Genomic DNA, 106,127 nt, shown 5'->3' on the forward strand with positions numbered 1-106,127 from the left:
GACGTGCGCGAGACCGAGGCCGTAGCCGATGGACAGGTCGAACGCGCCGGTCACGATGGGGACCATGGCGGCGAGCGCGAGGACGGCCGGGATCGACTGGGTGGAGAGGATCGAGTCGAGGGTGTCCAGGGTGGGGAAGGTGCGCGGCAGGGCGAGGGAGAAGACCAGGACGAGCAGGGCGGTCAGGACGAGGAGGCCGTAGGCGCCGATGAAGTGGCCGCCGGAGCCGGGGCGGAGGACGGACCTGTTCCGGTGGCGGCGTCGGGGCGGGGCGGGCGGGGCCGTCATGGGGTCGTCGCGGTGCCGGCGGGGGGCAGGGCCGAGGCCGCCCGGGTCAGTCCCGCGACCGTGAGAGCCGGGCCGCTCAGCTCGGACGCCACGGTTCCCCGGACGAAGACCAGGGCGCGTCCGCACACCCCCGCGACCTCCTCGAAGTCGGTGGAGACGAGGAGGACCGCGAGGCCTCGGGCCATCGCCTCGTCGAGCAGCCGGTGGACGGCCGCCTTGGCGCCGATGTCCACGCTCGCCGTCGGTTCCTCCAGGATCAGCAGCCGCAGGCCGGTCCGCAGCCAGCGGCCGATCACGACCTTCTGCTGGTTGCCGCCGGACAGGGTGGCGAGGGTGGCCTCGCTGTCGGGGGGCCGGACCGAGAACCGTTCGATCAGGGCGGTCGCCTGGGCGCGTTCCCGGCGGGTGCCGATCCAGCGTGGTGGGGGGCCGTCACCGGCACGGGGGTTGGCCAGCAGGTTCTCCCGGACGGTCAGTTCGGCCAGGCAGCTCTCCCGCTGCCGGTCGCCGGGGACGAGGGCGACACCGTGGGCGACGGCGTCGGCGACGGTACGGGGGCGGTACGGGCCGCCGTCGAGGAGGACCCGTCCGCCGAGCAGGGGCCGGGCACCGGCGAGGGCCCGGCCCAGCTCCGTGTGTCCGGCACCCGAGAGCCCGACCAGGCCGAGGGCCTCCCCGGCCCGCAGCTCCAGGTCTACGGGTCCCGCGCCGGAGGTCCGTACGCCGTCGAGGGCCAGGACCGCCGGGCCGCCGGACCGTACGACGGCGGGGCAGCGGCCCGGCTGCCCGGCGGTGGCGGGACCGGGGCCGGGGCCGGGGCCGGGGCCGGCCGGATCCTCGCCGGTGATGTCGCGCACCAGGCGGAGGGGGTGGTGGCCGGCTGTCGAGCCGTGGCTGACGAGACGGCCGTCGCGCAGGACGGCGAAGGTGTCGGCGACCTCGTACACCTCGTCGAGGCGGTGACTGACGTAGAGGATGCCGTGGCCGCGGTCGCGCAGGGTGTGCAGGACGCGGAAGAGGCGGGCGCAGTCGGCGGCGGGGAGGCGGGCGGTCGGTTCGTCGAGGACGATGAGCCGCGCCCGGGTGGCCAGGGCGCGGGCGATCGCGACGAGGGACCGTTCGGCGGGGGCGAGCCGGGCGATCGGGGCGTCGGGATCGAGTCGGCCGCCGACGAGCGCCAGGGCCTCGGTGCAGCGGTCCCGGGTGCGCCCCCAGGAGATCAGTCCGGCCCGGCGCGCGTACCCGGTGCCCAGGGCGATGTTCTCGGCGACCGTCATCCACTCCACGAGCCCGAGGTCCTGGTGGATGAAGGACATGAGCTGCGCGGCCGGACGGCTTCCGAGCGGGTGCCCGCCGACGGTGATCAGGCCCGCGTCGGCGTGGTGGACACCGGCGAGGATCTTGATGAGGGTGGACTTTCCGGCTCCGTTGGGGCCGAGGAGCGCGAGCACGCTGCCCGCCCGGACGTCGAGGTCGACACCGGCCAGGGCGAGGGTGCCGCCGAAGCGTTTGGTGAGGCCGCGGACACGGACCAGCGGTTCCGGCCCGCTGGGCGGGACCGGCCGCGCCGAGGTGTCGTGAGCGTCGTGCACGGACGGCTCCGGGGGTCGGCCTGGCGAGTACTTCCGGACTTCGACTTGCGCCAGCGATGCTAATCGCTCATATCACTTCATTTACGGCATTTAGCCACCGGTTGTGACCCCAACGGGTCAGTGTCCGGACCGGGGGCGTCGGATCCGTCAGCCGCCGTCGAGCCCGCACTCGGCCCAGATGACCTTGCCCTCCGGGGTGTAGCGGGTGCCCCAGCTCTGGGAGAGCTGGGCGACGAGGAACAGCCCGCGGCCGCCCTCGTCGGTGGTGGCCGCCCGCCGCAGATGCGGGGCGGTGCTGCTGGTGTCGGCGACCTCGCAGATCAGGGAGCGGTCGCGGAGCAGCCGTACCCGGATGGGTCCGGTGCCGTGCCGGACGGCGTTGGTGACCAGTTCGCTGAGCATCAGTTCGGCGGCGAACGCGGCCTCGTCGAGGCCCCAGTCGGCCAGTTGCCGCATGGCGGCGGCGCGGACCTCGCTGACGCGGGCCGGGTCGGCGGGCAGTTCCCAGGTGGCGACGCGTCCCGGGTCGAGGGCGTGGGTGCGGGCGACGAGCAGGGCGATGTCGTCGCAGGGGTGGGCGGACGCCACGGTGTCCAGGACGACCCGGCAGGTCTCTTCGGGGGTGTGCTCGGGGTGGGCGAGGGCCGAGCGCAGCTGGTCGAGGACGACGTCGACGTCCCGGTCGCGGTCCTCGATGAGTCCGTCGGTGTAGAGGACCAGCCGGCTGCCCTCGGGCAGATGGATGTCGACGGACTCGAAGGGCAGGCCGCCGAGTCCGAGCGGGGGTCCGGCGGGCAGTTCGGGGAACGACACCGTGCCGTCGGGGTGGACCAGGGCGGGCGGCGGATGGCCGGCGCGGGCCAGGGTGCACTGCTGCGAGGTCGGGTCGTAGACGGCGTACAGGCAGGTCGCGCCGATGATGCCGCCGCCGTCGGAGACGGGGTCCTCCCGGTCCAGCCGTCCCACGAGGTTGTCGAGATGGGTGAGGACCTCGTCGGGCGGGAAGTCGAGTTCGGCGAAGCTGCGGGCGGCCGTGCGGACCCGGCCCATGGTGGCGGCGGAGAGCATGCCGTGGCCGACGACGTCGCCGACGAAGAGGCCGACGCGGGTGCCGGAGAGCGGGATGACGTCGTACCAGTCGCCGCCGACGTCGGACTCGGCGGGCAGATAGCGGTGGGCGACCTCGACGGAGTCCTGGTCGGGGAGTCCTTGCGGGAGCAGGCTGCGCTGGAGGGCGAGGACCATGGTGCGTTCGCGGGTGTAGCGGCGGGCGTTGTCGATGGACAGGGCGGCCCGGCTGGCGAGTTCCCGGGCCAGCGAGCGGTCGTCGTCGCCGAAGGGGGCGGGGTCCTGGGCGCGGTAGAAGGCGGCGACGCCGAGGACGACACCGCGGGCGACCAGGGGGACCGCGATGAGGGAGTGGACGTGGCTGAGCAACCGGTCGGTGTGCTCGGGGTCCTGGGCGAGCCAGCCCGCCGCCGTCCTGAGGTCGGGTTCGAGCACCGCTTCCCCGCTCGTCAGAGAGCGCAGCTGGGGGACGTTCGGGCCGTAGTCGACCTGCTTGCCGACCGGGCTGAAGGGGAGGTCGTCACGGATGCCGTGGACGACCGTGCGGCGCAGATCGCTGCGCGGGTCGGCGGCCTCCTCGCCGCGCAGCACGGGCTCGGCGAGGTCGATGGTGACGTAGTCGGCGAGGCGCGGAACGGCCGTCTCGGCGAGTTCCTGCGCGGTGCGGCGCACGTCGAGGGTGGTGCCGATCCGGGCGCTGGCCTCGGACAGCAGCTCCAGCCGGCGGCGTGCGGCCAGGGCGTAGGTGCCGACATGGGGCTCCCCCACCATCAGGAGGCCTCTCTCCGGGGGCACGGAGCCCGGAGGGCCGGTCGGCGGGCCGCCGTGGGGGGCGGGCAGCGGGCCTTCGGCGGGCAACGGGCCTTCGACGGGCAGCGGGCCTTTGGCGTGCGGCGGGACGCCGTCGGTGGTGACGGCGCTGTCAGCGGTGAGGGCACCGGTCGCGGCGCCGTCGACGCCCGCGGTGATCCTGGCGGGGGACGCGGCGCCGTGCGGGTGATGCGGGGCCGGGACGGCGGGGAGCGGACCGGCGGCCACGGCGAGGGGGCTGCCGCGGAAGTGCCGGGCGACCCGGGTGTCGGTGGCTCCGGTGAGCAGCGCCGGCTCGGCCGGGAGGCCCAGCGGCTGCCCGGCGGGCTGGGGGGCGGCGAGGGGTTCGTGCCGCGTCAGGCCGGGCAGCACGGCCTCGACTGCGATGCCCTCCACCCCGGAGGCGCTGGTCATCGGGCGGCTCACCAGGGTGACCCGGCGGCCGTCGGTCAGGGGGACGTCGACGGCGGAGCGCTGTGCGCGGGAGATCAGCTCGGCGGCCTTCTCCAGGAGGGTGGCCCGGTCGACGGGGCGCAGTCCGAGGGCCAGTTCGTCGACGCCGACGCTGTGGTGCGGGGCCGCACCGGCCTCGACCCCGGCGTCCAGGTACGCCCGCAGCAGGGAACGTTCCCGTACGGAGCTCTGGCCCAGCAGCCGCCGCTCGATGGCCGCGCCCGCCTTGCGGATCACCGCGTCGAGGGCCGGGTGTTCGAAGCCGCGCGGATAGCCGAAGCACAGGACCCCTTCGATACGGCCGCTGAGCGGATCGCGCACGGGGAGCGCCCGGCAGGCGCTGGCCTGGGAGCGTTCGGCGAAGTGCTCGGCGCCGTAGACCCGGATCGGCCGGCGTTCCGCGAGGGCGAGACCGATGCCGTTGGTGCCGGCGAACCGCTCGGCGAACACGAACCCGGGGACGGTCTGGATGTCGGGGAGCCCTCTGGCCAGCGACGCCTCACCGAAGCGGCGCAGCAGTACGGTGCCGCCCGCGTCGGCGACGGAGATGTTCATGGCGCTGCCGGCGAACCTGGACTCCAGGCGGTCGAGGACCGGCGCGGCCGCGCGGGCGATCCGGTCCTCCCGGTCGAAGTCCTCGCGGAAAGGGAGGTCGGACCGATCCGGCGACAGCCCCAGGGTCCGGCAGCGCCGCCAGGAGCTGAGGATCGACGTGCGCACGCCCGTCTCCAACGGCTCACCCTGCAGAAACCGCTCACGGAAAAGTGTGGGGCCCGTGCCGTCTGTCGCACGTCCCATGAGTATCGGCTCGTCGTCGGACCGCACCACGCTGGCCTCACTCGCGCCCTCGACAATCCGCTTATCGGAAATATCTGGCATTGACGAGGATACGGGCATAAGCAACATGAGTCACGGTTCAAGTGTTTCGTCACGCGCGGTAACTGGGCGGGCAGAAGGATCCTGGGGGCGCCCCCGATTTTTTGAGGGGCGCGGGGAACTGCGCGAGCAACCCCCACCCACCCGCAGGCGAAGAACTACCCGGCCCTCACAGAACCGCGACCGGGTTAACGGGCGACCCCGTGCCGCCCGGAACGTTCAGCGGGGCCACGACGAGCAGGAAGGCATACCGGCCCGCCTTGGCGGTCGCGGCGGCGAGCGCCTCCAGGTCGAGGTTGTCGAGTAGCGGCACCCCCATCGCGGTCACCGCCAGCGCGTGCACCGGGGAGTGCACGCCCTCCACGGGCGAGGGCCGCACATCGCTGTCGCCGTCGCCGCCGAGCAGCGCGATACCCCGTTCGGCCAGGAGAGGCACGGCGTCCACATGGAAGCCGGCGCTCGCCGCGTCGGGGTCCCAGGCGCCGAGTTCCCGGCGGCGGCGGACGTGCCCGGAGCGCAGCAGCACCGCGTCGCCCTCGCCGATCGTCACGCCGAGCGCCTCCTCGGCGGCGAGGACGTCCCCGGCCCGCACCGCGCGCCCCGGCTCCAGCCAGGGGACGCCGAGGACGGCGGGCAGGTCGAGGAGCACGCCCCTGGTGACGAGGGGGCCGAGGGCGGAGACCGCGCCGAACCGGGCCCCGGCGGCGCCCACGACGTCACGGGCCGGGCGGCCGTCGTAGAGCAGCCCCCGGTAGGCGATGTGACTGAGGGCGTCGAGGTGGGTGACGCCCTTGCCGTGGTAGTCAGCGGCGATGAAGTCCTTGTGGGTCGTGGGCTCCGGGCTCTCCACGTCCCCGAGGTCGGTCATGTGGTGCAGGGCGGGCTTGCGGTTGTCCGGGCCCGGCCGGGTGTTCCACGGCAGCGCCATCGGTACGACCGTCCCCGACCGCACGCTCCCCACGGCCCGCCGCACATGCTCGGCGGTGACCCGGTTCCAGGCCCCGCGATCGGCCACCGCCGGGTCCCAGCGCCCCCACGTACGGACCGCCTCGAACAGCGCGTCGAACTCCGGCCGGGAGACGGGGGGCCCGTTGTCGGCATCGGGGGGTGGGACATCTGCGGGATGCGCGTTCATCCGTGCTCACCACTCACGTTCTCACCACTCACGTTCGCGCTCGGTGCGACATCGGGGCGGGGAGAAGTGCCCGAAAAAAACCTTACGGCGCCGGTTGCTCCGGCGCCCCCGACGAGATGGCCATCAAGACCAGTGCGCCGCCGTGCGCCTCGGGCGGAGGCGCACGGGGCGAAATCAACCGGTGGCCTCAGGCGCCCCGGTCCACCCAGGTGTCGACCCAGCCGAGCGGGTATGTGTGCGTGTCGTCCGGGGCCGGGGCCACGGGCTCGCCGCCCGCCGTGTTGAACGCCGTCAACGCGTCGATGAGCGCCGCGCGTTGGTGCGGAGCGAGGCGTTCGACGACCGTGGCGAGTTCGGTGCGCCGCCGGGCCGTGACCTCCTCGACCGCGCGCCAGCCCTCGTCGGTGAGCCGCAGCAGGGTCTCGCGGCGGTTGTCGGGGTTGGTCTGCCGGTCGGCGAGCCCGGCCGCGATCAGCCGGTCGACCATGCGCATCGCGGTGGACGGGGCGACCTGGAGCTCGTCGGCGAGCACGACGAGCTTCGTGGCGCCCCGCATGGACAGCACCACCAGCATCCGGAACTGCGGCAGCGTCACCCGCTCCTCGACGGCGGCGAGTGACCGTGCGGAGATCGCGACCAACAGCCGCGACGCGGTGAGCACCGCGCGCGTCACCTCATCGACGTCGTCCACGTCACTTGCCAGACCATCGCGTTCAGTCATGGTCCCTTTCTATCCCGCCGCGTCCTCCCGGCAGTCGGCGGATCCGTACAGATTTTCCCTCCTCATGACCGAACGGCACCGGGGGCCCGTCGAGGTCGGGAGGAAACGTATTCCAGGGCGCCCAGGAAACCGCCCGTGTTCTCGACCCGGGACCCGGTCGGACTCCCGCTCGGGCGTCGGGCAGCCCTGCCGCTCCTCACGCAAACGTTTACCTCATCCCGCCGCCCCGCGACAGACCCGAGGCCGACCCTATTGAATGCTTGATTCAGCAGTTCTAGCCTCATCCGATGGCTTCAATCACCCCCTTTTCCCGGGGCCGCAGACGCAGCCCACTGCGCTGGGCCCTGTTGCTGACCCTGACCCTGAGCCTCCCTTCTCTCCCGTCTCTCCCGTCGGCCGCCGCCGCGCCGGCCGCCCCCGCCGTCCCGGAGGTGTGGCCCACGCCCCGGCAGATCGAGAGCGAAGGGCGTCAACTCGCCGTTCCCGACCGGGTGGTGGAGGTGGTCGGGCCGAAGACCGACCCCGCCGCACGCCGGGTCGTCGAGGCCGCGCTGCGGGCGGCCGGGGCCGAGCGGATCGTGACCGTGCCGGCCGGGAAGCGTCCACCCGCCGCCGGACTCACCGTGTACGTCGGCGGGCCCGGTGAGAACCCGGCCACCGAGGGCGCGTTGCGGAAGCTGGGCGTCAAGTCACCGGCCGGGCTGCCCGCTGAGGGGTACGTCCTGGCCTCCGGACGGCAGGCGGGACACTCCGGGCGCGCCCTGCTCGCCCTCTCCGGCGTCGACACCACCGGTACCTTCTACGCCGCCCAGACCCTCCGCCAGCTCCTCACCGGCAAGCGCCTGCCCCAGGTGACCGTCCGCGACTGGCCCACGGCGAAGCTGCGCGGCGTCATCGAGGGCTTCTACGGCACCCCGTGGACGCACGCCGAGCGGCTGAGCCAGCTCGACTTCTACGGCCGCACCAAGCAGAACGTGTACGTCTACTCGCCCAAGGACGACCCCTATCTGCGGGAGCGGTGGCGCGAGGAGTACCCGGCCGCCGAACTGGGGCAGTTGCGCGAACTGGTCGACCGGGCCGCCGCCAACCACGTCCGCTTCACCTACGCCCTCTCCCCCGGCCTGTCGGTCTGCTACTCCTCCGACAGCGACATCAGCGCGCTGGTGCGCAAGGTCGCCTCGCTGTACGACATCGGGGTGCGTTCCTTCGCGATCCCGCTGGACGACATCAGCTACACGAAGTGGAACTGCGCGGCGGACGAGGAGAAGTTCGGCACCGGGGGCGGGGCGGCCGGGGCCGCTCAGGCACATCTGCTGAACCGGGTGTGGGAGGAGTTCTCCGCCGGCCGCACCGGGCTCGACCCGCTGGAGATGGTCCCCACCGAGTACTCCGACCTCGCGGACACCCCGTACAAGAAGGCGCTGCGGGAGGAGTTGGACCCGGACGTCGTCGTCGAGTGGACCGGTGTCGGGGTGATCGCGCCGACGATCACCGCCGCGCAGCTGCGGCAGGCGCGTGAGGTGTACGGGCATCCGATCCTGGTGTGGGACAACTACCCGGTCAACGACTACGTCACCAGCCGGCTGCTGCTCGGCCCCTACACGGGCCGGGAGGCCGGGGTGGCGCGTGAGTCGGTCGGGGTCACCGCCAACCCGATGGTCCAGGCCGAGGCGAGCAAACTCGCGCTGTTCACCTCGGCGGCCTATCTGTGGAACGCGGACGCCTACGACCCCCGGGCCGCCTTCCTCGCCTCCGTCCGGGATCTGGCGGCGGGGCGGGGCGCCGCGAAATGGCTGCGGATCTTCGCCGAGAACAGCTACTCCTCGCAGCTCGACGCCACCGAGTCCCCGACGCTCACCCAGCTCATCGCCGCGTTCCGCACGGCGTACGAGGAGGACAGCGGGCTCGACCGGGCGGCCGCCGCGCTGCGGTCGTACTTCACCGACATGGCCGCCACCCCGGCCGAACTGCGGGCCCGTCTCGCCAACCCCGGGTTCCTGAAGGAGACTTCGCCCTGGCTGGACAAGGTCGGCGCGTACGGCACCGCCGGGCTGACCGCGGTGGATCTGCTGCTGGCGGGCAAGCGGGGTGACGCCGAGGCCGTGTCGACGTACTGGAACCGGCTGCGGGGCGAACGGAAGGCGCTGGACGCGATTCCGCAGCAGGTGTCGCCCGGGGTGATGGACCAGTTCCTGTACACGGCGATGCTCCAGCACGCCCCCGATCCCGGGGTCGACGCCGCCTTCGCACCCGGCTCGCTCTCCTTGAAGCCCGGGGCCTCCGGGGCGGTGACCCTGCGGTTCTCCTCGGCCACCGAGGCACGGACGGTCACCTGGAAACTCGATGTGCCGGACGGGGTCACCGCCTCGCCGAGCGAGGGAACGGTGACCGTCCCGGCCGGGGGCGGCGCCTCGGCCGACGTGACCCTCACCGGGGTCACCGAGGGCGTCCACTCCGTCGTGGTGTCCGGCTCGGGCGTCCTCGACCGGGCGATCCCGGTCCAGGTCACCGAGGGGAAGGGGGCGTCGAGGGCACTGACGGCCAACTTCAGCGGGGCGTCGGTCAGTTCGATCGATCTCTCGTCCGGGAAGAGCACGGACATCGCCGTGGGCGCCAACCCCGGGGAAGTGGTCGTGAGCGCCGACGGGCGTACCGCCTACGCCGCGAACCAGGGCTCCAACTCGGTCAGCGTCCTCGACGTGGCGAGCGGGGAGGTCACCGCCACGGTCGGCGTGGGTCGGGTGCCCGCCGGGCTCGCGCTGACGCCGGACGGGGGCACGCTGTGGGTCGCCAACTACACGGACGGCACGGTGCAGCCGGTGGACACCGGCACGCTGAAGGCGGGCGCGGCCGTCACGGTCGGGGCGGGGCCGGAGAACATGGCGGTCACCCCGGACGGCCGGACGCTGTACGTGGCGAACATCCACGACAACACCGTCTCGCCGGTCGATCTCGGCTCCGGGAAGGCCGGGGCGGCGATCCCCGTCGGCCCCCGCCCGTTCAACGTCGTCGCCGCGCCGGACGGGAAGACGGTGTACGTGTCCAACTCCGGTGGCTCGACCGTGACTCCGATCGACACGGCGACCAACGACACCGAGCCGACGTTCCTGGTCTCCGGCCAGGCGTACGGGCTCGGACTGTCACCGGACGGGCGGACCCTGTGGGTGAGCCCCAGCACCGGGGACTACGTCACACCGGTCGACACCGTGACGGGCGCGCCCGGTGAGCAGATCACCGTCGGGAGGTCCGCCTTCGATGTCGGCCTGGACTGGGACGGCGGCACGGCCTATGTCACCACGGCGGACGGGAACCGGCTGGTGCCGGTCGACACCGCGTCCGGCACCGCCGGGGCGCCGTTGACGACCGGTGCCTATCCGCTGGCGGTCGCGCTGACGCCCGTACCGGTGCCGTAGCGCTCCGCTGGGGGCGGGGGGGTCGCGCGGGCGCCTGGTGATTCGGCGTGGGGCACCGTGGTGCGCCGGCGGGAGGGCGGGGGTTCGTCCGCGGGTCCGGTGGGGGCTGGTCGCGCAGTTCCCCGCGCCCCTGACGGGGCGCGGGGGTGATCAGCTGGCGGTGCGTCGGATGCGTCCGGCGTACCGCTTCTCCAGGTCCAGGTTGCCCTCGAAGCCGCCGGGGACGTTGGCGGAGACGTAGACCGGGGGGCGGTCGCCGGAGGCGAGGAGCTGGGCGCCGGCCTCTGCGACGGTCATCTGCACGAGCATGACGCCGGTCAGGGTGGACAGGGCGCAGACCGCGCCGCCGCCGGGCAGCTCCAGCAGGGCGTCGCCGCGCGGGGCCGCGTTGTCGAGGACGACGTCGGCTAGGTCGGCGAGCTTCTTGCCGCTGGGGTGGGTGGCGGGCACGGAGTGGGTGTGGGCGAGGGAGGTGATCGCGAGGAGGCGGTGGCCGCGCTCCTTGACGTGCAGGGCCATCTCGACGATGACGTTGTTGACGCCGGAGTTGGAGATGACGACGAAGAGGTCCTGGGGGCGGGGGTCGGCCAGCTCGTAGAGGCGGACCGCGATGCCGGGCTCGCGCTCCAGGAGCGGGTCGTCGAGGCCGCTGGGGTGGTCGCCGCCGAAGAGGACGAGATCGGCCATCTGGATCCGGTTGGTGGGCACGAAGCCGCCGGCGCGGCCCGCGAGTTCCAGGACCATGGCCTGGGAGTGGCCGGTGCCGAAGGCCTGGACGACGCCGTCCTCGCGGACACAGTCGGCGAGGAGCGCGGCGGCGGCGCTCACGTCGGCGCGCGCGGACTCGGTGAGGCGGTGCAGGACGGCCAGGCCCTCGCGCGCGAAACGGTCGGCGCTCACGGGCTCGGTCACGGACTCGGCCACGGACTCGTCGGCGGACTCGACAGACACCTGAGACTCCCCACTGGTGGATTGAACCACCCCATACACACCTATCAGTGAATCACTGAATCACAGGCTGCGCATCGAGGGCAATGGCGCAGTTCACCCCCGGGACGCCCCCGGGTACGGCAGCAAATGCCGGTCCTGGTATTCAGCCATGGCGCCAACGGGTGGCTGATACCTTCTCTGCATGCCCTCGACCGATGTCACCACCCTGATCCGCACCGAGCTGCCCCGGCTGGCCGGCTCCCTGCGGAAGGTCGGCGAGCTGATCCTGGAGGATCCGGCCGCCGTCACCCACTGCTCGGCCGCGGAGCTGGGCCGCCGCACCGGCACCTCCCAGGCCACGGTCACCCGGTTCTGCCGGGCCATCGGCCTCGACTCGTACCAGCATCTGCTGATCGAGCTGGCCCAGGAGCGCGGCCGGGGCGAGTCCTCCGAGTGGGGCAACACCGAGATCGGGCCGGACATCTCCCCCGACGACAGCCTGGAGCGGGTCGTGCAGGTCGTCGGCACCGCCGACCTGCGGGCCATCCAGCAGACCATCGACCGGATCGACCTGGACTCCGTCGAGCGCGCGGCGCAGGCCGTGGCCCGCGCGCGGCGCGTGGACGTGTACGGCGTCGGCGGCAGCGGCGCGGTCGCGCAGGAGACGGAGACCCGGCTGTTCCGCATCGGCTGCGCGGTGCGCGGCTGGACCGAGGTGCACGCCGCGACCACCTCGGCCGCCCTGCTCACCCCGGCGGACGTGGCGATCGGCATCTCCCACTCGGGCGCCACCCGGGAGGTGATCGAGCCGTTCGAGCTGGCCAAGGAGCGCGGCGCCACGACCGTCGCGCTGACCGCCGACCCGCGCTCGCCGCTGGCCCGCGCCGCCGACATCCGGCTGATCTCGTCCTCCTCGGAGACCAGCTTCCGCACCGGCAGCATCGGCGCCCGCCACTCCGTGCTGATGCTCATCGACTGTCTGTACGTCCGGGTCGGCCAGCTCTCCTACCAGCGGGCGAGCGCCTCCCTGGCGCTGACCGACCACATCGCGGGGGCACACGCGGTGAAGTCGCGGCGCCCTCGCTGACGAGGGACCGGGCGGGCACCGCCCGCCGGAACCGGACCAGGCGACTGTGCATGGATGAATCAACCAATATTCCGATGCATGGTTGATTGAACCACCCCACGCTGCCAGGATGGGGCTCCGCCGAGCACTCGTAGGAGCCTCATGCGCGTCATCTCTGTCGAGTCGACCGACCTTTTCGTCGGGACGGAGGACCAGCCGCACCAGGTGGTCGCCGTGACCCTCGCGCACGACTCGGGCCGGCCGGTCCGGCTGACCCTGACGGGCCCCGACGTCAGCGCAGTCGGGGAGACCGTGGTCACCGCCGGCGAGGACGGCACCGTACGCGCCGAGATACCCGTGGCCGTGGACGGTCTCTCCCCCGGGGACCGCCGCGAGATCACCGTGACCGCCGCCGACGGGGACGAAGTGGCCCGGCACACGGCCGAGTTCACGGTCGCCGAGCCCGGCTGGACCATGTTCATGGTCAGCCACTTCCACTACGACCCCGTCTGGTGGAACACCCAGGCCGCCTACACCGAGACCTGGGACGTCGCCGACGACCCCGGCCGCAGCGGACTGCCCGCCCGGACCTTCGACTCGCGCGGCCAGAGCGGCATGAGCCTGGTCCGCGCTCACTGCGACCTGGCCCGGCGGGACCCGGCGTACACGTTCGTGCTCGCCGAGGTCGACTACCTCAAGCCGTACTGGGACGCCTTCCCCGAAGAGCGGTCCTTCCTGCGGCAGCTGATCCGGACCGGCCGGGTCGAGATCATGGGTGGCACCTACAACGAGCCGAACACCAACCTCACCGGCGCCGAGGCGACCATCCGGAACGCGCTGTACGGCGACGGCTTCCAGCGCGGGATCATCGGGGCGTCGCCGGAGACGGCCTGGCAGCTGGACGCGTTCGGGCACGACCCGCAGTTCCCCGGGCTGATGGCGGACGCCGGGGTCACCTCCAGCTCGTGGGCGCGCGGGCCCTTCCACCAGTGGGGGCCGACCCTGTCGGTGTTCGGCGAGGAACCGCGCGACCCCCGACGGATGCAGTTCCCGGCGGAGTTCAGCTGGATCGCCCCCAGCGGACGCGGACTGCTGACCGCGTACATGGTCAACCACTACGGCGCGGGCTGGGCCATCGACAACGCGCCCACCCTCCCCGAGGCCGAGGCCGCCGCACTCAAGCTCTTCCGGGGGCTGAAGAAGATGGCGCTCACCCGCAACGTGCTGCTGCCGGTCGGCGGCGACTACGCCCCGCCGTGCCGCTGGGTGATGGGCATCCACCGGGACTGGAACGAGCGGTATGTGTGGCCCCGGTTCATCAGCGGCGTTCCTCGGGACTTCTTCGCGGCCGTACGGGCCGAGCTGGAGCGGGAGGGGCGGGTCGCGTCCCCGCAGACGCGGGACATGAACCCGGTCTACACCGGCAAGGACGTCTCCTACATCGACACCAAGCAGGCCCAGCGGTACGGGGAGGCGCTGCTCGCCGACGCCGAGGCGTGGGCGACCCTCGCCTCCCTCACCACCGGGCAGCCCTATCCGGACGCGGCCCTCGACAAGGCCTGGCGGCAGCTGATCTACGGCGCCCACCACGACGCCATCACCGGCTCCGAGTCCGACCAGGTGTACATCGACCTGCTCACCGGCTGGCGGGAGCTGTACGACCTGGCCGAGGAGGTGCACGCGGACGCCACCCAGGCGCTCGCCGACCGGGTCGTGCCGCTGCCGGGCGACGGCACCGACCTGGTCGTCTTCAACTCCGCGACCTGGCAGCGGGGGGACGTGCTGACCGTCGCCGACCCGGGCATGGTCCCGCTGGACCACACCGGGCTGCCGCTGCCGGCCGTGTCCGAGGACGGCGAACTGACGGTCGTCGTGCCCGAGGTGCCCGGCATGGGTCTCAAGGCGCTCTCCCTGGCCGAGGGTTCGGTGTCCGGCTGGACGGCCGGCGAGGGGACGACGATCCGCAACGAGTTCTACGAGGTGACCGTCGACCCCGCGCGGGGCGGCGGTGTCAGCAGCCTGCGGGCGCTCGCCGAGGGCGGCCGGGAGCTGCTGCGGTCCGGGGACATCGGCAACGAGCTGGTGGTGCAGGAGGAGTATCCGAGGCACCCGCGCTTCGGCGAAGGGCCCTGGCATCTGACCCCGACCGGCACCACCGCCGCCCGCGGCCGGGACGTCACGGCTGACATCGATGTCGAACACTCGTCCGCCGGTTCCCGTATCACCGTCCGCGCCGACCTGGGCCTTTTCCGCTACACCCAGCGGCTCACGCTCTGGGCGGGCGTCGACCGGCTGGACGTGACGACGACCGTCGACGGCTATGACGGCGCCGACCGGCTGATCCGGGTGCGCTGGCCCTCGGACGTGCGCGGCGGGCTGCCGGTGCACGAGGTCGCGGACGCGGTCATCGGGCGCGGTTTCGGGTTCGTGGAGGTGGACAGCGAGGAGTTCCCGTGGACGCTGGACAACCCGGCCAACACCTGGTTCGGGCTCGGCTCCACCGCCCGGGTCGCCGTCCACGACGACATGGGCACGCTGCTGGGACACCGCTCGATCGGCGTCGCCGAGCTGATCTTCAGCGACTGGGACACCGCCGGTGAGCTGGGCACCCCGCTCGCGGCGGCCCTGGTGCGCACGGGTGTCACGGCCACCTCGACCATCGCGGGCGGTCCCCGCTACGGCGATCTGGAGGTCGACTCCAATCTGCCGGACATCCGGATCGCGGTCGGTGGCCCGGAGCGCAACTCCCTGGTCGCCGAGGCCCTCGGCTGGGACCCGGCGGCGGCCCGCGAACTGCGCCGCCGGCTCGCCGAGGACGGTCTCGCGGCGGTGTGGGTGGCGCCGCGTGCCTCGCTGCGCGAGGAGTGGGTGCCCGGCGCCGACCTGCGCGACCTGGAGCGGCTGCCGCTGCTCGTGGTGGCGGGCGCCCGCCCCGAGGACGACGCGAAGGCCGTGGACGCGCTGATCGCCGACCTGGACGACGCGACCGTACGGGCCACCGCGGCCGGGGGCGGCGAGGCGCTGCCGCCGGGCGACGCCTGGGACGGGCGGGGCTTCGCGATCCTCAACCGGGGCACGCCGGGCTGTGTGGTCACCTCGTCCGGCGACCTCTACATGTCGTTGATGCGGTCCTGTACCGGCTGGCCCTCCGGCATCTGGGTCGACCCGCCCCGGCGCACCGCCCCCGACGGCTCCGGCTTCCAGCTCCAGCGCTGGTCCCACACCTTCGCGTACGCGGTCGTCGCGGGCGAAGGCGACTGGCGCCACCTGGGCTGGCCGCGCGCGGGGCACGCGTTCAACCGTCCGCTGACGGGGCGGCTCCGGGAGCCCGACCATCCGCTCACGGCACGGCTGCGGGAGCCCGCCGGGACACCGGCCGGGCTGCCGAGGACCGTGGCCCTGCTGGCGCTGGAGCCGGAGGGCCGGGTGCTGCTGGACGCGCTGAAGCCGGCCGGGTCGCCGCTGGCCAGGGGTGGTACGGCGCCGGCGGATCCGGCGCGCGGGGTCGTCGTCCGGGCGCACGAGGTGGACGGGCGGCCGGTGCGGGCGCGGGTGACGGGGCCCTCGGCGTGGGCCGAGGGCGGCCGGGTGGACGTGCTGGAGCGGCCCGGTGAGGCGCTGGCGCCCGGCGCGGACGGGGCGTTGGAGCTGGACCTGACGGGGTTCGAGGTGGCCACCGTGCTGGCCTCCCCGGTCACCGCCGCGGCACGGGCCGTGCGTTCCGGTGGGCCCGCCGCCGACGCCCCGTCGCCGAACGGCTGCCCCGTGGACGCCGTGGACCGGGCGGACTCCGCGGATCCCGGTGCCGCCGTGGATCCGGGTGTGGCCGCGTACGAACCCGCGCAGCCGGTGCAGACCCGGTACTGGCTGCACAACTCCGGTCCCGCGCCCCGGGGGAACATGCCCCTGGCCGTGTATCTGTCACCGACCGCGCTGACCGCCGACGGCCCCGTCACCGCGACGGTCCGGGTCTCCTCCGAGCTGACCGACGCGCCCGTGTCGGGCACGGTCGCCCTGGAGGTGCCGCCCGGCTGGCGCGCCGAGCCCGCCGAACTGCCGTACGCGCTCGGCCCCGGCGGCTTCTCGCTCAGCGAGGTCACCGTGACGCCCCCGCCGGACCCGGTGCCCGGCCGGTACGCGCTGACCGCGCGGCTGACGTACGGCGGGCAGACGTTCGAGGACGTCGTCTCCCTCGACGTGCCCGGCGAGTCGGCGGAGGGCGAGCCCGACGGGCGGACCGGGCCGAGTCTCGTGATGGAGCTGGGCGCCGACCGGGTCGAGGTGCGCCGGGGCGAACGGGTACAAGTGCCGGTCCGTCTGCGGAACCCGACCCGGGGGCCGGTGACCGGGCAGTTGTGGGCACTGTCGTCCTGGGGCACCTGGGCGGGCGTCGGCCCCGGCCTCCAGGGGTTCGCCCTGGCCGCCGGGGAGAGCACGGAGTGCGTGGTCGAGGTGGACGGCTCGGCGGTGCCCCCGGGTTCGTACTGGCTGATGGCGAAGGCCGGGTGGCACGGCTGCGTGGCGTACACGGAGGCGGTCGTCCTGGAGGTGACGCCATGAGCGGTCCCCTGCCGCACGGCAACCGCGCCGCGCCGGTCGAGCCCGCCCCGCCGCTCGGGCCCTCGTCGCACACCGGCCGGGCCGGGCCGGTCGGCCACTCCGCGCCGACCGGACGCCCGGCCACGCAGGGGCATGCGGCTCCTACCGCTCGCACGGGCGCACCGGCTCCGACCGACCACATGGGCACACAGGGGCATCCCGCTCCGGACGAACCCTCGGGACGCGGCGGGCAGACGACACCGGACGGGAGCGGGGCGCCGGGCGGGCACACGACGCGGCAACGGCCCTCCCCGCCGCACAGTCACCCGGCCCCCACCGAGCCCGCCGCGCTCGTCCGGGGGGAGCCCGTCCCCCCGGGGCGGGTGGACGCCGTGCTGGACGCCGTGCCCGCGCGGGACCCGGAGGCGCGGCCCGAGGGGCAGGTGCGGGCGGAGCGGCAGCGGCGGCGGTGGGCGACGCAGGTCGTGGTCGCCGATGAGCTGGCGCGGCGGGCCTGTGCCGCGCGGGGGCTGGCGCCGCCGGCCGAGGCGGGGCCGGCGCGTGCGCTCGCGGTGAGCGGGGCCGAGGTGGCCGACCTGGGCAGCATCATCGCGGTGGCGCTCGCCCACTCCCCCGCCGCGCGCGCCCTGCTGGCGGCGCTGGAGGCCGAGCAGCGGGTGCCGGAGAAGGCTGTACGCGGCTACTACGAGCGCAATCCGGACCGTTTCCTCACCTCGGAGGCGCTGCGGCGCGGAGTCGACCCGTACGGCGGGGCGGCACCGGGGGACTTCGTGCCGTACGACGAGGTGCACGACGACGTCGTACGGGAGTTGCGGCGGGCGATGGGCCGGCAGGCCTTCTTCGACTGGCTGGACCGGGCGCGGGCCGACGTGGAGTACACGCCGGGGCACGAGCACCCGGGCGACCCCTCGCACCCCGACCACGAACACCGGCACTGAACGCCCGGCAAACCTCTCGGAACCGAAAAGCAACACGGCCAGGCATTGACCTCCGATGAATTCTGGTCCACCTTTTCATCAATCGGAGTCCAAGTTGGTGATTTGAACCAGCGACCCGACCCAGCGGCTGACTGATCGCAGGAGGCGACATGCACGCGAGACGACTGACCGGATGTGTGGTGGGCGTCATCGCCCTCACCCTGACCGCCGCGGGCTGCGGCCTGTCGGGCGGGGGCTCCGACAGCGGGGACGCCACCGCCGGCGGCTGCGAGGTCGACAAGGGCAACGTCGGCTCCGGGAAGCTCGCCGGGGACGTCAAGGGCACGATCACCTTCCAGACGACGAACCTGAAGAAGGACTTCGGCGACTACTTCAACGGTGTCATCAAGACCTTCGAGAAGGCTCACCCGGACACCACCGTGAAGTGGGTCGACGACCCGGGCGACGCCACGTTCACCCAGCGCCTGGTCGCGGACGCGCAGGGCTGCACCCTGCCGGACGTGGTGAACATCAACGTCAACACGGCGATCGCGCTCACCAAGAACGGCTACCTCCTCGATCTGGACAAGAAGGCCCCGGACGCGGGCGAACCGTTCGTGCCCAACCTCTGGAAGTCGAGCATGTACGCGGACGCTTCCGGCGCCAAGGTGCACAGCGTCCTGCCCTGGTACTCCGGCGGCATCGTGCAGACCTTCAACACCGAGCTGATGGAGAAGGCGGGCCTCGATCCGGCCAAACCTCCGACGACCGTGCTCGGTCTGTTCGAGGACGCGCAGAAGATCGCCGAGGTCTCGGACGGCAAGTACTACGCCTTCCTCGCCAACCCGCAGCTGCGCATCCCCGCCGACTGGCAGCAGATGGACATCAAGGTGCTGTCCTCCGACGGCAAGAAGTTCACCTTCGCCGACGACCCGAAGACCGCCCAGTGGGTCGACGCGATGACGAAGCTCTACAAGGCCGGCGGCATGCCGAGGGACTCGCTCTCCTCCACCCAGGACCCGGCCAACGTCTACGGCCAGGGCAAGCTGGTCTACGGCCCGACCAACCCCAACTTCCTGCGCTTCATCCAGCAGAACAACCCGAGCGTCTACAAGAAGACCGGTGTCGCCCGCTTCATGCTGGACGACCTCGGCCACACCGTCGGCGCCCCGCAGTACATCGGGGTCGCGTCCACCAGCAAGAACGCGGCGACCGCGCTGTCCTTCGCGCAGTTCCTGACCAACGCGCAGAACCAGCTGGAGTGGGCGAAGGACCCGAACGTCGTCATCTTCCCCTCCACCACGGCCTCCCTGGACGACCCGTTCTTCCAGTCGGTCAAGGGCGACGACCCGTTCGCCGAGGCCCGCAAGATCGTCGCGAGCGACCGCAAGACCTCGACCGCCGACGAAATAGCCCTCACACCCGGTGAGTTGAACGCCATCACGGCCCAGATCCAGCTGGCCATGCAGGGCAAGAAGAGTGCCCAGGACGCGCTGGACGAGGCCCAGAAGAAGGCCAACGAGCTGATCGAGCAGGGCAGCTGAGTATGACCACCCTCTCTCCCCCCACCAAGGGATCGGGGGTCGCGGTCTCCTCCCGCGTCCCCCGCCCCGGGGAACCGAGCGGCCGGCGCCGCCTGTTGCGGGCCCTCAAGCCGGGCCCGTCCGCCGATGCAGGCGGCGCCGCGCTGTACCGCCGCTGGTGGCTGCCGTGGCTGTGGATGTCCCCGGCGATCATCGGGATCACCGTCTTCGGTCTGTACCCGTTCCTGAACACGCTCCTGCTGTCGTTCACCGACGCCAAACCGCTCGGCGGCGCCGCCTCGTTCGTGGGCCTGGACAACTACACCCGTATGCTCGGCGACTCCGACTTCTGGCTCGCCACCCGCAACAGTGTGCTGTACGCGCTGATCGTGGTCCCGCTGATGGTGCTGCTGCCGCTGATGCTGGCCGTCCTGGTGGAGAAGAACCTGCCGGGCATCGGCTTCTTCCGCTCCGCCTTCTACACCCCGGTCCTCGCCTCCAGCGTGGTCGTGGGCCTCAGCTGGCAGTGGCTGCTCAGTGACCAGGGCCTGGTCAACACCTGGCTGCAGAAGGCCCACATCATCCGGTCGGCGATCCCGTTCCTGTCCGACTCCTGGCTGATCCTGCTCTGCGCGATGGGGCTCACCCTGTGGAAGGGCCTCGGCTGGTACATGATCTTCTACCTGGCCGCGCTGGGGAACGTGCCGAAGGAGCTGCACGAGGCCGCCGCCGTGGACGGCGCGGGCGCGATCCGCCGCTTCTGGCACGTCACCATGCCGGGTGTGCGCACCTCGATGATGCTGGTCGGCACCCTCACCGGTATCGGCTCGCTGCGGGTGTTCACCGAGATCTACATGCTCGGCGGCGCGACCGGCGGCCCCGGCGGCGCCGACCGCACGCTCCCCTTCTACATCCGCGACGTCGCCCTCGACCCGCTCACCGGCAACGCCGGCTACGGCTCGGCCGTCAGCGTCGCCCTCTTCGTACTCACCCTGGGCCTCACGCTGCTCGCACAGCGGCTGACGAAGGAGGACGAGTCATGACCACCGCCGTGAAGGAGCGGACGACGGCGGCGGCGGCCGTGGCTCCGGTGGAGAAGCGGCGGCGGCTGATGCCGCGCTGGCGGGACTACGGCCGGCCGCGTGAACTGATCGTCCGCTACCTGCTGTTGCTGTTTGTCCTCGGTATCACCGTCGGCCCGCTGCTGTGGCAGCTGCTGTCGTCGCTGAAGGGCGTCGGCGAGGACGTGTTCGGCTCGAACGCCTCCCTCTTCCCGCGCGATCCGACCCTGCGCGCCTACCGCGAGGTGTTCGCCCAGGTCCCGGTGTGGTCGTACATCCGCAACAGCATGGTGGTCGTCGCGCTGTCGGTCACCAGCCAGCTGGTCTTCTCCACGCTCGCCGGCTACATGCTCTCCAAGCCCAGCTGGAAGGGCCGCAAGCTGGTGTGGGTGCTGCTGATGGCGTCCATGATGTTCCCCTTCGAGTCGATCATGGTCTCGCTGTTCCTGAGCGTCCGTGACCTCGGTCTGGTCGACAACCTGGTGGGGGTCTGGCTGCCCGGCTTCGTCGCCGCCATCAATGTCCTCATCATGCGGGCCGCGTTCCTCGCCGTGCCGCGCGAGATCGAGGACGCGGCGATGCTCGACGGGGCGGGCGAGTGGAAGCGGTTCCGGTATCTGTATCTGCCGTCCGCGTGGGGTGCCATCCTCGTCGTCACCATCAACACCTTCATCAGCGCCTGGGACGACTTCCTCTGGCCCCTGATCGTGCTGCGCTCCGAGGACCACTTCACCCTGACGCTCGGCCTCGCCCGCCTCCAGTCGTCCTCCTTCGGCTACGACCAGCGGATGGTGATGGCGGGCTCGGTGATCTCCGTGGTCCCGGTACTGGTGCTGTTCGTGATCACGCAGCGGTGGTTCTACAAGGGGGTGTCCTCCGGGGCCGTCAAGCTCTGAAGTCCAGGACTACGGGTTCGGCGTCAAGCGCCGCCCGCGCCGACCCGGCGACACGGATCTCGACGGCGCCGACGCCGTCGGGCACCTCGAAGGACAGGGAGACCGTACGGCGTTCACCGGGCGCCAGGCCGACACCCTCGAACGCGCACAGTTCGAGGGTGCGCGGCCATACGGGCGCGATCAGCCGCCGCAGATAGACCTGGACGACCGTACGCCCGTGCCGTTCCCCCGTGTTGGTGACGTCGACCTCGACGCCGGTGCCCGCGAGGCGCGGTGTGCCGTACGCGAAGCTCGTGTACGACAGGCCGTGCCCGAAGGAGTGGAGGGGCTCCGCGCTCTCGTCCACGTAGGCGCCGTACTCGGTGTCCTTGTGGTTGTAGTAGACCGGGAGTTGGGCCGCCGAGCGCGGGATCGAGACGGGCAGGCGGCCGGTGGGTTCCGTGAGTCCGAGCAGCACCTCGGCGATCGCGGTGCCGCCCCAGGGGCCCGGATACCACGCGGTGAGCAGGGCGTCCGCCGTGTCGGGGACCGTGTGCGGGCGGCCCTGGATCAGGACGACCGCGGTGGGCGTGCCCGTGGCGACGACGGCGTCCAGCAGGGCCTCCTGCGCTGTGCCGAGTCGCAGGCCCGCGAGGTCGACGCCCTCGCCGCAGGTCATCTCCGACACGACGGTCCGCGCGGCGCCGTTGGCGTCGAACTCCGTGTCGGGGGTACGGGCGCTGCTGCCGCCCAGCACGAGCACGGCCAGGTCGGCCGCCGCCGCCTCGGCGATCGCGGCCGGGATGCCGGAGCGGTCGGCGCCGGTGAGGGCCGCGCCCCGGGTGTGGCGGATGTCCATGCCGGGCGGGGCCAGCTCGCGCAGGGCGTCGAGGACGCTCACTCCGGTGCCGGGGCGCTGTGGGGCGGTGTAGTCGCCGAGTTGGTGGGCGGTGGTGGCCGCGTGCGGGCCGAGCACGGCGATCCGGCGCACCGAGGGGGCGACGGGCAGGGTGTCGGCCCGGTTGTGGAGGAGGGTGACGCAGGCGCGAGCCAGGTCGGTGCTCAGGGCGCGTCCCGTGGGGACCGGCGCGCGACGCGTGTACGGATCCTCGAAGAGTCCCAGCCGGAACTTCAGGCGCAGGACGCGGGCGACGGCGGTGTCCAGCGCTGCCTCGCTCACCAGACCCCGCTCGACGGCCTCGTCCAGATGCGTGAAGCCCTCGTCCCAGAGGCTGAGGTCGACACCGGCGTCGAGCGCGAGCGCGCCCGCGGAGACCTTGTCGCCGGTGATGCGGGCGAGGCGGTCCACGGCGAGGCCGTCGGCCATGACCAGGCCCTGGAAGCCCCAGCGGTCGCGGAGCAGTTCGGTGAGGAGGGCGCGGTTGCCGGAGCAGGGGACGCCGTCGACCTCGTTGTAGGCGGCCATCACGGCGGCGGCGCCCGCGCGGACGCCGGCACAGGCGGCGGGCAGGTGGATCTCGTGCAACTCGCGTGGGCCGAGTTCCGATTCGGCGGAGTTGCGGCCGCCGACCGTCGCGCCCTGACCGGCGAAGTGCTTGAGGACGACGGGGGCCTTGTCGGCGGCGAAGACGTCCCCCGTGCCCTGCATACCGCGTACCAGTGCCTCCGTCAGGCGGGCCGCGAGGTACGGGTCCTCGCCGAAGCACTCCTCGGTACGGCCCCAGCGCGGGTCCCGGACGATGTCCAGCGCGGAGACGAGGGCCAGGTGGCCGCCCCGGGCGCGGAGTTCGGCGGCGGCGTGCGCGGCGGCCCGCTCGTACAGGGCCGGGTCCCAGGTGGCGCCGACGGCCAGGTTGACGGGCAGGACGGTGCCGTCGAGGGCCATGTGGCCGTGCGGGACCTCCTCGACGAACAGGGCGGGGATGCGCAGGCGGCTGCGTTCCAGGACGTGGCGCTGGACCAGGTCGGCGAGGTCGGCGCTGTCGGCGGCGCCGGGGCCGTCGCCGTGGTCGACGCCGGACCAGGCGTCGGCGCGCATCAGGCCGTAGAGGGCGCCGAGGCCCGCGAAGCGCTCGGTCTCGGCGTGCAGGGCCTCGGTGAGTTCGAACTCCCCGGCCGGGGTGCGGCGGTAGGCGTCCCAGCCGTACATCCGCTGGTTGAGCTGGCCCACCTTCTCCCGGAGGGTCATGCGGGAGAGGAGGTCGGCGACGCGGGTGCCGAGGGGGGCGGCCGGGTCGAGGTACGGGGGCCGCGCGGGGGTGGTGGCCGACGTGGGGGACGTGGTGGCCGGGGTGAGCGGCTGGTTCTGCGGGGGCATGGTCGTCCTTGTCGGCGAGGGAGGAGCTGAGGCCGGGGGGAGTTGCCGGGTCAGGCGCCGGAGGCGTGGGCGTGGGCGAGGCGGGCCAGGGCGACGGCGCCCGGGGAGCCGTCCGAGACCGGGGTGACGGCGAGGTGGTGCGGGGCCAGGCGTTCGGACAGCGAGGGCAGCAGGGGGCCGTGCGGGGCGAGCAGGCCGCCGGTGGCGACGAGGGGTTCGCCGGTGCGGGGTGCGAGGGCGGCGACGGTCTCGGCAAGGCGGCGGGCAGCCTCCTGGAGGATCTGTACGGCCACGGCGTCCTTGTCCTCGGCGGTCCGCACCACCCCGGGCGCGTGGTCGGCCAGCCGGACGGGCGACCGGTCCATGACGGCGGGCAGCAGCCGGGCGCGGTAGGCGGTCCGCTGCTCGGCGCTCCACGCGACGGGACCGGAGCCCGGGCTTGCGCCGGAGCCCGTGCTCGCGCCGGTGCCGGTGCCGGTTCTCGTACCGATGTCGGTGCCGGTGAGGCCGTATCCCTCCGGGGGCAGGACCTCCTCCGGCAGGCCGAGGTCGCGGGCGACGGAGCGGACGAGCGCGGTGGGGACGCCGCGGCCGTCCGCCGCGCGCAGGGCCGCCCGTACGGCGGCCCGGCCGATCCAGAAGCCGCCGCCGTCGTCCCCGAGGAGCCAGCCGTCGCCGCCGGAGGTCGCGGTCGGCACCCGTCCGGCGATCCGGGCCGCGACCGCGCCGGTCCCGGCCACGAGGACCAGCCCGTCGGTGGGATGGCCGGGGGCCGCGGCGAACGTCGTCTCGATGTCGCTGTGCACGCTGATCTGCACACCGGGTTGGACGCCGGCATGTCCGTCGGCCTCGGACGCCTCGATGCCGAGCCGGGCGAGCGCGGCGGTCAGGGCGGCCCGGGCCCGCAGCCGGCCGGGCTCGTCGGCGCCCTGGGCCTGGTGACCGGCCCCCGCGAAGCCGCCCGCCACCGCGACCACCCGCCCGCGCAGCCCCTCGGGCACGGCCCGCGCGACGGCCTCGGCGAGATGGTCGGCGAGGGCCGGGCCGGGAACGGTGAGCGAGTTGCCGGGCCCGGCCGTGCCCTCGCCCCGGGTGCGGCCGTCGGCCAGGTCGGCGAGGACGGCACGGGTACGGGTGCCGCCGGCGTCGATACCGACGACATAGGCGGGCCCCGTCGCGGAAGCCCGGGACGAAGCTTGGTTCAAATCACTATTCATTGCCGTCCATGGTGGTTGATACATTCGCCGGAGACAAGGTCCGTCTCTTGAGGAGGACGCCATCAGCACGCCGCCCTCGCCCGCACCCGCACTCCGCTTCGGCGTCAACTACACCCCACGCCGGGGCTGGTTCCACGCCTGGCACGACTTCGATCCCGGGCTCGCGCGGGAGGACCTGGCCCAGATCGCCGGGCTGGGCCTGGACCACGTCCGGGTCTTCCATCTCTGGCCGCTGCTCCAGCCCAACCGCACGCTGGTCCGGGCGTCGGCCGTGGACCAGTTGGTCCGCCTGGTGGACCTGGCCGCCGAGTGCGGTCTCGACGTGCTGGTGGACGGCGTCCAGGGCCATCTGTCGAGCTTCGACTTCTACCCGGAGTGGACCCGCAGCTGGCACCACCGCAATGTCTTCACCGACCCGGAGGCCATCGAGGCCCAGGCCCTGCTGCTGCGCACCCTCGGCCGCGCCCTCTCCGGCCACCCCCACCTCATCGGCCTCCAGCTCGGCAACGAGCTCAACAACCTGGTCGAACACAACCCGGTCTCCGTGGCCGAGGTCGACCACTACCTCGACACCCTGCTGGCCGCCGCCCGGGACGGGCTCGGCGAGGGGCGCGGCCTGGTCACCCACTCGGCGTACGACGCCGCCTGGTACGGCGACGACCACCCCTTCACCCCCGAGGCCTCGGCCCGCAAGGGCGACCTGACCACCGTCCACCCCTGGGTCTTCTCCGCGAACTGCGCCGGCCGCTACGGCCCACGCTCACCGCAGGTGCACCACCTCGCCGAGTACGGCACGGAGCTGGCCGCCGCCTACGCCACCGACCCGGCCCGCCCGGTCTGGGTCCAGGAGACCGGCGCCCCCGAGCCGCACATCCCGGCGGCCGACGCCCCCGACTTCGCCCGCGCGACCCTGCTGAACGCGGCCGGCTGCGACCGTCTATGGGGCGTGACCTGGTGGTGCTCCCACGACGTCGACCGCTCCCTGGCCGACTTCCCCGAACTGGAGTACACGCTGGGCCTGTTCGACTCCGCGGGCCGGCCGAAGCCGATCGCGGAGGCCCTGTCGACAACGGCCGCCGAGCTCCGCACCGCCGCCGTCCCGCCCACGCCCCGTACGACGGCCCTGGTCCTCGACTGCACCCCGGCCACCCGTTCCGTCTCGGGCCCCGGAGGCGCCTTCTTCGACACCTGGATGCGCCTGCGCCAGGAGGGCGTCCGCCCGGCAGTGGTCCTGGCGGAGCACACGGAAGACACGACCTATCTCGCGGCGCGAGGGATCACGGAGCTGATCGAGGGGAAGTGAGGGGCGGGCCTGAAAGGCAGCGGGCGCAGCCCCTGCCTTGCGGGCTGAAAGAGAGCGGGCGCGACCCCTGCCTTGCGGGCTGAAAGGCAGCGGGCTCAGCCCCGCCTTGCGGGCTGAAAGGCAGCGGGCGCAGCCCCTGCCTTTCAGGGGCGCGGGGAACTGCGCGAGAAGCCCCACGGACCGGAGGCCGGTCCACGGCGGAAACCACCCCCCGCCGGGGACCGGCCTCCCTCAGAACCTCCGCCCCACCAAGACCTCGGCAAGGGCCCGCAGATTCACCCGCCCCCGCCCGTGCGCGGCAACCGCATCGCCCACCTCCGGCAGGCCGGTCGAGACCACCAGCACATCCGGTCGGACCGCCAGCACGGCATCCCGGAGGCGACCCTGCCACGGGTACAGCTCCGCGTCGCACAAGGCGAGGACCAGCGGGCGCCCCTCGGAGGCCCGCACCGCCTCCCCCACGACGGCCCCGAGATCGTCCGGCTCCCCGGCGACAGTCGCCCCCGTGGCCGTGGGATCGAGCGCGCGAATCTCGGTCAGAAGGCCCTCCCCGCCCCAGTTGAGCGCGGGGTGCGGCGGCGGGAAACAGTCGACGACATGGGCGCCGGGCACCGGTTCCGGCAACGGCCCCCCGCTCCGTAGCGCCCGCCGCGCCGCCGTCAGCCCGGCCTCCGCGTCCCACGCGGCCACGGCACCCGGCCGGTACGGCACCGCGTACCGCAGCGCGAGCCGTCGTACCCGTTCGGCGGCCTCGGTCACCCGCTCCTCGGCGAGGTCGCCCGTCCGTAGCGCGTCGAGCACGGCGTCCCGGCAGGCGAGGGTGACCTCCAGATCCGGTACGGCGACGATGACCTGGTCCGCCCCGGCGGCGAGCGCGAGCCGGGCACCGGCCGCCTCGCCGTAACGGTCGGCGATGGCCTTCATCTCCAGCGCGTCGCTGACGAGGACGCCGTCGAAGCCGAGTTCGCCGCGCAGCAGGTCGGAGAGGATGCGCGGGCTGAGGGTGGCGGGCAGATCGGGGTCGAGGGCCGGGAAGACGACATGGGCGCTCATCAGCATGGGCACGCCCGCGTCGACGGCGGCCCGGAACGGCGCGAGGTCGAGGGCCTCGTACGGCCGCGGGTCGACCGCCAGGTCGTGGTGGCTGTCGGTGACGGTGCCGCCGTGGCCGGGGAAGTGCTTGGCGCAGGAGGCGACGCCCCGTGCCTCGGTGGCCTCGATCCAGGCCCGCAGATGCCGGGAGACCAGCTCGGGGTCGCCGCCGAAGGCGCGGGTGCGCACGATCGGGTTCTCGGGGCGGCTCTGGACGTCGGCGACGGGGGCGTAGGAGGCGGTGATGCCGAGCGTGAGCAGATGTCCGGCGAGGGCGTCGGCGCACGCGGCGGTGAGGCCCGGGTCGTCGGCGGCGCCGAGCGCCCAGGAGCCGGGCACCTCGGGGGCGCCCGCGGCGACCAGATGGCCGATGCCGCCGCCCTCGTTGTCGATGGCGACCAGCAGGTCGGGGCGCAGCGTCCGCAGGGTGCCGGTGAGTTCGCGGACCTGGTCGGCGTCGCGGATGTTGCGGGTGAACAGGATGACCCCGCCCAGACCGCGGTCGATCAGCCGTTTCAGGGTGTCGGGGACGGTCGTCGTACCGTCGAAGCCCGCGACGAGGCAGCGGTGGGCTGCCTCGTCGAGGGCCGCGGGGAGGACCGGGCCGGGTGGCCCGGCGGCGGAGTGTGTCACCTCCGAAATCCTCTGGCTGGTCAAGCCGAAAGTCAACAGCTCGGTGGATGATTGATTCACCAAGGATCGGCGGCGCCCCGGAGATGCGACCGGCGTCGTGCGCGCACCCAGCCGAGCAGCACGACCGAGCAGACGGCGGCGAAGGCGCACCAGGTCGAGATGAACTCCAGTCGCCACAGGGCCCAGCAGATCGCGGCGCCCACGGCGGCCAGGACGCCGAGCACCAGGAGCCGCCGGTCGCCGGAGAGGAGCAGGGAGCCGACGGTGGCGAGGAGATAGCCCGCGATGAGGAGGGCCGGGTGGGAGAGGTCGACCGTGTAGCCGACGGTGCGGCCGCGGATCTCGGCCGTCACCGGGCCGGTGGCCAAGCCGTGGGCGAGCGCGGCGGCGGTCGCGACGCCGATGGCGAGGAGCACGGTGAGCCGGGTCCGGGCGGCTCGCGGGGCCGCGCACCACACGCCCGCCGGGACCCACACGGCCAGCAGCGGCAGGGCGATGACGGCCCAGGCGACGGTGGCGGGCCCGCTGCCGCCGTGCGAGGACCAGACCGCCGCCTCCACGATCTGATGCGCCCCGAGCAGCAACGGCAGCGCGGCGAGCGGCAGATCACGCCGGTCGCGCACCAGCGCCACACTGGCCGCCCCGACAGCCGCGACACCGGCACCCGCCACGAGATCGGCCGTCGCACTCCAGCACATCGCGCCACCCGGGGTCGGCCGTCATCTGCCCGGGCCACGCTATGCCGCATCCGGCGACCGTTCGCGGGCGACACGGGAGACACGGGCGACAGGACACCTGGGTGCACCTGGGGCCTGTGGGCCGGTGTCGCCTGAGCCTCCGTGAGGTGTTTTTGATGGGTTTCCGCGCATTGAATGAGGGGTTTCCGGTGCGCAGACTGGCAGGAACACGAGGCCTGCGAAAGGAGCCGCGATGTCCTTCATCGCTGCGGTGTCACGGACCTGGCTGACCGAGGCGGACTGCGATCTCGACACCTTCCGCGCGCTCGTCGAGCAGCGCACCGACCCCGCCGAGCATCCCTCGGCCGAGCGGGTCGAGCAGAACGTGCCCCTCTACGACAGCGAGCGGCTCCGGGCTCTGACAGCCACCCCGGAGGGCCGTCGGAACGTGCAGACCGAGTTGGTCCGGACTCTGCTGGACGGCCCCGGCATCGTCGTGCTCAAGGGCGCGTTCACGGACCCGGCGGTCGTGGACCGGGCGTCCGCCGCGTTCCGGGAGCTGATCGAGGAGGAGCGTGCCGCCGGAACGGCCCGGGGCGACCACTTCGCGAAGCCCGGCGCCAACGACCGCGTCTGGAACGCCCTGGACAAGATGGCCGTACGGGCGCCGGACGTGTTCGCCGACTACTACGCCAACGACATGCTGGCGCTGATCGCCGAGGCCTGGCTCGGCCCCGCCTACCAGGTGACCTCCCAGGTCAACGTGGTCAACCCCGGTGGCGCGGCCCAGAGTCCGCACCGCGACTACCACCTCGGTTTCCTCTCCCAGCGGCAGGCCGCCGCCTACCCCGCGCACGTCCACCGGCTCTCCCCCGTGCTCACCCTCCAGGGCGCGGTCGCCCACTGCGACATGCCCGTCGAGTCCGGCCCGACCCTCTATCTGCCGCACTCGCAGAAGTACGAGCCCGGCTACCTCGCCTGGCGACTGCCCGAATTCGTCGGGTACTTCGACGCCCATAACGTCCAACTCCCGCTGGACAAGGGCGACGCGGCCTTCTTCAACCCCGCGCACCTGTCGCGCCGCAGGTCCGAGGGCGCCACGGAGGACTGGCTGCGCCGTGTCGTCGCGGCCACGGCCGAGGGCTACCCCTTCCCCACGAACCTCGACCTCGACCCGCCGGTCGACGGCCTCGCCCCGCCCTCCCAGGCCGACCTGCTCTGGCGGGCCGTCGGCGAGGAGTGGACCCCGGAGCGGCTGCGCGGCGAACTGCGGGCGGGAGCCGAGCGCCGAGGGCGCTGAACCGGCCCGGGGCGGCCACCGTCATCGGCCGACCGGCGCGTTGTCAGTGGCTCCCCCTACTGTGGTGATCGTCGCTGGGCCTGGCGTTTTCCGCCGGTCGGCGGCTGGATCCGCGTGGGGTGGGGCCGGGGAGCCGGCACGGTCGGAAGGGGTGGGGGCGTGCGCCGCTGGGAGTATGCCGAAGGGAACTCGTCGAAGTTCTGGGAAGCCGAGGCGGACGGGGGCACGGTCACCGTCCGGTACGGGCGTTGCGGTACGGACGGGCGTACCCAGGTCAAGGAGTGCGCTTCCCCGGAGGAGGCCGCCGAGTATCTGCGGAAGAGCGTCGCGGCCAAGGAACGCAAGGGGTATCGGGAGGTCGGCGGGGCGGTCGCGGGCGGCATCGGTGAGGGGGGCGGCGGCGCCGTTACGGACAGCACCGCTCCGGGCAGCGCTGTTTCCGGCTCCTCCGTTCCGGACACCCCGGCGGCCGGCGAGGACAACTCCGTGGCGCCTGACGGGGATGCCTCCGTACCGCCCGACGAGGACACCTTCGTCCTGCCCGCCGCCTGGCACCGTCATCTCCACCCGAGGCGGGGTGGTGTCCGTCGCAGGCCGACGCCCCCGCGCAAGGGGGCGGCGGAACAGGCCGAGCGGCGGTTGCGGGGTGCGGAGACCTGGGTGCGGCAGTATCTGGACAGTCCGCGGAGCGACGCGGACCTGGTGCGGGCCGCCGAGGCCCGACTCGCGGGTACGGCCGATCCGTTGGGCGCGGCGGTGCTGGCCCTCACCTCCGACCTCGCCTGGTCGGGCGCGGCCTGTGCCGACGCCTGGGTCGAGGCCCACGGGACGGTCTTCGCCGCCCTCGCGGCCATCGAACTCTGCGGCATCCAGGTGTACTTCAGACAGAGCGGGACCCACCGCTCGGACGCGCACGTCGAGCGCCCGGCGGACAACGCCTACGCGGGCCACGTGGCACGGGTGCGCGGTGTGCTGGACCGGTTGCGGGCGCTGCTCGCCGACACCGACGAGGACACGTACCGGGCCGTGGTCGCGGCGCTCGCGGGGGTGCGGGGCGGGGCACGCGAGCGCGTCGTCGTCTCGTATCTCGTCCCCGGTGAGACGGCATGGGTCGACGAGTGCGTGGACGCCCCCGAGGCCGACCGTCCCCGCGACCAGGTGCTGCGCTCGATGCTGCTGTGTTCGCTGAACGACCCCGAGCAGGTCCGGCGGTTGGGCGGCACCGCCTCGCTGGGCTACAACGGTTGGCCGATGTCGACGGTCGCCACCGTCGCCGAGGGCGTCGGCACGGCGGTGGCGCCTCTGGTGGCGGAAGCGCTCAAGGGTTACCACGTCACGGCGGACACCTTCAAGAAGGTCAACGCGATCCTGGTCGAGCTGCCGTCGGACGAGGCGTTCGCGCTGCTGCTGGGACAGCTCGACGACAAGCGGGCGCAGCCCTTCGTGGCGAAGGCGGCTCGCCGCTACCCCCGGCGTGGCCTGCGCATGCTCGCCGAGGCGGTGGCTGCGGGCGGACCGAACACGGACGCCCTGCGGTACGCGCTGCTGGTCCATGTCTCGGGCCACCCGGACCTGGCCGAGGAGGTCCTCGCCTCCCTCCCGCCGGAGGCGGCGGGTGCCGTCGCACCGCTGCTGAGTCCGAAGGACCGGGTGCCGGACGCCCCGGCCGCCTCCCTGCCCGAGGTGCTGACCGGTCCGCCGTGGCTCCGGCCGCGCAAGGCCGTCAAGGTCCGCACGGTCGCCGGACTGGTCGCCGAGGATGTGCCCGGGATCGTCTGGCTGCCGGGTGAGCGGCAGGAGTGGGCGGACGCGCAGTCGTGGGAGCGGGACTGGGCCGCACGGACCGAGTGGCCGGACGATCCGGACGCGCTGCTGAGCGCGGTCCGCGCGGACAAGGTCGGTCTGCTGGGGATCTTCCTCGGCAAACCCGAGGAGCTGGTCCGGCCGCTGCTGGACGAGTGGAATCCGAGGAGCCTGGACGACGCCGCCGCGCTCAAGCCGGTCGTCGCCCGGTTCGGCACGGACGCCCTCGGCGTGGTGCTGCGGACCGTCCCGCAGTGGCCGGCGTCGCTCGCGCCGCTGATACTGCCGTATGCGAGCGTGGGGACGGCCCGGCTGGCCGCCGAGTGGGCGGTGCGGCTGAAGTCGGCGCGGGGGACGGCCCGTTCCTGGTTCCGGCGGCACGGCGAGGCCGCCGCGCCGCTGCTGGTGCCGGACGCCCTGGGCCGGGCGGGCACCGCGCGCCGGTACGCCGAGCAGGCGCTGCACACCATCGTGGCCCTGCACGGCCAGCAGGTCGTGCGGTCGGCCGCCGAGCGGTACGGCGCCGAGGCCGTGGCGGCGATCGAGGAGCTGCTGTCCGCCGATCCGCTGGCGACGGCCCTGCCGGAGAAGCTGCCCGAGCCCGTCGAGTGGGCGGAGCCGTTGCTGCTGCCGCAGATCCTGGTGCGCTCCGGTGGCGCGCTGCCCGCCGACGCCACCCGGCATGTGGTGACCATGCTCGCGCTGTCCAGGCCGGGCGAGCCGTATCCGGGGCTGGCCGCGGTCCGGGAGGTCTGCGCGCCGGAGTCGCTCGCCGAGGTCGTCTGGGCGCTGTTCGAGCAGTGGCGGCTCGCCGGGATGCCGAGCGAGGCGGGCTGGGCGCTGACCGCGCTGGGGCTGCTGGGCGACGACGGGACGGTACGCCGACTCACCCCGCTGGTCCGGACCTGGCCCGGCGAGGGCGGCCACCAGCGGGCGGTGGACGGGCTCGGTGTGCTGGCGGCGATCGGCACGGACGTGGCGCTGATGCATCTGCACAGCGTGGCGCAGCGGGTGAAGTTCAAGGGGCTCAAGGCCCGCGCGCAGGAGAAGATCGCCGAGCTGGCGCAGGATCTGGGGCTGACCGGTAAGCAACTCGCCGACCGGCTGGTGCCCGACTTCGGCCTGGACGCGCGGGGCACCACGGTCATCGACTACGGCGGCCGTACGTTCACGGTCGGCTTCGACGAACAGCTGCGCCCCTTCGTCCAGGACCCCGACGGCAACCGCCGCAAGGACCTGCCGCAGCCGGGCGCGCGGGACGACGCCGAGCTGGCGCCCGCCGAGCGCAAGCGGTTCATGGCGCTGAAGAAGGACGTACGGACCATCGCCGCCGACCAGGTGCGGCGGCTGGAGTCGGCCATGGTGGAGGGCCGTTCGTGGTCGGCGGCCGAGTTCCGCGAACTGTTCGTCGGGCATCCGCTGCTGTGGCATCTGGTCCGGCGGCTGGTGTGGCTGAGCGACACGGACGGCACGACGACCGCCTTCCGGGTGGCCGAGGACCGTACGTTCGCGGATGTCGAGGACAGTGTGTTCACGCTGCCGGACACGACGACCGTACGGATCGCGCACCCGCTGCTGCTGCGGGGTGAACTGGACACCTGGGCGGAGCTGTTCGCGGCCCACGAGATCACCCAGCCGTTCCCACAGCTGGGGCGGCAGGTGTTCGAGCTGACGGCGGAGGACGCCGCCGGGTGGCGCCTGGAGCGCTTCGAGGGACTGACGGTGACGACGGGCCGGCTCGTCGGTCTGGAGCGGCGCGGGTGGCGGCGCGGGCAGCCGCTGGACGCCGGTGTCGAACGCTGGATCTCCAAGCGGCTCGCCCCGAACCGCTACGCGGTGCTCATACCGGACCACGGCATCTCCGTCGGCTTCTTCGATCCGGCCGAGCAGCAGAAGGTGGAGTACCTCTGGCTCGCCACCCGGCCCAGCGACTACTGGCCGAAGGACCCCCACAGCGTCCGCTTCGAGGAGATCGACCCGGTGGCGGTGTCGGAACTGCTGGCCGATCTGACGGAGTTGACGGCGCCCTGACGACGCCGGGATGCCACGGGCTGCGGAGTGACGGGGGCTACGAGGAGCACGGGGCGATGTAGACGGCAGGGACGGCAGGGACGGCTGAGACGGCTGGGACGGCTGGCATGACCGGCATGGCTGGCATGGCTGGCATGACTGAGACCGTCAGCATGGCGGCGATGGCGGCCCTGACCGTTCGCCGGCGCCGCGCATCACGGCCCGGCGCACAAGGACCTCCCAGCGAGGGGTTGACGGCGGCACGGGTGACAGCCACCTTCGAAAGCGCACGCCACTATGGGAGCGCTCCCATCCTCCACGCGCCGAAGGGACGGTCACATGCACACGCCCAGCCGGTTACCCCGACGAACGATGATCACCGCCGCTGCCGCAGGGCTCGTCACCACCGTCGTATCCCCCTCCCGGGCCGCCGAAGCCGAAGGACGGTCGTCCACCCGGTTCCACACCGTGGGCCGGGTCAAGAAGGCCGCCGACGGAACCGTGCGGTACAGCTGGCCGGGTGTCTCTTTCGAGGGGAGGTTCCGCGGGACCGGGGTCGGGGTGGTCCTCGACGACGCCGACAACGACTACGACGTCCAGATCGACGGAACGACCGTGGCCACGCTCGTCACCCCGGGCCGGACCGTCTCCTGGATCGACGGCCTCGGCGACGGCGCGCACCGTGTGCGGGTGGTGAAGCGGACGGAGAGTCCGTGGGCGGCCGGCCGGTTCGGCGGGTTCGTCGCGGCACCCGGTGGCGCGATCCTCGCGAGACCCCGGGCGCGGAGCAGGCAGATCGAGTTCATCGGCGACTCGTTCACCGCCGGGTACGGCAATGTCTCCGACAGCCGGGACTGTTCCGCCAACGGCGGGGTCAACCGGAACAGCAACGCCGATCTCGCCTTCGGCGCGCTCACCGCCCGGAAGCTGGACGCCGACTGCCAGATCAACGCCTTCTCCGGCCGTGGAATGGTCCGCAACTACAACGGCGGCGACCCCGGCACGGACTTTCGTACGTACTACGACCGGGCCCTGCTGAACGTCGAGGGCGATGTCTGGCGGAAGCCGGACAGCTGGCGTCCGCGGGTCGTCGTGATCGGGCTCGGCATCAACGACTTCTCGACACCCCTGAACCCCGGGGAACGCTGGAGCACGGCGGCCGAGCTGGTCGCCGCCTACGAGAGCGCCTATCACGGCTTCCTCGACAAACTGCGCGCCCGGTACGGGGCGAGGACGTTCCTGGTGGTGGCCGCCGCCCGTCTCGGGAACACCACCGCGTTCGAGGAGGCCACCCGGCGGATCGTGGCGGAGCGGGGGCGGCGGGGCGACGGCCGGGTCAGCCACTGGTACTACGACGACCCCGGGCTCGATTATCTGGGCTGCGACTGGCACCCCTCGCTGCACGACCACCGGATCATCTCCGGACTGCTCGACGCGCACCTCGCGACGCTGCCGCTGCGCTGGTAGCCGGGGATCGGCCGTGGGCCACGCGGGCTCAGGTCAACGGGGCGGACAGGGGTTGCCCCGGCTTCAGCGCGTCGAGCAAGCCGGCGTGGTGCAGGGACGCGACGGGCGCGAGGAGATCGGGGTGGCGCAGCAGGACGGCGGCCCGTCGGTCCAGGTCGTCCGGGGTGAGGAGGCGGCGGAAGGCGGCGGGTGACCCGGCCGTGTGCGGGGAGTCGTCGAGGGCGGCCACGGCGGTGCGGGCCAGCTCCGGGTCGGCGAGCAGACAGGCCGCCCAGCTGGCCACGACCTCGTCCACCCAGGTCCGCCAGGCGTACTCGTCGGGTGTCAGGTCCTCGTCGAAACCGGTGATCCAGTCGAGCCGGGTGGTGCCGCCCGGTCCCGCCATGCCGACGAGCGCGGCGTCCGTCGGCGTCGGGTAGCGGAGCCGGGCGGCCACGGTGACGGCCTGCCGGGCCTGCGCCTCGCAGAGCGCACCGTCCAGCGCGCCACCGCTCGCCGGGTAGGCGCGCGTCAGCCACTGGGTGGTCGCCGCTATGAGGGGGGAGAGGTCTGCGAGCACACTGAGCCGTCCATGGGTACGGGGGGACGCGGCACAACGTAGCCGAGGACCGCCGCCCCGAAAATGGCGCAGACCACGGACCGCACGTGTCCTGGGCCACATGCCCCGACGTCCGCCCGCGCCCGGGGCAGCGATCCCGACGGTCAGCGCGCCGTGTGCGCCAGGTCGGCCAAAGCCTGGACCGTACGGTCGAGTTCGGCCTCGGTGTTGTAGTAGTGCGGGGAGAGCCGGACCAGGGGGTGGACGCCTCGGTGTTCGGTGTCGAACTGGGTGTGTTCGGGGACGGTGGTGGTGACGTTGATCCGCTGCCGGGCGAGGGCGGCGGCGACCTCGGCGGCGGGCAGGCCGGCGACCTTGGCGGTCACGATGGCGCAGCGGTGCTCGCCGAGATCGTGGGTGGTGACACCGGGGAGGGCGTCGAGCCGGTCGCGCAGATGGGCGCCCAGGGCGACGGCCCGTGCGCCGACGCGGTCCAGGCCCAGGTCCAGGGCCTGCCGTACGGCCGCGTCGAGGCCCAGGACATTGGCGTAGGAGACCTCCCAGGTCTCGAAGCGGCGGGCGCCGGGCCGCCAGGTGAAGCCGCGTCCGCCGTCCCAGGTGGCCGCGCGGATCTCGGTGACGTGGGGGTCGAGGTACGCCAGCGCCTCGGAGCGCACCCAGAGGAAACCGGTGCCGCGCGGGCCGCGCAGGAACTTGCGGCCGGTGGCGGTGAGCATGTCGCAGCCGATGGTCTCGACGTCCACGGGGAACTGGCCGACGGACTGGGTGGCGTCGAGGAGGAAGGGGACACCGGCGGCCCGGGTGATCCGGCCGATCTCGGCCGCCGGGTTGACGAGGCCGCCGCTGGTGGGGATGTGGGAGACGCCGACCAGCCGGGTGCGTTCGTCGATCAGGCCGGCGAGGGCGGTGGTGTCGAGCTGTCCGGAGGCGTCGTCGGGGACGACCACGATCTCCGCGCCGGTGCGGCGGGCGACCTGGAGGTAGGCGAGGACGTTGCTGCCGTACTCGGCGCGGCCGGTGAGAATACGGTCGCCGGGCTTGAAGGGGAGTGCGTAGAACGCGGCGTTCCAGGCGTGGGTGGAGTTGTCGAACAGGGCGATCTCGTCGGGCCGTCCGCCGACCAGCCGGGCGAGGTTCGTGTAGGTGGCGTCGATACGGTCGCGTTCCTGGCCGGCCGCCTCGTAGCCGCCGATGGTGGCTTCGAGTTCCAGGTGGGAGGTGATGGCGTCCAGGGTCCGGCGGGAGAGCAGGGCCGCTCCGGCGTTGTTGAGGTGCACACGATGGTCGGTGCCGGGGGTGTCCCGGCGCAGGGCGTCGATGTCCAGGTCGGTGTCCAGATCGGTGTCCATGCCCTCACCCTTCCCACGGGTCAGTGTTTGGTGAACTGGGCGCGGCCCGGTTGGTCGGTGTTCGGGGTGAGGGTGATGCCGGTGTCGGTGAGGGTCTGGCCGTGGATGTCGGTGACACGGACGTCGGAGCCGCAGCCGGTGCCGTCCGCCGAGACGAAGTAGTTGTATTCCTGGCGGGGCAGTTGGCGCCAGGTCGAGCCGGTGCGGACCTCCAGGCGGGCGACGGGGTTGCGGTGGTTGCGGACCTGGATGCCGCACCACCACTGGGTGGACCCCTCCTTGTAGCGGTAGGAGACCGGGCCGGCGAGGTCGGGGCTGACCAGGGTCCAGGTGATCGGCACCCGCCCGGCCACGGGGTCGGCGATCCGGGCGAAGGCCTGTTGGCCGAGATCGATGTCGCCGGGGGCGCACTCCGGGCAGCGGTCGACGATCCGTACCGTCAGCTCGCCGCGGGGGCCCTTGACCCGGAGGAAGGCGCCGCACATGCGGGAGCCCTCGTAGTCGGTGTGGTTGAGGGCCGCGACGGCGATGTCGGTGGTGGGGTCGTAGAGACAGTTCCCGGCGCCGGTCGCGCCGTAGAAGGTGCCCTCGCCGGAGTAGGTGACGCCGGGCTGGACGGCGGCGGACGCCGGTGACGGGGCCATGGTCAGGAGGGCCGTGACGGTGACGAGGAGGGCGGGTCGGCGGCGCATGTCGATGCCTTTCGAGGACGGTGGGGCGTGCTCGGGCGCCGAGATCCTGGCATGATTGAAACCTCAAGTGAAGCATGATGACAGCCATCCGTCCGGAACCGTTCCGGTACCACGCGGGCCCTTGTCACCCACGGACTAACCGCGGCCTCTGGGGACTCATCTCCCGCACAGAGAACGGGAATCGACCCGGTCCGGCCCTCCTGCGCTGCCATATTCGAAAGCCACTTCGGAGGTGGCTGTGACGCTAGAGGTGACGACATCCCGGGCGAGGCAGGTGGCGGAGCGTACGGCGAGCCGTGTCCCCGAGCCGGTTCCTGAACGACCCGCCGACCGGACGACCGGCCGACCCGATGACGGGACCGCCGACCGTATCGCCGAGTTGGAGGGCCGCCGGACGCGGGCGGTCGCGTCGGGCGGGCCCAGACGCCGTGGGGAGTACGGCGCCCGGGAGCGGATCGATCTGCTGCTGGACGCGGGCTCGTTCATGGAGACGGGCCTGTTCGTGCGGGCCCGGCCCACCGGGGACACCGCCCGGCGGCCGTACGGCGACGGCGTGGCCACCGGGCACGGCACGATCGACGGCCGTCAGGTCTGTGTCTTCGCCCAGGACTCCACGGTCTTCGGCGGCAGCATGGGCGAGGCGTTCGGCGAGAAGACGATCGCGTTGATGGACCTCGCCCTGAAGACGGGCTGTCCGGTCATCGGGCTCAACGACGGCGGCGGCGCCCGTATCCAGGAGGGCGTCACCTCGCTCGCCCTCTACGCCGAGCTGGTGCGCCGCAATGTGCGGGCGTCCGGGGTGATCCCGCAGATCTCGGTCGTGCTCGGCCCGTGCGCCGGCGGGGCCGCGTACTCGCCGGCCATCACCGACTTCACCGTGATGGTGGACGGCGCCTCGCACATGTTCGTCACCGGCCCCGACGTCATCGAGACGGTCACCGGGGAGCGCACCAGCGCCGAGGAGCTGGGCGGCGCCCGCACCAGCAACACCGTCAACGGCAACGCCCACTTCCTCGCCGCCGACGAGGTGGACGCCCTCGACACCGTACGGGACCTGCTGTCGTACCTGCCCGCCAACAATCTGGAGCGGCCCCCGCGATACGCGCCGGGGGCCGCGCCCTCGGGGCTGTGTCTGGACACCGTGGTGCCGGACCGGCTCGGGCAGGTCTACGACATGCGGGACGTGCTGCGCGCGGTGGTCGACAACGGTGAACTGCTGGAGGTGCAGGAGCTGTTCGCGCCGAACATCATCTGCGCGTTCGCGCTCGTCGAGGGTGCCTCCGTCGGCGTCGTCGCCAACCAGCCGCTGCACTCCGCCGGGGTCCTCGACATCGACGCCTCGGAGAAGGCCGCGCGGTTCGTGCGGTTCTGCGACGCGTTCGGCATTCCACTGCTGACCTTCGCCGACGTCCCCGGCTATCTCTCCGGCGTCCGCCAGGAGCAGGCCGGCATCATCCGGCGCGGCGCGAAACTCCTGTACGCGTACGCCGAGGCGACCGTCCCCAAGGTCACGGTGGTGGTGCGCAAGGCGTACGGCGGCGGCTACGCGGTGATGGGCTCCAAGCATCTCGGCGCCGACATCAACCTGGCCTGGCCCACCGCCCGTATCGCCGTCATGGGCGCCGAGGGCGCGGTGGGGCTCCTGCACCGCCGTGAACTCGCCGCCGCGGCCGACCCCGAGGCGCTGCGGGCCGACCTCGTCACCGCGTACGAGGGGACGTACGGCACCCCGTATCTCGCCGCCGAACGCGGCTATGTCGACGCCGTCATCGCCCCGCGCGACACCCGCGCCCACATCTGCCGTGCCCTGCGCGCCCTGCACGGCAAGCGCGCCCCGATGCCGGAACGCCGCCACGGCAACATCCCCCTCTGACCGGCCCCGCGCCCTGCCGTCGCACCGGCCGCGTCCGGTCCGGCTGCCGTGCCCCGCGCGGCCGTTGCCACCCGCCCCGCCCCCGCCCCCTCTCCGCCCCCTCTCCGCCCGCAAGCCGTCCCCGCGACGTGAGGAGCCATGCCCGATGGACAACCGCCGCCCCCCGCTCGCGCCCGAGTTCCGCAGTCTGCCGGAGTATGTGCGGCACTGGGCCGAGACCGTTCCCGACCGCCGGGCGTTCACCTACGTCGATCATCCCGCGCCGCACTCGCGGGGCGTCCACCGCACGTTGACCTGGCGCAGGCTGGACCTGCGGATGCGGGCCGTGGCCGCCCGGCTGGCGGCGGAGGCCGAGCCGGGGGCGCGGGTCGCGGTGCTGTGCCCGCAGGGGACGGAGTACGTCACCGCGTTCCTCGGGGCGCTGGCCGCGGGACTGGTGGCCGTGCCGCTGTATCCGCCGGGTCTGCCGGGGCAGGACGACCGGCTGGCGGCGGTACTGGCCGACGCGAGCCCGGCGGTCGTCGTCACCACGGGCCACGCCCTCGCCGAGGTGCAGGAGGTGTGCGCGGGCCGGGCGGTGCGCGTCGTCGCCGTGGACCACATCCCCGACACCGCCGCCGAAGACCACCGGCCGCCGTCCGCGACCGACGACGCCACCGCTGTCGCGTACCTCCAGTACACCTCCGGCTCGACCCGCACCCCGGCGGGTGTGGAGATCACCCACGCCAACGTCGTCGCCAACGCCCGCCAGGCGCTGTCCGCCTACGGTGCCGACGCGGACCCGGTGACCTTCGTGGGCTGGCTGCCGCTGTACCACGACATGGGGCTGGTGCTGAGTGTCGCGGCGCCGGTGGTGCGGGGGCTGTTGTCGGTGCTCATGGACCCGGTGGCGTTCCTGCACGAGCCGGTGCGCTGGCTGCGGCTGCTGGCCGCGCACCCGCGTGCGCTGAGCGCGGCGCCCAACTTCGCCTACGACTACTGCGTCGCCACGGTCACCGAGGAGCAGAAGGCCGGGCTGCGGCTGGACGACGTCGCCGCGCTGATCAACGGCAGCGAGCCGGTCCGCCCCGGCACGGCCGACCGTTTCCACGCCGCGTTCGCCGCGCAGGGACTGGCCCCGGAGACGCACTGTCCGTCGTACGGGCTGGCCGAGGCGACCGTCTTCGTCAGTGCCGCCCGCCCCGGGCGGCCGATGCGCGGGTTCGCGCTCGACCGTGACGCGCTGGCCAGCGGGAAGGCGCTGCCCGCGCGGCCCGACGATCCACGGGCCGTGCTGCTGGCCGGCTGCGGCGCACCGGCCGGTCAGCGGGTGCGGATCGCCGACCCGGTGTCGCGGGCCGCGCTCGCGGAGGGCGAGGTCGGCGAGATCTGGGTGCAGGGCCCCAACGTGGGGCGCGGCTACCGGAACCAGGAGCAGCAGACGCGGCGGGTCTTCGGAGCCGTCCTCGCGGAGGGCACGGCGGGGCCGGGCGAGTGGCTGCGGACCGGTGACCTGGGGACGGTCCTGGAAGGGCAGTTGATCGTCACCGGGCGGCTGAAGGACCTCATCGTCGTGGACGGGCGCAACCACTATCCGCAGGACGTGGAGGCCACGGTCCAGGACGCGCACGCGGCCGTACGGCGGGACCGGCTGGCCGCGTTCGGGGTGCCGGGCGGCGGCGGGGAGCGGGTGGTCGTCGTCGCCGAGCACCCGCGGAACGTGCCGCTCGCCGACATCGAGGTACCCGACCTGGTACGGACCGTGCGAGCGGCCGTCTCCGCCCGGCACGGGCTGCGGCTGTCCGACGTGGTCCTCGTGCCGCCGGGCACGGTGCCCCGGACGTCCAGCGGCAAGGTCGCACGGGCGCTGACCCGCGAACGGTACCTGGCGGGCGCCTACGCGATGGGGGTCGTGGGATGAGGATCGTGGGGGACGACGAGGGCGCCCCGTCGCGGCCGGTGGCCGACGGGGACGAGGGCGCGTTGCGGCGGCTGATCGCCGAGCGGGTCGCCGGGTGGAGCGGTACGGCCGCCGAGGACGTGCCCATGGACCGGCCGTTCACGGATCTCGGGATGTCCTCGCGGGACGCGGTCGTGCTGGCCGGGGAGTTGTCGCGGGCGACGGGGCGTGAGCTGCCGCCGACGCTGCTGTGGGAGGCGTCGACGGGGGACGCGCTGGTGGCGCGGCTGCGCGGTCCGTCGGCGCACGACATCCCGGCGACCGCGCCAAGGACACCCGTGGCATCCGTGGGCCCCATGCCATCCGTGGAGCCCACGGCCCCCGTGGCGCCCATGACGTTGGGTGAGCCGGTCGCGGTCGTCGGCGTCGGCTGCAGGCTGCCCGGCGGGGTGCACGGCCCGGCCGACTACTGGCGGTCGCTGCTCGCCGGCGTGGACGCGATCCGGCGCGTCCCGGAGGACCGGTGGCGGGACTTCACGCCGTATCCGCCCACCGACGCGCTCCCGTACGGCGGTTATCTGGACGATGTCGCCGGGTTCGACGCGGACTTCTTCCACATCACCCCGCGCGAGGCGGCGGTGATGGACCCGCAGCAGCGGATCCTCCTGGAGGTGGTACGGGAGACCCTCGACCACGCGGCCGTCCCGGCCGGGTCCCTCGCGGGCAGCGCCACCGGTGTCTTCGTCGGGATCTCCGCGCCCGAGTACGGACAGCTCACCGGCGCCGCCCCGGACGCAGTCGATCCCTGGGCGCCGGCCGGCGGGGCGCTGAGCGTGGCGGCCGGCCGGGTGGCGTACGTCCTGGACACCCGGGGGCCGAGCATGGCCGTGGACACGGCGTGTTCGTCGTCGCTGGTGGCGGTGCACCACGCGTGTGTCAGTCTGCGCACCGGCGAGAGTGATCTCGCGATCGCCGCCGGGGTCAATCTGCTGCTCTCCCCGACCGTCACGGTGGCGTTCCGGCGGGCGGGCGCGCTCGCGCCGGACGGCCGGTGCAAGCCGTTCTCGGCGGCGGCCGACGGCATCGGGCGGGGCGAGGGCTGCGCGGCGGTCCTGCTGAAGCGGCTGTCCGACGCGGAACGGGACGGCGACCGGATCCTCGCCGTCGTCCGGGCCACCGCCGTCAACTCCGACGGCCGCTCCAACGGCCTGCTCGCCCCCAACCCGGCCGCCCAGCAAGCCCTGTTGACGACCGCCTACGCGCGGGCCGGTCTCTCCCCCGCCCACATCGACCACGTCGAGGCGCACGGCACGGGCACCCCGCTCGGCGACCCGATCGAGGCGGGCGCGCTCGGCGCCGTCCTCGGTACGGGCCGCGACCCCGACCAGCCGCTGCTGCTGGGCTCGGTCAAGGGCAACCTGGGCCATCTGGAGTCCGCCGCGGGCGTCGCCGGCCTGGTGAAGACGGTCCTGGCCCTCCACCACGATCTGATCCCGCCCTCGCTGCACTGCGCCGAGGGCAGTTCCCTCCCGGACGACGGACGGCTGCGGGTCGTGACGGAGGCCGAGCCGTGGCCCCGGTACGGCGGTACGGCCACCGCCGGGGTCTCCGGGTTCGGGTTCGGCGGCACCAACGCCCACGCGGTCCTGGAGGAGTGGCGGCCCGGCGCCCTGCTGCCGCTCCCGGCCGAGGAACCCCCGGCCCGCCTCCATCTCCTCTCCGACACCGACGCCGCCCGCGTCCGCGACACCGCCGGCCGGCTGGCCGACTGGCTCGGCACGCCCGAGGGAAGCGCCGCGCACCCCGCCGACGTGGCGCGCACGCTCGCCGGACGTACGGGACGAGGGCCGGTGCGCGCCGCCGTCCTGGCCGGTGACCGGGCCGAACTCGCCGACGGGCTGCGCGCGTTGGCGGAGACGAGACCCCACGCACGGGTCATGGTGGACGACCGGGATCTCGTCGGGCGCGGCCCGGTGTGGGTCTTCTCCGGGTACGGCAGCCAGTGGGCCGGCATGGGACGCCGACTGCTCACCGAGGAACCCGCCTTCGCCGCGGCTGTCGAGAAACTCGACGCGCAACTCGCCCCCGAGTGCGGGATCTCCCTCTACGACCAACTCTCGTCCGGTGGCTCCCTGGACCGCCTGGAGATCGCCCAACCCGTGCTGTTCGGCGTCCAGTTGGCGCTCGCCGAGCTGTGGCGCGCGCACGGGGTCGAACCCGCCGCGGTCATCGGCCACTCCCTGGGCGAGGTGGCCGCCGCGGTGTGCGCGGGTGCGCTGGAGGTGGCGGACGCGGCCCGCGTGGTCGCCGTCCGGGCCCGGCTGCTCAGCGGACTGCGGGGCGGCGCGATGGCGGTGGTGGACCTCGACGACTCCGAACTCGCCATGCTGGAGCGCGACTTCCCGGGCGTTCATGTCGCCGTGCACTCCTCCCCCGGCCAGAAGGTGGTCACCGGGGACGAGGAGGGGGTGGGCCGTCTGGTGCGCCGGCTGGAGGCGGAGGGGCGGGGGGCGCGGGCGATGCGCGTGGTCGGGGCGGGGCACTCCCCGCAAGTGGAGCCCCTTCTCGCGGAGTTGACGGCGGAGCTGGACGACATCCGGGGCGGGCGGCCCGAGATCCCCGTCTACTCCACCGTGCTGGACGACCCGCGCGGCGACTGCGTGTTCGACGCCGGGCACTGGGCGGCCAACCTGCGGCGGCCCGTGCGTCTGGACCGGGCCGTCGCCGCGGCGGCAGCCGACGGGCACGCCGCCTTCCTGGAACTCTCCCCGCACCCGGTGCTCACCCGGGCGATCACGGACACCGCTCCCGGCGTCCTCGCCCTGGGCACCCTCCACCGCGACGCCGACACCTCCGCCGACTTCCTGGCGCGGCTGGGCACCCTGCACACCGCCGGGCTGCGGCTCCCACCACCGCCGGGCCGCGTCATCGACCTGCCCGGACCCCGCTGGCGGCATGTGCGGCACTGGTGGACGGACGGGCGGGCGGGGGCAGTCCTCGAAGGGGGGCACACGACCGACAGGCCCCACGAGCGGAGCCGGACCCACGAGCAGAGCCGGACCCACGAGCAGAGCCGGACCCACGAGCGGAGCGGGACCTACGAGCAGAGCGGGACCCCCGCCTCGCCCGCGAGTGCCACCCCGCACGCCCCCTCTGTCTCCGCCCGCCTCTGTCACCATGTCGCCGCCGTCACCGGGCACCCGCCGGCCCGCATCGGCCCGGCCACCGCTTTCGCCGACCTGGGCCTGGACTCCCTGATGGCCGTCCGTATCCGCACCGCCCTCGAGCACGAGTTCGGCATCGAACTCCCCCTACGCGACCTGCTGGGCGCCGCCACGGTGGAGGACACGGCGTCGCGCATCCAGAGAGCGCTGGCGGGCGAACCCGCCCCGGCCGACAACACACCCCGGCCGCGGATGCTCCCCGTCTCCGGCTCCCACCACCCCTTCCTCCGCCCCCTCCACCCCTCCGGCCCCCGCCCCCCGCTCTTCCTCGTCCACGCCGCCGGTGGCACCACCGACGTCTACCGGGCCCTCGTCGAACGGCTCGGCGGGGAGCGGCCGGTGTACGGGCTGGAGCGGGTCGCGGAGGACCGTACGGTCGTCGAGAAGGCGCGGCGGTACGCCGAGGCGGTGGCGGCCGTGCACCCCGACGGACCCTGTCTGCTGGGCGGTTGGTCGTTCGGCGGCTTCGTCGCGCAGGAGGCGGCCCGGCAGCTCACGGCCGCCGGACGGGACGTGTGCCAGGTGGTGCTCATCGACTCCGTCCGGCCGCTCCCCCGCCCCGAGGCCACACCGGCCGACCGGATCCGCGCCCACTTCACCGGCTTCGCGCGCCATGTCGCCGAGGCTTACGGGGTCGAACTGGACCTGTCGTACGACGAGTTGGCCGCGACGGAGGACGACGGCGAGCGCGTCGACACCGTGCTGCGGGCGTTGCGCGAGGCGGCGGACGTGCCGCGGGCGGCCCTCGAACACCAGCGGTCGTCCTATCTGGACCTGCGGATCGGCGAGGCCCACCGGCCGGGCCGGTACGACGGGCCGGTGGTGCTGTACCGGGCCACGGAGCCCGCCCCGCACACCGTGCGCGACCCGGCGTACGAGCGGGACGACGAGGCGCTCGGCTGGGACGAGGTGTGCCCGCGGCTGACCGTCGTCCGGGTCCCGGGGCACCATCTGTCGCTGCTCGACCCGCCGTACGTCGACGAGATCGCCGCCCAGCTGCGGCGGGAGCCCGCCGAGGACCACCGCTGAACCCGAGCCGAGGAGAGCCGCCATGCCCGACCGCACCCATCGCCCCCACCGCGTCGACCCCGCCGACCCCGTCGGCCGCACCCCCGCGCCGTCCCGTCGCGCCGTCACCAGAGCCGCCGCCGCCACGGGCCTGGCCGCCCTCTTCGGCGCGACGGCCACGGGCAACGCTGCGGCCACCACCCGATCCACCACCGCTCGATCCGTCGCCACCGGATCCGTCGAAGCAGGTTCCGTCACCCCCCTCGGTCCCCGCACCCTCGATGTCTCCCTCCCGTCCGCCGCACTGGGCCGCAGCGCCCCGGTCCGGTTGATCCTTCCGTCGTCCTACGGCACGCAGCCCACCCGGACGTACCCGGTGCTGTATCTCCTGCACGGCGCGCACGACGACTACACGTCATGGACCCGGGAGACGGACATCGAGGCGTTCACGGCGGGCCGGGAGCTGATCGTGGCGATGCCGGACGCGGGGCCGACCGGCATTCCCAGCGTCTGGCGCGGCGGCCCGGACTACGAGAGGTTCCAGGTCGACGAGGTACCGGCGCTGCTCGCCCGCGACTACCGGGCGTCCGGGGTCCGGGTGGTCGCCGGGGTCTCGACCGGCGGCTACGGCGCGATGGCGCACGCGGCCCGGCACCCGGGGACCTACAGGGCGGCGGCCTCGTACAGCGGCATCCTCGACACGACCGCGCCCGGCGTGCCGACCCTGATGGACGCCATCGTGGCCCGCGAGAACCTGGCGCCCCTGTCGCTGTGGGGCAACCCGATCCTGAACGTGCTCACCTGGCGGGACTTCAACCCGCGTTCCCGGGCGGCGGGGCTGCGTGGCACCGCGCTGTACGTGTCGAGCGGCAGCGGGGTGGTCGGCGGCATCGGCGACTGGCTGCCCGAGGCGCTGGAGAGCGCGCTGTGGCCGTCCGCGCACGCGTTCACCGACACACTGGCGCTGCTGCGGGTCCCGGTGACCACCCATTTCTACGCGGGCGGCGGGCACAGCTGGGCCTACTGGAAACGGGAGTTCACCGCGTCGTGGCCGATGCTCGCCGGTGCGCTGGGGGTGCCGGCGTGAGGCCGGTGCCGTCGGGGCACGGAACGGAGCGCAGGGGACGTCCGTCCAACCCAGGAGTTGTCCCTCGCCCCACGGGCACCGCCCCGCGGGTGAGCCGCTTCCGGGTGAAAGGAGGGTCCGCCGTGGCTGCCCCCACCCCGCCGCACGGCGTACCGGACGGTCCCGGCGCCGTCCCGTTACCTCCCGAACTGGCCAAACTGCTGCGCGACCAGTTGGAGGCCGTCGCCGACGAGGTGGAGCAGGAGGTGCGCAGACAGGTCCCGGAGTACGCCCAGCCGTCCGACGAGGCGTTCGGCGCGCATCTCCGATCGGGGGTCGTGCAGGCGCTGACGCTGTTCGTCGACCACATCGCCGATCCGCGCGGCCCGAGTGCGGCCATCACCGCGACGTACTACGAGCTGGGGCGCGGCGTGGCGCTGGAGGGCCGTGGCCTGGACTCGTTGCAGTCGGCGCTGCGGGTCGGGGGCCTGCACGCCTGGCGTCTGATGGGCCGTTCGGCGGAGCGGCTCGGCCTGGACTCCGCCGTGGTGGCGGCGCTGGGCGAGCTGGCGTTCCGGACCGTGCACGAGGTCGCCGAGGCGGCGGCCGCCGGATACTCGGAGGCCCAGCTGCGCAGCACGGACGAGTTGGAGCGGCGGCGCCGGCGGCTGCTCGATCTGCTGCTGGGCGAGGGGCCGGTGGCCCCGGAGGCGGTACAGGACCTGGCGCACGGCGCCCGCTGGTCGGTGCCGCGGCAGGTCGCGGTCGTGGCGCTGGCGGCGACCACGGACCGGCGGGAGGCGGACCGGCCGCTCGCGGCGGCGGGGGCGCTGGTGGACATGGAGTCCCGGCCGCCGCGGATGCTGGTGCCCGACCCGGACGGTTCCGGCCGCTTCGGCCGGGCGTTCACGCTGGCGCTGCGCGGCCGGCCCGCCGCGATCGGCCCGAGCGTGCCGCTCACCGAGGCGGCGCGTTCGCTGCGCTGGGCCAGCCGCGCGCTCGGGCTGATGGGGCGCGGCATCCTGCCCCGGCAGGGTGTGGTGCGCTGCGCCGACCATCTGTCGACGCTGCTGCTGCACAGCGACGAACCCATGCTCGCCCAGCTGCGGTCCCAGGTGCTGGCCCCGCTGGACACGGTCGCGGAGGGGCCGCGCGGCCGGCTCGCCGAGACCCTCCTCGCCTGGTTGCTCGGCGGCAGCAATGTGCCCGATGTCGCCGCCCGCCTCCACATCCACCCGCAGACGGTCCGCTACCGCCTGCGCCAGCTGGAGAAGCTCTTCGGCGACGCCCTGCACGACCCCGGCACCCGGCTCGACCTCATCCTCGCCCTGCGCGCGGAGGCATTGCGGGACGACGACTCCTTCGGCGGCTAGGAATACCGGGGTGGACTCACCTCGGCGCAAAAAGAAAAGCGATTCCTGAATTCCTGTCCATAACACTCGGCCTGACGCAGCGAATAGTTTCGGGACGTCCTTTCCACAGGCGCTCGACGAGCGCCCCACCCTCAAAGGATTCCCCATGCGCATCCGCTTGTGTCTCGCCGCGCTCTCGCTGGTCGGCGGGGCCGGACTGGTCACCGTCTCGGCACCCACGGCCATGGCCGCGGCCTGCACGGACATCGACGTCGTCGCGGCTCGCGGCACGTTCGAGCCGGGCACGCTCGGCTTCATCGTCGGCGACCCCGTGTATTCCGCGCTGCAGAAGAAAATCACGGGCAAATCCCTGTCCAGCTACAAGGTGAACTATCCCGCGGACCTGTCGCTCACCTCGGCCGCACAGGGCAACGCGGACCTGGTGAACCATGTCCGGAGCCAGGCCGCCTCCTGTCCGAACCAGCGTTTCGTTCTGGTCGGTTATTCGCAGGGCGCGAACGTCGTCGACAACTCCATCGGCATCAGCAGCGACGGCGCGGTGGTCGGCAGCCCCATCGTGGCGACCATCCCCGCCGCGCTCGAACCGAAGGTGTCGGCGGTGCTGTTGTTCGGCAACCCGATCCGGGCCATCGGCAAGAGCGTCACCGGCGTCTACCAGAGCCGCACCATCGACTTCTGCGCGACCGGTGACCCGATCTGCCAGAACGGCGGCACGGACGTGGGCGCCCACCTCGGCTACACCGCCAACGCCGACGCGGCGGCGGCCTTCGCCGCGACGAAGGTCTGAGCCGGCCGGGGCGACGGCGAAGGGCCCGGGAGGAGAGATCCTCCCGGGCCCTTCTTCCATGGGGCGACGGTTCAGGGGGAGTCGACTACCGGGGTCCCGCTACCGGGGGTCCCGCGCGAAGCCCGTCAGGCTCGTGGAGACCGGCTCGGGACGGCCGTTGTTCTGGACCGGCGCGGCGGTGAGCACGTCGAGGTGCTGGTAGCCGTCGGCGACCACCGGGTCCAGGTCGGCCGGGACCCGGCCCGCCAGCAGCCCGTCGCCCGCGAGCACGGTGAGCGTCGGGTTGGCAGTGAGCCCGTCCGGGTGGACGACCAGCCTCTTGACCTGGGGAGAGGTGGCGAGCTGCAGATCGGTGACCAGCTTGGTCGGGAAGTACTGCTCGGTGAAGTCCAGCGGCTGCTGGGCCATGCTGCGGGCCAGCTCCTGGATGTCGGTGACCTCCTTGCCCGCGGCGGTGAACGGGGTGCCGTCCGCCGACCGGTACCCGGGGTCGTCGGCGTCGCCCACCCGGTCGTAGTTCCGCCAGGTGTAGAGCGGGCCGCCCGGCCGGTCGGGGATGGCCTTGTACTCGCTGCCGAACAGGGCGGGTTGCGCGGCGCTCCCGTTGGCGACGGGGAAGTTCTTGTCGGCGATCGGTCCGCCGTCGAAGAAGCCCACGCTGCTCTGCAGGAACGCCAGCGGTACGGAGTGGTCGTCCATCAGGGCGCCGAGGATCGCCTCGTTGCTGAGCCGGAAGTCCCGTACCGCCGGGGTGCCGGAGAGGAAGGTGGCGGTGTCCTCGGAGAACAGGAAGCGGTTGGTGACCTCGATGTTGGTGTTGAGGGGCAGATAGTTCGGCAGGGTGGCCTCGCCGTCCGGGTCCTGCAGCGCGCCCACGCCGGCGATGGCGAGCAGCGTCATCATCTCCGGGTTGAGGAGCACGGGGGCGGACAGGGTGCGCGACAGCAGTCCGCTGTCGAGCCCGGCCTGCACGGCGCCGTAACCGAGGCCGATGTCGGGCAGGTTGGTGTCGTCCGGGATGCTGCCGCTGAGATCGGCGAGCGAGGTGGAGACGGTCGTGTCGAGGGCGAAGTAGCCGGCGCACTGCCGGTGTCCGGCGTCCGCCGTGGTGGTGGGGTCGCCGTCGAAGTCGGCGGTCGCGAAGTACCCGGTGATGACACCGCCCAGCGAGTGCCCGCCGCACAGCACCTTCTCCTTGCGGACGCGCTGGTCGGGGAGTTCGGCGGTGAGCAGGTCGTACTGGTCGCGGACGGTCCGCTCGATCCCGAGCCCCGCCATCCAGCCCAGGTCGCCGTTGCCGACGTACCCGTCGAAGGTGCGGCCCGCGACCTGTTTGTCGCGGTAGTAGTAGTCGACGGCCGTGTGCTGGTCGCCGGAGGCCACTCCGGTGCGGTCCTCCAGGCAGTTGGAGCGCCGGTCCAGGGCCCAGAACTCGATGTGCCGTCCCTGTTCGGCGGCGCGGGCGACGGTGTTGCGGGCGACGCTGTCGAAGGCTCCGGCGCCCTCCAGGATGCCGGGCTGGGCGACGAGGATCCGGTCGGCGTCGGCCGAGGCCGCCGGTCCGTCCGCGGACCGGTAGCGCAGATACGACAGCCAGTCGCACGCCGCCGGCCGTGCCCCGAAGGACGCCGGCAGCGGCGCTCGCACCCGCACCAGCGTCTCGGTGACCCCGCCGACCGGGTTCGTCGACGCCACGGCCGTCTCGGTCCGCGCGTCCTGGCCCCGGGCGTCCGGGGCGGCCCCGGTGACCGCCCCGACGGTCAGCAGCACCGCCAGCGCGACACCACGCCACGTTCTTCCCTTGCTACGACTCGTGTTCATGCGGGGACGGTAGGACCGCGCGAGCGGCCCCACCGCCCCATGCTCACAACTTCGCAGCTACCGTCGGGCCCTTTGTCATCAGGCACCAACCACCGCCGCCACCAAGGGGGTCACAGCCCGTCGCTCACCATCGCGGACACGATCCGCACATGCCGGTCGGCGGCCGTACCGGAGAACTCGTTGTCGTAGTTCAGCCCGTACGGCCAGAAGTGGCCTCCCCCGGTGGAGATCTTCGCGCTCGACCCGTCGTACTGCCGGACCAGTGCCGTGGCCTGCGCACCGGTCCAGGTGCCGCTGCCGCCCAGCCTCGACCAGCCCGCGCTGGTGCCCACGCCGATGGTGTGCGCGATCTCGTGCAGCGCGGTCCGCTCGTTCATGTAGCTGCGGTTGGAGCCGAAGCGGATGGTTCCGTTGATGTTGCCGTCGGCGGTCGGGACGCCCGGCTCGTAGCGGACGGTGAGGGTCTTGCCGAGGTCGCTGAGGTTGTTGTAGCGGGCGACGGCCGCGTTCATGGCGGCCGTGATGCTGTTGTACGCCGACTGCTGATCCGCCGTCGGGTTGCTCGCCCGGACGAGGGTCCAGGTGATGGTGGCCGCCGCGGCCCGCTGCGCGGGCACGGGCGCGGCCTGCGGGGCGGCCTGCGCGACACCGGGTCCGGCGAGCAGCGCGGCCGCCAGCGCGGCGACGACCACCTTCCTGCGCGGTGAGTTCATGGGAATGCCTCCGGTTTTCGTGGGGGGAGGAGGAGGTTGGGGGGGAATCCCGTCACACAAGGACTAGAAAGCGCTTTCGGTTTCCTGAATGCTAAGGACGTGTTTTGGGCATGTCAACGAAATCGCGCCGCCTCCGTGGTGGGGAAAGGAGTGTCGTGACCTCACGACACCGCATCGTCCGGACTCTGGCGTCCATGGCCCCCTGGGTCCTCGGCGCGAGCCTCATGGCCGCGCCCACCGCGAGCGCGGACGCGACGGACGGGGCCTCGGCCTCCGCCTCCGCCGCGGCACCGAACGCGGTCACCGTCCGCATCGACCCGTCGTACCGGCAGCAGGAGTTCGAGGGCTGGGGCACCAGCCTGGTCTGGTTCGCCAACGCCACCGGCACGTACCCGGAGCCCGTCCGAAGACAGCTCGTCGACATGCTGTTCGGCGAGGACGGGCTCGGTCTGACCATCGCGCGCTACAACATCGGCGGCGGCAACGCCCCCGACGTCCGCAAGGACTACATGAAGGCCGGCGCGACGATGGACGGCTTCTGGAAGGCGCCGGAGGGCACCACCCGGCAGGACATGGAGTGGTGGGACCCGAACGACCCGGACCACTGGAACTGGGACGCCGACGCGGGCCAGCGCTGGTGGGTGGACCAGAGCAAGGACAAGGTCGACACCTGGGAGGCGTTCAGCAACTCGCCGCCCTGGTTCCAGACCGTCAGCGGCTATGTCTCCGGCGGCTTCGACGCGAACACGGACCAGATCCGTGCGGACCGCGTCGACGAGTTCGCCACGTATCTGGTGAAGGTCGCCGAGCGCCTCGAAGAGGAGCACGGCATCGACTTCGACACCATCGCCCCGCTGAACGAGCCCAACACCAACTACTGGGGCACCCAGATCGGCGCGAACGGCCAGCCCACCGGCGGCCGTCAGGAGGGCGCGCACGCGGGCCCGGCGCTCCAGCAGAAGGTGGTCCTCGCCCTCGACAAGGCGCTCGAAGGGGCGAAGACCGACGCCGAGATCTCGGCGATGGACGAGACCAACCCCACGATCTTCACCCAGAACTGGAACGCCTACGACGTCTCCGCACGGGCCGCGGTCCCCCAGCTCAATGTGCACACCTACGGCACCGGTATGCGCACCAGCGCCCGGGACATCGCCAAGGGCGCCGACAAGAAGCTCTGGATGAGCGAGGTCGAGGGCACCTGGGGCACCGGCACCGACTTCACCGGCATGGAGCCGGGCCTCGGCATCGCCACCCGCATGGTCGACGACATGCGGGAACTGGAGCCCTCCGCCTGGGTGTTCTGGCAGCCGATCGAGGACTCGATCCCGCAGGCCGCGGCCGGCAAGAACTGGGGCAGCATCCACGTCCCGTTCAACTGCACGGCCACGGACACCCTGGAGACGTGCCCGATCCGGGCCAACTCCAAGTTCCACACCATCCGGAACTTCACCCATCACATCCGTCCCGGCGACCACTTCGTGAAGGTCGACGATCCGTCCACCGTCGCCGCCGTGAAGAAGTCCGGCAGTGCGGCCAGCGTGGTCCACGTCAACAGCGGTACGACCGCGCGTTCCGTCACGCTCGACCTGTCGCGCTTCGGCAAGGTCTCCTCCCGCGCCACCGTCACGCCCGTGGTGACGAGCGACGCCGGTGCCCTCGTCGAGGGAACCCCGGTCCGGGTGAAGGACCGTACGGCCACGCTCGACGTGCCCGCCAAGTCCGTCACCACCTTCCTGGTCGAAGGCGTCAGGGGAGTGGCGAAGGACGCCGCCCTCGTCCAGCCCGACCACGTCTACCGCCTCCAGGGCGCGCAGAGCGGCAGGTCGCTGACCCCGTCGGAGGACGGCACCGGTGTCGTCATCCGCACCACCGACGCGAGCAGCGCCCGTCAGCTGTGGTCGGTGGAGAAGCTGACCTCCGGCACCGGCAACCGCGAGCGCTACGCCCTCACCAACGCGGACACGGGCCGCCGGCTGGCCGTACGCGACAACCAGGCCGTCCTGGAGGACCCGGCCGACGGCGAGGTCCCCGAGGCCGCCCAGTGGGTCATGTCCACCACGGGCGACGGCAGTTGGACCTTCGTGAACGCCGCCACCGGCCGCCTCGTCGATGTCGCCGGGCAGTCCTCGGCGGACGGCGCCAAGGTGTCGACGTACACCCCGACCTCGGCCGCCAACCAGCGCTGGACGGTGGCCGACGAGACCGTGCTGCGCACCGAGCGGGCCGAGGCCTTCACCGTCCCGGGGCTGCGGCCGAAGCTGCCGGAGACGGTGACCCCGGTGTTCCCGGACGGTGCCCGCGGCTCGCTGCCCGTGGTGTGGGAGCTGCCGTCGGACCGGAAGTGGCGCAAGCCCGGGACCGTTCGCGTCACGGGTGAGGCGACGGACGCCCTCGGCCGGAAGGTCTCCGCGCAGGCCCTCGTCACCGTCGACACCATCGCGTCGACCGTCCCCGGGCGTGCCAAGACGTTCGTGGGCGGCGCTCCGGAACTGCCGACAACGGTCGTCGGCATCGGCGCCCACGGCGGCCGGACGGCCCTCCCGGTGGCCTGGGAGGCGGCGCCCGAGGGGGCGTTCGACGAGACCGGGGTCGTCACGCTGTCCGGCACGGCGGAGGTCGTCGGCGGCACCACGGCCGAGGCGACCGTACGCGTCCAGGTCACCGAGGCCTCGGAGTCCAACATCGCGACCGATCCGGCCGTCTCCGTCGGCGCCACCTACACCGAGAGCGGCTACTCCGCCGAGCGGCTGCGCAACGGCACCACCGCCGAGAAGGCCTGGTCCAACTGGCGGTCGGGCACCAAGAACCCGTCCGACACCCTCACCTTCGGCCTTCCCGAGGCCCGCGACCTCACCCGGGTCGTCGCCCACTTCCACCGGGACGGGACCAACGTCTCCTTCCCCGAAAGCCTGAAGGTGCAGGTGCAGGCCGCCGAGAACGGTCCGTGGACCGACGCGAGCGGCTCGGTCCCGGTCGGCACCGAGGGCACCCCGGTCATCGACGTCCCACTCGACGCGGGCCCCGTGACCGGCGTCCGCGTGGTCATGACCGCACGGCAGGGCGGCTACATCACCCTGGGCGAGATCGAGGTGTACGCCAAGGCCCCCGGCACCTCCTCGGACGCGGCCGCCACCGCCGTCGAGGTGGCCGGGAAGCCCATCAGCTCCTTCGATCCCGACACCACCGCCTACCGGGTGGCCACGGACGACCCGAGGGGCGCGGAGGTCACGGCGACGGCCCGCGACCCGTACGCGACGGTCACCGTGGAGCGGAGCGGCCGGACCTCCGCCGTCGTCACCGTGACGAGTGAGGACGGCTCGCGGACCCGGACGTACCGGATCACCCTGGTACGACGCTGACCTGACCGGCGGGGGCCACGAGCGGGCCCCCGCCGGTCACTTGCCCTTCCGGGGCGGTCAACTGCTCGCGCAGGACGCCCCGTTGAGGGTGAAGGCGGCCGGTGCGGGGTTGGTCGCTCCCTTGCTGCCGATGAACCCGACCGTCACGGAACCGGCGGCCGGGATGGTGTTGGTGTACGAGACGGGCTTCACGCTCACCGCGCCACCGCTCTGGGTGGCGGTCCCGCCCCACATGTTGGTGACGGTCTGGCCGCCCGCGAAGGTGAAGGCCAGGGTCCAGCCGCTGACGGCGGTGGTGCCGGTGTTGCGGATGACGATCTCGCCCTGGAAGCCGCCCTGCCATTCGTTGGTGGCCCGGTAGGTGACCGCGCAGTTCCCGGTGGGGGTGGAGCCGCCCTCGTCCGTGGTGACGTTCACCGTGGCCGAGCGGTTCGACCGGTTCCCGGCGGCGTCGCGGGCGTAGACGGCGAAGGTGTACGCCGTGTCGGCGGTGAGGCCGGTCAGGGTGGCGGAGTTGGTGGTGGAGGCCGCGAGCCTGGTCTCGGTGGAGCCGCTGACCCGGACGACGTCGTAGCCGGTGACGCCGACGTTGTCGGTGGCGGCCGTCCAGGAGAGCGTGGCCGAGGTCGCCGTCACCGCCGAGGCGGTGGGGGTGCCGGGGGCGGTCGGGGCCTGGGTGTCGCCCGGGGTGCCGCCACCGAAGACCGTGGCCTCCTTCGCGGTCTGCGCGATGCCGTTGGCGCCGTTGAAGATGCGCCGGCCCCAGGCGCTCAACTGCGTGGGGTCGAAGCCGATCGACAGGTCGAGGATCGGGTCGGTGTTGCCGCTCCACGACCACGCGAGGTAGCCGAGGTCCAGTTGCTCGGCGGTGGCCATCATGGTGTCCTCGTCCGGATCGCCCCACTGGTCGGCGGGTCCGCCGAACTCGCCGATGAGAATGGGGAGTTGCGCGTTCACGAAGGCGCCCAGATAGTCGGTGATCTCCGCGGCCGTGTCGAAGACGCTGTACATGTGGATCGAGAAGATCAGGTTGCCGGTGGTGTCGGCGTCGTACACGGACTGGGCGTTGGCGCGCATGACGCCCTGCCAGTCCTGGCCCCAGTTGGGCGCGTCCACCATGATCGTGTGCTCGAAGCCCGCGGCCCGCAGCTTCTGCACGGCGGCCTTGGTGGGGGCGGTCCAGCCCTCGGGGTTGGTGTTGCCCCAGGGCTCGTTGCCGATGTTGACGATGACGTAGTTCTCCTCGCCGGCGAGGACGTCCTTGAGGCTGATCCAGTAGTCGGCGGCGTGGTCGAGGGTCCCGGCGGCGGCCTCCTCGCCGTATCCGGTGGTGTCGTGCACCTCCAGGACGCAGATGAGCCGGTTGGCCTTGCACTGGGCGACGACGTTCGCCACGTCGGCGGGGCTGTTCCTCGTCCAGCGGTGCCCGTCGGAGAGGACGACGCGGACGGTGTTGGCGCCCAGTGCCTTGATGTCGGCCAGCGACTGGGTCTCGCCCGGGTACCAGGTGTGGGCGTGGTTGACGCCGCGCATCACGAAGTCGTTGCCGTTGGCCTCCAGCAACCGGCCGTCGGCGATGTGCAGTCCGGTGGCCCGGACCTCGGGCGCGGACTGGGCCAGGGCGACGGCCGGGGCGAGGACGCCGAGGAGGGTGAGCGCGATCAGGCTCGCGAGGGCGGCCAGGAGGGTGCCCAGGGGGCTTCTTCCAGTTCTCACTGCGACTCCAAGTGGGGGTGGGCGCCGAGAAGGTCAGGCATGGAAAGGTGTGGGAGTGCTGCGGCCATGGAGCGTAAAAGCCCCATGGGAGCACTTTGGGAGCACTATGGGAGCGCTCCCATAAACCCATCTCGTCCCGTACACGTCAACCCTTCGCGCAGGGTCAGCGCCTCAGGCCCGCCCGCACCGCCGCCGCGACCACGGCGTCCCGCTCGGCGGCGGTGAACCGTCCCTCGGCCACCCACGCGTCGGCGAGGGCGCGCACCGCCCGCACGAAGGCCTCGGACGTCGCGAAGGGCGCCTGCGCCCAGAGCACGTCGAGGAACGTCAGACCGTCGCCCCGGGTCCGGTTCGGGACCCCGGAGGCCGCCGTACCGAACACGACGACGGGCTCGGACCGTCTGAAGTAGGCGTGGTACCGGAGGTCGTTGCCCGCGAAGAACGGTGCGAGGGTCAGCCCGTGCGTGGTGAAGTGCAGCGGTCTGCCCTCGGGGCGGATCACGTCCGCGAGGTCGCCGCGCAGGGTGAAGTCCTTGTAGAAGGAGAAGCTCCGGAACCCGGCCTCCGCGCTCTGCGCGACCAGCAGCAGCGGTCCGAAGAACACCGACTGGACCGTGGGATCGTCCGACGCCCGCTCCACCCGCAGCCGGTACGGCGCGGAGATCCCGACCCGGTCGCCGCGCCGCCAGGTCCGGCTGAGCGTGAGGTACGACCCGGGCACCGCCTCGACCCGCTGCCGCACCCCGTTGACCGTCACGGTGAAGCCGGCCGTGGCCCAGGACGGCACCCGCAACCGCAGCTCGAACGTGCCCCCGCCCTCCCGGAACGTCAGGGTGCGCACCCCCTCGGCCGGATAGGCGCTGGTCTGGTCGAGCACGAGCCCGCGCTCCGGCCACCGCAGGGTCGAGGCGAGGTAGAGGTTCACATACAGCGCGCCGCCGTCGGCGGAGCGGAAGTACACCGAGTCCTGGTACTTGGTGTGGTTCTCCATGCCCGTGCCGCCGCAGCAGGTGCCGGTGTTGCCGTACTCGCGCACCACCCCCGGGCCCATCCCCACGAAGTAGGTGACCTCCGGGCTGCCCGTGCTCGCCGTGTCCCGGCGGGAGGCGAGGATGTGGTTGGTCAGCCCCCGCTCGTAGTAGTCCATGTGCGCTGCGTCCGGCTCCCGGAAGAACAGCTGCCGGCTCAGCTTCAGCATGTTGTACGTCGCGCAGGTCTCGGCGTTCTTGTCGTCCAGCGTGGCCGCGATCGCGCCCCGCGCCTTGAACATCTCGCCCTGTCCCGTGCCGCCCAGGCTGTACGTCCGGGGCCCGACGACCATGCCCCAGAAGTTCCGCGCGGCCTCGGCGTACCGCTCCTCCCCCGTCTCGTCGTACAGCCGCAGATAGCCGGTGAACTGCGGGATGTGCTGGTTGGCGTGCCGCCCGTCGAGGATGTCGCGGTCCTGGGCGCAGGCGTCGAGCAGCGCGGTGTTGTCGAAGCAGCGGGCGGCGGCGAGGTGTTCCGCCTTGCCGGTCAGGGCGTGGAGGTCCGCCATCACCTCGTTCATCCCGCCGTACTCACCGGCGATGTAGATCGACCACATGCGGTCCAGCTGCGCCTTGGGCAGCCCGCCGAGCCTGCTGTGCACCCAGTCGCCCATCTTCGCGGCGACGGTGAGGGCCTGGGCGTTGCCCGCCAGGGTGTGGGCGTCGAGGAGGCCCCGCATGATCTTGTGGCAGGTGTAGTAGGGCGCCCAGATGGTGGGGTACGTCGTGTAGCTCTCCAGCAGGATGAACTGCGTCTCCGGGTACGCCGCCAGGAAGCCGGGGTGACTCGGTCTCGGGTTGCCGCGCTCCGCCAGCGCCGTCTGGCACTCGCCCAGCGTGCCGACCAGGTAGTCCAGCTTGGTCTTGAGGGCCGCCTCCCGGGTGTCCGCGTACGCCTGGGCTATGAGGGTGAGGAAGTGGCCGCCGTAGTGGCCGCGCAGATTGCCGTCGGCGGTCTCCCAGCCGCCGGGCGGCCGGGCGCCACGGGTGTCGAGACCGGCGTTGGCGCGGAACACCGCCAGGATGCGGTCGGCGGGGTAGGAGCGGGCGTAGTTCAGCATCAGGTCGCGCTTGGCGCGGAACACGCCCTCGCCGAGGGTGACTTGGTCCAGGGGGAAGGGGTGGACGGACCAGGTGGTGGGGGTGGGTGACGGGGCCGCGAGGGGCCGTGCGGCGGCTTGGGCGGTTTCTTGGGCGGCCGGGGTGGCGTGGGCGAGGGAGGCGGTCTGGACGAGCGGGGTGGCTGCCGCCGCTCCGGCCGCGAGGGTCAACAGCGTTCGTCGGGTGGGGGGTTGAGACATGCCGTGGACTCCGATCGTGGGTTGTCGGGTGGGTGGGGGGAGACGTGTGTCGTCGGGTGCGGCTGGTGTGTGGCTGGTCGCGCAGTTCCCCGCGCCCCTCAAAGCAGGGGCTTCGCCCCTGCATGAGCCAGCCCCGTCACGGTGACCGTGGCGGTGGCCCGGTAGGTCGTGCCCGCCACGGCCCCCGTGACCTCGAACGTGCCGGGTTCGGCGTACCGTTCCGGTTCCACCGGGTCCCAGTCGACCTCGACCCGGCTGTCCTTGGAGCCGTCGTTGAAGGTGGCGACGACGGTCGCCGGGAGGGTGGGCGGCCGCCCGGCCGGGGTGGTGACCCGTTCCTCGGCCACGCTGGTGATCTCCACGGCGTCCGTCTGGCGTACCCACACGGTCGCGGTGACGGGTCGCGCGGCGCGTTCGGCGATCCCGGTGACGCGCAGACTCGTGCCGCCCTCGGCGACCTGCTCCTCGGTGAGGGCGGGCCAGACGACGGGCGAGCGGGCCGTGGTGCCGTCCGCGTACACGAGCGTGACCTCGCCGGGGAGTTCCGGGACCGTGCCGCGCGGGGTGGGGACGTGGACCTCGCGCACGGCCTCCGGTGTCTCCGCGTACACCTTCCACTCCTGGACGCCGAGGGCGAGGTTCGGATGCCCGGTGAGCCGGGCGCGCAGGGCGGTCGTGGTGACGGGGGTGAAGGTGGTCCGGTTGTAGGCGTCCTCGGCGGTGCCGTAGCCGCTGGGTGAGGCGACCTCCCGCCAGGTGTCGCCGTCGCGGTACTCGATGACCCAGGACGCCGGGACCCCGACCCCGTCGCCCGCGCCGGGCTGGGCGTCGCGGAAGAAGTACAGGTCGGAACCGTCCACGCGGACCGGGTCCGCCCAGGTGTACTGGACCCACTGGGTGCCCTTCTGCGGCCAGCTTCCCCAGCGCGGGGCGTCGGAGGACGAGGCGGGTTCGCGGCCGTCGTTGATCGCGGCCACGGACTCCCAGCCGGAGGTGTAGGAGGCGGTGGGGGTCGCGAAGGGCGCCACGTTCACCTGCCCGCCGGACAGCCCCTCCGCCTCGACCACGACCTTCTTCGACGTCGTCGACGAGCCGTCGGTGGCGGTGAGTTCGAGGGTGTAGGTACCGGCCGCGGTGAAGCGCGCGACGGTCGAGGACGCGCTCGGGTCGTCGAAGATGACCGTCCCGCCGTCCGGGCCGTCCGTCGCCCTCCACCCGGCGGACAGCTTCCGCTCCGGGAGACCGTCGTCCTCGACGATGCCCGTGAGCCGCACCTGTCCGGGACGGCTGTACGTGGTGTCCCGCCATGCCTCGACGTAGGGCGCGTGGTTGCGGGACGCCGGCGGCCGGACACCCGTGTCGAACGCCTGGAACTCCTTCAGCCCGCTGGTGTGCCCGTCCCGGTGCCGCATCAGCACCCGGAGTTTGCGCGTCGTCACCTTCTTGAAGCGCACCTGGTTGAGATTGGCCCGGGGGTAGACGGGGGTCTTCGCGGGCCGGGAGACGTCCTTCCACCGCCCGTCGCCGTCCTCGTACTGCACGGTGTAGAGGGCTGGTTCGGCGTAGCCGCCCGGCCGTTTGTCGCTGGAGAAGTACAGCCGGACGTCGTCGACCCGCCGCTCCCGCCCGAAGTCGACCTCGTACCAGTCCTCGGCATTCCCCGAGCCGCGCGCGCCCCAGTGGGGTTCGTTGACGGTGAATCCGTCGACCGCCCCGGCCACGCCCCGCCCGTCGGCCTCGTGGGAGGCGCGGGCGGTGGCACCGGCGGCGAGGTTCTCCGTGGCCGTGCCGGTCAGGTCACGGCCGGCCTTGGCGAACAGGTCGGTGACCCGGTCCTTCCGGCCGTACCCGACGTCCTGCGGTGCCGCGACGGCCGTCCGCAGCCCGGTGGTCCGGGCCTTGGCCCCTCCCCCGTCCGGGAAGGTCACCTTCCGTGTGACGGGGTCGTAGACGAGACGGGTGAGCCGGTCGGCGGTGAGGGCGAGGCGGCCGTCGAGATAGAGGGAGTAGCCCTCGGGGACCTGCCGTCCGTAGGGCCGCTTCCCGTCGCCCGGCTCGTCCCAGATCACCGCCACGTCGGTGCCCCGGTAGTTGATGTCCGTGACGGCGAAGTGCGGCCAGTCGACGTCGATCGGGGACAGCTCGATCTTCCGGTCGTCGCGTGGCCGGAAGCCCATCGCGTCCTCGATCACGGTCCAGTTGGTGGTGCCGAGGATGGTGTGGTGGATCCAGGAGCGGTAGCCGATCTTCTGCGGGTCGGCACTGCCGTCGGCCCAGAACTCGTTCTGGTCGGGCCACCGGTTGTCACCGTCGACGTAGTGGGCCCAGGCGTTCCAGGAGAGCAGTTTCTTGTACCAGGTGCGGTCGATGTACCGGTTGGGGTACTTCCGCAGCACCGAGGAGAGGAAACGGAAGGTGACCGTGGAGTTGATGACGGAGAAGTTGTTGCTGCCCGGATGCCCCTGCTCGGCCGCCTCCGCCTTGTCGGCCTGGTTGGCGGTGAAGAACGGGAAGACGGGGTACTGCTCGGCGTCCGCCCACAGCCGCAGCGCTTCGAGGTACTGCGGGTCCTCGTCCGGTGTGGGCATCAGGCCCACGCTGTACGGGTAGTAGTTGTTGATCTCCTTCCACGGCACCAGGCTGTCACTGGCCACATGCCGGTGCTTGAGCAGCTTGTCGTCCGGGTCCCAGAGGTGTTCGAGGACCGCGTCCTTGACCCGCCGCGCGATGCCCCGCATCTCCTCGGCCTTGGCGTCCTCACCGAGCACGTCGTACGCGCGGGCCGCCGCCGTGGCGTTGCTGTAGACGTACGCCGACTCGGCGCGGTCCAGGTTCCCCGGTTTCCAGTCGAACGACACCGCGTCGGCGTCGTTGCCGGTCATGGCGCCCCAGTCGTACTCGATCAGCCCGTTGCCGTCGTGGTCGTAGGCCGCCAGCTGGCCCTTGACGTCCTTCTCCGCGTACCGGGCGAGGTTGCGCGGGATGCCGTCCGGGCCGCCGTGCACCTGGTAGGAGCGCCAGGCGGCCTCGGAGATGTACTGGGTGTAGCTGTTGGACCAGTTCTCGGGGTCGCCGGGATTGTCGGAGTACTTGCCGCTCTTCGACACCTCTCCGGCCGACACCCAGGGCCCGTACGCGTAGCTCGGATCGCGCAGGTACTTGAGGTCGTCGACGAACATGCCGACGGTCAGCGCGATGGCGTTGTTGTAGCCGAGCACGCCCTCCATGGAGGTGGGGAACTGGTAGTCGCTGCCCGGGATGTCGGCGTCGAGGTAGTTGTACCGCAGCAGCCACCAGCGGTAGTAGAGCGTCTTCTCGATGTTGTCGTCCGGGAGGTCCATGAACGGCAGGTTCTCGGCCCACCAGCGGTTGTAGGCCTGGACGTGCCGGCGGAACGCGGCACCCGGGGACTCCTTCCGCACGGAGTCGTACGCGGTCCGGGATTCGGTGATCTCCTCGGTGACGAAGCCGAGTTGGACCTTGGTGGTGAGGGTGCGGCCCGCCGGGACGGTGAGGGTGCGGGTGAGCGCCTCGCCCCCGGCCCCCTCGGGGGCGAAGCCGTCGCCGCTCAGCCGGGGGAAGAGGGTCGTGAGGTTGTTCTTCGCGGGCACCGCGCCGGTGAGTTCGCGTCCCTCCGGAGTCGCGGTGTACGGGGAGGAGGCGCGCAGGGTGAGCGCGCGGCTCGCGGAGCCCGTGTTGGTGAGGGCCAGGTTCGTCACGGCGACATTGGCGTCGGTGATGAACTTGGTCTGCGCGACCTTCAGCCCGGTCGCCGCGTGGGTGAACTCGCTGCGCCAGTGACTGGGCGTCTGCGTACGGGAGTCGATGTCCTCGCTGAGGGTGAGCCGTTCCCCGTCCACGACCAGGTCGACCGTGTACGCGGACCGGTTGTCGATGCTCTCCCAGTACGCGACCTTGCCGCCGAAGCCGAGCGGCGCCGGGTCGTGCTCCTTCATGAACACCGCCCGGCCCCGGGTGAACAGCCAGTCCCCCGCCGGGTCGTCGCCCTTGCGGGCCAGCATCCGGTCCATCCAGAAGTCGGTGCCGTTCCCGGCCCGGCGGTCCGCGTCGTACTGGGCGCGCATCGTGCGGCGGACCGTGAAGCCGGCGGGCAACTCCGGTACGGGGTCCGCCGATCCGGTGTAGACCGGGTACCCGACCGCCGAGTTGTCCGCCTCGGCCGGTACGGCGGCGGCGAGCGTGACGAGCAGCCCGACGGCCAGCGCTCCGGCCAGGGCGCCGCGCTGCCGCCGTCCCCATGACCGCCGAGGTCTTCGTGGTCCGCGCATACCTACCTCGCCTCCCCCGTCGGCAGCCACACCCGCATGGTCGACGGACCCCGGTCGGCCCAGGAGTGATAGGGCACGAGGACGATCGCGGCGGGCTCAGCGGGCTCAGCGGGCTCAGCGGGCTCGGCGGGCCGCTGTTCGCCGGGGTGGCCCAGCGGCTCGTACGGCCAGGCCGCCTCGTCCCGTTCCGCGCGTACGGCGATCTCTCCGGCGACGACGACCGTGCCGCCCATGCCCTCGGCACCGTCCGGCCCGTCCTGGGGCTCGACGGACGTGTCCACCCGTACCGCGTCGACCTCGTGCCCCGCCGGGAGGTCGACGGACTCTGCGCAGTACACGAGCGGGCCGCGCTGGACGGCGACCGTGCCGCGTACGGCGTCGACGCGGGGGTCGGCGTGGATCCAGCGCGGGGCGACCGGGAGGTCGAGGCGTACCTCGTCACCGGGCCGGAAGACCCGGGTGAGGGCCGCCGTGCCCGGGGCTGCCGGGCGGCGGGTGCCGTCGGGGTCGACCAGCAGGGCGGGGGCGCCCGTGGCCCAGGCGGGCACCCGCAGGGACAGGGTCCAGGGGGCGGCCGGGGCGCGGACGATCCGGACGGTCACGCTCCCGCCGGAGGGGTAGTCGGTGCGGACCCGCAGGGCGACGCCCCGGCCGCCGGTGAGGGTGGTGGCGAGGTCGGCGTCGGCGTACTGGTGGAGTTGGACACCGTTGTCGTCCGCCGTCGCGAGGTAGGCCGGGAGCTGGGCCAGGGTCCGGGCCACGTTGGTCGGGCAGCAGGACACGGCGAACCACGGGGCGCGCAGGCCCGAGTCGGCGCGGGGGCTGTCGACGTCCGCCGGGGGTGCGACGCCCCGGTGCCGCCGGTGCAGGGTGTTGGCGTAGAAGAAGGACCTGCCGTCCCCGGCCGGGGAGGTGGCGACCACGTTGAACAGGGTCCGTTCGACGAGGTCGGCGAAGCGGGGTTCGCCGGTGGCGAGCAGCAGCCGCCAGGCGAGCATCACGGAGGCGACCCCGGCGCAGGTCTCCGAGTAGGCGCGGTCGGGCGGGAGGACGAAGTCGTCGCCGAAGGCCTCGTCGCGGTGGTGCGAGCCCATGCCGCCGGTGAGGTAGGTGCGGCGGGCGACGGTGGCCTCCCACTGCCGTACGACGGCGGCGAGCAGCTCCTCGTCGCCGGTCTCCACGGCCACGTCGACCGCCCCGGCGGCCAGGTAGAGGGCGCGGACGGCGTGGCCGCGCAGGACGGTGGCCTCGCGTACGGGTGTGTCGTCCTGGTGGTAGACGCGGCCGAACTCGCCGTCGGCGAGGGTGCCTCGGCCTCGGCGGTCGATGAACAGCGCGGCCTGGTCGAGGTAGCGCTGCTCGCCCGTCAGACGCGCCAGTTCCACCAGGGCCGTCTCGATCTCCGCATGGCCGCAGACGCTCTCGATCCCGCCCCGGCCGAACGTGGCGCAGACATGGTCGGCGGCGCGTCGGGCGACCTTCGTCAGCTCTCCCTCGCCACGGGTGCGGGCCTGGGCGATGCCCGCCTGGATCAGGAACCCGTAGCAGTACAGTTCGTGACCCCATTCGAGGTCGCTGTAGCGGGGCGGCTGTCCGGGGTGGCCGAAGGCGGTGTTGAGGTAGCCGTCCCCTTCCTGGGCGGATGCGACGGCCTCGGTGAGGGCGGCGATGTCCTGGTCGAGCGCGGCGTCGGTGCCGGTGCCGGTGCCGGTGCCGGACTGCCAGGCCATCGCTTCGAGGAGTTTGTAGATCTCGGAGTCCGCGAACTCCCTGCCGCGCCGGTCGCGTTCGATGCGCCCTTCGGCGACGGCCCGGAAGTTGCCCGTCCAGCCGACGCGTTCCATCCAGTCACGGCAGTGCGCGAGGGTGGCCGTGGCGTTGACCTCCCGGCGCCGGGCCCAGAAACCGCCGGTGATCCTGACCTCGTCCAGACCCAGGGGACGCAGCCGTCCCTGGGTCGGGGCCACGGGCAGCACGGTCGACAACTCTCGGTTCTCGCTCACCAATTGATGCCTCTCCTTGGGATCGTCAGCCCTTCAGCGCACCCGACATGAAGCCCCGTACGTAGTGCCGTTGCAGCAGGAGGAAGAGGAGCAGACAGGGCACGGCGAGGACCACCACGCCCGCCTCGGTCGCGCCGTAGTCGACGGCGCCCATGCTCTGCTGCCGCAGATTGGCGACGGCCAGCGGCAGCGGCGCCTTCTCGCTGTCGGAGATGAGGATCAGGGGCGCGATGAAGTCGTTCCAGGCCGCGAGGAACGCGAACAGCCCCACGGTGATCAGCCCCGGCCGTACCGCCGGAAGCAGCACCCGGCGCAGCGCGCCCGCCGTGCCGCAGCCGTCGACGAGCGCCGACTCCTCCAGTTCACGCGGTACCGCCTCGAAGGAGATCCGCATCATAAAGGTGGCGAACGGCAGTTGGAACATCGCGAGCACCAGACTCAGCCCGATCAGCGAGTTCTGCAGCTGCAGCCTGCCGAGCAGCACATAGAGCGGGATGAGCAGGGTGGCGTACGGGACCATCAGGATGGCCAGGGTCAGCAGGAACAGCAGGTTCTTGCCGGGGAAGTCGAAGCGGGCGAAGGCGTAGCCGCCGAGCAGGGACACCCCGAGGGTGAGGGCGACGGTCAGTGCCGACACGAGCGTGCTGTTGAGCAGGTACTGCCACAGGCCCGCGTCGTACTCCAGCAGTGTCCGGTAGTTGCCGAGTCCGTACCCCGATTCCTGCGCGGTGCCGGGCTGGGGGCTGACCGACGCCCAGGTGTTCCACAGCAGCGGGAAGAGGAAGATGACGGCCAGTCCGCCGGCGACGACGTGGTACGGCGTACGGCCGAGGGCGCGGGACAGCACGACGGATCCCCTCTCCTGAGGTCTCATTGCTCGTCGGCGCGGCGCAGACCGCGGAACTGGAGGGCGTTGAGCAGGAGCAGCACGGCCAGCACGAGGATCGACAGGGCGGCGGCGGTGCCGAGGTCCAGGCGCTGGAAGGCCTCGCGGTAGATCAACTGCACGACGGTGACGGTGCTGTTGTCGGGGCCGCCCTTGGTGAGGATGAAGAACTGGTCGAAGGCGAGCAGCGATCCGGTCACGCACAGGAGCAGGGTGAGCGCGAGGGACGGACGCAGCAGGGGCAGCGTGATCGAGCGGAAGATCTGGGCTCGGCTCGCGCCGTCCATGCGCGCCGCCTCGTACACCTCGTGCGGGACGCGTTGCAGGCCCACGAGCAGGATCAGCATGTAGAACCCGGCGAACTTCCACACGATGAGGAACACCGTGGAGAGCAGCGCGGCGGTCGGCGTACCGAGGAACGACACCTCGTCGTCGGCGAGACCGAGCCCTCGCAGGATGTCGCTCAGCGGCCCGGTGGTCGGGCTGTACAGGCCCCAGAAGAGCAGCGAGGCGGAGGCCAGTCCGAGGGCGCCGGGCAGGAAGTACACCGTGCGGTAGAAACCGGCGGCCGGCCGTGACTCCTGGACGAGCAGGGCGAGCAGCAGCGCCAGGCCGAGGAGGACGACGGTGACGACACCGGTGTAGAGGAGCGTGAAGCGGACGGCGGGCCAGAACAGCGGGGCGTCGGTGATGTCGGTGTAGTTCTCGGGGGCGTTGACGCCCCGGTCGCCGGTGAGCAGGGGCCAGTCGTTGAGCGACATCTGTCCGACGAGGAGGAGAGGCAGGACGAAGAAGACGAGGACGAACACGGCGGTGGGGGCGGCGTAGGCGAGCCCCTGGGCCTTGCGGGACCGCCACCGGGGCGCCGCCGCGCGTGGCGGACGGCCCCGGTGTTCCGGCCGGGCCCGGTGCGCGGTCGGCGCGGACTCGGCCACCTTCACCTGCATGCCTCTCCTCCGTTGACGGTCGCGGCGCCGGCCGGGGTGTCGTGGTCATCCGGTCGTGGCGGTGCCCCGGGTGTCGTGCTCAGTCGGCGAGGGACTTGCTGACGGCCTCGTTGTCCTTGTCCACGGACGTCCCGTCGCCGAAGACCGCGTCGCGCATCAGCGTCAGCCAGGGCCCGTTGGGGTCGTTGAAGGTCTGGCCGAACTTCAGCGCGTACGGGGTCCGCCCGTCGGCGACGAGTTCGTTGATGGTGACGAGCCGGGGGTCGGCGTCGGAGTGCTTGTTGGACGCCAGGTCGGTGCGGGCCACGACGTCCTTGTGCGCGGCGACGACATCGACCTGGGCCTTGTCGCCGAGGGTCCAGGCGAGGAAGTTCCAGGCCTGGTCGGCCTTCTCGCTGGTCGCGGCGATACCGATGGCGTCGCCGCCGACGAAGGTGGATTTGCCGCCGTCCGGGCCGGGGATGGGGGCGACGCCGAGGTCGAGGTCCTTCGGCATCAGCCCGAGCGTGGTGGACGGCATGGGCATGACGCCGACCTTGCCCTTGGGGAACACCCCGGTCCAGGTCGTCCCCGTCTCGTCCTTCGCGCCGGGCGCCACGATGTCGTCGTCCACCCAGCCCCGGTAGGTGTCGTACACCTTCTTGGCGGTGGCGGAGGCCAGTTCCGCCTCGGTGCCGTCGTCGTTGAGGACCTCCTCGCCCGCGGCCCAGATGGACGGCCACCAGGTGAAGACACCGCAGCCACCGCAGTTGCCGCCGAAGAAGGTGCCGTTGACGTCCCCGCCGAGCGCGTCCACCGCGCGGGCCTGCTCGTCCCACTCGGCCAGGGTCGTGGGCGGCTTCCCGGGGTCGAGCTTCGCCTCGCGGTAGAGGTCCTTGTTGTAGAAGAGCACCGACAGGTCGAGGGTGTGCGGCACCACGTACTTCCTGTCCTCGTACGTACCGGCCTTGATGTGCGACTGGGCCAGCTTCCCGGCGAAGGGCAGGGCGTCGATGCGTTCGGTGAGGTCGGCGAAGAGGTTGCTGGAGGTGTAGTTGGGGACGAAGACCACGTCGGAGGCGAACAGGTCGGGCAGGTCCTGGGAACCGGCGGCGGCGCCGACCTTGGCCTGGTAGTCGTCGGTGGGGACGACGGTCAGCTCGACCTTGTTCTTGTGGCTCGCGTTGTACGCCTTGACCAGGGCCTCGCTCTGCGGCCGGGTCGCGGCGCGGGTCCACATCGTGAGCGTGGCGCCGTCGTCGGTGCCGGTGGCGTTCGCCGCGCCGCCGCCTCCGCCGCCGTCCGAGCCGCCGTCGCCCGACCCGCAGGCGGTGACCAGGCTCGCGGCGGCGAGCAGGGCGACGGCCCCGGTGGCGAGGCGGCCCGCGCGGCCACGTGGTCCGACCGTGCTCCCCATGTTCGATCCCCCTTGTTTCGCGGCAGGCCGTGCGGGGCCCGCCGGTCGGGCCGGTGAGGTGGTGGCACTGAACCGAGTGACGGGAACGAAAAGAAACCGAAAAGGCTTTCTGAGACGCTAGGACCCGCCCGAACACCCGTCAATCCCCTTGCAGAGAGCGGTTGTCGGTGGCTTTGCCGGTGCCGCACAGAAACGCGTGGCAGCATCTTGACCGAAACGTTTCCCGTAAGGTGCGGGGTGGCGCGTGTCATCCTCGGCGAGGTCGGCACGTGTGGCGAGACAGGAGATCACCCATGGCACAGGCCACCGGCCCCTCTCGTTCGCAGCCCGCCACGCTCGGCGACGTGGCCCGGCTGGCGGGCGTCTCGATCGCCACGGCGTCCAAGGCGCTCAACGGCCGCAGTCAGGTCCGCGCGGAGACCAGGCAGCGGGTCGTCGAGGCCGCCGAGCGGCTGTCGTTCCGCCCCAACCAGGTGGCGCGCGGGCTGCTCGCCGGGCGCACCGGCACGGTCGGGCTGCTCACCAGCGACCTGGAGGGCAGATTCGGCATACCGATCCTGATGGGCGCCGAGGACGCCTTCGGCGCGGGCGAGGTCGCCGTGTTCCTGTGCGACGCGCGCGGCGACGCGATCCGTGAACAGCACCATCTGCGGGCCCTGTTGGGCCGCCGCGTCGACGGCCTCATCGTGGTCGGCAGCCGCACCGACCCCCGCCCCTCCCTGGGCCGCGAACTACCGGTCCCGGTCGTCTACGCCTACGCCCCCTCCGACGACCCGGAGGACTTCTCCGTCGTCCCGGACAGCGTCGGCGCCGGCCGCATCGCGGTGGAGCATCTCCTCGCCTGCGGCCGCACCCGGATCGCCCACATCACCGGCGACCCCGGTTATCTCGCCGCACAGGACCGGGCCCAGGGGGCGCGGGCCGCGCTCGCCGACGCCGGCCTCTCCCTGATCGGCGAACCGCGGTTCGGGGCCTGGTCGGAGGGATGGGGGCGGGCCGCCACCGCGATGCTCCTCGACCGCCACCCCGACATCGACGCCGTCCTCTGCGGCAGCGACCAGATCGCCCGCGGCGTCATGGAGGTCCTGCGCGAACGCGGCCACCGCGTCCCCGAGGACATCGCGGTCATGGGCTTCGACAACTGGCAGATCATGACCACCGGCTCCCGTCCACCCCTGACCAGCGTCGACATGAACCTCGAACAGGTGGGCCGTGTCGCCGCCCACGCCCTCTTCACCGCCATCTCCGGCACCGCGCACACGGGGGTGGAGACCCTTCCCTGCAAGGTGGTGATCCGGGGGTCCACGGCACCGCTGTCGTGATGTCGGCCGCCGGCGCGGGGGCCACGGCCCTGGGCGGGTCAGCCGTCCGCGGCCCCCGGGCCACCGCTTCCGCGGGGACGACCGCCATCCGGTCGGGGTGGTGGGGTACGGGGAGTGCCAGGAGGGCCCAGTTCCTCATGGACTCCCCAGGGTCTGTTGTCGCGGATCAGGACATCGGTGACGGCGCGTAGTGGTGGGCAAGTCCGGTGGCGAGGTCGCGGAGGTGAGCCCTGGCTTCGGCGGGACCGTGCACAGTGACGGCGCTCCCGAACGGCAGGAGTGCTCGCACGTCCTCCAGGTGCAGGAAGCGGATGGTCACCTTGTGGCCGGCAGCGGATGCTTCATGGTCGTCCCGGACGAGTCGCAGGCCGAAGATCCGTTGCGCCCGGTCGATCTGGGTGTGGTCGATGGTGGCGCTGACCTCTATCGCGTGGTGGTGTTCCCACTGGTCAATGAGTGCTGCGGCAACGGTGGCCAGGGTCTGGCTCTCGCGGATCCGTCGTAGCTGGTCGACTTCTTCCCACGTCCTGATCCGTTCGAGTCGGTACATCCGTGGCACTCGGGCACGGTCGGCGACGAGGTACCAGACGCCGACCTTGGCGAACAGCCCGTAGGGATCCACGACCAGGTCGCGCGGGCCTGACTCGCGCGTGCTGTCGTACTCGATCCGCAGCCGGCGACCTCGCCGCACCGCGCCGATCAGCGAAGCCGGACTCGTGCCGGAAACCCGTGCCTGACGCCAGGGACGGCTGTCCACGTGCACCACGTCGGTGAGCGGCAGGAGCTCATGAACCCGACGTGGCACTGCAGCGGCGATCTTGGAGAGTGCGTGCCGGCTTTCGACCGATGCGTCGAGCTCCTCACGTTGCTTCTCATCCAGCCCGATGAGCGACAGATGATCACGCTCACCGGGTGTGAGTCGCGTGAGGTCGGGCCCTGACCCGGGCAGCATGGTCACGCCTCCGAGGCGGCCCCGGTGTGCGGTCACCGGCAGACCGGCGTCGCGGAGCCAGTTCAGATCCCGGGTGATGGTGCGAAGGGACACCCCGAGCGCCGAGGCGAGTTCCTGGGTGGTCACGGCATCCCTCGATGCGAGGAGCAGCATCAGGTTGAAGAAGCGGTCCGGGGTCACGCCCCCATTAGTTCAGGAAATTGCGACACGATGCGGCGCATATCCCGGTCAGGCTGGTGGATACGCACCTACCACCTGCGAGAAGGAACAGCCATGACCACATCCGTCGTGTCCGTCGTCTACGTGAACGACGCTCCCGCCGCAGCTCGTTTCTACGGCGACCTCCTTGGCCTGAGCCCCTCGTTCGAGACTCCGGGATACATCACCTTCGACCTCGGGCCGGGCGCCGACCTCGGCTTGTGGTCCGGCCAGTTCGAGGATCTGTCACCGGACGTCCCGCGCACCGGTGAGCTGTGCCTGGCCACCGACGGTGGACCGGACGAGGTCACCGCGACCTTCGAGCAGTGGAAGTCCAAGGGGGTCACGATCTTGCGCGAGCCTCATGACGCGGGGTTCGGGCCGACCTTCCTCGCGGCCGATCCCGACGGGAACCGTATCCGCGTCGCACCGCGGGGCTGAAGGGCCGTCATGCGGCAGGCGCGCACGCCAGGTGTCGCGCCTGCCCACCCTCCCGTGAACCTCCCCGCCGGGCAGCCGAACCCTCCTTAACGACTCTCGTCCAGATACCCCCGCGCCAGCTCCTCCGCCCGCGCGAACCAGTCGACCAGCAGGGCCAGTTCGTCCGCCGAGTACCGGCCGAACAGCTCGGCGAGCCGGGTGTAGAACGGCCCGTAGACCGCCACCACCCGCTCGGCGGCGTCCGGGACCGCGACCACTCGGACCCGGCGTCCGTCGGCCGGGTCCGGCTGCCGGGTCACGAACCCCCCGCGTTCCAGCCGGTTGAGGACACCCGTCACCGCGCCCGTGGTGACATGCGCCCGTTCGGCCAGATCACCGGCGCTGACCGGTTCGTCCGCAGCCTCCAGGACGTACGCGAAACAGACGAGGTCCGTGACGCTCAGCCCGAGCTTCCGGGCGAACTCCTGCTGCCCGACGATCATCGTCGCGATCAGGCCGTCCATCGCACCGATCGCGTCCGGAACGGTGGGGCGGCGTTCGGCCTCCATTGATATCGCCTCCGGGGCAGGCTAGATTCCTTACTTACTAAGACATCATAGTCCGGCGCCGTGGGCGTGGCCGCGGCACGCCGTGGCGCGCCGCGGCGCGCGAGGGGAGCAGACACGTGAGTCTCTACGACGAGGGCCACACCGTCGCCGGCTGGACCGGCACCGCCATCGGCACCCTCGGGTCCACGGGGCTGGGCCTGGGCGTCATCGGCTGGACCCCGGGATTCGTCCTGGGCACCGTTCTCTGCGTGCTGGCGCTCCTGGTCACCTGGGGCCTCCACCTCGGCGGCTGGGGCAAGCCGCCGGGCCCCCGCCCCCGGGAGCAGTGGCGCCTCACGGCCCGCGACCGCTCCGCCCGCGGCGGCCACGCCGACTGCCTCGGCTGCCGCCTGGCCGGCCGCCGCCGCACCCCGTCCCCGCTCCCGACGACCGCCCCCGGCCCGGCCGCCCCGCTCGAAGGCACCGGCACCCCGCTCGCCCCCGTCCCGGCGGGCGACACGGCACCCTGAGCGACATCGGCACCAGCCGAGGACAGTAAACGCTTACCGCCTGACGGGCCCCAGTTCCGGGACTGCGCCCCGCGACGAGCCTTCCATGCAGTAACGTCTAACCGTGACGGTCAATGAAAACGGTCGCCGGAGCAGCGCCGGAGCCAGTGGGGCCAGGCGTCGGCGGAACAGCGCGTCGGGCGGCGAGCGGCCCAGCACGATCCGGGATGTCGCCGCGCAGGCGGGAGTCTCCGTAGCAACCGTTTCCCGCACCCTGGCCGGCAACTACCCGGTGTCCACGGAGACCAGGGCCCGGGTCATGGCGGCGGTCGAGTCGCTGCACTATGTGGTGAACGTGCACGCCAAGGCGCTCTCCGGCCGGGTCGCGGGCCCGGTCGCGCTGGTCATCAAGGACATCACCGGCCCCTCCCTCGCCCATGTCGCGGCGGGGGTGGAGCAGGAGGCCGCCGACCGGGGCCGGCTGAGCCTGGTGTGCGCCACGCACGACGACTCGGCCCGCGAGGACGACCTGGTCCAGCTGATGCGCGAGCAGCACGCGGCCGCCGTTCTGCTCGTCGGCGGGGCCCGGCAGGACGAGGCGTACCGGCGGCGGATGGCCGAGTACGCGACGGCGCTGGACGCGGCGGGCTCCCGGCTGGTGCTCGTGGGCCGCCCGCCGCTGGCCGGCGATCTCCCGGTCACGGTGGTGCAGTACGACAACCGGGGCGGCGCCTTCCAGGCCACCGACCATCTCCTGACCGCCGGGCACCGGCGCGTCCTCTTCCTGGGCGGCGACCCCGGGCTCAGCACCGCCGACCAGCGCCGGGACGGCTTCCTGCACGCGCTGCGCGCCCACGGGGTCGCGCACGCCGAGGAGTTGGAGCTGCCGGGTCCGTACACCCGTGTCTCGGGGTACCAGCGCACCCGCGAGGCGCTGGCCGCCGGTCTGGAGTTCACGGCGGTGTTCGCGGGCACCGACATGGTCGCCACGGGGGCGCTCGCCGCGCTGCGCGAGGCCGGTCTCGACGTCCCCGGTGATGTCTCCCTCGTCGGTTTCGACGACGTCCCCTTCGCCGCCGACCTCTCCCCGGCGCTCACCACGGTCCGGGTGCCGTACGAGGATCTGGGGCGCACGGCCGTCCGGCTGGCGCTGGAGCGCGAGGAGCGGCTCGGGGGCGACGACCATGTGGTGCTCGGCACCCAGCTGGTGATCCGCCAGTCGGTACGCACGCTTTCGTGAGCGTACGTACCGGTTGGTGAAGGCGAGGCGGCGGCACAACCGCCGCCTCTTCACGGGATCTTGACGCAGCGTCAACCCGGCGTAGGGCGAGCCGTGGGGCGGCGGACTCCATCAGGTCAACCGTCCCGGACTATTGACTCGGATCACCTCAGTAGCGATTCTCGTCACATCGCTTGTGCCAGCCATGACAAACGGACTATGGCGTCGTGGGTGTTCAACGCGTCCCGGAACGGTCTGGCCCATCGACCGCGCATCCCCCCGACCGAGGACGTGAGTGATGACCACAACTCCACGCGCCCACCGCAGACGCAGACCCCTCATGGTGCTGGCGCTGTTCCTCACCGCGATGGGCATGCTGCTCAGCCCGTCGTCCAGTTCGGCCGCGACCGGTGAGTGGTGGCTGCCCACCAACCGGCCGTCGCCCGACTCGCAGATCAATGTGACGGGCGAGCCGTTCAAGGGGACCACCTCTGGGGGCGACGTGCGCGGCTTCATCGACGCGCACAACCACCTGTTCTCCAACGAGGCGTTCGGCGGCCGGCTCATCTGCGGCAAGGTGTTCTCGACGTCCGGCATCGCGGACGCGCTGAAGGACTGTCCGGAGCACTACCCGGACGGCTCCCTCGCGATCTTCGACTACATCACCCACGGCGGCGACGGCAAGCACGACCCGGTCGGCTACCCGACGTTCAAGGACTGGCCGGCGTACGACTCGATGACGCACCAGGCCAACTACTACGCCTGGATCGAGCGCGCCTGGCGCGGTGGTCAGCGGGTGCTGGTCAACGACCTGGTCACCAACGGGATGATCTGCTCGATCTACCCGTTCAAGGACCGTAGCTGCGACGAGATGACGTCGATCCGGCTGCAGGCGAAGCTGACGTACGACCTCCAGGACTACATCGACGCGCAGTACGGCGGTACGGGCAAGGGCTGGTTCCGGATCGTCACGGACAGCGCGCAGGCACGTCAGGTGATCGCGGCGGGCAAACTCGCCGTCGTCCTGGGCGTGGAGACCTCCGAGCCGTTCGGCTGCAAGCAGATCCTCGACGTCCCGCAGTGCAGCAAGGAGGACATCGACGAGGGCCTCGACGAGCTGTACGACCTGGGTGTGCGCAGCATGTTCCTGTGCCACAAGTTCGACAACGCGCTGTGCGGCGTCCGGTTCGACGAGCACGGTCTCGGTACGGCGATCAACGTCGGCCAGTTCCTGTCGACGGGCACCTTCTGGCAGACCGAGACGTGCAAGGGCCCGCAGAAGGACAACCCGATCGGTGACGCGTCGACGGAGGCCGAGGAGGACCTGCCGGCGGGCACCGAGGTGCCGGAGTACGACGAGAACGCCCAGTGCAACGTACGGGGGCTCACCGACCTCGGCGAGTACGCCGTGCAGGGCATGATGCAGCGCAAGATGATGCTCGAGATCGACCACATGAGCGTCAAGGCCACCGGCCAGGTCCTGGACATGTTCGAGGCCGCGTCCTACCCGGGTGTCCTGTCCTCGCACAGCTGGATGGACCTGAACTGGACCGAGCGGGTCTACTCCCTCGGCGGTTTCGTCGCCCAGTACATGCACGGCTCCGAGGAGTTCAGCGAGGAGGCCGAGCGGACCGACGCGCTGCGGACCAAGTACGGCGTGGGCTACGGCTACGGCACCGACTTCAACGGCATCGGCGACCACCCCGCCCCGCGCGGCGCCGACACCTCCAACCCGGTGACGTACCCCTTCAAGAGCGCCGACGGCGGCTCGACCATCGACAAGCAGACCACCGGTCAGCGCACCTGGAACTACAACACCGACGGCGCGGCCCATGTCGGCATGATCCCGGACTGGATCGAGGACATCCGGCTGGTCGGCGGGCAGGGCGTCGTGGACGACCTCTTCAAGGGCGCCGAGTCCTACCTCGACACCTGGGGCTCCTCCGAGGCCCACCAGGCGGGGGTGAACCTCGCCAAGGGGAAGACGGCGACGGCCGGTTCGTCCGAGTCGAACCCGGTCACCAGCTACCAGCCCGGCCGGGCCGTGGACGGTGACGGCGGCAGCCGCTGGGCGAGCGACTGGAGCGACTCCCAGTGGTGGAAGGTGGACCTCGGCACCTCGCGCACCGTCAAGAAGGTCACCCTCGACTGGGAGCGGGCGTACGGCAAGGCGTACCAGATCGATGTCTCGACCGACGGCTCGACCTGGAAGACCGTGTGGTCCACGACCTCGGGTGACGGCGGTCTGGACACGGCGTCGTTCTCGGCCGTGACGGCGAGATATGTTCGGATGCTGGGGACCGACCGCGGCACGGACTGGGGTTACTCCCTCTACGAGGTCGGCGTGTACAGCGGCTGACCGCACCACCACGGGGGAAGAGGGAACCACATGGCACGCCTGCCGTCGGCCGAGCGACGCAGACAGCTGACCGAAGCGGCGATCCGCGCGATGACCCGGGACGGCGTCCCCAGGACGACGACCCGGTCCATCGCGGCCGAGGCGGGCGTGTCCCTGAGCGTCTTCCACTACTGCTTCGAATCGAAGCAGGAGCTGCTCGAATCCGTCATCACCACCATCACCGGGCACTACGTCTCCCTGGTGCGGGAGGCGATCCGCCCCCGGGAGACGCTCAGGGAGACCGTCCGGGCCGGTTTCCAGGCGTACTGGGACCATGTCTCCGCCCACCCGGGCGAACACATGCTCACCTACGAACTGACCCAGTACGCCCTGCGCGAGCCCGGCTTCGAGCATCTGGCCCGGCGCCAGTACGAGATGTACTGCGTCACCTACGCCGACCTCATCGAGCAGCTGCGCCACACGATGGGCTTCGAACTGACCGTCCCCGTCCCGGTCCTGGCCCGCTACCTCGCCGCCATGACCGACGGCCTCACCCTCAACTTCCTGGTCCTCGGCGACGACACCACCTGGACGGACATCCTCGACACCATCACCGACCACGTGGCCGGCCTGGTGCGCGAGGAGGTCCGTCCGTAGGGTCCCGGCCCCGGCCTCAGCGGGCCGACGCCGCGATCAGCTGGTCCAGGAGGGCGATGAGGACGTCGCGGGACGAGGTGCGTTCGCGGGCGTCGAAGAGGATGACGGGGGTGTTCTCGGGGAGGGCCAGGGAGTCGCGGATGTCGTCGGGTTCGTAGGGGTGTTCGCCGTGGAAGCCGTTGACCCCGATGACGAAGGGGATCTTGCGGCGTTCGAAGAAGTCGATGGCGGCGAAGCTGGACTCGGGGCGGCGGACGTCGATCAGGACGACGGCGCCGAGGGCGCCGATCGCGAGGTCGTTCCACATGAACCAGAACCGCTGCTGTCCGGGTGTGCCGAACAGATAGAGCACGAGGTCCTGGCCGATGCTGATCCGGCCGAAGTCGAGGGCCACCGTGGTGGCGCTCTTCTCGGGGATCCCGTCGAGGTCGTCGACCCCGAGTCCGGCGGTGGTGAGGGGTTCCTCGGTGCGCAGCGGGACGATCTCGCTGACCGACCCGACCATGGTCGTCTTCCCCACGCCGAAACCGCCGGCGATGAGGATCTTCACCGTGTCGGGAGCCGAAATCCCCTGGGGGGTGGGGTCAGAGCCGGCCAAGGCCGTCCCTCACTTTCTTCAGCAGGTCCAGATCGGGGGTGCGGGAGATCAGGCGTGGCTGGCGCACGCTGATCCGGCCCGCTTCCAGCAGGTCGCAGAGCATGATGGCGACCACGCTGACCGGGAGGTCGAGGCCGGTGGCCAGCTCCGCCACCACGATCGGCTTGGCGCACAGCTTCAGGATCCGCGCGTGCTCCGGCTGTGGCCGGGTGCCCCCGGCCGGCTGCGGATCCACGGCGGACACCATGGTGATGAGGGTGAAGTCGCCACGGGCGGGCCGGGTGCGGCCGCCCGTCAGGGTGAACGGGCGAACCAGCCGGCCCGCCGCGTCGCCTCCGTTCACCTCACTCGCCGCTGTCGGCCGCGACGACACCGGCGCGTGGGGCCGCGCTGAGGTGCTCGCCGATCTTCTTCACCAGCATGTTCATCTGGTACGCGACCACGCCGACGTCCGCGCCCTGCCGGGTCAGCACGGCGAGGTTGGCGCCGGGTCCGGCGTTGGTGAGGATCAGGAAGGCGTTGCCCATCTCGATGAGCAGCTGGCGGACGGGGCCACCGCGGAAGTCCATGCTGACGCCCTTGCTGAGGCTCATCAGGCCCGAGGCGGTGGCCGCGAGCCGCTCGGCGTCGTCGCGCAGGAACGCGGTGGATTTGCTGACGACCAGTCCGTCCTCGGAGAGCACGACGGCGTGGTCCACCTCGGCGACCCGGTCCACCAGTCCGGTGAGCAGCTGGTCGAGCTGACTGTGCGTGGCGGGGATGGGGCGTGTCATCTGTGTGTCCTTCAATGAGCGGTCTGCGTGGGGAGTCGGTGGGACGTCAGGTGCCGGAGGCGGGGATCCGGTCTCCTGGGTCGGGGGACGCGGATTCCTCCCCTGATGCGTACTCGGGTTCCGCGTCGTCGTCACGTGCCTGGAGGGTTCCGCGCTGGAATCCGGCGAGCGAGGAGGCGGCGCGTTCGGCCGTGAAGTCGTCGCTGTCGCCGTCCGGGCAGGGTTCCGACTCCTCCTTCAGCTCGGCGGCCAGACTGGTCTGCGGGATCCGGCGGGGCAGCGGCATCAGGCCGCCCTTCTTCGCGGCCTTGGGTTTCCTGACGGCGGCCGGCCGGGTCCCGTTCGCGTCCTCGACATCGGCGGTGACGGAGTCGGCGGTCCGCGCGTGCGCGGCGGGCCGCTCCTGGGGCGTACCGTCCGGTTCCGGTCGTACGGGTGCGGGCTCCGGCTCCGTCGCGGCGGCGACCCGGGCGGCCACGAGCGAGGCGCGCGACGGCGGTTCGGCCGTGTCGGTGGCGTCCGCGGCGAGGTCGGGGTCGGGCGCCTCGCGGACCACGATCTCGTCCGGGATGAGCACGATCGCGGTGGTGCCGCCGTACGGCGAGGCGCGCAGGGTCACGGTGATGCCGTGCCGGGTGGCGAGGCGGGCGATGACGAACATGCCGAGCCGGAGGTCGTCGGCGAGGGCGACCACGTCGAACTGCGGGGGCGTCGCCAGCTGGGAGTTGAACGCGGCGTAGTCCTCCTCGGACATGCCGAGTCCGCGGTCCTCCACCTCCAGGGCGAGCCCCTTGGCGACGGTCGCGGCGCGGACGCTGACCGGGCTGGGCGCGGGCGAGTAGGTGGTGGCGTTGTCGATCAGCTCGGCGAGGAGGTGGATGACGTCGGCCACGGCGGGCGGGGCGATCCACACGTCGTCGTCGGCGTGCACCTCGACCCGCTGGTACTCGGCGACCTCGCCCACGGCGCTGCGCAGGATGTCGATCAGCGCGACGGGCTCGGTCCAGCTGCGGCCGGGGCGCTCGCCGCTGATGATGACCAGGTTCTCCTCGTAGCGGCGCAACTGGCTCGCGGTGGAGTCCAGTTCGTACAGGCCCTTGAGGATCTCCGGGTCCTGGTGCTGGCGTTCCAGCTTGTCGAGCTTGGTGAGCTGGAGGTTGACGAGGTTCTGGCTCTGCCGGGCGATGCCGAGGATGACGCGCTGGAAGCCGCGGCGGGTGTCGGCGAGTTCGACGGCGGTGTGCACGGCGGTGCGCTGGGCGGCGTTGAACGCCTTGGCGACCTGGCCGAGTTCGTCGGTGCCGTAGTCCAGCGGGGCGGCGGCCTCGTCCACGTCGATCTTCTCGCCCCGGTCGAGGCGGGCGACGACGTCGGGCAGCCGGTGTTCGGCGAGGCTGAGGGTGGCCGTGCGCAGCCCGGTGAGCCGGCGGGACAGCGAGCGGGTGATGCGCCAGGACATCACGACGCACAGCAGCAGCGCGGCGAGCCCGCCGGCGCTCAGCGAGCCGGCCGTGATCAGCAGTTCGCGGGCCTCCGCGCCGCTGCGGTCCAGCAGGGCCGTGGTCTGGGCGCGGATCAACTGCTCGTACTGGGCGGACAGTTTCGTCATCGAGGCGTCCCAGCGGGCCTGGGCGTCGGGCAGTTCGCTCTTCCGCGCGTCCCCGGCGCCCGTGGTGCGGGCCGCGAGGACCTGGTCCTCCACGGCCTGGAGCCCCTGCCAGTCCGGGCCCTGGACGATCCGCTCGACCTGGATCTTCACCTCGCCGTCCAGCGAGGGCACGAGCTGGTTGTCGACGAGCCAGCGGCGGGCGCTGACCAGCTGGGCGAAGCGCTCCCGGGTCGGCTCGTCGAGGCGGCCCGAGGGCCAGTTGAGGGTGAGGAGCGCGTCCTCCTGGGAGACCAGCTCGGCGGCCTGCGCGAGGGTGACGAGCGGACCGGCCTCGGAGGTGAGGTCGCCGTCGTCGACCTGGGAGAGCGCCTGGAAGGCGTGGATCTGGCCGTCGATGATCGAGCTGTAGTGGTCCAGGATCTGCTCGGGCGTGATGTCGGTGGGGGTGTCCACCTGGTCGCGGTAGTACTCCAGGCTGTTCGACGCGCCCATGACCGCGTACAGCTGGTCGCCGATGCGGGCGGGGGCGTCGTCGATCTCGCTCGCGCGGCGGTCCAGTTTGGCGACCGCCTTGTCGGTCTCCCGGCGCTGCTGGTCGAGGGCGTCCATGGAGCTGCCGGGGGTCGCCATGTAGGCGGCGGACAGGGCGCGTTCGCGCTGCAGGGCGAGGGCCGCGTCGGTGCCCATCGCGCCGGTGGACTTGCTCAGCCCGGTCTGCGTCCGCAGCCGCAGTCCCTCCGAGAACATCTGGGTCGTCGTCACACCCCAACTCACGGCCAGTGTGACGCTGGGGATCAGAGCCAGGAGGATCAGCGAGAGACGTATGGAGCCGAGACGGCGCCGGGCGCCGGTCCGTGGGGGCATCGTCGTCCTTGGGCGGTTGGCGGGGAGCGGAAGGAATCGGGACTGGGGCGACAGGGGTCAGGGGGTGGTGGGTGGACACCTGTCAGTACGGCGCACAGGGGATGCGCAGGATGTTATCCGCACAAGTGAACGCACGTCGCAGGGGTGGTCGGAAGTTTGGCGTCGCCGTTACACGACCGTTCCGGATGCTTGGGTTCCGTGGCGCGGTCATGTCCGAACGGAATGTTCCGTTTTCCTGTGCGGTTCATGTCAACGGGTGCCGTTCGCCGCGAACTCGGCGACTCCCGCGATGTTCTTCCTCGTGACGAACGCGGGTCCGGTGAGCACGGGCGCGACGCCTCCCCCGCTGGTGTTGCCGTTGGTCCGGTGGAGCCAGAGCCCGTCGACCGCGAGATAGCCCTGGAGGTAGGGCTGCTGGTCCACGGCGAACTGGATGTCGCCGCTCTTCACGGCCTTGACCAGGTCCTTGTTGAGGTCGAAGGTGGCGACCTGGGCCTTGCTGCGCGCGTCGTCCACGGAGTCCACGGCGGCGAGCGCGAACTGCGCCCCGAGGGTGACGACCTCGTCGATGGTCGGGTCCTGGCGGAGCCGCGCGGCGATCGCGTCGGTCACGTCGTCCAGATCGGTGCCGTCGACGTAGAGGTTCTCGGTCCGCCCGCCGAAGGTCTTGCGTACGCCGGCGCAGCGGGCCTCCATGGCCACGTTGCCACGCTCGTGGATGACGCACAGGGCGTGGGCGGCGGAGCGGGCGTCGAGTTCGTCGCCGAGCGCGCGGCCCGCGACGCTCTCGTCCTGGCCGAAGAAGGCCAGCAGCCCCTGCGCCTTCCAGGCGTCGATACCGGAGTTGAGGCCCACCACGGGTATGCCGGCGGCGCGGGCCTCGGCGACCGCGCCGCGCATCGCCTGCGGCTTGGCCAGGGTCACCGCGATGCCGTCGACCTTGTCGGCGATCGCGTCCCGCACCAGCTGGGCCTGCCCGTCGGCGTCGGGGTCGCTCACGAAGGTCAGCTCGACGCCGTCCTTTGCCGCCGCGACCTCCGCGCCCCGGCGGACCAGGTCCCAGAAGGCGTCCCCCTCGGCGCTGTGCGTGATCAGCGCGATCTTCATCCCGCCGCCCGGGGCCCCCGAGGTGTCCGTGTCCGCATCGCTCTCCGCACCGCCGAACACCGAGCAGCCGGTGACGGTCAGGCAGACGGCGGCGGCGAGCGCCGCGGCCCGGACGGCTGTGAAGATCCCATGGGGTGCGGGGGGTGGGTTCATGGGGGTGCGGCACCTCGCTGTGCGACCGGGGTGGGAGGTCTGGGGAGTGCGAAGGAGCCGTCATCACCGCGATGACGTGCGGCGACTGGCTGACTTTCGCTGGGCGGAGCCAATCGCGTGTGACGCCCGGTAGTCAAGTGAACAACGAAATCGATGTGGTGCTGTGACGACCCGGCGCTGACCTGCACACACGTGTCAACTGCCGCTCCCGGCCCCGCCGGAGGAACCTGGACCGTTCCACCCACCGCCCGAGGGTCGATTCCCGGCCACTTCCGGCCCCGGTGCGAAGTCCCGGCCGACTGGCCGAAATTCGTACCCGCAGGCGGCAACCTCCGCACCTCCGGCGGCGACTGCTCGGCTGACGACCATCCCCCCGCACGGAACGGAAGCGACGCGTGAGCGACAACCACGGCAAGGCCCGCCACCGCAGAAGGAAGACGGCGCTGGTGGCCGGCGTCCCCCTGACCCTGGCCGCCGCCGGGACCCTGGCCTACGGCACGGTCTTCGGCGTCTTCGGCGAGGCGGCCCAGCCCCGGGCCGCGGCGGCCACCACCGGCTGGGCCGCCGACACCGCCGACGGATTCGCCTCGGTGAACGCCCTGGGCCAGAACGGGACCTACGGCGGCCGGGACGGCAGGACGGTCACCGTGAAGACCCTGGCCGACCTGGAGAAGTACGCCACCGCCGCCGAGCCGTACGTCATCGTCGTGGCCGCGACGATCAACATGAACCCGGTGGGCAAGGAGATCAAGGTCGCCTCCGACAAGACGATCGTCGGCTCCGGCACCTCGGGCCACATCGTGGGCGGCGGCTTCTTCCTCGGCGCGGGCGTCCACAACGTCATCATCCGCAATCTGACGATCCGTGACTCCTACCAGGGCACCTGGAACGACAAGGACCACGACTTCGACGCGATCCAGATGGACGGCGCCCACCACGTCTGGATCGACCACAACGATCTGCGACACATGGCGGACGGCCTCATCGACAGCCGCAAGGACACCACCTATGTCACGGTGTCCTGGAACAAGCTGAGCCAGAACAACAAGACCTTCGGCATCGGCTGGACCACCAACACCACCGCCGATCTGACGATCCACCACAACTGGTTCCGCGAGACCGAGCAGCGCAACCCGTCCACCGACAACGTGGCTCACGCGCACCTGTACAACAACTTCCTGGAGGACGTGTCCGGCACGGACATCAAGTCGTCCTACGGCAACTACGCGCGCGGCAACACCAGGATGGTCCTGGAGAACAGCTACTTCCAGGGCATGAACAACCCGGTCACCAAGGACTCCACGGCCGCCCTGGTCCAGCGCGGCAACGTCTTCTCCGGCACCTCGGGACGCAACGAGAGCGGCGGCACGGCCTTCGACCCGAAGACGTACTACGCCTACACCCTCGACAAGGCGGCCGACGTACCCGCCCTCCTCAAGTCCGGTGCGGGACCGCGTGGTTCGATCGGGACGACGGCCACCACCAAGGCCGCCGCGGCGACCACGCTCACCGTCGCCAAGGACGGCAGCGGCCAGTTCACCAGCGTCCAGAAGGCCGTCGACGCGGTACCCGCGAACAACACCGCGCGCGTGGTGATCTCGGTCAAGCCGGGCACCTACCGCGAGGTCGTCAAGGTCCCGTCCAACAAGCCGCACGTCACCATCCAGGGCTCGGGCGGCAGCCGCAAGGACACCACGATCGTCTACGGCAACGCCTCCGGCATGCAGAAGCCGGACGGCTCCGGCACCTACGGCACCCCCGGCAGCGCCACCCTGTCCGTCCAGTCCGACGACTCCCAGGTCCGCAACCTGACCGTCACCAACGACTTCGACGAGAAGGCCAACCAGAGCCTCTCCGGGCACCAGGCCGTGGCGCTGCTGACCCAGGCCGACCGGATCGTCCTCGACAGCCTCATCGTCAACGGCGACCAGGACACCCTGGAGCTGGAGACCGCCGCCAAGGACAAGCTGGGCCGGGTGTACGTCACCAACTCGTACGTCACGGGCAATGTCGACTTCATCTTCGGCCGGGCCACCGTCGTCGTCGACCAGTCGGTCATCACCCTCAAGAAGCGCTGGGACGGCACCTCCGCCGGGTACATCACCGCCCCCAGCACACCCGCCAACCGCAAGGGCATCCTGATCAACCGCTCCACCGTCAACGGTGACGTGTCCGCCGCGAGCTTCTTCCTCGGCCGCAACTGGCACCCGGGCGGCGACACCACCGTCGACCCGCAGACCACGGTCCGCAACTCCACGCTCAGCGCCGCGATCAAGTCCAAGCCCTGGTCCGACATGGGCGGCTTCTCCTGGAAGGACGACCGCTTCGCCGAGTACAAGAACACCGGCGCGGGCTCGGGGAGCGCGAGCGCCGACCGGCCCCAGCTGACCGACGCCCAGGCCGCCGACCAGGAGGTCGCGGACTGGCTGGGCGGCTGGACGCCGGGCGCGTGACCTCGCGCGACGGCACCACGACGACGCACCGCCCCGGTTTCTGTTATCGCGCCGGGGCCGGTGCGTCTCCTGTTCGCGGGCATGCGCATGTGCTCACACCAGGCGCATGCCCGCCGCAGGCAGCCGTACCCGAGACCCGAGGACCCCCACGTGACAGCAGAGATCAGCCGCCGCAGCACGCTGAAGATCGCCGGTATCGCCGCGGGCGCGGCGGGCCTGGGAGTCGGTACGGGACTGACGGCGACCCCCGCCTCGGCGGCGGGCGGCGCCTTCGCGCACCCCGGGCTGCTCCACACCCGGGCGGACCTGGCCCGGATGGCGGCCAAGGTGAAGGCGGGTGCCCAGCCGTACACGGCGGGCTTCGCCCGGCTGACCGCCAACCGGCACGCGCAGAGCGGCTGGAAGGCCAACCCGCAGCCGACCGTGGTCCGCGGCGGCACCGGCCAGAACTACGTGACCCTCTACAACGACATCCACGCCGCCTACCAGAACGGCCTGCGCCACCACATCACCGGCGAGGACGCCTACGCCGACACCGCCGTGGCGATCCTCAACGACTGGTCGGCGAAGCTCACTTCCCTGGCGGGCAACGCCGACCGCTTCCTGGCCGCCGGTCTGTACGGCTACCAGGTCGCCAACGCCGCCGAACTCGTCCGCGACCACGACGGCTTCGAGCTGGACCGCTTCCAGACCATGCTCAGCGAGGTCTTCGCCCCGCTCAGCGACGACTTCCTGGCCCGGCACAACGGCGCGGTGATCACCAACTACTGGCCCAACTGGGACCTCGCCAACATGGCGTGCGTCCTGGCCACCGGCATCTTCTGCGACGACCGGGCCCAGGTCACCCGCGCCGTCGACTACTTCAAGAACGGCGAGGGCCTCGGCGCGGTCAGGAAGGCCATCCCGGTCGTCCACGACGCCGGTCTCGCCGAGTGGCTGGAGGCCGGCCGCGACCAGGGCCACGCGCTGCTGGGCGTCGGCCTGATGGGCACCTTCTGCGAGATGGCCTGGAACCAGGGCATCGACCTGTACGGCTACGACGACAACCGCTTCCTCAAGGGCGCCCAGTACGTGGCCAAGTGGAGCTTGGGCGGCCGGGTCTCCTACACGGAGAACACCCGCGCGAAGGGCGCGATCAACGGCTGGTCGGGCCGGGAGACCGCGTCCGCCGCGGCCGGTGTCGACCCGAACATGATCCGTCCCATCTGGGCCATGATCGCCAACCACTACACCAAGCGCCGGGGCCTCGACGCCTCCCATGTCACCCGGATCGCGGCCAAGTCGGCCCCCGAGGGCGGTGGCGGCGACTACGGCCCCAACAGCGGCGGCTTCGACCAGCTGGGCTTCGGCACCCTGGCGTTCACCCGGGACAGGGCCACGGCGGCGGAGGCGAGCGCGGCCCCGTCGGCGTCCAAGGGCGCGTCGGGCTCGGACACCGGTGCGGGAAGCACCTCGAAGAAGGGCGCCACCTCGGCCTCCCCCTCCGCCTCCGCGAGCGCCCAGGGCGGCCGGGGCGAGGACCTGGCCGCGACGGGCACCTCCGACATCCCGGCCTGGACCGCCGCGGGCGGCGTCGCGGCCCTCGCGGGCGGCCTCCTCCTGCTGCGCCGCCGCAACCGGGCCACCGCCGCCGACTCCGGCTCCGCCGACGGGCGGCAGAGCTGACGGACACGCAACGTCCTCGCAACCTGGCGAGGCGTTCACTGCGCCCATGGATGTCGTCCCGCGCGTAGAACTGACCCCCGCGGCCGCCGATCTCGTCCGGCGGCTGCGGGCGGACCACGGCCCGTTGATGTTCCACCAGTCGGGCGGCTGCTGCGACGGCAGCGCCCCCATGTGCTACCCCGACGGCGAGTTCCGTACCGGGAACTCCGACGTCCTCCTCGCGGAGCTGACCGTCGACGGCGTCGACGAGACCGTCGGATTCTGGATGTCCCGCAGCCAGTACGAGGCATGGCGGCACACCCGGCTGATCGTGGACGTCGTCCCGGGCCGGGGCAGCGGCTTCTCCCTGGAGGCACCCGAAGGAGTGCGTTTTCTGATCCGTTCCCGCGTCGTCGAGGCCGGGCAACCGCCGGGCCGGTAGTCGTCTGGTGCACTTCCCCTGAGTCCTGGGACAGTTGACGAGACATCAGGGGGCACCGTGGCACGTCGTGCCGGACGGCTCAGAACGGTACTGACGGTTCTCTCGGCGTGGAGTGTGCTGGCCGGTGCGGCCCTCGTGGGGGCGGCCCCGGCCAGTGGCGCGCCCAGGGCCGTCGTCATCGCGCCCGGTATCGAGTACACCCACTTCGACATCAAGGCGGCCAAGGGCACGACCCACGCGCATGTGCTGACCGTCGACCTGCGCAACCCCAAGGTGGCGGTCGGGCTGCTGTACCCGGGCAAGGTGGCGGCGCGGGCGACCGTGTCCCGGCTGGCCACGTCGGCGGGCGCGGTGGCCGGGGTCAACGGCGACTTCTTCAACATCACCGAGACCCAGCACCCCGGGGTCGCGGCCACGGGAGCGCCGGTCGGCCCTGCGATCGCCGACGGGCACCCGCTCAAGGCCGCCGTGCCGAAGGGCCAGCGCTTCGGCCCCGCCCTGCCGCCCGGCACGACCACCAGGGACGTGCTCGGCGTCACGACCGACGGCACGGCCCGCCTCGACAGCATCGCCCTCGACGGTTCCGTCACCACCGCCGAGGGCGATCTCCCGCTGCGCGGCCTCAACCAGTACGCCCTGCCCGTGGGTTCCGTCGGGGCGTTCACCGCGGACTGGGGCAGCGTCTCCCGGATGCGCGCCGTCTGCGGCACGGACACCGACCGGGCCGCGCCGTGCAGCACCGACACGCACGAGGTGCTCGTCGAGGACGGCCGGGTGGTCGGTTCGGCGGGCACCCCCGGCAGCGGTGCGATCGCCGCCGGTGCCACCGTCCTGGTCGGCCGCGAGGCCGGCGCCCAGCAGCTGCGCAAGCTCGCCCCCGGAGACACGGTGGAGGTACGGCACCTCCTCGTCGCCTCGACCGGCACGCCGTACGCCTTCGCGCTCGGCGGCTACCCGGTCCTGCGGGGCGGCCAGCCGCTCCCCGGCCTCGACGACACCACCTCGGCGGTACGCACCGCCGCGGGCATCGCCGACAGCGGCCACCGTCTGCTGCTCCTCGCCCTGGACGGCGCGGCGGCCTACCGCACGGGGCTCACCATCGCCGAAGTCGCCGCCGCGATGCGGGGGTTGGGCGCGGTCGACGCCTTCAGCCTGGACGGAGGCGGCTCCTCCACGCTGGTCGCCCGCGCCCCGGGCACCGCCTCGGTCACCGTCCGCAACCACCCCAGCGACGGCACGGAGCGCGCCGTCCCGAACGGCATCGGCATCTTCGCCAAGCCGTGACGCCGTGACGCCGTGAGGGTGCGTTGTCGGCTGCGGGTCCGGTGGGGCTTCTCGCGCAGTTCCCCGCGCCCCTTAAAAGCACGGGGTGCGCGCCGTCTTTTAGGGGCGCGGGGAACTGCGCGACCAGCCCCCACCCACCCGCACCCGACCACGCACCGTCAAGGCTTGAGGCTGCTCACGATGTCCGCCGTCGCCGTGAGCCCGTTGTGGATCGTCGGCGCCAAGCTCGTGCTCGCCATGTAGAACCCCAGCAGTACACACACCGCCGCGTGCGAGAACTTCAGCGCGCCGTTGCGCAGGAAGACCACCGTCAGGATCACGAGCAACACCACCACAGAGATGGATACGGCCATCGTCAACCTCCTCCGCCACGCCCACTTCGCGGCATTCGGCCGCAAGTGTGGCGTAGCGGAGGGTTCGTCCGTGCGGCGGAGCCGTCCGCCGAACGAGTGGTGTCGACCGTGTCGCGCCTACGCCGACCGCCGGGCGTCCAGAAACGCCTCAAGTCCCGCGAGGTCATCGGTGTTGAGGAAATCCACACCGGCCGCGACCAGCTCCCCCCACAACGCGTCCCGCGCGGGCCCCGCCAGGTCCGGCGTCGCCCAGAACCGCACCGTCTGCCCCCGCCTATGCGCCGTGAAGACGATCTGCCGCAGCTTGGCCCGCTCGGCGTCGGGGAACGGACCGACGCCCTGCCACGTGAAGTTGAGCGACCAGTTGTCGGAGATCAGCGGGATGAAGGAGGCCGGCGCGGGCGTCGTGCTCACGAGGTCGGCGAGCCGGCCGTCGTAGAACGCGCGCCGCACGGTCTGCGCCTCCATGGGCACCCGGGCGGCCCGGTCCCCGGAGATCACGGCCGTGACCGCGCCCGGGTACACCCGGCCGTGCGCGTACGTCGTGAACAGATGCCGGTGGCGCCGCAGATGGCGGTCGAGTGCGAGGTAGGTGGAGGAGCCCTCGGTCTTGATGTCGATGAGGAGCTGCAGCGGCTTGCGGTACCCCCGGTACACGGAGCCGCGGTTGGCGCGGACGCGGGCGGCGAGCGGCTCCAGGTAGAGGGATTCGAGGGTGCGGGTGGGGTCGAGGTCGGCGGCGTCATGGGCCACCAGCAGTTGATCGCCCACGAGGAAGATGTCGGCCTCGACGCTGCCGAAGCGGTGGTCGAGGGCGTCGAGGAGGGGGCGCGGGTGTTCGTAGTCGTTGTGCGCGTGGGCACGCCACAACGGGCGCGGGCGGTGCCGCTGTTCGCCCGCCAGCGCGCTGGTGGCGGGCAGGGCGACCGCGCCCGCGAGGGCGGCGCCGAGGGTGGTGAGGGCTCTGCGACGGGTGGTGAGGGCCATGCTCTGCCTCCCGGGTGGGGCCGGTTACGGACTCAGCGAGTATGCGAGCCGGGAGGGGCCGATGAGCAGGCCCGTGCGGGGAGTTGGCCGGACCGCCGCCGCCCGTTCATCCGCGTTCATCATGGCCGCCGCGCGCACACGGAAAAGCCCGCCCCTGGTGGGGCGGGCTTCCTCCGCTGTTCGCCGGTGGTGCCTCAGGGAGCCTGGAGGTCGACCAGTTCGGCCAGCGCCGCCCGGTGGGCGCCCGCCGTGCCGTACGCGATCGAGTCGGCCTTCGCCCGCTTCAGATACAGGTGGACCGGGTGCTCCCAGGTCATGCCGATCCCGCCGTGCAGTTGCAGCGCCTCCTCGGCCGTGTGGACGGCCACGGGTGCCGCGAAGGCCTGGGCGATGGCCACCGCGAGGTCGGCGTCGTCGCCGGCCGCGAGCTGGTCGGCCGCGTTCCGGGCGGTGGCCCGCAGGTTGACGACCTCCAGCCACAGCTGCGCGAGGCGGTGCTTGAGCGACTGGAAGCCGCCGACGGGCCGGTTGAACTGCTTGCGCTCCTTGAGGTAGCGGACCGTTTCGGTCAACGTCCACTCCGCGAGCCCGAGTTGCTCGGACGCCAGCAGTCCGGCCCCGGCGCGCAGGGCACGCCGTACGGCCGGTTCGGCGTCGCCGAGAAGGCGGCCGGGGGCCCCGTCGAGCGTGACCTTCGCCAGCGGCCGGGTCAGGTCCAGCGACACCTGCGGGGTGACGGTCACGGCGGAGGCGTCGACCGCGTACAGGCCCCCGTCGTCGGCGGGCACCAGCAGCACATCGGCGACAGCCGCGTCCGCGATCCCGGTCAGCTCCCCGTGCAGGGCGCCGTCCTCGAACCGTACGACCTTGTAGGCGCTGCCGGCTGAGACGCTCAGGGCGACGGCCAGTGCGCCGATCCTGCGCCCCGACGCCAGGTCGCCGAGCAGGTCGCCCGCGTCACCGGCGAGCAGCGCCTCGGTGGCGACGACGGCGCTGGTGAGGTAGGGAACGGGGGCGACGAACCGCCCCAACTCCTCCAGGACGACGGCGACTTCGCGGTGCGTGGCGCCCTGACCGCCCAGCTCCTCGGGGACCAGCAGTCCGGCGAGGCCCATGCCGTCGGCGAGCAGCTTCCACAGTTCGCGGTCGTGCGGGGCGTCGGTCTCGACGCGGGCGATGACGCCCGCCGCGTCGCAGTGGTCGGTGAGCAGGTCGCGGACGGCCGCGCGGAGAGCTTCTTCGTCCTCCGAGTACAGGAGGTCGGGCTGCGTGCTCATCGGGCGAGGTCCTTCCACGCGACGTCCTTGTCGGTGCGCGGTTCGCCGGGCAGGCCCAGGACGCGCTCGGCGACGATGTTCAGCAGGACCTCGGTGGTCCCGCCCTCGATGCTGTTGCCCTTGGAGCGGAGGTAGCGGTAGCCCGCGTCGCGGCCGACGAAGTCGACCAGCTCGGGGCGGCGCATGGTCCAGTCGTCGTACAACAGGCCTTCCTCGCCCCGGAGTTCGACCTCCAGGCCGCTGATCTCCTGGTTGAGGCGGGCGAAGGCGAGCTTCATACCGGCGCCCTCGGGGCCGGGCTGTCCGGCGACGAGCTGCTGCCGCAGCCGCTCGGCGGTGAGCCGGGCGGCCTCGGCCTCGACCCAGAGTTTCAGCAGCCGCTGGTGGAGGTCGTGGGTGCGCAGTTCGGGACGCTCGCGCCAGGTCTTCGCGACCGGGCCGATCATGCCGCCCTCGCGGGGCAGCCGCATGCCGCCGATGGCGACGCGCTCGTTGTTGAGCGTGGTCTGCGCGACCTTCCAGCCGTCGCCGACCGCCCCGAGGCGACGTGAGTCCGGGATCCGTACGTCGGTGATGAACACCTCGTTGAACTCGGCCTCGCCGGTGACCTGCCGCAGCGGCCGGACCTCGATGCCCGGGTCGGTCATGTCGCAGAGGAAGTAGGTGATGCCCCGGTGCTTGGGCACGTCCGGGTCGGTGCGGGCGATGAGGATGGCCCAGCGGGCGACGTGGGCGCTGGACGTCCACACCTTCTGCCCGTTGACGACCCAGTCGTCGCCCTCCCGGACGGCCCGCGTCCCGAGGGCCGCGAGGTCCGAGCCGGCGCCGGGCTCGCTGAAGAGCTGGCACCAGACCTCCTCACCGGTCCACAGCGGGCGCAGGAACTGCCGCTTCTGCTCCTCGGTGCCGTAGGCGAGGATCGTCGGCGCGGCCATGCCGAGGCCGATGCCGATCCGGCGCGGGTCGTTGTCGGGGGCGCCCTCCGCCTCCAGGTCGGCGTCCACGACCACCTGGAGGGAGCGCGGGGCGCCGAGTCCCCCGAGGCCCTCGGGGTAGTGCACCCAGGCGAGCCCGGCGTCGAAGCGGGCCCGCAGGAAGTCCAGCCGGTCGGTCTCGGCCGGCGGGTACGCGGCCAGCAACTCGGCTGTGCGGCGCCTGAGGTCGGCTGCGTCGGTCATGCGGCGGCTCCGTTCTCCAGCGAGGGCACCACGACGACCCGGCCGGTGGTGACACCGTCCGCGACGCGCTGCACGGCGGCCGCGGCCCCGATCAGCGGCGCGCGCTCGCTCACCAGCGGCTTGACGACGCCCCGCGCCGCCAGCTCGGTGAGCTGCTCGTGGCAGTGCTGGACCAGCTTCGGGTTCTTGGTGTTGTACAGGCCCCAGTGCAGGCCGAGGATCGAGTAGTTCTTGACGAGGGCGTGGTTGAGGCCGGGGCTGGGGATCGTCCCGCTGGCGAAGCCGACGACCACGATGCGTCCCTCGAAGGCGACGACCTTGGTCGACTGCGTGTAGGCCTCGCCGCCCACGGGGTCGTAGATCACGTCCGCGCCCCGGCCTGAAGTGGCTTCCTTCACGGCGGAGACGACGTCCTCGCTCCGCCGGTCGACCACCACGTCACAGCCCAGCTCCCGGGCGACGGCCGCCTTGTCGGCGCCGCCGACGACGCCGATGACCGTCGCTCCGGCCGCCTTGCCGAGCTGCACGGCCGCGCTGCCGACCCCTCCGGCAGCAGCGTGGACGAGCAGGGTCTCGCCCGCTTCGAGGCGGGCCCGGCGGTGGAGGCCGAACCAGCCCGTCTGATAGCCGATGTGCAGGGCCGAGGCCTCGGCGTCGTCCAGCGACTCGGGCGCGGGCAGCAGCGCGGCGGCGTCGGCGACCGCGTACTCGGCGAGACCGCCGTACGGCAGCGCCGGGTTGGCGATGACCCGGCGCCCGTCCTCCGTCTCGCCGCAGATCTCCACGCCGGGCGTGAACGGCAGCGGCGGCCGGACCTGGTAGTGCCCCCGGCACATCAGCACATCGGGGAAGTTGATGTTCGCGGCGCGCACCTTCAGCAGGACCTGGCCGTCACCGGGCGTGGGCCGCTCCACGTCCTGGAGCCGCATCACCTCGCTCGGCTCGCCGTTCTCGTGCACTTGCCATGCCTGCATGCGGTGCCTCCACGGACTGCTTCGGACTGCTTCGTCGGACCCGGGGCCGACTGCCGCATGCATACTAAGCGGTCGCTTGCCCTCCGGGGAACAGTCCGGGACGAGTAGCGTGCGTCACGACGGCGTACGTCACGATCGCGTCGGCCTGGCCCGCACGTGCATCCGCTCCCCCTGCGGCCCGAACAGACTGAGGAACTCCACCGGCTCCTCCCCCGCCGCGCCGAACCAATGCGGTACCCGGGTGTCGAACTCGGCGGCCTCCCCGGCGACCATCACCACATCATGCTCGCCGAGCACGACCCGCAGCTTGCCGGACATCACATACAGCCACTCGTAGCCCTCATGGGTGCGCGGTTCCGGTTCCTGTCGCCCCTGCGGTTCGACACGCACCTTGAAGGCCTGGAGGCCGCCCGGCTGCCGGGTGAGCGGCCAGTACGTCCGCCCGTGCCGCTGGATCGGCTTCGACCGCACCCGCGGATCACCGACCGGCGGCTCCCCGATCAGCTCGTCCAGCGGCACCTGGTGGGCACGCGCGATCGGCAGCAGCAGCTCCAGGCTGGGCTTGCGCAGCCCCGACTCCAGCCGCGACAGCGTGCTCACCGAGATACCGGTCGCCTCCGACAGCCCGGCGAGCGTGGCCTCCCGCTCCTTCCGGATCCGCCGCAGCCGCGGCCCGACCCCGGCGAGCACCTCGTCACTCGTATCGCTCATACCGCTATTGCAGTTTCGGCAAAGGCATTTGTCAATGCGGCAGCGCTCGCGCGACCGTCGGCCGTGGAGGTGGTCACCATGACCCAGCAGCACACAGCGCCCGAGCGGTACGAAGTGATCGTCGTCGGCGGCGGCACGGCGGGGCTCTCCGCCGCCCTGGTCCTCGGCCGGGCCCGGCGCCGCACCCTGGTCGTCGACGCGGGCGAGCCCCGCAACGCCCCCGCCGCACACATGCAGGGCTACCTGTCCCGGGACGGCATGCCCCCGGCGGAGTTCCTGGCGACCGGCCGGGAGGAGATCGCCCGGTACGGCGTGGAACTGGTCCGGGGCCGGGTGGTGGACGTGACCCGGGACGACGACGGCGCGGGCTTCACCGTGACGCTCGCGGACGCCCCCTCGGTCCGCGCCCGACGCCTGGTCGTCGCCACCGGTCTGCAGGACGAACTCCCGGCCGTCCCCGGCCTCGCCGAACGCTTCGGCCGGGACGTCCTCCACTGCCCCTACTGCCACGGCTGGGAGGTCCGCGACCAGCCCTTCGGCGTCCTCGCCACCACCCCGATGAGCGTCCACCAGGCCCTGATGGTCTCCCAGTGGTCCAAGGACGTGACCCTGTTCCTGCACACGGTCCCCAAGTCCGCCCTGTCGGACGACGACCTGCGCCGCTTGGCGGCGGCCGGGGTCCCAGTGGTCCCCGGGGAGGTCGAGAAGCTGATCGTCGTCGACGACCACCTCACCGCCGTCCACCTCACGGACGGCACGACCCACCCCCGCGCGATCCTCTTCACGGCCCCTCGCCCGATCCCCCAGACGAGCCTCCTGGAGAAACTGGGCGCGGACCTGACGGAGACCCCGTTCGGCGCCTACCCCGTGACCGACCCCACCGGCCGGACCACGATCCCGGGCGTCTGGGCGGCGGGCAACGCGATGGGCTTCTCGGAACAGGTGATCAACGCGGCCTCCTCGGGCTACCGAGCGGGAGCCACGATCAACGGAGACCTGTTGATGACGGACCTGGACGCGGCAACCCAGGCATAGCCGCGCCCGAGGCGATCGGCCCGAAGGGCCATCGCCTTCAGGGGCGCGGGGAACTGCGCGAGAAGCCCCACCCACCCGCGCCCGCCAACGCACAGGCACCCACCACCCCAATAGGCGCCCGGCGGAACTCCGTAGGACCATGGCCCCATGCTGCTAGCCCGGCTGGCCCACACATCCCAGGAGATCGCCACCACCTCGGCCCGCTCCCGGAAGACCACCCTGCTCGCCGAACTCTTCCGGGACGCCGAGCCGGAAGACGTACCGATCGTCATCCCCTACCTCGCCGGCCGCCTCCCCCAGGGCAGACTCGGCATCGGCTGGAAGCTCCTGAACCAGCGGATCCCCCCGTCCGCCGGGCCCACCCTCACCGTCCGCGAGGTCGACGCCCGCCTGACGGCGATCGGCGGCACCACCGGCCCCGGCTCCCACGCCGAACGCACGCGCCTGGTCGGCGAGTTGCTGGCCGCCGCCACCGAGGACGAACAGCGCTACCTCGTCGGCCTGCTCACCGGCGAGGTCCGGCAGGGCGCACTGGAGGCCGTGGCCGTGGAGGGGCTGGCCGGGGCCACCGGCGCGCGCGCCGCCGACGTACGACGGGCGGTGATGCTGGCCGGCTCCCTCCAGACCGTGGCCCAGGCCCTGCTGGCGGAGGGCCCGTCGGTCCTGGAGGGGTTCCGGCTCACCGTCGGCCGGCCCGTGCTGCCGATGCTGGCGCACAGCGCGACCTCCGTCGCGGAGGCGGTGGCGAAACTGGGCGGCTGCGCGGTCGAGGAGAAGCTCGACGGCATCCGCGTCCAGGTCCACCGCGACGGCGACACCGTACGCCTCTACACCCGCACCCTGGACGACATCACCGACCGGCTGCCCGAACTCACCGCCGCCGCGCTGGAGTTGCGGGGCGAGCGGTTCATCCTCGACGGAGAGGTGATCGCGTTCGACGAGCACGGACGGCCGCGGTCCTTCCAGGAGACCGCCGGACGGGTCGGCTCACGGCTGGACGTGACGACGGCCGCCGCGCAGGTCCCCGTCTCCCCGGTGTTCTTCGACGCGCTGTCCGTGGACGGCCAGGACCTCCTGGACCTGCCCTTCACCGACCGCCACACCGCGCTGGCCCGTCTCGTCCCCGAGCCGATGCGGGTCCGCCGCACCCTCGTGACCGGCCCCGACGACCTTCCCGCCGCCGAACGCTTCCTCGCCGACACCCTGGAACGCGGCCACGAGGGCGTCGTACTGAAGGCCCTCGACGCCCCCTACAGCGCGGGCCGGCGCGGGGCGTCCTGGCTGAAGGTCAAGCCCGTGCACACCCTCGATCTGGTGGTCCTGGCCGCCGAGTGGGGCCACGGCCGCCGCACCGGCAAGCTCTCCAACCTGCACCTCGGCGCCCGTACGGCCGACGGCTCGTTCGCCATGCTCGGCAAGACCTTCAAAGGCATGACGGACGCCCTGCTGGCCTGGCAGACCGAACGGCTCACCGCACTGGCCGTGGAGGAACACGGCTGGGGCGTGACCGTACGTCCCGAACTCGTCGTCGAGATCGCCTACGACGGATTGCAGCGCTCCACCCGCTACCCGGCCGGGGTCACCCTCCGCTTCGCCCGCGTGATCCGCTATCGGGAGGACAAGACCCCCGCCGAAGCCGATACGGTCGAGACCCTGCTCGCCGCACACCCCGAGGTGACGCGTTGACGACCCCCAAGCGCAGTGCCGGTCTGCTGCTGCACCGCCGCACCGAGCACGGCGTGGAGGTGCTGCTCGGCCATATGGGCGGCCCGTTCTTCGCGCACAAGGAAGCGGGCGCGTGGAGCGTGCCCAAGGGCGAGTACGAGCCGGACGAGCCCGCCTGGGACGCGGCCCGCCGGGAGTTCCAGGAGGAACTGGGGCTGGCGCCGCCCGACGGGGAGGCCGTACCGCTGGGCGAGGTGCGGCAGAAGAACGGCAAGCTCGTCACGGCCTGGGCGATCGAGGCGGACCTCGACCCGGCGACCGTCGTGCCGGGCACCTTCCGTATGGAGTGGCCGCCGAGGTCGGGGCAGATCCAGGAGTTCCCGGAGCTGGACCGCGTGGAGTGGCTGACCGTGGAACGGGCGCGGGCCGTCATCGTCCCGGCACAGGCGGAGTTTCTCGACCGTCTCCTGGAGCACTCGGCCTGAGTCCGCGTTGCGGCGTACGCCGTCGCGCGGGAAGGTCGAAGGACAGCCCACGCAGGAGGCCAGCCATGCCCATCGCCACGGTCGACCCGGCGAACGGCGAGACACTCAAGACCTACGACGCCCTGGGCGAGGAGGAGATCGAGCGCCGCCTCGCCACCGCCGACACCACCTTCCGCACGTACCGGACCACGTCCTTCGCGGAACGTGCCCGGCTGATGCACCGGGCCGCCGAGCTGCTGGACGCGGACGCCGACGACATCGCGCGGGTGATGACCACCGAGATGGGCAAGCCGGTCAAGCAGGCCCGCGCCGAGGCCGCCAAGTGCGCGAAGGCGATGCGCTGGTACGCCGACCACGCCGAGGTGCTGCTCACCGACGTGGAGCCGTCCGACGCGGACGTGAAGGACTCGGGCGCCTCCCGGGCCCTGGTGCGCTACCGGCCGCTCGGCCCGGTGCTCGCCGTGATGCCGTGGAACTTCCCGCTCTGGCAGGTGATCCGCTTCGCCGCGCCCGCCCTCATGGCCGGCAACGTGGGCCTGCTCAAGCACGCCTCCAACGTCCCGCAGACCGCCCTCTACCTGGAGGACCTCTTCCACCGGGCGGGCTTCCCCGAGGGCTGCTTCCAGACCCTGCTCATCGGCTCCGGCGCCGTCGAGGACATCCTGCGCGACCCGCGCGTGAAGGCCGCCACCCTCACCGGCAGCGAGCCCGCCGGCCGCGCCGTCGCCTCCGTCGCCGGGGACGAGGTCAAGAAGACGGTCCTGGAACTGGGCGGCAGCGACCCGTACGTCGTGATGCCGACCGCCGACATCGACCGGGCGGCGGAGATCGCCGTGACGGCCCGCGTGCAGAACAACGGGCAGTCCTGCATCGCCGCCAAGCGGTTCATCGTGCACGCCGACGTGTACGACGCGTTCGCCGAACGGTTCGTCGCGGGCATGGAGGCGCTCAAGGTCGGCGACCCGCTGAAGGAGAAGACCGACATCGGGCCGCTCGCTAGCGAGCGGGGCCGCGCCGATCTGGAGGAACTCGTCGACGAGGCCGTGGAGAGCGGCGCGACGGTCCTGTGCGGTGCCGAACGCCCCGACGGGCCGGGCTGGTTCTACCCGCCGACCGTCCTCGCCGACATCACCCCCGAGATGCGCATCCACCACGAGGAGGCCTTCGGCCCGGTCGCCACGCTGTACCGGGTCGCCGACCTCGACGAAGCGATCGCGATCGCCAACGACACGCCCTTCGGGCTCAGCTCCAACGTGTGGACCCGGGACGCCGCCGAGGTCGACCGTTTCGTCCGGGACCTCGACGCCGGAGCGGTCTACGTCAACGGGATGACCGCCTCCCACCCGGCGTTCCCGTTCGGCGGGGTCAAGCGATCCGGTTACGGGCGTGAGCTGTCCGGACACGGAATCCGGGAGTTCTGCAACATCACCACCGTGTGGCACGGGGCGTGAGCGTTCCGCGGCTACCATCCCCGTTGTGAACCGCGAAGTGACTCTGCCTCTGATCGTCGACGACCGCGGGACCTTGCAGGTGTCCGCGGCCGATGTGAGCAAGCTGCTGCGGACGGTGGGCGGGCGGTGGCTGCACCTGGTGGAGGCGGGCGAGGAACTCGACGAGGACACGGTGGCGGCGCTGACGATCGAACTGGCGAAGCTGGCGGACCGGATCGACGTGGCGTGCATCGCGCACAGCAGCGGGGCGGCCTCCGGCTAGGGCGCCGTGTTCAGGTGGTGGGTCGGCTGCGGGTCGTTCGTGGTTGCTCGCGCCGTTCCCCGCGCCCCGTTCAGGGGCGCGCCAATGTGGTCCAGAACATCGACTCGTAGCTCTGCAGCAGTCGGCCGTATCGGTAGGCCGCCTCTTCGTCGATCCGCCCCGTGTCCATCCCCGCCCGTACCGCCGCCCTCGCCCGCTTCTCCAGGTCCGGTGCCGGTTCGGCGAAGAAGTCGAAGAAACCGCAGGCTTCGTCGGTGAAGCCGTAGGGGTCGCGGAGGGCCCGGGCGATCGTCGCGCAATAACCGCCCCAGGAAGCGAAGTTGGCGCTCAGGGCGAGCACCACGTCGGCCGGGGACGCGCCGAGGGCGAGCCGGGCCACGTACGACGGGTACGCCTGACAGCCCGGCAGCGGCTCGTACGCCGTCGCCCTCTCCTCGTCCACCCCGCAGGCCTCCGCGAGCGCGCCGAGCCGCCCCGCCGCCACCGCCTCCCCGTCCGCGAGCATCTCGAAGAAGGGCGCGCAGGCCGGCTCCTCGGCGGCCGACCGCTCGGCCAGGTGGCGGAAGGAGCGCAGATCCGCGGCGATCACCAGCCTCTGCTCCATGGCGAGCGCGGCAAACGTGTCGAGACCGGCCGCACCGGAGGCGATCAGGGGCAGCAGAGGATTGGCGTCGGGTTCCGGCGCGAGCCGCGCGGTCATGTCTTCCAGTACTTCCCCGGCCGTACGCGTCATGGAGCACTCCTGTCGAGGGGGCACGTGTAGTCACCGCTGACGGCAGCCCGCGCCCCTTCAGGGGCGCGGGGAACTGCGCGAGCAACCACGAATCACCCGCAGCCCGACCGACACGATCGCACCCCTCGGCGCTACCGGATCGGCATCCCCGACAAGGTCCGGGCGATCACCAGCCGCTGCACCTCACTCGTACCCTCAAAAATGGTGTAAATGGCCGCGTCGCGATGCATCCGCTCGACCGGGTACTCCCGGGTGTACCCGTTGCCGCCCAGGATCTGGATGGCCTGCGCGGTCACCTTCTTCGCCGTCTCGCTCGCGAACAGTTTCGACTGGGAGCCTTCGGCCGCCGTGAACTGCTTGCCGTTGATCGCCATCCAGGAGGCCCGCCACACCAGCAGCCGGGCCGCGTCGACGGACGTCCGCATGTCGGCGAGCTGGAAGGCGACGCCCTGGTTGTCGATGATGGGCCGGCCGAACTGCTCACGGGTCTTGGCGTAGTCGAGGGCGACCTCGTACGCGGCGCGGGCGGTGCCCACCGCCATGGCGCCCACGGCCGGGCGGGACGCCTCGAACGTGGCCATCGCCGCGTTCTTGACCCGCTCACCGCCGGCCTTGGCCCGCTCACGGGCCCGCGCCAGGCGCTCGTCGAGCTTCTCCTTGCCGCCGAGGAGGCAGGAGCTGGGGATCCGTACGTCCTCCAGGACGACCTCGGCGGTGTGGGAGGCGCGGATGCCGTGCTTCTTGAACTTCTGGCCCTGGGACAGGCCGGGCGTGTTCGGCGGGACGATGAAGGACGCGTGGCCCTTGGAGCCCAGCTCGGGGTCGACGACGGCGACGACGACGTGCACGTTGGCGATGCCGCCGTTGGTCGCCCAGGTCTTGGTGCCGTTGAGGACCCACTCGTCCTTGGCCTCGTCGTACACCGCGCGGGTGCGCATGGAGGCGACGTCGGAACCGGCGTCGGGCTCGGAGGAGCAGAACGCGGCGACCTTGACATCGTTGGCGTCGCCGTACATCTGGGGGATCCAGGTGCCGATCTGCTCCTCGGTGCCGTTGGCGAGGACGCCCACGGCGGCGAGGCCGGTGCCGACGATGGACAGGGCGATGCCCGCGTCACCCCAGAACAGCTCCTCCATGGCCATGGGGATGCCGAGGCCGGTGGGGTCGAAGTACTGCTGGGCGTAGAAGTCCAGGGAGTAGATGCCGACCTTCGCGGCCTCCTGGATCACCGGCCAGGGGGTCTCCTCGCGCTCGTCCCACTCGGCGGCCGCGGGGCGGATCACATCGGCGGCGAACCCGTGGAGCCAGTCGCGGACCTCTCGCTGTTCCTCGTTGAGTTCCATGGTGAACTCGGCCATGACGCGCCTCCAGCACTGCACTAAGATGTTACCTGCGGTAACTGCGAGTCTGTTACCCGCCGGTAGGAAAAGTCAACTCCCGCGGCGGGCTCGGTAGCCCGTTCGATCGGGTCGTGCCAATCAGTGTTAGTTTGCGCAGGGCGTCACTGTCATCAGTATTTGGGGGAGAGACTCATGGACACCACGCAGCGGACCGACCAGGAGCGGTCCGCCGACCGCCGTCGGCGCGAGCTGCTGGAGGCCGCGGACAGGGTGGTGCTGCGCGACGGCCCCGGAGCGTCGATGAACGCCATCGCCGCCGAGGCCGGCATCACCAAACCGATCCTCTACCGCCACTTCGGTGACAAGGGCGGACTGTACGCCGCCCTCGCCCAGCGCCACACCGACGCCCTCCTCGACTCCCTGCGGGCCGCGCTGGACGCCCCGGCGGAGCGCCGCGAGCGCGTCGAGGCCACCCTCGACACCTATCTGGCGGCCATCGAGGCCCGCCCCCAGGTGTACCGCTTCCTGATGCACCCGGCGGAGGGCAGCCAGCCCGCCGACCAGGGCTTCGACGTCGGCAGGCACTCCGCCCCCCTCCTGCGCCGCATGGGCGAGGAGCTCGGCAAGGTCATAGAGGACCGCCTCGACCTCGGCCCCGACAGCCGTCTGCTGGCACGTGTATGGGGCCACGGCATCGTCGGCATGATGCACGCGGCGGGCGACTGGTGGCTCAACGAACGCCCCCTCACCAGGGCCGAGTTGGTCCGCAGCCTCGCAGACCTCCTCTGGGGCCGCCTGGCAGCGGCGGGCGACAAGGTGGGCAGCCCGGGCTTCTAGGGTTCCTTTTCGGTGAAGTCGGTCATCAGCGCCCCTGAAAGGGGCGCGGGGAACTGCGCGAGAACCCCCACCGAACCCGCACCCGCCGACGAACTCACACCCCCCACGACGCCCGAGCGACCTTCCTCATCACCCGAGAACGTCTCCACCCCGACAGCCGGTCCACATAAACCCGGCCCTCAACATGATCGCACTCGTGCTGCAGGCACCGCGCGAAAAACCCGCTCCCCGAAACCCGCACCCGATCCCCGTCCACCGTGAACCCCTCCACCACGGCCTCGTCGTACCGCTCCACCCCCGCCTCCAGCCCGGGCAGGGACAGACAACCCTCGGGCCCCCGCAGTACGATCCCCTCGGTCGAGACGAGCCGAGGATTCACCAGATGCCCGAGATGACGTACGTCCTCGTCGTCCGGACAGTCGTACACGAACACCCGAAGCCCCCGGCCCACCTGGTTCGCGGCGAGCCCCACCCCCCGCGCGGCGTACATCGTCGCGAACATGTCCTCCACAAGCCGCACCAGTTCGGGCCCGAACTCCGTCACCTCTGCACAAGGCGCCTGCAATACGGGGTCCCCGAGCAGTGTCATGGGGAGAACGCGCCCTCGGGCGCCGGGAATCGAGCCACTTCGCATGGCCGCAAGAGTACGTTCCCACCCGATTTGGCCGGACCGGCCCCTGCAACGCACCCGTCGAGATTCGGGCGCGTGAGTGGATCTCGATAGGCTTTGGTCCACACGTTGCCGGGACAGGGCGCGGCGCTGTACGCAAGGAGGATCGAGAACTGATGGCAGGCAACTCGGACCCGCTCACGCCGCGGGCCAAGCTGGCCGTGACGGCGGGCAAGGCGGTCGCGGCGGCATCGCGTGCCGCGGGGCGCGGTAGCGGATCTGTGATCGGTGGCCGGGTGGCACTGAAACTCGACCCCGACCTCCTCGCCCGGCTCGCACAGAGCCTGGACGTCGTCCTGGTCTCGGCCACCAACGGCAAGACCACCACGACCCGGCTGATCGCCGAGGCACTGCGCGCCGCCGGCGAGGTCGTCTCCAACGCGCTCGGCGCCAACATGCCCGCGGGCATCACCTCGGCGCTCGCCGGGAACTCGGACGCCAAGTTCGCGGTCATCGAGGTCGACGAGAAGTACCTGGCCGGTGTCGCGCGGGACACCGACCCCAAGTGCATCGCACTGCTCAACCTCTCCCGCGACCAGCTCGACCGCGCCGCCGAGACCCGCATGATGGCGGAGGCGTGGCGGGAGGGCCTGGCCGGCACCAAGGCCGTCGTGGTGGCCAACTGCGACGACCCGCTGATCGTGTGGGCGGCCTCGTCGTCCCCGAATGTGATCTGGGTCGCGGTCGGCCAGATGTGGAAGGACGACGCCTGGTCCTGCCCGTCCTGCGGCGGTGTGATGCAGCGCCCCGGCGACGACTGGTTCTGCGGCGAGTGCGGGTTCCGCCGCCCTACGCCGAGCTGGGCGCTCTCCGGCGACCACGTCCTCGACCCGCACGGCTCGGCCTGGCCGATCCACCTCCAGCTGCCGGGCCGCGCCAACAAGGCCAACGCCGCCTCGTCGGCCGCGACCGCCGCCGTCTTCGGCGTACCGCCGCAGGTCGCCCTGGAACGCATGTACCAGGTACAGGCGGTGGCCGGCCGGTACGACGTGGTGCAGTTCATGCAGCGCGATCTGCGGCTGCTGCTCGCCAAGAACCCGGCGGGCTGGCTGGAGACGTTCTCGCTGATCGACCCGCCGCCGTCGCCGGTGATCCTGTCGGTGAACGCGCGCGGCGCCGACGGCACCGACACCTCCTGGCTGTGGGACGTCGACTACACGCGGCTGACCGGACACCCGATCTTCGTGCTCGGTGACCGCAAGCTCGACCTGGCGGTGCGGCTGGAGGTCGCGGGCCAGCACTTCCAGGTCTGCGACACCCTCGACCAGGCGGTGCAGATGTGCCCGCCGGGCCGGATCGAGGTCATCGCCAACTACACCGCGTTCCAGGACCTGCGCCGCCGCGTGGGCAACTGAGCACCCGGCCACGAACGACCATGAACGACTCTGAGGGGCACTGACTTCATGAGCGACAACAGTCTGCGGGTCGTCTGGGTCTACCCGGACCTGCTCAGCACCTACGGCGACCAGGGCAACGTCCTCGTCGTCGAGCGCCGGGCGCGGCAGCGCGGCCTCGACGTGGCCCGGCTGGACGTGCGCAGCGACCAGCCGATCCCGACCTCCGGCGACATCTATCTGATCGGCGGCGGCGAGGACCGTCCGCAGCGGCTGGCGGCCGAGCGGCTGCGCCGGGACCGGCATCTGTACCAGGCGGTGAACAACGGGGCCATCGTCTTCGCGGTCTGCGCCGGGTACCAGATCCTCGGCCACGAGTTCGTCAACGACCTCGGTCAGCGTGAGCCGGGCCTCGGTCTGCTCGACGTGACGACGACCCGGGGCGAGGGCGAGCGGTGTGTCGGCGACGTCCTCGCGGACATCGACCCGCGCCTCGGGCTGCCCCAGCTGACCGGGTTCGAGAACCACCAGGGCGTCACCCACCTCGGCCCCACCGCCCGCCCGCTCGCGAACGTGCGGCTCGGCAAGGGCAACGGCACGGGCGACGGCACGGAGGGCGCGTACAACGACACCGTGTTCGGTACGTACATGCACGGGCCGGTGCTGGCGCGGAACCCGCAGATCGCGGACCTGCTGCTGAAGCTGGCGCTGGATGTGAACGCGCTGCCGCCGACCGACGACCGCTGGTTCGAGGCGCTGCGCGACGAGCGCATCTCGTCGGCGACGCAGCCCGCGTAACGCTCCGCGCGAGGACGGGCCGGGGAGCCTGAGAAACGGTTCCTCACTGCCGTACGAAGGCCCGTCCGTACGCCCGTCCGTACGCCCGTCCTTCTGCCCGTCCGACACCGCCCCCGCTCATGTGTGAAAGCCCGTCTGACCAGGGCTCCGCTCACCTGTGCGGGGGCGTCCAGCAGGCGGACGCCCGCTACGGGGCCGACCCCCGCCGCCGGTAGGGTGGCGGCGTTTCCAGCCGGACAGCGTGGTCCGGTCCCCGGCCCACGTCGAGAAGGTATTCGGGCTATGCGCATTGGTGTCCTCACGTCCGGCGGCGACTGCCCGGGACTGAACGCCGTCATCCGGTCCGTCGTGCACCGCGCCGTCGTCGACCACGGCGACGAGGTCATCGGCTTCCGGGACGGCTGGAAGGGTCTCCTGGAGGGCGACTACCTCAAGCTCGACCTGGACGCGGTGGCGGGCATCCTGGCCCGCGGCGGCACGATCCTCGGCTCCTCCCGGGTCCAGCCCTCGCATCTGCGCGACGGGGTGGCGCGGGCCAAGGGCCATGTCGAGGAACTGGGTCTCGACGCGATCATCCCCATCGGCGGTGAGGGCACGCTCAAGGCGGCCCGGCTGATGTCGGACAGCGGCCTGCCTGTCGTGGGCGTGCCGAAGACCATCGACAACGACATCGCGGTCACGGACGTCACCTTCGGCTTCGACACGGCCGTGGGCGTCGCCACCGAGGCCCTGGACCGGCTGAAGACCACCGCCGAGTCCCATCAGCGGGTCCTGGTCGTGGAGGTCATGGGCCGCCACACCGGCTGGATCGCCCTCCACTCCGGCATGGCGGCCGGCGCGCACGCCATCGTCGTCCCGGAACGGCCCTTCGACATCGAGGAGTTGGCCACGCGGGTCGGCGAGCGGTTCGAGGCGGGCAAGCGGTTCGCGATCGTCGTCGCGGCGGAGGGGGCCAAGCCGAAGGCCGGGTCGATGGAGTTCGACGAGGGCGGCAAGGACATCTACGGGCACGAGCGGTTCGCCGGGATCGCGCGGCAGCTGTCGATCGAGCTGGAGCAGCGCCTCGGGAAGGAGGCGCGGCCGGTGATCCTCGGGCATGTGCAGCGGGGTGGTACGCCGACGGCGTACGACCGGGTGCTGGCGACGCGGTTCGGGTGGCATGCGGTGGAGGCCGTGCACCGGGGGGAGTTCGGTCGGATGACCGCGCTTCGGGGGACCGACATCGTGATGGTGCCGCTGGCCGAGGCGGTGGAGACGTTGAAGACGGTGCCGTCTGAGCGGTACGCCGAGGCGGAGTGTGTGCTGTGAGTTCCGACTAGGAGCTCGGTTCAGCGGGTGGTTCGTCGGGTGGTTCGTCGGCTGCGGGTGGTTCGTGGCTTGTCGCGCAGTTCCCCGCGCCCCTTACGGGGCCCGCTGTCCTGCCCCCGGTCATGATCGTGACCGGGGGCGGTTCTAGTCTTGGGGCGGACGTACAGCGCTCAACCCCCATGAAACAGGAGCCGGCGGATGGATCACAGCGGGCACGGGACGGGGCTTCTGCCCTTCACGCTCGGGCGGGGGCTCGCGTGGTCGGCCGACCCGTTCTTTCTCGTCGCCTGCCTGACGGCTCTCGCCCTCTACGCCTGGGGCGTCGCGCGGCTCGTGCGGCGGGGGGACAAGTGGCCGGTGGGGCGGACCGTCGCGTTCGTCGTGGGTGTGCTGCTGGTGATGCTGGTGACGTGTACCGGGCTGAACGACTACGGCATGGTCATGTTCAGCGTGCACATGGTGCAGCACATGGTGATCAGCATGCTGGCGCCGATCGTGCTGCTGCTCGGGGCGCCGGTCACCCTGGCGTTGCGGGCGCTCCCGGTGGCGGGGAAGGGACGGAAGGGGCCGCGTGAGCTGCTGCTGATGTTCCTGCACAGCTGGTACATGAAGATCGTGACGCATCCGGCGTTCACGATCCCGATGTTCATCGCGAGCCTGTACGGGCTGTACTTCACGCCGTTGTTCGACTTCCTGATGGGGTCGACACCGGGGCACATCGTGATGATGACGCACTTCCTGCTGGTCGGACTGTTCTTCTTCTGGCCGATCATGGGCGTGGACCCGGGCCCGCACCGGCCCGGCTATCTGATGCGGATGCTGGAGCTGTTCGCGGGCATGCCGTTCCACGCGTTCTTCGGCATCGCGCTGATGATGGCGTCCGCGCCGATGGTGAAGACGTACGAGAACCCGCCCGCCTCCCTCGGTATCGACGCGCTCGCCGACCAGAACGCGGCCGGAGGCATCGCCTGGGCGTTCAGCGAGATCCCCTCGGTGCTCGTGCTGCTCGCGCTGCTCTTCCAGTGGTACGGCTCCGAGCAGCGGCAGGCCCGGCGTTCGGACCGCGCGGCCGACCGGGACGGCGACAAGGAACTCGAGGCGTACAACGCCTATCTCGCCTCACTCAACGCACGCGGCCGCTGAGCCCCCATTTCTTTCCCCTTTTCCCCTTTCTCTTTATTCCTTGGCCGCGAGGCTTTGCCCTTAACCTCGATCTTTCTTGATGGTCCGCCGACGGAGTCGGTGGACCGTTTTCGTGCCGGGGGCTGAGGTTGCGCAGGCCCAGGACCCGAGTGTCGCCTC

Annotated in this window: 75 protein-coding genes and 1 pseudogene (1 of these 76 cut by a window edge); 38 read left to right on the forward strand and 38 right to left on the reverse strand. The window is 72.1% G+C overall.

Features of this window, described 5'->3' with window-relative positions:
* The 5 genes from ACZ7MG_RS31095 to ACZ7MG_RS31115 all read right to left on the reverse strand — a co-directional run.
* On the reverse strand, positions 1 to 288 hold the 5' portion of the coding sequence (locus tag ACZ7MG_RS31095) for an ABC transporter permease (protein ID WP_471386713.1). 813 nt of this gene lie to the left of the window's left edge; the window shows 288 of its 1,101 coding nt (coding positions 1-288); it begins with the start codon at positions 286 to 288; its stop codon lies beyond the left edge, outside the window.
* Positions 285 to 1,880, reverse strand: a complete 1,596-nt coding sequence (locus ACZ7MG_RS31100; RefSeq protein ID WP_471386711.1) for a sugar ABC transporter ATP-binding protein — start codon at positions 1,878 to 1,880, stop codon at positions 285 to 287. The genes ACZ7MG_RS31095 and ACZ7MG_RS31100 overlap by 4 nt, the downstream gene beginning before the upstream one ends.
* Before the next feature lie 147 nt (positions 1,881 to 2,027).
* Entirely contained in the window at positions 2,028 to 5,039 is a 3,012-nt protein-coding gene (locus ACZ7MG_RS31105; protein ID WP_471386708.1) for a SpoIIE family protein phosphatase, read from the reverse strand.
* Positions 5,040 to 5,256: 217 nt separating this feature from the next.
* Positions 5,257 to 6,222: a cyclase family protein gene (locus ACZ7MG_RS31110; RefSeq protein WP_471386705.1), complete on the reverse strand. Its 966-nt coding sequence runs from the start codon at positions 6,220 to 6,222 to the stop codon at positions 5,257 to 5,259.
* Between the two features lie 187 nt (positions 6,223 to 6,409).
* Positions 6,410 to 6,943, reverse strand: a complete 534-nt coding sequence (locus tag ACZ7MG_RS31115) for a MarR family winged helix-turn-helix transcriptional regulator (RefSeq protein ID WP_471386703.1) — start codon at positions 6,941 to 6,943, stop codon at positions 6,410 to 6,412.
* 287 nt (positions 6,944 to 7,230) lie between these two features.
* Here ACZ7MG_RS31115 and ACZ7MG_RS31120 point away from each other — a divergent pair, with 287 nt between their 5' ends.
* Positions 7,231 to 10,356, forward strand: coding sequence for a beta-N-acetylglucosaminidase domain-containing protein (locus ACZ7MG_RS31120; protein ID WP_471386700.1), 3,126 nt, complete (start codon positions 7,231 to 7,233; stop codon positions 10,354 to 10,356).
* Between the two features lie 150 nt (positions 10,357 to 10,506).
* On the opposite strand, the gene ACZ7MG_RS31125 is transcribed toward ACZ7MG_RS31120, so the two are convergent.
* Positions 10,507 to 11,307: a sugar isomerase domain-containing protein gene (locus ACZ7MG_RS31125; RefSeq protein ID WP_471386697.1), complete on the reverse strand. Its 801-nt coding sequence runs from the start codon at positions 11,305 to 11,307 to the stop codon at positions 10,507 to 10,509.
* A gap of 181 nt (positions 11,308 to 11,488) precedes the next feature.
* Between ACZ7MG_RS31125 and ACZ7MG_RS31130 the strand changes: the two genes are divergently transcribed.
* From ACZ7MG_RS31130 to ACZ7MG_RS31155, 6 genes are all read left to right on the forward strand, one after another.
* Positions 11,489 to 12,373 carry a MurR/RpiR family transcriptional regulator gene (locus ACZ7MG_RS31130; RefSeq protein WP_086759007.1) on the forward strand — a complete coding sequence of 295 codons (885 nt, stop codon included), beginning with the start codon at positions 11,489 to 11,491 and terminating at the stop codon, positions 12,371 to 12,373.
* A gap of 141 nt (positions 12,374 to 12,514) precedes the next feature.
* A complete protein-coding gene (locus tag ACZ7MG_RS31135; protein WP_471386694.1) occupies positions 12,515 to 16,912 on the forward strand; it encodes a glycoside hydrolase family 38 N-terminal domain-containing protein in 4,398 nt (1,465 codons plus the stop codon).
* 179 nt (positions 16,913 to 17,091) lie between these two features.
* The gene (locus ACZ7MG_RS31140) at positions 17,092 to 17,850 is read left to right on the forward strand and encodes a peptidyl-prolyl cis-trans isomerase (protein WP_471387367.1); all 759 of its coding nucleotides are present in this window, start codon (positions 17,092 to 17,094) and stop codon (positions 17,848 to 17,850) included.
* 149 nt (positions 17,851 to 17,999) lie between these two features.
* On the forward strand, positions 18,000 to 19,373 hold the full coding sequence (locus ACZ7MG_RS31145) for an extracellular solute-binding protein (protein ID WP_471386691.1): 1,374 nt from the start codon (positions 18,000 to 18,002) through the stop codon (positions 19,371 to 19,373).
* Between the two features lie 2 nt (positions 19,374 to 19,375).
* The gene (locus ACZ7MG_RS31150) at positions 19,376 to 20,395 is read left to right on the forward strand and encodes a carbohydrate ABC transporter permease (protein WP_471386688.1); all 1,020 of its coding nucleotides are present in this window, start codon (positions 19,376 to 19,378) and stop codon (positions 20,393 to 20,395) included.
* Positions 20,392 to 21,309 (forward strand): carbohydrate ABC transporter permease, encoded by a 918-nt coding sequence (locus tag ACZ7MG_RS31155; protein ID WP_471386685.1) that lies wholly within the window; start codon positions 20,392 to 20,394, stop codon positions 21,307 to 21,309. Before ACZ7MG_RS31150 ends, ACZ7MG_RS31155 begins: the two co-directional genes overlap by 4 nt.
* On the opposite strand, the pseudogene ACZ7MG_RS31160 reads toward ACZ7MG_RS31155, so the two are convergent.
* Positions 21,273 to 23,437, reverse strand: a pseudogene (locus ACZ7MG_RS31160) (glycoside hydrolase family 3 N-terminal domain-containing protein). The gene ACZ7MG_RS31155 and the pseudogene ACZ7MG_RS31160 overlap by 37 nt on opposite strands.
* 179 nt (positions 23,438 to 23,616) lie before the next feature.
* Positions 23,617 to 24,771: a BadF/BadG/BcrA/BcrD ATPase family protein gene (locus ACZ7MG_RS31165; RefSeq protein ID WP_471386682.1), complete on the reverse strand. Its 1,155-nt coding sequence runs from the start codon at positions 24,769 to 24,771 to the stop codon at positions 23,617 to 23,619.
* A 34-nt stretch (positions 24,772 to 24,805) separates the two neighbouring features.
* Between ACZ7MG_RS31165 and ACZ7MG_RS31170 the strand changes: the two genes are divergently transcribed.
* The gene (locus tag ACZ7MG_RS31170; RefSeq protein WP_471387364.1) at positions 24,806 to 26,086 is read left to right on the forward strand and encodes a glycoside hydrolase 5 family protein; all 1,281 of its coding nucleotides are present in this window, start codon (positions 24,806 to 24,808) and stop codon (positions 26,084 to 26,086) included.
* A 231-nt stretch (positions 26,087 to 26,317) separates the two neighbouring features.
* On the opposite strand, the gene ACZ7MG_RS31175 is transcribed toward ACZ7MG_RS31170, so the two are convergent.
* Together ACZ7MG_RS31175 and ACZ7MG_RS31180 are read right to left on the reverse strand one after the other, a co-directional pair.
* Complete coding sequence (locus ACZ7MG_RS31175) at positions 26,318 to 27,811, reverse strand: glycoside hydrolase family 3 N-terminal domain-containing protein (protein WP_471386679.1); 1,494 nt, start codon at positions 27,809 to 27,811, stop codon at positions 26,318 to 26,320.
* A 56-nt stretch (positions 27,812 to 27,867) separates the two neighbouring features.
* Positions 27,868 to 28,509 carry a DUF6629 family protein gene (locus ACZ7MG_RS31180; RefSeq protein ID WP_471386676.1) on the reverse strand — a complete coding sequence of 214 codons (642 nt, stop codon included), beginning with the start codon at positions 28,507 to 28,509 and terminating at the stop codon, positions 27,868 to 27,870.
* Between the two features lie 232 nt (positions 28,510 to 28,741).
* Here ACZ7MG_RS31180 and ACZ7MG_RS31185 point away from each other — a divergent pair, with 232 nt between their 5' ends.
* The 3 genes from ACZ7MG_RS31185 to ACZ7MG_RS31195 all read left to right on the forward strand — a co-directional run bounded on the left by ACZ7MG_RS31185 (position 28,742) and on the right by ACZ7MG_RS31195 (position 35,068).
* Positions 28,742 to 29,788: a phytanoyl-CoA dioxygenase family protein gene (locus ACZ7MG_RS31185; RefSeq protein WP_471386674.1), complete on the forward strand. Its 1,047-nt coding sequence runs from the start codon at positions 28,742 to 28,744 to the stop codon at positions 29,786 to 29,788.
* Positions 29,789 to 29,947: 159 nt separating this feature from the next.
* Positions 29,948 to 33,622 carry a DUF4132 domain-containing protein gene (locus ACZ7MG_RS31190; protein ID WP_471386671.1) on the forward strand — a complete coding sequence of 1,225 codons (3,675 nt, stop codon included), beginning with the start codon at positions 29,948 to 29,950 and terminating at the stop codon, positions 33,620 to 33,622.
* Between the two features lie 351 nt (positions 33,623 to 33,973).
* A complete protein-coding gene (locus ACZ7MG_RS31195; protein WP_471386668.1) occupies positions 33,974 to 35,068 on the forward strand; it encodes an SGNH/GDSL hydrolase family protein in 1,095 nt (364 codons plus the stop codon).
* Between the two features lie 28 nt (positions 35,069 to 35,096).
* Here the strand turns inward: ACZ7MG_RS31195 and ACZ7MG_RS31200 are convergent, their stop codons facing one another.
* From ACZ7MG_RS31200 to ACZ7MG_RS31210, 3 genes are all read right to left on the reverse strand, one after another.
* The gene (locus tag ACZ7MG_RS31200; RefSeq protein WP_471386666.1) at positions 35,097 to 35,627 is read right to left on the reverse strand and encodes a hypothetical protein; all 531 of its coding nucleotides are present in this window, start codon (positions 35,625 to 35,627) and stop codon (positions 35,097 to 35,099) included.
* A gap of 143 nt (positions 35,628 to 35,770) precedes the next feature.
* Positions 35,771 to 36,976 (reverse strand): aminotransferase class V-fold PLP-dependent enzyme, encoded by a 1,206-nt coding sequence (locus ACZ7MG_RS31205; RefSeq protein WP_471386663.1) that lies wholly within the window; start codon positions 36,974 to 36,976, stop codon positions 35,771 to 35,773.
* Positions 36,977 to 36,996: 20 nt separating this feature from the next.
* Entirely contained in the window at positions 36,997 to 37,668 is a 672-nt protein-coding gene (locus ACZ7MG_RS31210) for an expansin EXLX1 family cellulose-binding protein (RefSeq protein ID WP_471386660.1), read from the reverse strand.
* 370 nt (positions 37,669 to 38,038) lie between these two features.
* Here ACZ7MG_RS31210 and ACZ7MG_RS31215 point away from each other — a divergent pair, with 370 nt between their 5' ends.
* From ACZ7MG_RS31215 to ACZ7MG_RS31240, 6 genes are all read left to right on the forward strand, one after another.
* The gene (locus tag ACZ7MG_RS31215; RefSeq protein ID WP_471387361.1) at positions 38,039 to 39,541 is read left to right on the forward strand and encodes an acyl-CoA carboxylase subunit beta; all 1,503 of its coding nucleotides are present in this window, start codon (positions 38,039 to 38,041) and stop codon (positions 39,539 to 39,541) included.
* A gap of 145 nt (positions 39,542 to 39,686) precedes the next feature.
* Positions 39,687 to 41,441, forward strand: a complete 1,755-nt coding sequence (locus tag ACZ7MG_RS31220) for a fatty acyl-AMP ligase (protein ID WP_471386658.1) — start codon at positions 39,687 to 39,689, stop codon at positions 41,439 to 41,441.
* The gene (locus ACZ7MG_RS31225) at positions 41,438 to 45,673 is read left to right on the forward strand and encodes a beta-ketoacyl synthase N-terminal-like domain-containing protein (protein ID WP_471386656.1); all 4,236 of its coding nucleotides are present in this window, start codon (positions 41,438 to 41,440) and stop codon (positions 45,671 to 45,673) included. The genes ACZ7MG_RS31220 and ACZ7MG_RS31225 overlap by 4 nt, the downstream gene beginning before the upstream one ends.
* 22 nt (positions 45,674 to 45,695) lie before the next feature.
* The gene (locus ACZ7MG_RS31230; RefSeq protein ID WP_471386653.1) at positions 45,696 to 46,739 is read left to right on the forward strand and encodes an alpha/beta hydrolase; all 1,044 of its coding nucleotides are present in this window, start codon (positions 45,696 to 45,698) and stop codon (positions 46,737 to 46,739) included.
* Between the two features lie 122 nt (positions 46,740 to 46,861).
* The gene (locus ACZ7MG_RS31235; protein ID WP_471386651.1) at positions 46,862 to 48,091 is read left to right on the forward strand and encodes a PucR family transcriptional regulator; all 1,230 of its coding nucleotides are present in this window, start codon (positions 46,862 to 46,864) and stop codon (positions 48,089 to 48,091) included.
* A 145-nt stretch (positions 48,092 to 48,236) separates the two neighbouring features.
* On the forward strand, positions 48,237 to 48,878 hold the full coding sequence (locus tag ACZ7MG_RS31240) for a cutinase family protein (protein WP_471386649.1): 642 nt from the start codon (positions 48,237 to 48,239) through the stop codon (positions 48,876 to 48,878).
* Between the two features lie 99 nt (positions 48,879 to 48,977).
* Here the strand turns inward: ACZ7MG_RS31240 and ACZ7MG_RS31245 are convergent, their stop codons facing one another.
* Positions 48,978 to 50,699: a hypothetical protein gene (locus ACZ7MG_RS31245; protein WP_471386647.1), complete on the reverse strand. Its 1,722-nt coding sequence runs from the start codon at positions 50,697 to 50,699 to the stop codon at positions 48,978 to 48,980.
* 110 nt (positions 50,700 to 50,809) lie between these two features.
* Positions 50,810 to 51,412: a hypothetical protein gene (locus ACZ7MG_RS31250; protein ID WP_471386644.1), complete on the reverse strand. Its 603-nt coding sequence runs from the start codon at positions 51,410 to 51,412 to the stop codon at positions 50,810 to 50,812.
* Positions 51,413 to 51,606: 194 nt separating this feature from the next.
* Between ACZ7MG_RS31250 and ACZ7MG_RS31255 the strand changes: the two genes are divergently transcribed.
* Complete coding sequence (locus tag ACZ7MG_RS31255; RefSeq protein ID WP_471387358.1) at positions 51,607 to 54,771, forward strand: glycoside hydrolase; 3,165 nt, start codon at positions 51,607 to 51,609, stop codon at positions 54,769 to 54,771.
* Between the two features lie 57 nt (positions 54,772 to 54,828).
* Here the strand turns inward: ACZ7MG_RS31255 and ACZ7MG_RS31260 are convergent, their stop codons facing one another.
* The 7 genes from ACZ7MG_RS31260 to ACZ7MG_RS31290 all read right to left on the reverse strand — a co-directional run bounded on the left by ACZ7MG_RS31260 (position 54,829) and on the right by ACZ7MG_RS31290 (position 68,337).
* Positions 54,829 to 56,487, reverse strand: coding sequence for a cellulase family glycosylhydrolase (locus ACZ7MG_RS31260; protein WP_471386642.1), 1,659 nt, complete (start codon positions 56,485 to 56,487; stop codon positions 54,829 to 54,831).
* Between the two features lie 163 nt (positions 56,488 to 56,650).
* Positions 56,651 to 58,816 (reverse strand): glycoside hydrolase family 127 protein, encoded by a 2,166-nt coding sequence (locus ACZ7MG_RS31265; protein WP_471386639.1) that lies wholly within the window; start codon positions 58,814 to 58,816, stop codon positions 56,651 to 56,653.
* Positions 58,817 to 58,914: 98 nt separating this feature from the next.
* Positions 58,915 to 63,105: an Ig-like domain-containing protein gene (locus ACZ7MG_RS31270; RefSeq protein ID WP_471386636.1), complete on the reverse strand. Its 4,191-nt coding sequence runs from the start codon at positions 63,103 to 63,105 to the stop codon at positions 58,915 to 58,917.
* Positions 63,106 to 63,107: 2 nt separating this feature from the next.
* The gene (locus ACZ7MG_RS31275; protein ID WP_471386633.1) at positions 63,108 to 65,108 is read right to left on the reverse strand and encodes a glycoside hydrolase family 127 protein; all 2,001 of its coding nucleotides are present in this window, start codon (positions 65,106 to 65,108) and stop codon (positions 63,108 to 63,110) included.
* A 25-nt stretch (positions 65,109 to 65,133) separates the two neighbouring features.
* Entirely contained in the window at positions 65,134 to 65,955 is an 822-nt protein-coding gene (locus ACZ7MG_RS31280; protein ID WP_471386630.1) for a carbohydrate ABC transporter permease, read from the reverse strand.
* A gap of 23 nt (positions 65,956 to 65,978) precedes the next feature.
* On the reverse strand, positions 65,979 to 66,941 hold the full coding sequence (locus ACZ7MG_RS31285; protein WP_471386627.1) for a carbohydrate ABC transporter permease: 963 nt from the start codon (positions 66,939 to 66,941) through the stop codon (positions 65,979 to 65,981).
* A 79-nt stretch (positions 66,942 to 67,020) separates the two neighbouring features.
* A complete protein-coding gene (locus ACZ7MG_RS31290; RefSeq protein ID WP_471386625.1) occupies positions 67,021 to 68,337 on the reverse strand; it encodes an ABC transporter substrate-binding protein in 1,317 nt (438 codons plus the stop codon).
* Between the two features lie 293 nt (positions 68,338 to 68,630).
* Here ACZ7MG_RS31290 and ACZ7MG_RS31295 point away from each other — a divergent pair, with 293 nt between their 5' ends.
* A complete protein-coding gene (locus ACZ7MG_RS31295; RefSeq protein WP_471386622.1) occupies positions 68,631 to 69,659 on the forward strand; it encodes a LacI family DNA-binding transcriptional regulator in 1,029 nt (342 codons plus the stop codon).
* Between the two features lie 166 nt (positions 69,660 to 69,825).
* Here the strand turns inward: ACZ7MG_RS31295 and ACZ7MG_RS31300 are convergent, their stop codons facing one another.
* Positions 69,826 to 70,791 (reverse strand): helix-turn-helix transcriptional regulator, encoded by a 966-nt coding sequence (locus ACZ7MG_RS31300; RefSeq protein WP_471386619.1) that lies wholly within the window; start codon positions 70,789 to 70,791, stop codon positions 69,826 to 69,828.
* 93 nt (positions 70,792 to 70,884) lie between these two features.
* Here ACZ7MG_RS31300 and ACZ7MG_RS31305 point away from each other — a divergent pair, with 93 nt between their 5' ends.
* The gene (locus ACZ7MG_RS31305; RefSeq protein ID WP_471386617.1) at positions 70,885 to 71,250 is read left to right on the forward strand and encodes a VOC family protein; all 366 of its coding nucleotides are present in this window, start codon (positions 70,885 to 70,887) and stop codon (positions 71,248 to 71,250) included.
* 86 nt (positions 71,251 to 71,336) lie between these two features.
* On the opposite strand, the gene ACZ7MG_RS31310 is transcribed toward ACZ7MG_RS31305, so the two are convergent.
* Entirely contained in the window at positions 71,337 to 71,798 is a 462-nt protein-coding gene (locus tag ACZ7MG_RS31310; RefSeq protein ID WP_471386615.1) for a MarR family winged helix-turn-helix transcriptional regulator, read from the reverse strand.
* A gap of 116 nt (positions 71,799 to 71,914) precedes the next feature.
* Between ACZ7MG_RS31310 and ACZ7MG_RS31315 the strand changes: the two genes are divergently transcribed.
* The 4 genes from ACZ7MG_RS31315 (at position 71,915) to ACZ7MG_RS31330 (ending at position 76,500) form a co-directional block, all read left to right on the forward strand.
* The gene (locus ACZ7MG_RS31315; RefSeq protein ID WP_471386613.1) at positions 71,915 to 72,307 is read left to right on the forward strand and encodes an HGxxPAAW family protein; all 393 of its coding nucleotides are present in this window, start codon (positions 71,915 to 71,917) and stop codon (positions 72,305 to 72,307) included.
* Positions 72,308 to 72,410: 103 nt separating this feature from the next.
* The gene (locus ACZ7MG_RS31320) at positions 72,411 to 73,526 is read left to right on the forward strand and encodes a LacI family DNA-binding transcriptional regulator (protein WP_471386610.1); all 1,116 of its coding nucleotides are present in this window, start codon (positions 72,411 to 72,413) and stop codon (positions 73,524 to 73,526) included.
* A 277-nt stretch (positions 73,527 to 73,803) separates the two neighbouring features.
* A complete protein-coding gene (locus ACZ7MG_RS31325) occupies positions 73,804 to 75,864 on the forward strand; it encodes a galactose-binding domain-containing protein (RefSeq protein ID WP_471386607.1) in 2,061 nt (686 codons plus the stop codon).
* Between the two features lie 30 nt (positions 75,865 to 75,894).
* Entirely contained in the window at positions 75,895 to 76,500 is a 606-nt protein-coding gene (locus ACZ7MG_RS31330) for a TetR/AcrR family transcriptional regulator (protein WP_471386603.1), read from the forward strand.
* A gap of 16 nt (positions 76,501 to 76,516) precedes the next feature.
* Here ACZ7MG_RS31330 and ACZ7MG_RS31335 read toward each other — a convergent pair whose 3' ends face one another.
* The 5 genes from ACZ7MG_RS31335 to ACZ7MG_RS31355 form a co-directional block, all read right to left on the reverse strand.
* Complete coding sequence (locus tag ACZ7MG_RS31335) at positions 76,517 to 77,098, reverse strand: GTP-binding protein (RefSeq protein ID WP_471386597.1); 582 nt, start codon at positions 77,096 to 77,098, stop codon at positions 76,517 to 76,519.
* On the reverse strand, positions 77,085 to 77,441 hold the full coding sequence (locus tag ACZ7MG_RS31340; protein ID WP_471386594.1) for a DUF742 domain-containing protein: 357 nt from the start codon (positions 77,439 to 77,441) through the stop codon (positions 77,085 to 77,087). Before ACZ7MG_RS31340 ends, ACZ7MG_RS31335 begins: the two co-directional genes overlap by 14 nt.
* Position 77,442: 1 nt before the next feature.
* On the reverse strand, positions 77,443 to 77,871 hold the full coding sequence (locus ACZ7MG_RS31345; protein ID WP_020114533.1) for a roadblock/LC7 domain-containing protein: 429 nt from the start codon (positions 77,869 to 77,871) through the stop codon (positions 77,443 to 77,445).
* 46 nt (positions 77,872 to 77,917) lie between these two features.
* A complete protein-coding gene (locus ACZ7MG_RS31350) occupies positions 77,918 to 80,344 on the reverse strand; it encodes a sensor histidine kinase (RefSeq protein ID WP_471386590.1) in 2,427 nt (808 codons plus the stop codon).
* A gap of 249 nt (positions 80,345 to 80,593) precedes the next feature.
* On the reverse strand, positions 80,594 to 81,604 hold the full coding sequence (locus tag ACZ7MG_RS31355; RefSeq protein WP_471386587.1) for a substrate-binding domain-containing protein: 1,011 nt from the start codon (positions 81,602 to 81,604) through the stop codon (positions 80,594 to 80,596).
* Between the two features lie 395 nt (positions 81,605 to 81,999).
* Between ACZ7MG_RS31355 and ACZ7MG_RS31360 the strand changes: the two genes are divergently transcribed.
* The 4 genes from ACZ7MG_RS31360 to ACZ7MG_RS31375 all read left to right on the forward strand — a co-directional run bounded on the left by ACZ7MG_RS31360 (position 82,000) and on the right by ACZ7MG_RS31375 (position 87,427).
* Positions 82,000 to 84,057 carry a pectinesterase family protein gene (locus tag ACZ7MG_RS31360; protein WP_471386584.1) on the forward strand — a complete coding sequence of 686 codons (2,058 nt, stop codon included), beginning with the start codon at positions 82,000 to 82,002 and terminating at the stop codon, positions 84,055 to 84,057.
* A 150-nt stretch (positions 84,058 to 84,207) separates the two neighbouring features.
* Positions 84,208 to 85,722, forward strand: coding sequence for an alginate lyase family protein (locus tag ACZ7MG_RS31365; protein WP_471386581.1), 1,515 nt, complete (start codon positions 84,208 to 84,210; stop codon positions 85,720 to 85,722).
* A gap of 46 nt (positions 85,723 to 85,768) precedes the next feature.
* On the forward strand, positions 85,769 to 86,143 hold the full coding sequence (locus tag ACZ7MG_RS31370; protein WP_471386578.1) for a DUF779 domain-containing protein: 375 nt from the start codon (positions 85,769 to 85,771) through the stop codon (positions 86,141 to 86,143).
* A 57-nt stretch (positions 86,144 to 86,200) separates the two neighbouring features.
* Positions 86,201 to 87,427 carry a phosphodiester glycosidase family protein gene (locus ACZ7MG_RS31375; protein ID WP_471386575.1) on the forward strand — a complete coding sequence of 409 codons (1,227 nt, stop codon included), beginning with the start codon at positions 86,201 to 86,203 and terminating at the stop codon, positions 87,425 to 87,427.
* Between the two features lie 158 nt (positions 87,428 to 87,585).
* Here ACZ7MG_RS31375 and ACZ7MG_RS31380 read toward each other — a convergent pair whose 3' ends face one another.
* The 6 genes from ACZ7MG_RS31380 to ACZ7MG_RS31405 form a co-directional block, all read right to left on the reverse strand.
* Positions 87,586 to 87,780, reverse strand: coding sequence for a hypothetical protein (locus tag ACZ7MG_RS31380; RefSeq protein WP_471386572.1), 195 nt, complete (start codon positions 87,778 to 87,780; stop codon positions 87,586 to 87,588).
* 117 nt (positions 87,781 to 87,897) lie between these two features.
* Positions 87,898 to 88,767: a phosphatidylinositol-specific phospholipase C/glycerophosphodiester phosphodiesterase family protein gene (locus ACZ7MG_RS31385; protein WP_471386569.1), complete on the reverse strand. Its 870-nt coding sequence runs from the start codon at positions 88,765 to 88,767 to the stop codon at positions 87,898 to 87,900.
* Between the two features lie 194 nt (positions 88,768 to 88,961).
* The gene (locus ACZ7MG_RS31390) at positions 88,962 to 90,044 is read right to left on the reverse strand and encodes an acyl-CoA dehydrogenase family protein (protein WP_471386566.1); all 1,083 of its coding nucleotides are present in this window, start codon (positions 90,042 to 90,044) and stop codon (positions 88,962 to 88,964) included.
* Entirely contained in the window at positions 90,041 to 91,222 is a 1,182-nt protein-coding gene (locus ACZ7MG_RS31395; protein ID WP_471386564.1) for an acyl-CoA dehydrogenase family protein, read from the reverse strand. Before ACZ7MG_RS31395 ends, ACZ7MG_RS31390 begins: the two co-directional genes overlap by 4 nt.
* Positions 91,219 to 92,196 carry an NADPH:quinone oxidoreductase family protein gene (locus ACZ7MG_RS31400; protein WP_471386562.1) on the reverse strand — a complete coding sequence of 326 codons (978 nt, stop codon included), beginning with the start codon at positions 92,194 to 92,196 and terminating at the stop codon, positions 91,219 to 91,221. The genes ACZ7MG_RS31395 and ACZ7MG_RS31400 overlap by 4 nt, the downstream gene beginning before the upstream one ends.
* A gap of 129 nt (positions 92,197 to 92,325) precedes the next feature.
* Positions 92,326 to 92,907, reverse strand: a complete 582-nt coding sequence (locus ACZ7MG_RS31405; protein WP_471386559.1) for a helix-turn-helix domain-containing protein — start codon at positions 92,905 to 92,907, stop codon at positions 92,326 to 92,328.
* Between the two features lie 78 nt (positions 92,908 to 92,985).
* Here ACZ7MG_RS31405 and ACZ7MG_RS31410 point away from each other — a divergent pair, with 78 nt between their 5' ends.
* The 5 genes from ACZ7MG_RS31410 to ACZ7MG_RS31430 all read left to right on the forward strand — a co-directional run bounded on the left by ACZ7MG_RS31410 (position 92,986) and on the right by ACZ7MG_RS31430 (position 97,805).
* Positions 92,986 to 93,942 (forward strand): NAD(P)/FAD-dependent oxidoreductase, encoded by a 957-nt coding sequence (locus tag ACZ7MG_RS31410; RefSeq protein WP_471386556.1) that lies wholly within the window; start codon positions 92,986 to 92,988, stop codon positions 93,940 to 93,942.
* A gap of 147 nt (positions 93,943 to 94,089) precedes the next feature.
* On the forward strand, positions 94,090 to 95,628 hold the full coding sequence (locus tag ACZ7MG_RS31415; RefSeq protein ID WP_471386554.1) for an ATP-dependent DNA ligase: 1,539 nt from the start codon (positions 94,090 to 94,092) through the stop codon (positions 95,626 to 95,628).
* Positions 95,625 to 96,092, forward strand: coding sequence for an NUDIX hydrolase (locus ACZ7MG_RS31420; protein WP_471386551.1), 468 nt, complete (start codon positions 95,625 to 95,627; stop codon positions 96,090 to 96,092). The genes ACZ7MG_RS31415 and ACZ7MG_RS31420 overlap by 4 nt, the downstream gene beginning before the upstream one ends.
* Before the next feature lie 65 nt (positions 96,093 to 96,157).
* Positions 96,158 to 97,543, forward strand: coding sequence for an NADP-dependent succinic semialdehyde dehydrogenase (locus tag ACZ7MG_RS31425; protein ID WP_471386548.1), 1,386 nt, complete (start codon positions 96,158 to 96,160; stop codon positions 97,541 to 97,543).
* Positions 97,544 to 97,568: 25 nt separating this feature from the next.
* A complete protein-coding gene (locus ACZ7MG_RS31430) occupies positions 97,569 to 97,805 on the forward strand; it encodes a DUF6213 family protein (protein ID WP_037704958.1) in 237 nt (78 codons plus the stop codon).
* A gap of 70 nt (positions 97,806 to 97,875) precedes the next feature.
* Here the strand turns inward: ACZ7MG_RS31430 and ACZ7MG_RS31435 are convergent, their stop codons facing one another.
* Positions 97,876 to 98,538: a thiaminase II/PqqC family protein gene (locus ACZ7MG_RS31435; protein WP_471386544.1), complete on the reverse strand. Its 663-nt coding sequence runs from the start codon at positions 98,536 to 98,538 to the stop codon at positions 97,876 to 97,878.
* Between the two features lie 131 nt (positions 98,539 to 98,669).
* Positions 98,670 to 99,896, reverse strand: coding sequence for an acyl-CoA dehydrogenase family protein (locus ACZ7MG_RS31440; RefSeq protein ID WP_471386541.1), 1,227 nt, complete (start codon positions 99,894 to 99,896; stop codon positions 98,670 to 98,672).
* Between the two features lie 174 nt (positions 99,897 to 100,070).
* Between ACZ7MG_RS31440 and ACZ7MG_RS31445 the strand changes: the two genes are divergently transcribed.
* Positions 100,071 to 100,715, forward strand: a complete 645-nt coding sequence (locus tag ACZ7MG_RS31445) for a TetR/AcrR family transcriptional regulator (protein WP_471386539.1) — start codon at positions 100,071 to 100,073, stop codon at positions 100,713 to 100,715.
* A 94-nt stretch (positions 100,716 to 100,809) separates the two neighbouring features.
* On the opposite strand, the gene def is transcribed toward ACZ7MG_RS31445, so the two are convergent.
* The gene (gene def / locus ACZ7MG_RS31450) at positions 100,810 to 101,349 is read right to left on the reverse strand and encodes a peptide deformylase (RefSeq protein WP_471386536.1); all 540 of its coding nucleotides are present in this window, start codon (positions 101,347 to 101,349) and stop codon (positions 100,810 to 100,812) included.
* Between the two features lie 152 nt (positions 101,350 to 101,501).
* Between def and ACZ7MG_RS31455 the strand changes: the two genes are divergently transcribed.
* The 4 genes from ACZ7MG_RS31455 (at position 101,502) to ACZ7MG_RS31470 (ending at position 105,968) form a co-directional block, all read left to right on the forward strand.
* Positions 101,502 to 102,740, forward strand: coding sequence for a MurT ligase domain-containing protein (locus ACZ7MG_RS31455; RefSeq protein ID WP_471386533.1), 1,239 nt, complete (start codon positions 101,502 to 101,504; stop codon positions 102,738 to 102,740).
* Positions 102,741 to 102,788: 48 nt separating this feature from the next.
* Positions 102,789 to 103,517 (forward strand): type 1 glutamine amidotransferase, encoded by a 729-nt coding sequence (locus ACZ7MG_RS31460; protein WP_471386530.1) that lies wholly within the window; start codon positions 102,789 to 102,791, stop codon positions 103,515 to 103,517.
* 282 nt (positions 103,518 to 103,799) lie between these two features.
* Complete coding sequence (locus ACZ7MG_RS31465; protein WP_471386528.1) at positions 103,800 to 104,825, forward strand: 6-phosphofructokinase; 1,026 nt, start codon at positions 103,800 to 103,802, stop codon at positions 104,823 to 104,825.
* Positions 104,826 to 105,023: 198 nt separating this feature from the next.
* On the forward strand, positions 105,024 to 105,968 hold the full coding sequence (locus ACZ7MG_RS31470; RefSeq protein WP_471386525.1) for a cytochrome c oxidase assembly protein: 945 nt from the start codon (positions 105,024 to 105,026) through the stop codon (positions 105,966 to 105,968).
* Positions 105,969 to 106,127: the final 159 nt, after the last annotated feature.

It is taken from the genome of Streptomyces sp. NPDC107538, from assembly GCF_055657445.1.

Bases quoted from the DNA above. Each gene is read 5' to 3' on its own strand.
- ACZ7MG_RS31330 (WP_471386603.1), top strand. From the start codon at position 75,895: ATGGCACGCCTGCCGTCGGCCGAGCGACGCAGACAGCTGACCGAAGCG.
- ACZ7MG_RS31385 (WP_471386569.1), bottom strand. From the start codon at position 88,767: ATGGCCCTCACCACCCGTCGCAGAGCCCTCACCACCCTCGGCGCCGCC.
- ACZ7MG_RS31210 (WP_471386660.1), bottom strand. From the start codon at position 37,668: ATGCGCCGCCGACCCGCCCTCCTCGTCACCGTCACGGCCCTCCTGACC.
- ACZ7MG_RS31120 (WP_471386700.1), top strand. From the start codon at position 7,231: ATGGCTTCAATCACCCCCTTTTCCCGGGGCCGCAGACGCAGCCCACTG.
- ACZ7MG_RS31370 (WP_471386578.1), top strand. From the start codon at position 85,769: ATGGATGTCGTCCCGCGCGTAGAACTGACCCCCGCGGCCGCCGATCTC.
- def (WP_471386536.1), bottom strand. From the start codon at position 101,349: ATGCGAAGTGGCTCGATTCCCGGCGCCCGAGGGCGCGTTCTCCCCATG.
- ACZ7MG_RS31155 (WP_471386685.1), top strand. From the start codon at position 20,392: ATGACCACCGCCGTGAAGGAGCGGACGACGGCGGCGGCGGCCGTGGCT.
- ACZ7MG_RS31145 (WP_471386691.1), top strand. From the start codon at position 18,000: ATGCACGCGAGACGACTGACCGGATGTGTGGTGGGCGTCATCGCCCTC.
- ACZ7MG_RS31380 (WP_471386572.1), bottom strand. From the start codon at position 87,780: ATGGCCGTATCCATCTCTGTGGTGGTGTTGCTCGTGATCCTGACGGTG.
- ACZ7MG_RS31445 (WP_471386539.1), top strand. From the start codon at position 100,071: ATGGACACCACGCAGCGGACCGACCAGGAGCGGTCCGCCGACCGCCGT.
- ACZ7MG_RS31440 (WP_471386541.1), bottom strand. From the start codon at position 99,896: ATGGCCGAGTTCACCATGGAACTCAACGAGGAACAGCGAGAGGTCCGC.
- ACZ7MG_RS31265 (WP_471386639.1), bottom strand. From the start codon at position 58,816: ATGTCTCAACCCCCCACCCGACGAACGCTGTTGACCCTCGCGGCCGGA.
- ACZ7MG_RS31225 (WP_471386656.1), top strand. From the start codon at position 41,438: ATGAGGATCGTGGGGGACGACGAGGGCGCCCCGTCGCGGCCGGTGGCC.
- ACZ7MG_RS31220 (WP_471386658.1), top strand. From the start codon at position 39,687: ATGGACAACCGCCGCCCCCCGCTCGCGCCCGAGTTCCGCAGTCTGCCG.
- ACZ7MG_RS31425 (WP_471386548.1), top strand. From the start codon at position 96,158: ATGCCCATCGCCACGGTCGACCCGGCGAACGGCGAGACACTCAAGACC.
- ACZ7MG_RS31150 (WP_471386688.1), top strand. From the start codon at position 19,376: ATGACCACCCTCTCTCCCCCCACCAAGGGATCGGGGGTCGCGGTCTCC.
- ACZ7MG_RS31355 (WP_471386587.1), bottom strand. From the start codon at position 81,604: ATGAACCCACCCCCCGCACCCCATGGGATCTTCACAGCCGTCCGGGCC.
- ACZ7MG_RS31395 (WP_471386564.1), bottom strand. From the start codon at position 91,222: ATGACCGACGCAGCCGACCTCAGGCGCCGCACAGCCGAGTTGCTGGCC.
- ACZ7MG_RS31455 (WP_471386533.1), top strand. From the start codon at position 101,502: ATGGCAGGCAACTCGGACCCGCTCACGCCGCGGGCCAAGCTGGCCGTG.
- ACZ7MG_RS31130 (WP_086759007.1), top strand. From the start codon at position 11,489: ATGCCCTCGACCGATGTCACCACCCTGATCCGCACCGAGCTGCCCCGG.
- ACZ7MG_RS31290 (WP_471386625.1), bottom strand. From the start codon at position 68,337: ATGGGGAGCACGGTCGGACCACGTGGCCGCGCGGGCCGCCTCGCCACC.
- ACZ7MG_RS31350 (WP_471386590.1), bottom strand. From the start codon at position 80,344: ATGCCCCCACGGACCGGCGCCCGGCGCCGTCTCGGCTCCATACGTCTC.
- ACZ7MG_RS31285 (WP_471386627.1), bottom strand. From the start codon at position 66,941: ATGCAGGTGAAGGTGGCCGAGTCCGCGCCGACCGCGCACCGGGCCCGG.
- ACZ7MG_RS31115 (WP_471386703.1), bottom strand. From the start codon at position 6,943: ATGACTGAACGCGATGGTCTGGCAAGTGACGTGGACGACGTCGATGAG.
- ACZ7MG_RS31435 (WP_471386544.1), bottom strand. From the start codon at position 98,538: ATGACGCGTACGGCCGGGGAAGTACTGGAAGACATGACCGCGCGGCTC.
- ACZ7MG_RS31345 (WP_020114533.1), bottom strand. From the start codon at position 77,871: ATGACACGCCCCATCCCCGCCACGCACAGTCAGCTCGACCAGCTGCTC.
- ACZ7MG_RS31135 (WP_471386694.1), top strand. From the start codon at position 12,515: ATGCGCGTCATCTCTGTCGAGTCGACCGACCTTTTCGTCGGGACGGAG.
- ACZ7MG_RS31310 (WP_471386615.1), bottom strand. From the start codon at position 71,798: ATGGAGGCCGAACGCCGCCCCACCGTTCCGGACGCGATCGGTGCGATG.
- ACZ7MG_RS31325 (WP_471386607.1), top strand. From the start codon at position 73,804: ATGACCACAACTCCACGCGCCCACCGCAGACGCAGACCCCTCATGGTG.
- ACZ7MG_RS31415 (WP_471386554.1), top strand. From the start codon at position 94,090: ATGCTGCTAGCCCGGCTGGCCCACACATCCCAGGAGATCGCCACCACC.
- ACZ7MG_RS31390 (WP_471386566.1), bottom strand. From the start codon at position 90,044: ATGAGCACGCAGCCCGACCTCCTGTACTCGGAGGACGAAGAAGCTCTC.
- ACZ7MG_RS31140 (WP_471387367.1), top strand. From the start codon at position 17,092: ATGGGCACACAGGGGCATCCCGCTCCGGACGAACCCTCGGGACGCGGC.
- ACZ7MG_RS31405 (WP_471386559.1), bottom strand. From the start codon at position 92,907: ATGAGCGATACGAGTGACGAGGTGCTCGCCGGGGTCGGGCCGCGGCTG.
- ACZ7MG_RS31460 (WP_471386530.1), top strand. From the start codon at position 102,789: ATGAGCGACAACAGTCTGCGGGTCGTCTGGGTCTACCCGGACCTGCTC.
- ACZ7MG_RS31205 (WP_471386663.1), bottom strand. From the start codon at position 36,976: ATGGACACCGATCTGGACACCGACCTGGACATCGACGCCCTGCGCCGG.
- ACZ7MG_RS31180 (WP_471386676.1), bottom strand. From the start codon at position 28,509: ATGTGCTGGAGTGCGACGGCCGATCTCGTGGCGGGTGCCGGTGTCGCG.
- ACZ7MG_RS31410 (WP_471386556.1), top strand. From the start codon at position 92,986: ATGACCCAGCAGCACACAGCGCCCGAGCGGTACGAAGTGATCGTCGTC.
- ACZ7MG_RS31255 (WP_471387358.1), top strand. From the start codon at position 51,607: ATGGCCCCCTGGGTCCTCGGCGCGAGCCTCATGGCCGCGCCCACCGCG.
- ACZ7MG_RS31305 (WP_471386617.1), top strand. From the start codon at position 70,885: ATGACCACATCCGTCGTGTCCGTCGTCTACGTGAACGACGCTCCCGCC.
- ACZ7MG_RS31195 (WP_471386668.1), top strand. From the start codon at position 33,974: ATGATCACCGCCGCTGCCGCAGGGCTCGTCACCACCGTCGTATCCCCC.
- ACZ7MG_RS31465 (WP_471386528.1), top strand. From the start codon at position 103,800: ATGCGCATTGGTGTCCTCACGTCCGGCGGCGACTGCCCGGGACTGAAC.
- ACZ7MG_RS31245 (WP_471386647.1), bottom strand. From the start codon at position 50,699: ATGAACACGAGTCGTAGCAAGGGAAGAACGTGGCGTGGTGTCGCGCTG.
- ACZ7MG_RS31230 (WP_471386653.1), top strand. From the start codon at position 45,696: ATGCCCGACCGCACCCATCGCCCCCACCGCGTCGACCCCGCCGACCCC.
- ACZ7MG_RS31295 (WP_471386622.1), top strand. From the start codon at position 68,631: ATGGCACAGGCCACCGGCCCCTCTCGTTCGCAGCCCGCCACGCTCGGC.
- ACZ7MG_RS31400 (WP_471386562.1), bottom strand. From the start codon at position 92,196: ATGCAGGCATGGCAAGTGCACGAGAACGGCGAGCCGAGCGAGGTGATG.
- ACZ7MG_RS31270 (WP_471386636.1), bottom strand. From the start codon at position 63,105: ATGCGCGGACCACGAAGACCTCGGCGGTCATGGGGACGGCGGCAGCGC.
- ACZ7MG_RS31470 (WP_471386525.1), top strand. From the start codon at position 105,024: ATGGATCACAGCGGGCACGGGACGGGGCTTCTGCCCTTCACGCTCGGG.
- ACZ7MG_RS31185 (WP_471386674.1), top strand. From the start codon at position 28,742: ATGTCCTTCATCGCTGCGGTGTCACGGACCTGGCTGACCGAGGCGGAC.
- ACZ7MG_RS31110 (WP_471386705.1), bottom strand. From the start codon at position 6,222: ATGAACGCGCATCCCGCAGATGTCCCACCCCCCGATGCCGACAACGGG.
- ACZ7MG_RS31240 (WP_471386649.1), top strand. From the start codon at position 48,237: ATGCGCATCCGCTTGTGTCTCGCCGCGCTCTCGCTGGTCGGCGGGGCC.
- ACZ7MG_RS31250 (WP_471386644.1), bottom strand. From the start codon at position 51,412: ATGAACTCACCGCGCAGGAAGGTGGTCGTCGCCGCGCTGGCGGCCGCG.